This window comes from Rhodococcus sp. A14 (genome assembly GCF_011603105.1).
Classification (GTDB): Bacteria; Actinomycetota; Actinomycetes; order Mycobacteriales; family Mycobacteriaceae; genus Rhodococcus_F; species Rhodococcus_F opacus.
On record NZ_JAAOQS010000030.1, the window covers coordinates 1 to 83,027 of the forward strand.

At 67.9% G+C, this 83,027-nt stretch carries 78 protein-coding genes, 1 tRNA gene and 1 pseudogene; 42 read left to right on the forward strand and 38 right to left on the reverse strand.

The genetic code is table 11. The features are described 5' to 3' along the window. Positions 1-143: 143 nt before the first annotated feature. Genes G9373_RS17650 through G9373_RS17660 form a run of 3 tightly spaced genes read left to right on the forward strand, consistent with a single transcriptional unit; the run spans position 144 to position 2,243 of the window. Complete coding sequence (locus G9373_RS17650) at positions 144-623, forward strand: MarR family transcriptional regulator (RefSeq protein ID WP_005254880.1); 480 nt, start codon at positions 144-146, stop codon at positions 621-623. After that, the gene (locus G9373_RS17655) at positions 620-1,465 is read left to right on the forward strand and encodes an ATP-binding cassette domain-containing protein (RefSeq protein ID WP_133986100.1); all 846 of its coding nucleotides are present in this window, start codon (positions 620-622) and stop codon (positions 1,463-1,465) included. The genes G9373_RS17650 and G9373_RS17655 overlap by 4 nt, the downstream gene beginning before the upstream one ends. After that, positions 1,425-2,243, forward strand: coding sequence for an ABC transporter permease (locus tag G9373_RS17660; RefSeq protein WP_167116019.1), 819 nt, complete (start codon positions 1,425-1,427; stop codon positions 2,241-2,243). Before G9373_RS17655 ends, G9373_RS17660 begins: the two co-directional genes overlap by 41 nt. Positions 2,244-2,253: 10 nt before the next feature. Here the strand turns inward: G9373_RS17660 and G9373_RS17665 are convergent, their stop codons facing one another. The 3 genes from G9373_RS17665 to G9373_RS17675 are packed head-to-tail and all read right to left on the reverse strand — an operon-like array spanning position 2,254 to position 5,852. Then, a complete protein-coding gene (locus G9373_RS17665; protein ID WP_133986102.1) occupies positions 2,254-3,906 on the reverse strand; it encodes a (2,3-dihydroxybenzoyl)adenylate synthase in 1,653 nt (550 codons plus the stop codon). Positions 3,907-3,942: 36 nt separating this feature from the next. After that, positions 3,943-4,713: an SDR family oxidoreductase gene (locus G9373_RS17670; protein ID WP_133986103.1), complete on the reverse strand. Its 771-nt coding sequence runs from the start codon at positions 4,711-4,713 to the stop codon at positions 3,943-3,945. Next, positions 4,710-5,852 (reverse strand): isochorismate synthase, encoded by a 1,143-nt coding sequence (locus G9373_RS17675; RefSeq protein WP_133986104.1) that lies wholly within the window; start codon positions 5,850-5,852, stop codon positions 4,710-4,712. The genes G9373_RS17670 and G9373_RS17675 overlap by 4 nt, the downstream gene beginning before the upstream one ends. Before the next feature lie 262 nt (positions 5,853-6,114). Between G9373_RS17675 and G9373_RS17680 the strand changes: the two genes are divergently transcribed. From G9373_RS17680 to G9373_RS17695, 4 genes are all read left to right on the forward strand, one after another. After that, a complete protein-coding gene (locus G9373_RS17680; RefSeq protein WP_005566409.1) occupies positions 6,115-7,065 on the forward strand; it encodes an AsnC family transcriptional regulator in 951 nt (316 codons plus the stop codon). A gap of 151 nt (positions 7,066-7,216) precedes the next feature. Further along, positions 7,217-7,492, forward strand: coding sequence for a hypothetical protein (locus G9373_RS17685; RefSeq protein ID WP_133986105.1), 276 nt, complete (start codon positions 7,217-7,219; stop codon positions 7,490-7,492). After that, positions 7,489-8,961, forward strand: coding sequence for a sodium:solute symporter family protein (locus tag G9373_RS17690; RefSeq protein ID WP_054245746.1), 1,473 nt, complete (start codon positions 7,489-7,491; stop codon positions 8,959-8,961). Before G9373_RS17685 ends, G9373_RS17690 begins: the two co-directional genes overlap by 4 nt. Further along, on the forward strand, positions 8,958-10,394 hold the full coding sequence (locus G9373_RS17695; RefSeq protein WP_133986106.1) for an amidase family protein: 1,437 nt from the start codon (positions 8,958-8,960) through the stop codon (positions 10,392-10,394). The genes G9373_RS17690 and G9373_RS17695 overlap by 4 nt, the downstream gene beginning before the upstream one ends. Here the strand turns inward: G9373_RS17695 and pyk are convergent. The 4 genes and pseudogenes from pyk to G9373_RS17715 form a co-directional block, all read right to left on the reverse strand. Further along, a pseudogene (gene pyk / locus G9373_RS17700) lies at positions 10,381-11,851 on the reverse strand (pyruvate kinase). The gene G9373_RS17695 and the pseudogene pyk sit on opposite strands and share 14 nt — an antisense overlap. Beyond that, entirely contained in the window at positions 11,848-12,978 is a 1,131-nt protein-coding gene (locus tag G9373_RS17705; protein WP_054245744.1) for a glycerate kinase, read from the reverse strand. The pseudogene pyk and the gene G9373_RS17705 overlap by 4 nt, the downstream one beginning before the upstream one ends. Before the next feature lie 34 nt (positions 12,979-13,012). Then, complete coding sequence (gene dctA / locus G9373_RS17710) at positions 13,013-14,479, reverse strand: C4-dicarboxylate transporter DctA (protein WP_133986107.1); 1,467 nt, start codon at positions 14,477-14,479, stop codon at positions 13,013-13,015. 130 nt (positions 14,480-14,609) lie between these two features. Further along, on the reverse strand, positions 14,610-15,704 hold the full coding sequence (locus G9373_RS17715) for a tartrate dehydrogenase (RefSeq protein ID WP_054245742.1): 1,095 nt from the start codon (positions 15,702-15,704) through the stop codon (positions 14,610-14,612). A 213-nt stretch (positions 15,705-15,917) separates the two neighbouring features. On the opposite strand from G9373_RS17715, the gene G9373_RS17720 reads away from it, so the two are divergent. The 3 genes from G9373_RS17720 (at position 15,918) to G9373_RS17730 (ending at position 18,947) form a co-directional block, all read left to right on the forward strand. Further along, entirely contained in the window at positions 15,918-16,850 is a 933-nt protein-coding gene (locus tag G9373_RS17720) for a LysR family transcriptional regulator (RefSeq protein ID WP_005566421.1), read from the forward strand. Positions 16,851-17,057: 207 nt separating this feature from the next. After that, positions 17,058-17,384: an amphi-Trp domain-containing protein gene (locus G9373_RS17725; RefSeq protein WP_005254847.1), complete on the forward strand. Its 327-nt coding sequence runs from the start codon at positions 17,058-17,060 to the stop codon at positions 17,382-17,384. A gap of 150 nt (positions 17,385-17,534) precedes the next feature. Continuing rightward, positions 17,535-18,947, forward strand: a complete 1,413-nt coding sequence (locus G9373_RS17730; protein ID WP_054245739.1) for a DUF2252 domain-containing protein — start codon at positions 17,535-17,537, stop codon at positions 18,945-18,947. A gap of 63 nt (positions 18,948-19,010) precedes the next feature. Here the strand turns inward: G9373_RS17730 and G9373_RS17735 are convergent, their stop codons facing one another. The 4 genes from G9373_RS17735 to G9373_RS17750 are packed head-to-tail and all read right to left on the reverse strand — an operon-like array spanning position 19,011 to position 22,942. Then, positions 19,011-19,607: a DUF1129 domain-containing protein gene (locus tag G9373_RS17735; RefSeq protein WP_240482695.1), complete on the reverse strand. Its 597-nt coding sequence runs from the start codon at positions 19,605-19,607 to the stop codon at positions 19,011-19,013. Positions 19,608-19,663: 56 nt separating this feature from the next. Next, positions 19,664-20,407, reverse strand: coding sequence for a hypothetical protein (locus G9373_RS17740; RefSeq protein WP_054245765.1), 744 nt, complete (start codon positions 20,405-20,407; stop codon positions 19,664-19,666). A gap of 40 nt (positions 20,408-20,447) precedes the next feature. Further along, positions 20,448-21,488 carry a D-2-hydroxyacid dehydrogenase gene (locus tag G9373_RS17745; protein ID WP_005566430.1) on the reverse strand — a complete coding sequence of 347 codons (1,041 nt, stop codon included), beginning with the start codon at positions 21,486-21,488 and terminating at the stop codon, positions 20,448-20,450. Further along, complete coding sequence (locus G9373_RS17750) at positions 21,485-22,942, reverse strand: MDR family MFS transporter (protein ID WP_005254841.1); 1,458 nt, start codon at positions 22,940-22,942, stop codon at positions 21,485-21,487. The genes G9373_RS17745 and G9373_RS17750 overlap by 4 nt, the downstream gene beginning before the upstream one ends. Before the next feature lie 388 nt (positions 22,943-23,330). On the opposite strand from G9373_RS17750, the gene G9373_RS17760 reads away from it, so the two are divergent. Both G9373_RS17760 and G9373_RS17765 read left to right on the forward strand, forming a co-directional pair. Further along, positions 23,331-24,215: a phosphoribosylaminoimidazolesuccinocarboxamide synthase gene (locus tag G9373_RS17760; protein ID WP_005566431.1), complete on the forward strand. Its 885-nt coding sequence runs from the start codon at positions 23,331-23,333 to the stop codon at positions 24,213-24,215. Positions 24,216-24,218: 3 nt separating this feature from the next. Then, on the forward strand, positions 24,219-26,348 hold the full coding sequence (locus G9373_RS17765; RefSeq protein ID WP_064080080.1) for a S9 family peptidase: 2,130 nt from the start codon (positions 24,219-24,221) through the stop codon (positions 26,346-26,348). 104 nt (positions 26,349-26,452) lie between these two features. Here G9373_RS17765 and G9373_RS17770 read toward each other — a convergent pair whose 3' ends face one another. From G9373_RS17770 to G9373_RS17785, 4 genes are all read right to left on the reverse strand, one after another. Next, complete coding sequence (locus G9373_RS17770; protein ID WP_005244417.1) at positions 26,453-26,632, reverse strand: hypothetical protein; 180 nt, start codon at positions 26,630-26,632, stop codon at positions 26,453-26,455. A 162-nt stretch (positions 26,633-26,794) separates the two neighbouring features. Beyond that, positions 26,795-27,346: an LppP/LprE family lipoprotein gene (locus G9373_RS17775; RefSeq protein ID WP_054245735.1), complete on the reverse strand. Its 552-nt coding sequence runs from the start codon at positions 27,344-27,346 to the stop codon at positions 26,795-26,797. 82 nt (positions 27,347-27,428) lie between these two features. Further along, positions 27,429-28,118 (reverse strand): response regulator, encoded by a 690-nt coding sequence (locus G9373_RS17780; RefSeq protein ID WP_005254836.1) that lies wholly within the window; start codon positions 28,116-28,118, stop codon positions 27,429-27,431. Next, positions 28,115-29,680: a sensor histidine kinase gene (locus tag G9373_RS17785; protein WP_054245734.1), complete on the reverse strand. Its 1,566-nt coding sequence runs from the start codon at positions 29,678-29,680 to the stop codon at positions 28,115-28,117. Before G9373_RS17785 ends, G9373_RS17780 begins: the two co-directional genes overlap by 4 nt. Before the next feature lie 160 nt (positions 29,681-29,840). Between G9373_RS17785 and G9373_RS17790 the strand changes: the two genes are divergently transcribed. The 3 genes from G9373_RS17790 to G9373_RS17800 all read left to right on the forward strand — a co-directional run bounded on the left by G9373_RS17790 (position 29,841) and on the right by G9373_RS17800 (position 32,606). Then, positions 29,841-31,226 carry a C4-dicarboxylate transporter DctA gene (locus G9373_RS17790; RefSeq protein ID WP_005254834.1) on the forward strand — a complete coding sequence of 462 codons (1,386 nt, stop codon included), beginning with the start codon at positions 29,841-29,843 and terminating at the stop codon, positions 31,224-31,226. 82 nt (positions 31,227-31,308) lie between these two features. Further along, on the forward strand, positions 31,309-31,803 hold the full coding sequence (locus G9373_RS17795; protein WP_005254833.1) for a glutathione peroxidase: 495 nt from the start codon (positions 31,309-31,311) through the stop codon (positions 31,801-31,803). 98 nt (positions 31,804-31,901) lie between these two features. Next, complete coding sequence (locus tag G9373_RS17800; protein WP_005254832.1) at positions 31,902-32,606, forward strand: DUF2334 domain-containing protein; 705 nt, start codon at positions 31,902-31,904, stop codon at positions 32,604-32,606. A 50-nt stretch (positions 32,607-32,656) separates the two neighbouring features. Here G9373_RS17800 and G9373_RS17805 read toward each other — a convergent pair whose 3' ends face one another. Next, the gene (locus tag G9373_RS17805; protein ID WP_005244410.1) at positions 32,657-33,304 is read right to left on the reverse strand and encodes an MBL fold metallo-hydrolase; all 648 of its coding nucleotides are present in this window, start codon (positions 33,302-33,304) and stop codon (positions 32,657-32,659) included. Between the two features lie 131 nt (positions 33,305-33,435). On the opposite strand from G9373_RS17805, the gene purS reads away from it, so the two are divergent. Next, positions 33,436-33,675: a phosphoribosylformylglycinamidine synthase subunit PurS gene (gene purS / locus G9373_RS17810; RefSeq protein ID WP_005244409.1), complete on the forward strand. Its 240-nt coding sequence runs from the start codon at positions 33,436-33,438 to the stop codon at positions 33,673-33,675. Next, positions 33,672-34,349, forward strand: coding sequence for a phosphoribosylformylglycinamidine synthase subunit PurQ (gene purQ / locus G9373_RS17815; protein WP_005254831.1), 678 nt, complete (start codon positions 33,672-33,674; stop codon positions 34,347-34,349). Before purS ends, purQ begins: the two co-directional genes overlap by 4 nt. A gap of 44 nt (positions 34,350-34,393) precedes the next feature. On the opposite strand, the gene G9373_RS17820 is transcribed toward purQ, so the two are convergent. Together G9373_RS17820 and G9373_RS17825 are read right to left on the reverse strand one after the other, a co-directional pair. Next, the gene (locus G9373_RS17820) at positions 34,394-34,687 is read right to left on the reverse strand and encodes a WhiB family transcriptional regulator (protein ID WP_054245733.1); all 294 of its coding nucleotides are present in this window, start codon (positions 34,685-34,687) and stop codon (positions 34,394-34,396) included. 58 nt (positions 34,688-34,745) lie between these two features. Beyond that, entirely contained in the window at positions 34,746-35,393 is a 648-nt protein-coding gene (locus tag G9373_RS17825) for a HemK2/MTQ2 family protein methyltransferase (RefSeq protein WP_037203385.1), read from the reverse strand. A 196-nt stretch (positions 35,394-35,589) separates the two neighbouring features. On the opposite strand from G9373_RS17825, the gene malQ reads away from it, so the two are divergent. After that, positions 35,590-37,695, forward strand: a complete 2,106-nt coding sequence (malQ, locus tag G9373_RS17830) for a 4-alpha-glucanotransferase (RefSeq protein ID WP_005561118.1) — start codon at positions 35,590-35,592, stop codon at positions 37,693-37,695. A 9-nt stretch (positions 37,696-37,704) separates the two neighbouring features. On the opposite strand, the gene G9373_RS17835 is transcribed toward malQ, so the two are convergent. Next, the gene (locus G9373_RS17835; RefSeq protein ID WP_005561120.1) at positions 37,705-38,295 is read right to left on the reverse strand and encodes a TetR/AcrR family transcriptional regulator; all 591 of its coding nucleotides are present in this window, start codon (positions 38,293-38,295) and stop codon (positions 37,705-37,707) included. A 99-nt stretch (positions 38,296-38,394) separates the two neighbouring features. On the opposite strand from G9373_RS17835, the gene G9373_RS17840 reads away from it, so the two are divergent. From G9373_RS17840 to G9373_RS17870, 7 genes are all read left to right on the forward strand, one after another. Next, on the forward strand, positions 38,395-39,594 hold the full coding sequence (locus G9373_RS17840; protein WP_169693825.1) for a macrolide family glycosyltransferase: 1,200 nt from the start codon (positions 38,395-38,397) through the stop codon (positions 39,592-39,594). Between the two features lie 40 nt (positions 39,595-39,634). Continuing rightward, on the forward strand, positions 39,635-39,988 hold the full coding sequence (locus G9373_RS17845; RefSeq protein WP_005561124.1) for a VOC family protein: 354 nt from the start codon (positions 39,635-39,637) through the stop codon (positions 39,986-39,988). Positions 39,989-40,013: 25 nt separating this feature from the next. After that, positions 40,014-41,297 (forward strand): M18 family aminopeptidase, encoded by a 1,284-nt coding sequence (locus tag G9373_RS17850; RefSeq protein WP_133986109.1) that lies wholly within the window; start codon positions 40,014-40,016, stop codon positions 41,295-41,297. A 143-nt stretch (positions 41,298-41,440) separates the two neighbouring features. Then, positions 41,441-43,762 (forward strand): phosphoribosylformylglycinamidine synthase subunit PurL, encoded by a 2,322-nt coding sequence (gene purL / locus G9373_RS17855; protein ID WP_005561128.1) that lies wholly within the window; start codon positions 41,441-41,443, stop codon positions 43,760-43,762. Positions 43,763-43,765: 3 nt separating this feature from the next. Continuing rightward, the gene (locus G9373_RS17860; protein WP_043787107.1) at positions 43,766-45,535 is read left to right on the forward strand and encodes an alpha/beta hydrolase; all 1,770 of its coding nucleotides are present in this window, start codon (positions 43,766-43,768) and stop codon (positions 45,533-45,535) included. Next, positions 45,532-46,176: a CPBP family intramembrane glutamic endopeptidase gene (locus tag G9373_RS17865; protein WP_120659689.1), complete on the forward strand. Its 645-nt coding sequence runs from the start codon at positions 45,532-45,534 to the stop codon at positions 46,174-46,176. Before G9373_RS17860 ends, G9373_RS17865 begins: the two co-directional genes overlap by 4 nt. Before the next feature lie 4 nt (positions 46,177-46,180). Further along, on the forward strand, positions 46,181-46,567 hold the full coding sequence (locus G9373_RS17870) for a sterol carrier family protein (protein ID WP_005244380.1): 387 nt from the start codon (positions 46,181-46,183) through the stop codon (positions 46,565-46,567). Here the strand turns inward: G9373_RS17870 and G9373_RS17875 are convergent, their stop codons facing one another. Continuing rightward, positions 46,568-47,524, reverse strand: a complete 957-nt coding sequence (locus G9373_RS17875; RefSeq protein WP_133986110.1) for a class I SAM-dependent methyltransferase — start codon at positions 47,522-47,524, stop codon at positions 46,568-46,570. It abuts the gene before it with no gap. A 173-nt stretch (positions 47,525-47,697) separates the two neighbouring features. Here G9373_RS17875 and purF point away from each other — a divergent pair, with 173 nt between their 5' ends. Together purF and purM are read left to right on the forward strand one after the other, a co-directional pair. Continuing rightward, entirely contained in the window at positions 47,698-49,281 is a 1,584-nt protein-coding gene (gene purF / locus G9373_RS17880; protein WP_005254820.1) for an amidophosphoribosyltransferase, read from the forward strand. A gap of 120 nt (positions 49,282-49,401) precedes the next feature. After that, on the forward strand, positions 49,402-50,481 hold the full coding sequence (gene purM, locus G9373_RS17885) for a phosphoribosylformylglycinamidine cyclo-ligase (protein WP_005244377.1): 1,080 nt from the start codon (positions 49,402-49,404) through the stop codon (positions 50,479-50,481). Between the two features lie 111 nt (positions 50,482-50,592). Here the strand turns inward: purM and G9373_RS17890 are convergent, their stop codons facing one another. The 4 genes from G9373_RS17890 to G9373_RS17905 form a co-directional block, all read right to left on the reverse strand. Next, positions 50,593-50,793, reverse strand: a complete 201-nt coding sequence (locus G9373_RS17890; protein WP_005244376.1) for a DUF3073 domain-containing protein — start codon at positions 50,791-50,793, stop codon at positions 50,593-50,595. Positions 50,794-50,974: 181 nt separating this feature from the next. Continuing rightward, positions 50,975-51,928: an asparaginase gene (locus tag G9373_RS17895; protein WP_005561133.1), complete on the reverse strand. Its 954-nt coding sequence runs from the start codon at positions 51,926-51,928 to the stop codon at positions 50,975-50,977. Then, on the reverse strand, positions 51,925-52,593 hold the full coding sequence (locus tag G9373_RS17900) for an MOSC domain-containing protein (RefSeq protein ID WP_064080086.1): 669 nt from the start codon (positions 52,591-52,593) through the stop codon (positions 51,925-51,927). The genes G9373_RS17895 and G9373_RS17900 overlap by 4 nt, the downstream gene beginning before the upstream one ends. Continuing rightward, positions 52,590-53,711, reverse strand: a complete 1,122-nt coding sequence (locus G9373_RS17905) for a folate-binding protein YgfZ (RefSeq protein ID WP_133986111.1) — start codon at positions 53,709-53,711, stop codon at positions 52,590-52,592. The genes G9373_RS17900 and G9373_RS17905 overlap by 4 nt, the downstream gene beginning before the upstream one ends. A gap of 62 nt (positions 53,712-53,773) precedes the next feature. On the opposite strand from G9373_RS17905, the gene G9373_RS17910 reads away from it, so the two are divergent. The 5 genes from G9373_RS17910 (at position 53,774) to cydC (ending at position 60,700) form a co-directional block, all read left to right on the forward strand. Beyond that, positions 53,774-54,646 (forward strand): aminodeoxychorismate lyase, encoded by an 873-nt coding sequence (locus G9373_RS17910; RefSeq protein WP_054248926.1) that lies wholly within the window; start codon positions 53,774-53,776, stop codon positions 54,644-54,646. Positions 54,647-54,779: 133 nt separating this feature from the next. Further along, positions 54,780-56,276, forward strand: a complete 1,497-nt coding sequence (locus G9373_RS17915; RefSeq protein ID WP_025431869.1) for a cytochrome ubiquinol oxidase subunit I — start codon at positions 54,780-54,782, stop codon at positions 56,274-56,276. A gap of 11 nt (positions 56,277-56,287) precedes the next feature. Then, positions 56,288-57,325 carry a cytochrome d ubiquinol oxidase subunit II gene (gene cydB, locus G9373_RS17920; protein WP_043790099.1) on the forward strand — a complete coding sequence of 346 codons (1,038 nt, stop codon included), beginning with the start codon at positions 56,288-56,290 and terminating at the stop codon, positions 57,323-57,325. Beyond that, positions 57,322-59,031, forward strand: a complete 1,710-nt coding sequence (gene cydD, locus G9373_RS17925; protein ID WP_133986112.1) for a thiol reductant ABC exporter subunit CydD — start codon at positions 57,322-57,324, stop codon at positions 59,029-59,031. Before cydB ends, cydD begins: the two co-directional genes overlap by 4 nt. Continuing rightward, positions 59,021-60,700, forward strand: a complete 1,680-nt coding sequence (gene cydC / locus G9373_RS17930) for a thiol reductant ABC exporter subunit CydC (protein ID WP_133986113.1) — start codon at positions 59,021-59,023, stop codon at positions 60,698-60,700. Before cydD ends, cydC begins: the two co-directional genes overlap by 11 nt. Before the next feature lie 242 nt (positions 60,701-60,942). On the opposite strand, the gene G9373_RS17935 is transcribed toward cydC, so the two are convergent. Together G9373_RS17935 and G9373_RS17940 are read right to left on the reverse strand one after the other, a co-directional pair. Then, positions 60,943-62,052 carry a type IV toxin-antitoxin system AbiEi family antitoxin domain-containing protein gene (locus G9373_RS17935; protein ID WP_005573167.1) on the reverse strand — a complete coding sequence of 370 codons (1,110 nt, stop codon included), beginning with the start codon at positions 62,050-62,052 and terminating at the stop codon, positions 60,943-60,945. Positions 62,053-62,138: 86 nt separating this feature from the next. Next, a complete protein-coding gene (locus G9373_RS17940; protein ID WP_005254810.1) occupies positions 62,139-62,780 on the reverse strand; it encodes an FABP family protein in 642 nt (213 codons plus the stop codon). Between the two features lie 323 nt (positions 62,781-63,103). Here G9373_RS17940 and G9373_RS17945 point away from each other — a divergent pair, with 323 nt between their 5' ends. Further along, positions 63,104-64,411 carry a cutinase family protein gene (locus G9373_RS17945; protein WP_064080089.1) on the forward strand — a complete coding sequence of 436 codons (1,308 nt, stop codon included), beginning with the start codon at positions 63,104-63,106 and terminating at the stop codon, positions 64,409-64,411. 67 nt (positions 64,412-64,478) lie between these two features. Here G9373_RS17945 and G9373_RS17950 read toward each other — a convergent pair whose 3' ends face one another. The 5 genes from G9373_RS17950 to G9373_RS17970 form a co-directional block, all read right to left on the reverse strand. Continuing rightward, the gene (locus G9373_RS17950; protein WP_005244353.1) at positions 64,479-64,784 is read right to left on the reverse strand and encodes a DUF1416 domain-containing protein; all 306 of its coding nucleotides are present in this window, start codon (positions 64,782-64,784) and stop codon (positions 64,479-64,481) included. A gap of 3 nt (positions 64,785-64,787) precedes the next feature. Beyond that, positions 64,788-65,624 (reverse strand): sulfurtransferase, encoded by an 837-nt coding sequence (locus G9373_RS17955; protein WP_005254807.1) that lies wholly within the window; start codon positions 65,622-65,624, stop codon positions 64,788-64,790. A 67-nt stretch (positions 65,625-65,691) separates the two neighbouring features. Continuing rightward, complete coding sequence (locus tag G9373_RS17960) at positions 65,692-66,144, reverse strand: DUF4395 domain-containing protein (protein WP_005573169.1); 453 nt, start codon at positions 66,142-66,144, stop codon at positions 65,692-65,694. Between the two features lie 237 nt (positions 66,145-66,381). Beyond that, positions 66,382-66,858: a thioredoxin family protein gene (locus tag G9373_RS17965; protein ID WP_005254805.1), complete on the reverse strand. Its 477-nt coding sequence runs from the start codon at positions 66,856-66,858 to the stop codon at positions 66,382-66,384. Then, entirely contained in the window at positions 66,855-67,634 is a 780-nt protein-coding gene (locus G9373_RS17970; RefSeq protein ID WP_005573170.1) for an LmeA family phospholipid-binding protein, read from the reverse strand. Before G9373_RS17970 ends, G9373_RS17965 begins: the two co-directional genes overlap by 4 nt. Before the next feature lie 207 nt (positions 67,635-67,841). Here G9373_RS17970 and G9373_RS17975 point away from each other — a divergent pair, with 207 nt between their 5' ends. The 6 genes from G9373_RS17975 (at position 67,842) to pstB (ending at position 73,720) form a co-directional block, all read left to right on the forward strand. Further along, positions 67,842-68,600, forward strand: coding sequence for a response regulator transcription factor (locus G9373_RS17975; RefSeq protein WP_005254803.1), 759 nt, complete (start codon positions 67,842-67,844; stop codon positions 68,598-68,600). Beyond that, positions 68,597-69,514, forward strand: coding sequence for a mycothiol synthase (gene mshD, locus G9373_RS17980; RefSeq protein WP_054247756.1), 918 nt, complete (start codon positions 68,597-68,599; stop codon positions 69,512-69,514). Before G9373_RS17975 ends, mshD begins: the two co-directional genes overlap by 4 nt. A gap of 214 nt (positions 69,515-69,728) precedes the next feature. Continuing rightward, positions 69,729-70,847 (forward strand): phosphate ABC transporter substrate-binding protein PstS, encoded by a 1,119-nt coding sequence (pstS, locus tag G9373_RS17985; protein ID WP_054247755.1) that lies wholly within the window; start codon positions 69,729-69,731, stop codon positions 70,845-70,847. A gap of 67 nt (positions 70,848-70,914) precedes the next feature. Then, entirely contained in the window at positions 70,915-71,988 is a 1,074-nt protein-coding gene (pstC, locus tag G9373_RS17990; RefSeq protein WP_005573177.1) for a phosphate ABC transporter permease subunit PstC, read from the forward strand. A gap of 3 nt (positions 71,989-71,991) precedes the next feature. Further along, a complete protein-coding gene (gene pstA / locus G9373_RS17995) occupies positions 71,992-72,900 on the forward strand; it encodes a phosphate ABC transporter permease PstA (protein WP_005573179.1) in 909 nt (302 codons plus the stop codon). Between the two features lie 43 nt (positions 72,901-72,943). Continuing rightward, positions 72,944-73,720 (forward strand): phosphate ABC transporter ATP-binding protein PstB, encoded by a 777-nt coding sequence (pstB, locus tag G9373_RS18000; RefSeq protein WP_005244341.1) that lies wholly within the window; start codon positions 72,944-72,946, stop codon positions 73,718-73,720. A 140-nt stretch (positions 73,721-73,860) separates the two neighbouring features. Here the strand turns inward: pstB and phoU are convergent, their stop codons facing one another. From phoU to G9373_RS18020, 4 genes are all read right to left on the reverse strand, one after another. Further along, the gene (gene phoU, locus G9373_RS18005) at positions 73,861-74,559 is read right to left on the reverse strand and encodes a phosphate signaling complex protein PhoU (protein ID WP_005254798.1); all 699 of its coding nucleotides are present in this window, start codon (positions 74,557-74,559) and stop codon (positions 73,861-73,863) included. 82 nt (positions 74,560-74,641) lie between these two features. After that, on the reverse strand, positions 74,642-76,675 hold the full coding sequence (locus tag G9373_RS18010) for an LCP family protein (RefSeq protein WP_054247754.1): 2,034 nt from the start codon (positions 76,673-76,675) through the stop codon (positions 74,642-74,644). Positions 76,676-76,794: 119 nt separating this feature from the next. Next, a complete protein-coding gene (dusB, locus tag G9373_RS18015; protein WP_005244337.1) occupies positions 76,795-77,937 on the reverse strand; it encodes a tRNA dihydrouridine synthase DusB in 1,143 nt (380 codons plus the stop codon). Between the two features lie 80 nt (positions 77,938-78,017). Then, complete coding sequence (locus G9373_RS18020; RefSeq protein WP_005254796.1) at positions 78,018-78,974, reverse strand: acyl-ACP desaturase; 957 nt, start codon at positions 78,972-78,974, stop codon at positions 78,018-78,020. Between the two features lie 545 nt (positions 78,975-79,519). Between G9373_RS18020 and G9373_RS18025 the strand changes: the two genes are divergently transcribed. Continuing rightward, the gene (locus G9373_RS18025) at positions 79,520-79,909 is read left to right on the forward strand and encodes an MmcQ/YjbR family DNA-binding protein (protein WP_037179910.1); all 390 of its coding nucleotides are present in this window, start codon (positions 79,520-79,522) and stop codon (positions 79,907-79,909) included. Continuing rightward, positions 79,906-80,508 carry a hypothetical protein gene (locus G9373_RS18030; protein WP_005566652.1) on the forward strand — a complete coding sequence of 201 codons (603 nt, stop codon included), beginning with the start codon at positions 79,906-79,908 and terminating at the stop codon, positions 80,506-80,508. Before G9373_RS18025 ends, G9373_RS18030 begins: the two co-directional genes overlap by 4 nt. 6 nt (positions 80,509-80,514) lie before the next feature. Here G9373_RS18030 and G9373_RS18035 read toward each other — a convergent pair whose 3' ends face one another. Continuing rightward, positions 80,515-81,603 (reverse strand): NAD(P)-dependent alcohol dehydrogenase, encoded by a 1,089-nt coding sequence (locus tag G9373_RS18035; protein WP_005566651.1) that lies wholly within the window; start codon positions 81,601-81,603, stop codon positions 80,515-80,517. A gap of 6 nt (positions 81,604-81,609) precedes the next feature. After that, positions 81,610-82,083 (reverse strand): DUF4334 domain-containing protein, encoded by a 474-nt coding sequence (locus G9373_RS18040; RefSeq protein ID WP_005566650.1) that lies wholly within the window; start codon positions 82,081-82,083, stop codon positions 81,610-81,612. 111 nt (positions 82,084-82,194) lie between these two features. On the opposite strand from G9373_RS18040, the gene G9373_RS18045 reads away from it, so the two are divergent. Then, positions 82,195-82,797 (forward strand): TetR family transcriptional regulator, encoded by a 603-nt coding sequence (locus G9373_RS18045; RefSeq protein WP_005254791.1) that lies wholly within the window; start codon positions 82,195-82,197, stop codon positions 82,795-82,797. A gap of 44 nt (positions 82,798-82,841) precedes the next feature. On the opposite strand, the gene G9373_RS18050 is transcribed toward G9373_RS18045, so the two are convergent. Further along, a tRNA-Lys gene (locus G9373_RS18050) sits at positions 82,842-82,914 on the reverse strand. Between the last annotated feature and the right edge of the window lie 113 nt (positions 82,915-83,027).

Consider the following 83,027-nt stretch of genomic DNA (forward strand, 5'->3'; position numbering starts at 1 on the left):
GGGGAGGTCGGGGCGGGTATGCCAGGCGAACAGGACCAGGCACATGCAGACGTCTCCTCGTCACCTCGATCATCCGAACTCGGTGTGCATGCCCGAGCGTAGCTGCCCTCGAAATACCTCTGAAACAGAGCTATATTGAATCCATGGCACAGAACGAGGCGCCTGCCGAACAGCTCTTCGCCGCAATCGGATTGCTGCGCCGGCACACGCGCCGTCGGGTCGGGCGGCCGTGGCCGGAGACACCGTTGACGGGGTCGCAGGTGGAGTTGGTGCGGCTGCTCCGCCGCAGGCCCGGCACGTCCGTGGCGGAAGCCGCGGCGGCCCTGGGCCTCGCGGCGAACACCGTCTCCACCCTCGTGCGGCAACTCACCGACGCCGGGCTGGTCGAACGGGTGCGGGACGAGTCCGACCGTCGCGTCGCCCGCTTGGCGCTCACCGACGAGGCACGATCGCAGGTCGAGCGTTGGCGCGACCGCCGCAACATCGAGGTCGCCGCCGCATTCGACGGACTGAGTGCCGAGGACAGGCAGGCCATCGAATCCGCCATACCCGCCATCACCCGCCTCGCCGGAGCGCTTCACCCGGATCAGGCCGGGCCGAGCGATCAGGAGGTCGTCAGATGATGTTTCGCAGGGCGCAGACCGCCGCACGACAGCGGCCGGCCCACGAGGCGCTGGCACTGTCGCACGTGACCTACTCGTTCGGGGACTATACCGCGGTGAAGGACCTGAGCCTCGTGATCGAGGCGGGGGAGTGCTTCGGCCTTCTCGGCCCCAACGGGGCGGGGAAGACCACCACGATCCGACTGCTCAACACGCTTCTTCCGCTGCAGGACGGCGACGTGAGCATCTTCGGGTACGACGTGCGCACCCAGGCGATGGCCGTTCGACGGCTGCTCGGGTATGTGCCGCAACAGTTGTCGATCGAAGGCGCGCTCACCGCCCGTGAGAACGTGTCCTGGTTCGCCCGCCTCTACGACGTACCCCGGTCCGAACGGCGGCGCCGGGTGGACGAGGTACTGGAGATGGTGGACCTCGCCGACGTCGCCGACCGGGTGGCGTCGAGTTTCTCGGGCGGCATGGTCCGGCGCCTCGAACTCGCGCAGGCGTTGGTCAACCGGCCGTCGTTGCTGGTGCTCGACGAACCGACGGTCGGGCTGGATCCGGTGGCGCGGGATTCGGTGTGGACCCGCGTCACCGAGATGCAGAAGCAGTACGGGATGACGGTCCTGCTCACCACCCACTACATGGAAGAGGCCGAGGCATTGTGTGATCGGGTCGCGTTGATGCACCGCGGCGAACTGCGGGCGGTCGGTTCCCCGTCGGGGCTCGTCGCCGAACTGGGGCCCGACACGACGCTCGATGACGTCTTCCGCCACTTCACCGGTGACAGTCTCACCGCCGACGAGAAGGGAGGGCTCCGGGATGTCCGTAGCGCCCGCCGCACTGCCCGCCGTCTGGGCTGAACCGCCGACCCGGGGTGTGCTCCGGTTGTCGTCGCGGATCGTCACGTTCTGTCTGGTCGAGCTGCAGAAACTCCGCCACGACCGCACCGAGTTGGTGACCCGGGCGATCCAGCCGATCCTGTGGCTGGTCATCTTCGGGGAGACGTTCAGCCGCGTCCGCGCGATCCCGACCGGCGACGTCCCCTACCTGGACTACCTGGCACCGGGCATCATCGCCCAGTCGGCGCTCTTCGTCGCGATCTTCTACGGCATCCAGATCATCTGGGAACGCGACGCAGGGGTCTTGACCAAGCTGCTCGTGACACCCACGCCGCGGGCGGCTCTCGTGACGGGCAAGGCGTTCGCGGCCGGCGTCCGCGCGGTCGCCCAGGCTGTGGTCGTCGTGGTCGTGGCTGCGCTGCTCGGGGTCGGGATGACGTGGAATCCGGTGCGTCTTCTGGGTGTCGTCGCGGTCGTGGTGCTGGGCGCGGCGTTCTTCTCGTGCCTGTCGGTGGCCATCGCCGGGGTGGTGCTCAAACGTGACCGGCTGATGGGGATCGGCCAGGCGATCACGATGCCGCTGTTCTTCACGTCGAACGCGCTGTACCCGGTGGAACTCATGCCGGGGTGGGTTCAGGCGATCAGCCGCGTGAACCCCCTGAGTTACGAGGTTTCCGCACTCAGGGGGCTGCTGATCGGCCAGCCCACGAACTACTGGCTGGACTTCGGGGTGCTCGTGGCAGCCGCGGTGCTCGGGATCGCCGTCGCGTCCGCGCTGTTGGGGCGACTGTCCCGATAGCCGGGTCGGGTCACGAGGTCACGAACGTCTTCTCCAGTGCCCGCCGCAGATCGGACTTGCTGATCTTGCCGACCCCGGTGACCGGGAACTCGTCGACGAACACCACCTTGTCCGGCACCTTGTAGTCGGCGAGTCCGCGGTCGCGGACGAACTTCTTGAGTTCGACGGCCTTCGGCTGCCCACCTTGCACCACGACGAACGCGCAACTCCGTTCGCCGAGATACGGGTCGGGCATCGACACCACCGCGACGTCGGCGACGGCGGGGTGTGCGAGCAGATGGTTCTCGACCTCTTCCGCGGCCACCTTCTCGCCGCCGCGGTTGATCTGATCCTTCGCGCGGCCCTCGACGACGAGGTAGCCGTCGTCCGTGAGCCGGACGATGTCGCCGGTGCGGTAGAAGCCGTCCTCGGTGAAGGCCGTCGAATTGTGTTCGGGAGCCCGGTAATACCCACGAATGGTGTACGGACCGCGGGTGAGCAGATGACCGGACGTGCCGTTCGGGACGGGTTCGCCCCGGTCGTCGACGACCCGGATCTCGTCGTCGGGGCTGATCGGTCTGCCCTGGGTGGTGACGATCGTGTCTTCCGGGTCGTCGAGCCGCGTGTAGTTGACGAGTCCCTCCGCCATCCCGAAGACCTGCTGCAGCGTGCACCCGAGTTCGGGACGCACCCGCTTCGCGGCCTCGGCGCTGAACTTGGCACCGCCCACCTGCAGCACCTCGAGGCTCGAGAGGTCCCGTTCCGTGCGACCACTGGCGGCCAGCCAGGCCAACGCGAGCGGCGGCACCAGAGACGCAATCGTGACGCCCTCCTTCTCGATGAGCGCGAACGCGGTGTCGGGGCTCGGATCCGGTGCGAGCACCACGCGACCACCGGCGTGCAGCACGCCGAGGATGCCCGGTGAGCTCATCGGAAAGTTGTGCGCCGCAGGCAGAACGACGAGCATGCGGGTGCTCTCGTCGACGCCGCAGATGCGGTCCGACTCGCGCACCGAGTACAGGTAGTCGGTGTGGGTGCGCGGGATCAGCTTCGACACCCCGGTGGTCCCGCCCGAGAGCTGCAGGAACGCCACGGATTCCGGACCCACCGCCGGCCCGTCCGAGATCGGTTCCGCCGCCCGCAGTTCGTCGAGTGACGTGAACTCCTCCGCGTCCCCGGCCACGATGATCCTGGGCGGATTCTCGGCCGAGGCCACCACGTCGCGGGCAAGTGTGCGGTAGTCGAATCCGGCGTGCGTATCGGTGACGACGTAGGCCGCGGCGTCGGTGAAGCTGCAGAAGTAGGAGATCTCCTGGACGCGGTGCGCGGGCAGCGCGAACACCGGCAGTGCACCGAGCCGGAAGACCGCGAAGATCACCTCGACGTACTCGACGATGTTCGGCAACTGCACCACGACCCGGTCGCCGGGCTGCACCCCCGACGACTGCAGCCCGGCGGCGAGCCGGTCGGCGCGGTCGGACAGTTCCCGGTAGGTGAGGGCGCGGTCCGCCCCGGACGCGTCCGGTCCGGTCACGGCGATCGCGTCCCCGAATTGCTCGGCGCGGGCGCCCAGGAACTGCTGGAACGTCTCGTCCGTCCAGTACCCGGCGTCACGGTAGCGTGCGGCGAGGTCGGCGGGGTAGCCGACGGTGGTCTCCAGGGGAGCGCGAACGCTCGTGGTCATCGAAAGTCCTTTCACGGGCACGGCTGTCCGGGGTCGTCAGGCTCGGAGGGTAGCGCCGCCGTCGACGTAGAGCGCCTGCATGGTGATGTGACGTGCCCGATCCGACAGGAGGAACTCGACGGCGTCCGCGATGTCGGCGGCGTCGGCGATGCGGCCCAGCGGGATACCGACCTTGAACGAGCCCAGGTCTCCGTCGATCGCTCCGCGTGCTCCGGCGTCGTCGGCGGGATCCGACCACAGCGACCGCTGCATCGCGGTGTCCGTCGAGCCGGGGGCGACGATGTTGGCGCGGATCCCGTATTCGGCGAGTTCGAGGCCGAGTACCCGGACGATCATCGAGACGGCGGCCTTGGACGCGCCGTACGCGCCCATTCCGGTGCGGGGGACGCCAGCGGCGTTGGAACCGACCACGACGATGGAACCGGCTGCACGCTCGCGCATTCCGGTGCCGACCGCCCGCAGCACGTTGACGAGGCCGGTGACGTTGACGTCGAACACGCGCTGCCAGCTCTCGGGGTCGGCGTCGAGAACGGAGCCGGTCTCGAGGACACCCGCCACGTGCGCGAGTGCGGTGATGGGTCCGTGCTCGTCCTCGATCCGGCGGACGGTGTCGGTGACGGCGGCGGTGTCGCGGATGTCGGTGACGGCGGTGCCGAGCGGCGGAGTGTCGAGCAGTGCGGCGGTGGCGGCGAGGCCGTCGGCATCACGATCGAGCAGTACCAGGCGGTGGCCGGACCGCGACAGCGTGACGGCCGTGGCCCGTCCGATGCCCTGGGCCGCCCCGACGACCAGTGTCGTGCCGCTCATCGGGTGAGTCCCAGTGCGGCGAGGACGGTGCCCAGTTTGGTTGTGGTCTCGGCGAGTTCGTCGTCCGGTTCGGAGGCGGCGACGATGCCGCCGCCGGCGTACGCCGTGACGGTGGTGCGGTCGGCGTCGATCTGCGCGCACCGGATGGTGACCATCCATTCGCCGTCACCGTCGGCGTCGGCCCAGCCCACGGCGCCGGCGTAGAAGCCGCGGTCGCCCTCGAGTTCGCCGATCAGCGCACGCGCGGCGGCGGTGGGGGTGCCGCACACGGCCGGGGTCGGGTGCGCGGCGACGGCGAGGTCCAGTGCGGTCACCGAGCGGTCCCGCAGTCGTCCCGACACGGGTGTGCCGAGATGCCACAGTTGCGGTGTGCTGGTGAGGGTGGGCCGGTCGGGGATGTCGAGTTCGGTGCAGAACGGTTCGAGGCTCGCGCGCAGAGCCTCGACGACGAGGGCGTGTTCGCGCAGATTCTTCTCCGACGCCGCGAGGTTCTCCGCGGTCAGCCTGTCGATCTCGGGATCGGGGTGCCGGGGAGCGGATCCGGCGAGCGGATGGCAGGTCACGGTGTCGCCGCGGCGACGGATGAGCACCTCGGGACTCGAGCCGACGAGCTGCCGTCCCGACCAGCCGGTGCCCGCGGCGCTCAGATCGACGCTGAAGCCGTTGCCGCCGAGGTCGTTCGCGACGAGTTGCGCGAGCAGTGCGTGCGGATGCAGCGGTCCGTCGGCGTGCAGGACGACCGATCGGGCGAGCACCACCTTGTGGAGTGCGGCCTCGGGCTCTCGCAGCAGGTGAATGGCGGCGGTGACCCGGGCGACGTGCTCGTCCTCCGGGGGAATCGACTCGCCGGCGCGTACGTGTGGAAGGGCCTGCCGACGAGGGGACCAGCTTCGCGGGTGGTGACGCAGCGTCTGTGGTGCGATCAGCGCGGCGGGATGTGACGGGTCGAAGGCGAGCGCGCCGACCACCGACGTCGCGGTGCCGCTCCGCAGGGCCGCGGCGGCGTCGCGGGCGGAGTCGTAACCGGTGCGGATGCCGTCGGCGATCACGGTGCCGTGCGGGCGGGAGAGAACGAACGGCGCGCCCGGCGGGAGGTCCACCGAAGTCTCTGCGGACTCGGCAACGGCCGTCGACTGCATATGCGATCACCTTTCGTAGCGGACAACTGCGGTGCGCGTGGCGATGCGCACCGTCACGTTCAGACCATATACGGTTAGCCTAACCTTTGATGGTTCAGCGTGTCCGCCTGCGGTTCTGGTGCGAGGCGTATTCCGTTGCAGACCAGCAGTTTCGAGTCACGACGCGCGGGCCCGATATCACCTGCGAACAGGTCTGGATTCTCGCCACCACCGACTGGCCTACCATCGCATGCACACGTTGCATGGAGGGCAGGCGGCTTCAATGACCGAACGCAGGTTCTCGCTCGATCAGCGGATCGTCGCCGCCCTCCAGGTCGACGGGAGATGTTCCTGGAGCCGAATTGCCCAGGCGCTCGGCGAACCCGAGCGGAACGTGACCCGGCACGGCATCGCGCTCCTCGAGTCCGGGCGGGTGGCGGTCACCGCCGTCGCGAACAGCGGCGGCACCGCGATCGTGCGCCTCCAGTGCTCCCCGGGAACGGTGCGGGTGGCGGCGAGCGCCCTCGCTCAGCGCAGCGACTGCATCTTCGTGTACATCCTCACCGGCACCGCCGACTGTGTGGCCGAGATCCACGTGTCCCGGGATCGCCTCCCGAAGCTCGTCATGGACGAACTCCCCGCGACGATGGGCGTCGTCCGAAGCTGGACCGACCCGGTGCTGCGGTACTTCCGCACGGTCCGCGAATGGGAGGCCGGGGTGCTGACCCCCGCCGAGAAGGACGCGATCGGCGGGGTGTCGCCTCCGGCGACCTTCCTCACGGACCTGGAACGCGGCACCCGGGATCCCGTCGACCGGACGATCATCCGCGAGCTGATGCAGAACGGGCGGGTGGGCACCACGGCGCTCGCCCGGACCGCGGGTGTCTCCGAGGCGACGGCCCGGCGACGTGTCCAGTCGCTGCTCACCGAGGGTGCGATCAGCCTCCGGGTGGTGGTGGATCCTGCCCTGTTCGGGCTGCGTGCCGAGGCGATGCTGTTCATCAAGACCCAGCGCAACCGGATCGAACCGCTCGTGCGGGGGATGCTCGAGATGCCGTACGTGCGGTACGCCGCCGGCACGGCGGGCGAGTACCAGGTGGTCGCGAACATCGCCGCGCCGGACGAGTCGGTGCTCTACGACTACATCACGACCGCGCCGTGGGTGGCGGACGCGGCGGCCCTGGAAACCAACATGGTGGTGCAGGCGGTCAAACGCAGCGGACGGACAATGTGACGGATTTCGACATCGGACCGCCCCTCCGGCGCGCCTGATTGCGATCTCCGACATGCTGGTGGCCGATTTCGCCGAACCTCGTACAGCGGTTGAGTGCTGTGATCCGCACCACGCATGCTTCCTCTACTCCCCGGATGGAAGAAGGAACAGCATGCAACGAGACGCCATTCTCGGGGCGATCGAGGATTCGCCGCAGCGCCGCTGGCTGCTGCTCGTCCCGGTCGCCCCGGTGCTCGCACTCCTCACCGCCGTGTGGCTGCCGTTTGTGAACACGGCCGATCTGTGGCTGGGGATGCCCCGGCTGCTCGTCTGGTGCTCGGCCTGGGTGCTCCTGCTGCTGCCCGCGCTGGCGGCGGTGGAGTTCGGCCTCGTCCGGCCGCACGAGGAGCGGAGCGACGACCTCCAGCTCGAGGAGGCGACGCTATGACGAACTCAGCTCTGTGGATCACGCTGGCCGGCATGATCGGATTGGCCGTGATCGCGGTCGGTGGACGCCGGAAACGCGCTCAGAACCTGAGTGAGTGGACGGTCGGCAAACGGAACTTCGGTGTGGTCACCAGTTTCTTCCTGCAGGCCGGTGAATCGTTCACCACGTTCACGTTCCTCGGTGTCGCCGGTATCGCGTTCACCGCGGGCATCGGCGCCACCTACGCCATCCCGTACATCCCGCTCGGCTACGTGGCCCTGTATTTCATCGGACCGCGAATCTGGAAACTCAGCAAGGACCGCGGATACATCACCCAGGCCGACTTCTTCGCGGACCGGTACCGCAGCCCGCTCCTCGGCCGGCTGGTCGCCCTGTGCGGCATCATCTTCCTGCTGCCGTACCTGCAGTTGCAGATCACCGGCCTCGGCCTGATCGTCCGACTCGTCACGGGCAGCGCGAGTTCGGGCACTCTGAGCATGATCGTCGCGACCGTCCTCGTCGTCGGGTTCGTGCTGTGGGCCGGCATTCACGGCCTCGCGCGCACCGCCTATGTCAAGGACGTCCTGATCCTGCTCGCCGTCGTGGTGCTGTCGATCGTGATCCCGTTGCACTTCGCCGGTGGCATCGGCGACGTGTTCGGCCAGATCGCCCAGACCCACAGCGAGATGCTGACCGTGAACCCCGGTGACTACGACAAGGTCTGGTGGACCACGAGCCTGCTGATCTCCGCGATCGGCTGCGGGTTCCTCACCACCCCGCACCTCTGGCCGCCGCTGCTGGCCGCAAAGAACGGTCGAGTGATCCGCTCCAACAACACTTTTCTGCCGATGTACCAGGTGGTCATGATTCTTCCGATCATGCTGGGCTTCGTCGGGATCCTCGCACTGAATCCCAATACCAGCAGTAACGCCGTCCTGCTCACGCTGGCCGGGGGAGCGCTGCCGAACTGGGCGCTCGGACTGATCGCGATCGCCGCGGCCTCCGCCGCGATGCTGCCTGCCGGCGCCATCTGCATCGGCATCTCGACGCTGGCGTCGCACAACCTGGTGAAGATCGAAAGCGAGCGCACGAAGCTTCGGTTCAACCACCTGGTCGTGATCGCCGCTGCCACCATGGCCCTCGTGCTCGGCCTGACGCGCCCCGATCTGCTGGCCAACCTGTTGCTGCTCACGTTCGGTGGTCTCAGCCAGCTCGCCCCCGGTCTGGCGCTGGCTCTGCCCGAGAAGCCGTTGCTCGCCAAGCAATCCGTGTTCGCCGGTCTCGTCGTGGGAATGCTCACCGTCATCGTGATGACCGTCTTCGAACTGAACCTCGCCAACATCGACGCCGGCATCTGCGGCCTGGTCCTCAACCTCGCGGTGATCGCCGTCGTGGAGGCCGTCGTCCGCGCCACCCGTCCCCGCACCCCGGCCCCCGCGTCGTCGGAAGACCTTCCCGCCACCACCCCGATCCTGGAGACCTCGAAATGACCATCGATCACTACTCGACCGCGCGAGAGATGCTCGCCGCACTCCGTCGCAAGGACATCTCGGCCCGCGAGCTGCTCGACCTGCACACGGACCGGATCGCGCGGGTGAATCCGACGGTCAACGCGCTCGTCAGCCTCGACCTGGACCGCGCGCACTCCACCGCTGCCGCCGCCGACGCACAGACGGCCGCCGGAACCCCGGTGGGGCCGCTGCACGGACTGCCGTTCGCGTTCAAGGACACTCACGACGTCGCCGGTTTCCCCACCGTCGCCGGCTCGCCGCTCCTCGTCGACAACGTGCCCGAGACCAGTGAGCTGATCGCCGAACGCGTCATCGCGGCCGGCGCCGTCACGATCGGCAAGTCCAATGTCCCCGAATTCGCAGCCGGCTCGCACACGTTCAACCCCGTCTTCGGGACCACCACCAACCCGTACGACCCCACCAAGAGTGCGGGTGGCTCGAGCGGCGGCGCCGCGTCCGCGCTCGGCGCGGGACTCGTCGCGCTCGCCGACGGCAGCGACATGGGCGGTTCGCTGCGCAACCCGGCGTCGTTCTGCAACGTCGTCGGATTGCGCCCCACTCCGGGCCGTGTGCCGTGCTGGCCGAACAGCGCGCCCTGGGACGCACTCGTGACGCAGGGACCGATGGCCCGGAACGTCGACGACCTGGAACTGCTGCTATCGGTGATCTCCGGACCCGACGCGCGCATCCGCAGTTCGCTCAGCGCCGATGCCCTCGCGCCGCGTCTCGGTGTCGCCGGCCTGCAGGGTCTGCGCGTCGCGGTGTCCGCGGATCTGAACGGCATCTTCCCCGTGGATGCGCCGGTCCGCGAGATCCACGACCGGCAGTCCTCGATCTTCGCCGCCGCGGGTGCGGTGGTGGCCGAGGACGCACCGTCGATTCCCGACGCCGAGTGGGTGTTCCGCACCCTGCGGGCGTGGCGGTTCAAGATCGACCTCGGTGACCGCGCCGACGCCACCCCCGATCTGCTGAAGCCGTCGCTGCTCGACAACATCCGGCAGGCAGACCGGCTCTCCGCCGACGACGTCGCGAAAGCCATGGTGGCGCAGGCGGAGATCCAGCATCGCGCCGTCGAATTCTTCACCCACCACGACATCCTGGTGATGCCCGTGTCGCAGGTGCTCCCGTTCGACGCCGAACTCGAGTACCCGGCAGCGGTCGACGGCCGTCGCTGCGACGACTACCTCGACTGGATGACGTCGGCGTTGACCGTGACGGTGCTGGGTTGCCCCGCGATCTCCGTTCCCGCCGGATTCAGCGCCGACGGTCTGCCGGTCGGCGTGCAGATCGTCGCGGCCCCGGGCAACGACCTGTTCCTGCTCGACGTGGCACGGGCCTACGAGCAGCTGAACCCCGTCGGAGCCACGCGTCCGCACCTCCTCGAGAGGGCAGCAGCCTCTAGTTCTTCGTGAAGTCGTCCTCACCGACCCGGTGGACGTGGATGAGGTTGGTGGATCCGACGGTGTGCGGGGGTGAGCCGGCGACGATGACGACGAGGTCGCCGTGCCGGTAGCGGCCCAGTCGGAGGAGGGCGGTGTCGACCTGGCGGATCATCTCGTCGGTCGATTCGACCGGGTCGACGAGGAAGGTTTCGGTGCCCTAGGTGAGGGCGAGTTCGTTGCGCACCTGGGGTAGCGGGGTGAATGCCAGCAGTGGCAGCGGGGTGTGGAGCCGGGCGAGTCGTCGCACGGTGTCCCCGGACTGGGTGAACGCGACCAGCGCGGTGGCGTTCAGGCGTTCGCCGATGTCGCGGGCGGCGAACGAGAGAACCCCGCCGTGGGTGCGGGGAGTGTGGGTGAGGGCGGGGACGGTGGTGGATTGGTGTTCGACGGCGGAGAGGATCCGCGCCATCGTCGCGACCGTCTCGGTCGGGTAGGCGCCGACGGAGGTTTCACCGGACAGCATTACCGCGTCGGCGCCGTCGAGGATCGCGTTGGCCACATCCGATGCCTCGGCTCGGGTGGGCCGGGAATTGTCGATCATCGACTCGAGCATCTGGGTGGCGACGATCACCGGTCGGGCGTTCTCCCGGGCGATCTGCACGATCCGTTTCTGCACCAGCGGCCTCCACCCCGAGGTCGCCGCGCGCGACCATGACCGCGTCGAAGGCCCGCACGATCGCCTCGATGTCGTCGACGGCTTCGGGTTTTTCGATCTTCGCGATCACCGGGACCCGGCGGCCGATCCGGTCCATCACCTCGTGGACGCGGTCGATGTCGGTGGGGGCGCGCACGAACGACAGGGCGATCAGGTCGACCCCGAGGCGTAGGGCGAATTCGAGGTCGTCGATGTCCTTGTCCGACAGCGCCGGGACGGACACGTTCATCCCAGGCAGGGAAACGCCCTTGTTGTTGCTGATCGGGCCGCCCTCGGTCACCCGGCACACCACGTCATTGCGGTCGATGTCGGTGATGGTCAGTGCGATCTTGCCGTCGTCGACCAGCAGTCGGTCACCGGCGCGTGCGTCCTGGGCGAGGTGGGTGTAGGTGGTCGAGACCCGGTCGTGGGTGCCCGCGCAGTCCTCGACGGTGATCCGGACCTGTTCGCCGGTCGCCCACACGGTCGCGCCGTCGGTGAAGCGGCCGAGGCGGATCTTCGGTCCCTGCAGGTCCGCGAGGATTCCGACGGCTCGGCCGGTGCTGTCGGCTGCGGCGCGGACGCGGCGGTAGTTGGCTTCGTGGTCGGTGTGGTCGCCGTGACTGAAATTCAGTCGGGCGATGTCCATCCCGGTTTCGACGAGACTGCGGGTGCGTTCGTCCGTGGCGGTAGCGGGCCCGAGCGTGCAGACGATCTTCGCCCGGCGAGGCGACAGCAGCGACGCCGAGTCGACATCGGCAGCGAGTGGCGAGTGGATGTCGGTGAGAGTCATCGTGGTCCTTCGTTGTGCAGAAGCGAGCCCCGGCCGATGTCACGCCCGATGCGGGTGAGGAGTTCGCCGGTCAGCTCCGGGTCGGCGGCGGTGTTCCGGTCGGTGTAGTCGCCGAGGGAATGGATGTACTCGAAACCGGCAGGAGCCCAATACTTCCGGGACAGAGTGCTACGGCCGGCGACGGCGATCACCGGGACCGGATGGGCGCGGCGGGCCAGGACCGCGAGCAGTTTGCCGTGTTCGGTCTGCTCGTCGATGCTGCCCTCGCCGGTGATCACCAGGTTCATTCCTGCGAGACAGCCGTCGAAATCGAGTAGGTCGAGGAAGTATTCGGCGCCGGAGACCATGCGCGCGCCGAGCAGCATGGCGGCGAATCCGATCCCACCGGCACTGCCGGCGCCGGGGGAGTCGGCCACCGCACGCGCCTGAGGGTAGCCGCTGCGGGTGAACACCTCGACGAGGTTGTCGAGGCCGGAGTCGAGGTAGCGCACGTCCGCTTCGGTGGCGCCTTTCTGCGGGCCGTACACGGCGGCGGCGCCGTGCGGTCCGGTCAGCGGGTTGGTGACGTCGCCGGCGATCACGATCTCGATTCCGGACAGGTTCACCGCGCGGGAGGAATCGATCGTCGCGACCTCGGGAAGGGTTCGCCCGCACGCCCGCAGGGGTCGTCCCGTGCTGTCGGAGAAGGTGAACCCGAGGGCGGCGAGCATCCCCGTTCCGCCGTCGGTACCGGCGCTGCCGCCGAGGGCGAGGACGAGGCGGCGCGGGTGGTGGCGGCGGGCGTGCCCGATGGCCTGGCCGAATCCGAGGCTGGAGGCGTCGAGGGGAGCGGTGCGCCCGCTGGGGAGGGTGGCCAGTCCGCAAGTGTTGGCGACTTCGACCACCGCGGTGGTGCCGTTGACGGCGATGCGTCCGCGCTGGGGTGTTCCCCTTGCGCCGGCGACCGTGACGGGGTGCGGAGTGAATCCGACCGCCACCGCCGCGTCGACGCTGCCGTCGCCTCCGTCGGCGAGAGGAAGTCGCCTGCTGTCGATTCCCGCCGAAGCGAGGCCGGCCGAGAGATGTTCGGCGACAGCTGCTGCGGAGAGCGAGCCCTTGAACTTGTCCGGGGCAACCAGAACCCTCATCGGCCTTCCTTTCTCGTGTGCAGTGCGGATGCGGTCATCGCTGTGTGGAGTGCGCGGGCGTCGTCGCCGCGGGGTCGAGCCGTTCGTGGTCGATGTGGACAGCGTCCGGTTCCCCGATCATGTGGTGGTGCTTGTCTCGTGGTTCCTGTTCCAGGATCTCCATGTCGAAGTCGTTCTCGACGTCACCGTCGGGTGGGGGAAGGACTTCGCCGGAGAAGACGCGGCGGGCACGGTCGACGTCGAGTTCGTGGTTCCATTTGGCGACGAACAGGGTGGCGACGGCGTTGCCGATGAAGTTCACCAGGGCGCGGCATTCGGACATGAACTTGTCGATACCGAAGATGAGCATGATGCCGGCCGCGGGGATGGTGCCAAGGGTGCTCAATGTTGCTGTCAGCGCGATGAACCCGCCTCCGGCGACACCTGCGGCCCCCTTGGAGGTGAGGAGCATGACGCCGAGGAGGCCGAGCTGCTGCGGAATCGTCAGGTCGGTGTTGGTGGCCTGCGCGATGTACAGCGCGGCGAGCGAGAGGTAGATGGCTGCCCCGTCGAGGTTGAAACTGTAGCCGGTGGGCACGACGAGACCGACGGTGGTCTTCTTGACGCCGGCGTACTCCAGCTTGCGCATCAGACCGGGCAGCGCGGGCTCGGCAGTGGAGGTGCCGAGAATGAGCAGGAGTTCTTCCTTGAAGAAGCCGAGCATCCGGAAGATGTTGAGCCGCAGGTACGCCATGACCGATCCGAGGACCACGAAGACGAAGAACGCGGACGTGACGTAGAACAGCAGGATCAGGCTGCCGAGGCTGGTGAGGGTGGAGACACCGTACTTGCCGATGGCGAAGGCCATGGCGCCGAACGCACCGAGGGGTGCGAGCTTCATGATGAAGCTCAGGACCTTGAAGACCACCGCGGTGAGGCGTTCGACGGCATCCCGGATCGGTGCGGCGATCTGGCCCACCGCGTTGATGGCGACACCGAAGATGACGGCGAGGAAGATGACCTGGAGGATGTCGCCCTCGACGAACGGGCCGAACACGCTGTCCGGGACCAGGTGGGTGATGAACTCCCACCACTGCTTCTCTTCACCGGTCTGAATCAGTTTGTTGGCGGAGTCGGTCGTTTCCAGCGAGGCGGCGTCGGCATTCACCCCGTCGCCGAGGCGGAAGACGTTGATCGCGACGAGACCGGTGAGCAGCGCGAGGATGGTCCCGACCTGGAAGTAGGTCAGCGCCTTGATTCCCGTCAGCCCGACCTTCTTCAGATCCGCGACACTCGCGATGCCGCCGACGATCGTCAGGAACACGATCGGGCAGATCAGCATCTTCATCGCGGTGATGAAGGTGGTGCCGATCGGCTCCATCGCCTCGCCGGTGTCCGGCCAGAGCCACCCGACCAGGATGCCGAGCACGATCGCGATGAGAACCCAGAAGTACAGTTGCCTGTACCAAGGTTTCTTCACAGTCGCCGGTTGGTAACTCGCTGCGCTGCTTGGTGTTTCCATGACATTCACCTCGGGTGAGAGTGTTCAGGTGTGAAGACGGGGGTGGCCGAGAGTTACCGACCGTTCGAGGGGTGGGCCCCGACCCGGCAGATCCTGCCGAGTCGGGCCGGCTGTGAACTGTGGATGGCGGTCAGGCCGGGGTCAGCGCGGTCTGCAGCGCGTGCACGATCGCCTCGGTGACGGCGTCGGTGTCCGACGAGCCGCCGATGTCGCGGGTCAGTGCTCCGCTCGCGGTGGCGGCCTCGATGGCGGCTTCGACACGGCGGGCCTCGTCGTGCAGCCCGAAGTGGTCGAGCATCAGGGCGGCGCTGGCGATCGCGCCGATCGGGTTGCTGATGCCCTGGCCCGCGATGTCGGGTGCGGAACCGTGAACGGGTTCGAACATGCTCGGGAAGCGGCGCTCCGGGTTGAGGTTCGCGCTCGCCGCGATACCGAGGCTTCCCGCCAGCGCGGAGCCGAGGTCGGAGAGGATGTCGGCGTTGAGATTCGACGCCACCACCACGGACAGATCCTCCGGGTGCAGGATGAACTTGGCACTCATGGCGTCGACGAGGACGCTCTCGGTCGCGACGTCGGGGTAGTCGAGGGCGACGCGGTTGAAGACCTCGTCCCACAGGACCATGCCGTACTGCTGGGCGTTGGACTTGGTGACGCTGGACACCTTCTTCACGGTGCGGGTGCGGGCCAGGTCGAACGCGAACCGCATGATGCGCTCGCAGCCCTTCTCGGTGAACAGCGCGGTCTGCAGTGCGACCTCGTTGCCCGGACCGCGACCGCTGAGGTTACGTCCGCCGAGGCCGGCGTACTCGCCCTCGCTGTTCTCCCGGACGACGACCCAGTCGAGTTCGGTGTCGTCGGCCTTGCGCAGCGGCGACTGCACGCCGGGCAGGAACCTCACCGGGCGGACGTTGGCCCACTGGTCGAAGTTCTGGGTGATGTTGAGCCGCAACCCCCACAGGCTGATGTGGTCGGGGACGTTCTCCCATCCGACCGCACCGAAGTAGATGGCGTCGAATGCCTGCAGGGTGTCGAGGCCGTCGTCGGCCATCATCTTCCCGGTCTGCTCGTAATACCCGCATCCCCAGGGAAATTCTTCCCACTCGAAGGCGAAACGCCCACCGGACTGTTCTGCGAGGACGTCGAGCACGCGCCGTCCGGCAGCGACGACCTCCTTGCCGACGCCGTCGGCGGGGATCGATGCAATCGTGAACGTCTGCGGTGCCATGTCGTTGCCTCCATCGTGTTGTGCTCGTCACAGTGTGTGATGCATTCATTAACCCGTCACAATCACGCAGCGTCCATGACCAAGAGTCGATCCGGCTTATAGGTTTCACCTAATCGAGTCGTGTTTTCGCAGGTAGAGTGAGTGTCCACGCGGCGGTCGCCGAGAGCACCGCTCGAGGGTTCGGCCGCACATCGACGGGAATGAGGGGTTCGGATGGACGCGCGTCAGTTGCGGTACTTCCTGGCTGTGGTCGACCAGGGAGGCATCAACCGCGCAGCGGAAACACTGCTGATCGCGCAGCCCTCGCTCTCCCAGTCGATATCCGCGCTCGAGCGTGAACTCGGGGTACCGCTCTTTCACCGCGTCGGACGCAGGCTGGTGCTCAGCGACGCCGGCGAAACGCTCGTCGGTCCGGCCCGCGTGGTGTTGCGCGATCTCGAGGATGCGAAGGCATCCGTCGATGCGCTGAAAGGGCTCCGCGCCGGTCGCGTGGACCTGATCACGATGCCGTCACCCGGGATCGAACCCCTCACCACGATCCTCACCAGCTTCAGCCGCACCTATCCATCGGTCACCGTCAATGCCGAGGCGGCATTCACCCCCGAAGAGGTGCTCCATGCCGTGCGCACCGGCGTATGCGAAGTCGGGATCCTGGGTTCACCCGCTGCGGTGCGTGCCCCCGAACTCGACGTCGTCGCACTCGAAAGCCAGCCGCTGATCCTCATCTCCGGGCCGGGCGCCGAGACGCCGAGCCGCCCGGAGATTCGGAGATCGGAACTGTCCGGATTTCGACTCATCGTCTCGCAGCGCGGATCGTTGATGCGAACCCTCGTCGACGAGGTCCTCGCCAGCGGCGTCGCAGCCACCATCGTCGCCGAGGTCGCCCACCGAACCTCGATCCTGCCGATGGTCCTCAGCGGATTCGGGCAGGCTGTCATGCCGTCGTCGTGGGCGCCGTCGGCCCGGCAGTCCGGCGCCACCGTGCACCGCATCGTCCCCGAGTCCTACTTGCACATCGCCGCCGTCTGCCGGCGAACCCATCTCACGCCACCCGCGCGGACGCTCATGGACGAGGCACGAAAGTACGCAGAACGCACACCGGCAGCCTGGGATGCGCCCGCAGCGGAGAGCCCGCACATCTCCTGAATGACAGTCGTGCCCCTACTCCGTGATGGATCGAGGATCGAGACACTCCGCCGTTCTTCGATCGCCCCGGCGGATGCTTGTGCAATTGCCGATCCGGGGACGGAGCCCCGTATTTCGGCCACCGGGTGGTTTGTTCTCGGTTCGATCCGGCAACCGGTCGCGCGGCAGTTACGGTGATGAGACACTGCCCCGAGGTCAGGAGTCGCCGTGCCCAAGCTGGAGATCAAGAGGAAGTCCGAGCTCTCCCGGAAAGAGGTGTCCGACCGGCTCATCGCGCTCGGACAGGCCCTCGCGAGTGGCTCCGAGGTGGAGCTGGGCTCGGGTGGCGACTCGATCGAAATCGTCGTCGCCGACCGGGTCCGGTGGGAGCTCGAGATAGAGGTCGACGGCGACGAGACCGAGATCGAAATCGAAATCAGTTGGCGGGACGATCCGTCCGAAGAGTCGACCGCCGACGCGGAACCGGAAACGGCGAGTCCGCCACCGGTCAAGACCGCGCGTCGTGGGCGGCCCCGCAAGAGCACCGCCAAGTGATCCGCACGTAGCGCGTCTGAATCGTCACCCGGCGGACCTGCGCTGCATTCGGACTCCACTGCCGAAACGTTGTGCTGCCAATACCCTCCGACCGGCGGAAAATTGGCGGTAACCAGGCCATATCGCGTCACTCGAGGAAGGCAGACAACCATGTCCGCGGAACACGACGAACCGGTGGCACATCCGAGCCGGACCGAGCGCGCACAACGAGGGGCGGACGCCCGCCGAGACACCCCGCCGGCTGCGCTCGCGGAACACCGTGTAGCCGATCGGCGCGACCCTGTGGGCCTCCTCGAGAAGCAGGCGACGGAGAGAGTCGCGGAACTCGTTCCGATCCGGTACGGGCGCATGGCGGCGACGGCCTTCGCCTTCTACCGCGGCGGCGCCGCGATCATGGCCGACGATCTGTCCCACTCGCCTACCACGGGCCTGCGCACGCAGCTCTGCGGCGACGCGCACCTGAGTAACTTCGGAATCTTCGCCACCCCGGAACGTCGGCTGGCATTCGACATCAACGACTTCGACGAGACACATCCCGGTCCTTTCGAATGGGACGTCAAACGCCTCGTCGCGAGCCTCGCGATCGCGGCGCAGGAGAACGGCTTCAGCAGCAAGAAGACCAGGAACATCACCCGTGCCTGCGCCGCCGAATACCGCGAAACCATGGCCAGTCAGGCGCAACTGGGAAACCTGGGCGTCTGGTACTCCCACATCGAGCCCACAGCGGAACTCGTGGGGCTTCGAGACGAGCTGGACAAGTCGCAGAGGAAACGCGCTCGCACAGCTCTGGAGAAGGCGCGCCGCCGGGACAGCGTCCAAGCGCTCTCCAAGCTGACCGCCGTCGTCGACGGGGAGAGGCGGATCATCAGCAACCCGCCTCTGCTGGTGCCGGTCGAGGAGTTGTATGCGGGCGAAGACCTCGAATCGTTGTACCGAGACCTACGGCATCGCCTGAACGTGTATGTGCAGTCTCTGCGGTGGGACCACCGCGTGCTCTACGACCAGTTCCGGATGATTCAAATTGCCCGCAAGGTGGTCGGGGTCGGCAGTGTGGGCACCCGCACCTGGATCATTCTGATGCTGGGCGCTGACGAAGACGATCCGCTGTTTCTGCAGGTGAAGGAGGCGGGTCCGTCCGTGCTGTCGAGTTACGTCGACGGCCCGTCCTTCGCTGCCGAGGGCGAGCGAGTGGTCAGCGGACAGCGGCTGATGCAGGCCGCGAGCGACATCTTCCTGGGCTGGGAACGTGGCGCGGGCCCCGACGGCGTCGAGCGGGACTTCTACGTGCGCCAACTGCGGGACGGCAAGGGTTCGGCGGTGGTCGAATCCCAGACACCCACCGTCATGATGCTGTACGGGCGATTGTGTGCACGGGTCCTCGCCTATGCGCACGCGCGGGCCGGCGACCGGATCGCGATCGCCGCCTACCTCGGGGACGACACCGAATTCGATCATGCGATAGCGGAATTCGCCGAAACGTACGCAGAGCAGAACACCCGAGACCATGCTGCCCTCCTCGAGGCCATCACGGGGGCCCGCATCGTCGCGGCTACCGGATTCTGAACAGAGACGTCCCGGGACCGTCCGGTCGTACGCCCGCCCACACGACCGGTGGACCGGCACGGTTCAGAAGATCTGGACGAAGCGGTACCAGTCGGATTCGATGTGCTGATATCCGATCTCACCGTCACGCTCGGGTGGGCCGATCTTGTCGGTGCCGCCCGGCAGCTGAGCGACTCCGACAAGATTGACCAGGCCGCCTTCGAGGTAGAAGTGGCACCCGGTGTCGAGCGGCTCGACGCGCCAGGTGTCGTACAGGCCGATCCGCTGGTCGTCGGACGACGGTGTGCACGCCTGCGCGTATGCGGTCAGTTCGCCCACCGACAGCCGCCACCCGAGGTCGGAAGGCACACCGAAGAATACGAGGGTCGCGGTCAGAGCCACCATGGCCGGCGCAAGGCAGATGCGTCGATCCCACCGGTACCGCCCCAGCTGCACGCCGGCGAGGATCAGCCACACGGCACCGAGAATGAGCAGGGCGAAACCAGCCAGCACGACGTACGGGAAGACCGGGTCGATCGGAATCGTGATCACCAGCGTCGCAGCGCAGACGAACGCGACGAGGGCGGTGAGGACGATCCCGGTCGCCGACCGCCACCACCGCGGCGTGTCCGTCCGGCGGCGCGCAGTGCGTTGCGTCGACTGTGCGTCGCGGGCGTCCATCAGGGGTCTCCGTTCGCCGGCGCTCTCCGAGAGGTGGTCAGGTCGGTGACCTCCCGTCAGGCTCGGGTGGGCGGTGGACCGCCGAAGCCGCGGAGGTCGCGGGCGGTGGTGCCGGGTTCGAAAGTGCTGCCGCCGGGCCCGAATCGTCCGATCACGGTGTGCCGGCTGTCCCAGAGCACCCCGCGGGTGGGGAGGGCCCACCGGCTGGAGAACGCGGACGCGTCGTCCCCGTCGTCCACGGATGGGTCGTGCGCCGAAGCGATGTGCGCGGCGTAGGCGCGCAGCGCGACCGCGAAGGCGTTGGGTTCGCGGCCGGCGTCGAGGAAATGCGCTCGGTCGCCGCACTGCGGGCAGTGCCACGACGCGCGGTCGCATCCGCCGGCGAGGCCGACGGCCGGTGGTTCGTCTCCGGGCGGACCGACGGTGCGATACGCGTCGAACGGGTCGGGCTGCTCGATCCGATCGGGCGCCTGCCGTGCCGCTGCAACCATGTCCCGCCAGGCGGCGTGCACGTCGAAACCCCCGAGCATCAGCACCTCTTCGGGCATCGGGCCGATGAACGGGGAACCCGCGCACAGCACCCGGCTGTGGTCGTGGGCGTGGCTGTACTTCGGGTCGAGAGCCCGGGCGTGCCGCATCTGCTGCACGCGCACGGTGATCGCGAGCCCGTGCCATTCGCGTCCGCAGTGCGGGCACGGGTCCTGGTTCACGTTCGAGTCGTGCCCGGATCGGTGGTCGTGGTTCGCGAGTTGGTCGTGTACGAGCCGGTCGATCCGGTCGACGAGGTCACGGTCGGTCATGGTGGATACCCACGGTAGCGGCTGCGGCCGCTCTGTGCGGTCAGTATCCCGCGTCGAAGTCGAACTCGTTGATCAGCGTGGCGTCACCCGACAGGTAGCGTCCGAGGTTCTCGACGAACAGATCGACGATCTTCGCGTTCTCGGACGGCACGTTGGCGGCGCTGTGCGGGCTGAGGATGACGTTGTCGGCCGTCCACAACGGCGAATCGTCTCGGAGGGGTTCGGTGGTGGTGACGTCCAGGACCGCCCCGCCCAGCCGTCCCGTCGACAGTGCTTCTGCGAGAGCGTCTTCGTCGATGATCGGTCCCCGTCCGAGATTGACGACCAGTGCGCCGTCGGGGAGGGCGGCGAGTTCCCGGCGTCCGATCAGTCCACGAGTGTCGTCGGTGAGGGCGCAGGAGATCACGAGGATGTCCGCGGCGGGCAGGTGCTCGGCGATCCGGTCCGTGGTGGTCATGCTGTCGAAAGGGGCGCCTGCGGGGCGCGGGGTGCGGGCCACCCCGCTTGCGGTGACGGAGAAGCACCGGAGGAGTTCCGCTGTGCGCGAGCCGATCTTGCCGGCGCCGACGATCAGCGCGTGGCGTCCCGCGAGCTCGGTCGTTTCCTGTTTGCGCCAGGTCCGGGTCTGCCGGTCGGCGATCAGCCGGGGGAGGCCGCGTGCGAAATGAAGAATGCCGGCGAGTGCGAACTCCGCCAGCGGTTCGGCGTGGACTCCCGCGGCGGTCGTCACCGTCAGCGGAGCGCGCGACAGCCCGAATTTCTCGATCAGTTGCCCGGCGCCCGCGGACGTCGCCTGAATCCATCGCAGATTCGGCGACTGTTCGAGGGTGCGTTCGGGGTGCCGCCAGTCGAAGTCGAACATCACGTCCGCGGTCCGCAACATCGACGACCACCGGTCGTGCTCGACGGCCGTCAGATCACGCGGCACCCCGACGTGATCGCTGTGCCATCGAGGCCGGGGGAGCAGGTCGGGTGCGTACGACACCCGGACCCGAGGGTCGCTGTCAGCGATCCTGTCGACCAGGTCCTGCTCGAGATACGACGCGACGAGCACGTCGACGCACGGGTCGGGCACGGTCACTCCTTCACCGCCGGCGGTTCGGACGTCGGTGCGCTCGGCTCGGCCTCCGGCGCGGCGGCAGACTTCGGCATCGCCGCCGCGGCGACGACGAGTACGACGGCCGCGCCGAGGGCGGCCACGAACACCAGATGCAGGGCGCCGGCCAGGTCGGCCGGGGCGGGGTTGTCGGCGCCGCCCAGTCGCGCGTTGACGAGGGCGCCGAACAGGGCGACCCCCACGGCGCTGCCGATGGACCGGGCGAACATGTTGGTCGAGGTGACGACGCCGCGCTCCGACCAGTCGACGCTCGACTGCGCCGCGATGAGGGTGGGGCTCGCGACGAGACCCATGCCGCCGCCGATGACGAAGCAGCAGATCGCCACCTGCCACACCGCCGAGTCGATGGACAGGCTCAACGTGAGAGCGGTGCCCGCCACGACCAGCAGGCTGCCCGCGGTGGCCGTGACCCGGAAGCCGAAGCGCAGGTACACGCGCCCGGACTGCGACGCGGCGATCGGCCAGCCGATGGTCAGGGTGGCCAGCGCGAACCCGGCCACCAGGGCGCCCGTCCCGAGGACGCCCTGGGTGAAGGTCGGCACGTAAGTGGTCAGGCCCAGGACGATGGCCCCGACCAGCAGTGAGACAAGACTGCTCGCCGCGAGAACCCGCCGGGTGAACACCCACAGCGGCAGCACCGGTTCGGCGGCGCGCCGTTCCACGAGGACGAAGACGATGAGGAACACGACACCCGCCGCGAAGATGCCGAGGCTGATCGGGGAACTCCACGCCCAGGCCTGCCCGCCTTCGAGGAGTCCGAGGATGAGCAGTGTCGCCCCGACTGCCAGGATTCCGGCGCCGGCGTAGTCGATGGACCGCTGGGTGCGCGCCCGCTTCTCGTCGAAGTTGCGGATCAGCATCACAGCCGCGAGCAGGCAGAGAGGAATGTTGACGAAGAAGATCCACCGCCACGACAGGTACTCGGAGAACACCCCGCCGAGGGTCGGGCCGATCACCGCCGACATGCCCCACACGCTGGCCAGATAGCCCTGGGCCTTGGCGCGTTCGGCGAGGGTGTAGATGTCTCCGGCGATGGTCATGCTCATCGGCTGGACGGCCCCGGCGCCGAGACCCTGCACCGCGCGGAACGCGATGAGAGCGGGCATGCTCCACGCGATCCCGCACAGCACCGAGCCGACGCCGAACAATGCGATGCCCAGGAGCATCACCGGCCTCCGGCCGAAGATGTCGGCCAGCTTGCCGTAGATCGGCACCGACACGGCCTGCGTGAGCAGGTAGATCGAGAACAGCCACGGGAACTGGGAGAAACCGCCGAGGTCCCCGACGATGGTGAAGACGGCGGTGGAGATGATGGTCGCATCGAGCGCGACGAGCGACGTCGTGAGCATCAGTGACACGAGAATCGGTCCGCGTTCCGAACGGAACCCGACGTCGACCGGGGTCGTGTCCGTCGCCATTACGCACCCTCTCCGGTTACCGCGCTCACAAGAGTTCCTGACCAACGGTAACGACAACGGGAGACGAAGTGTTCCGCGGCTGTGCCCGCGACGCCGCTACGCGGTCGCCGAGGATCCGCGGAACGCCGCGCGGTAGGAGTGGGGGCTGGTCCCGACGACGCGCTTGAACCGGTGTCGTGGGGCCGCTGAGGAAGTCCCGCTCACCGACCCGGCGCTCGACGGGAACCGGCTCACCTGGTCGCAGTCATCACCAAGCCGCTGCGCCTCCACTTGCAGTTCGATGTCCTCGTCGAGGGTGACGAGATGACGGGGAGTCGACGGCGGGACGTCTCCCCAGCTCGAAGGTCAGCGGCCGCCGGTCGGTGCCCGACCGATAGGCTGGGTCACCGTGCGCCCCTCACTCGATTCATACGCCCATCTGGCCGGTGGCAAGGTCCGCGACCTCTACACGATCGACGACGAGCACCTTCTGTTGGTCGCGAGCGACCGGATCTCCGCCTACGACCACGTCCTCAGCACCCCGATCCCGGACAAGGGGCGGGTGCTCACCGCGATGAGCGTCTTCTTCTTCGGCGTCCTCGGTGGCAACAACCATCTGGCCGGTGAACCCGACGACAGCCGGATCCCCGAAGAGGTTCTCGGCCGCGCGCTGGTGGTCCGGAAGCTGGACATGGTCCCCGTCGAGTGCGTGGCCCGCGGCTACCTCACGGGGTCGGGGCTGATCGACTACAACGAGACCGGCGCGGTGTGCGGCGTCGCACTGCCCGAGGGGCTGGTGGAGGCGAGCCAGCTTCCCGACCCGATCTTCACGCCCGCCAGCAAGGCCGAGCTGGGCGAGCACGACGAGAACATCAGTTTCGAGGCCGTGGTCGAGAAGGTGGGCCAGGACCTGGCCGTGAAGCTGCGCGACGACACCCTCGACATCTACGGCCGGGCGTCCAACTTCGCCGCGGACCGGGGCATCATCCTCGCCGACACCAAGCTCGAGTTCGGACTGGACCCGCAGGGCAACCTGGTTCTCGCCGACGAGGTCCTCACCCCCGACTCGTCCCGGTACTGGCCGGCCGACGGGTACGAGGCCGGGAAGGTGCAGCCGAGCTTCGACAAGCAGTTCGTCCGCAACTGGCTCACCGGCCCCGAATCCGGCTGGGACCGCGCGTCCGACACTCCGCCGCCGCCGCTGCCCGCGGAGATCGTCGAGGCGACCCGCGAGCGGTACATCGAAGCGTACGAGCGGATCTCGGGTCTGTCGTTCGCGGACTGGGTGGGCTGAGACATGACCTCCGAAGGCGCGAAACTCACCCCGCCGGTCGCGAAGAAGGTTCCCACCGAACGCGTCCACCACGGTCACACGTTCGTCGACGAGTACGAGTGGCTGCGCGACAAGGAAGACGCCGAAGTCGTCGCGTACCTCGAGGCCGAGAACGCGTACACCGAGCAGCAGACCGCGCATCTCGCGCCGCTGCGGGACCAGATCTTCCAGGAGATCAAGTCCCGTACGCAGGAAACCGATATGTCGGTTCCCACCCGCATGGGCGACTGGTGGTACTACGCCCGCACCATCGAGGGCAAGCAGTACGGCGTCCAGTGCCGGGCACCGATCGACGGCCCCGACGACTGGACCCCGCCGGAACTGGCTCCGGGTGTCGAACTCCCCGGTGAGCAGGTGCTACTCGACGGCAACGCCGAGGCCGAGGGTCACGACTTCTTCTCCATCGGCGCCTTCTCCCTCAGTCACGACGGCACGCTCCTCGCGTACTCGGTCGACGTGGTCGGCGACGAGCGGTACACGCTGCGCTTCAAGAACCTCGTGACCGGCGAACTGCTGCCCGACGAAATCCCCGAGACCGCGCCCGGCGCCACCTGGGCCATCGACCACAGTCACGTCTTCTATCTCACCGTCGACGACTCCTGGCGTCCCGACACGGTGTGGCGGCACAAGCTCGGCACCGACCGTGCGCAGGACGTCACCGTGTTCCACGAGCCGGACGAGCGGTTCTGGGTGTCGGTCGGGTCCACCCGGAGCGAGAAGTACCTCATGATCTGGGTGGGGTCGAAGATCACCAGCGAAGGCTGGGTGCTCGAATCGGAGAACCCCGAGGGCGAGTTCCGGGTGGTGCTGCCGCGACGCGAGGGCGTCGAGTACGGCGTCGAGCACGCGGTCGTCGCGGGGGAAGACCGCTTCCTGATCATGCACAACGACGTCGTCGACGGTGAGAAGGCCGAGAACTTCGTGCTCGCCGACGCGCCGGTGTCCGACCCGACGTCGCAGACCATCCTCATTCCGCACCGCTCCGACGTGCGGTTGGAGGAGGTCGACGCGTTCGCCGACCACCTCGTGCTCGGTTACCGCCGCGAAGCGTTGACCCGGCTGGCTATCTGGCCGCTCGGTGAGGACGGCTACGGCGAGTTCACGGAGATCGAATTCGACGAGGAACTCTTCAGCGTCGGGCTCGGCGCCAACCCGGAATGGCGGCAGCCGACACTGCGGATGGCGTTCACGTCGTTCATCACGCCCGGCCAGGTCTACGACTACGTGCTGTCGACGGGTGAACTCGCCCTGCGCAAGTCGCAACCCGTGCTCGGCGAATTCGATGCCGGAAACTACGAGCAGCAACGCGACTGGGCCGTCGCCGAGGACGGGACGCGCATCCCGCTCTCGATCGTCCGGCGCAAGACGAACGGCGTCGACGACCCCGCCCCGACCCTCCTCTACGGGTACGGATCGTACGAGGCCAGCATGGATCCCGCGTTCTCCGTCGCGCGGCTGTCCCTGCTCGACCGCGGAGTGGTGTTCGTGGTCGCGCACGTGCGTGGCGGCGGCGAGATGGGCCGGCACTGGTACGAGACCGGCAAGACGCTCACGAAGAAGAACACCTTCACCGACTTCGTCTCGAGCGCACAGCATTTGATCGACACCGGACGCACCACGCCGCAGCAGATGATCGCCGACGGCGGCAGCGCAGGCGGCCTGCTGATGGGTGCGGTGGCCAACCTGGCACCCGAACTGTTCGCCGGAATCCTCGCCAACGTGCCCTTCGTGGACCCGCTGACGTCGATCCTCGACCCCTCACTGCCGCTGACCGTCATCGAATGGGACGAGTGGGGCAACCCGCTCGAGAACCCCGAGGTCTACGAATACATGCGCTCGTACAGCCCGTACGAGAACGTCGAGGCCAAGGACTACCCGGCGATCCTCGCGATCACCAGCATCAACGACACCAGGGTGCTCTACGTCGAACCGGCGAAGTGGGTCGCCAAACTGCGCGCCACCAAGACCGGCGACTCGCCGCTCCTCCTCAAGACGGAGATGAGCGCCGGGCACGGCGGTGTCAGCGGACGCTACGAGAAGTGGAAAGAAGTAGCGTTCGAATTCGCCTGGGTGCTCGACACGATCGGCGAGTAGGTACGGGCGGCACCCGCGCCGAGGATGCGATATCTCGGCGTGTGAAAAGCATCGGCGGGCGAGGCGGAAATCGGAGTGTGAGGGGGCTTTCCGCCTCTCACGGCTCAGATGCAGAAGCTGATGCTGGCCGACCCCAGTGGCAAGTTGAGGCAGACGGCGATCGAACCGACTGCCGGGGTCGGTGCGGGAGCGAGCGGTGCGGCGACAGCTGCGGGGGCGGCGAGAGCGCCGAGTGACAGGGTCATTGCGATTGCGGCGAGTGTGGTGGCAATTCTGCTAGACATGTGAAGGTCCTTGACTGAGTTACTGCGAGCCGGAGGTGACTCCTCTCCAATCGTCCACCGATGTGATGCAGGCCACAACCTCTGGCGGAGCTTTTCTCGACCCTCTCCGGTAGTCCCTCCCGTGCCATGTCAATGCTGTTGCGCCGCAGTGATAGTCGGATGTCACTTGTACGAGTCGAGCATCTCCTGCGGTAACGGCTGCTCCATGACGACCCTGGACCCGTCCCAGGAGTAGGTGACGACCGCAGGTCCGCCCGACGGGCAGCAATTGGCGTCCTGCTCGCCGAGCCACCTGTACTGCACCGAGACGGAGGCGTCGGTGGATCCGACCACGTCGGTGTAGGCAAACGATTCGGCTGTCGCGGTGCCCAGATACGTGCCGTCGTGGAAGAACAGCACCTGGGTCGGCGAACTCACCGTTCCCATGGGTGTCTCCGCCGTGGCCCACAGCAGCGTGGGGCAGTCCTCGCCGGCGGCATCGGACGCGGTTCCGGGTACCCACGGATCGCCACCCGGTGCATTGCCGAGCGTCGCGAACGCGTCGCTGACCAGTGCGGAATCGAGGTCGAGACACGGCCCGCTGTGTACTTCTGCGGCAGAAGTGGCCTGTGGGACCGGGGAGGCGGCGGATTCTGCCGCGTTGTCGCTTCCAGTGCACCCAGTGAGTGCGGTCGCAGCCGCAACGGTCAGAAATGCCGCCACGTGAGTCTTCATGTGTTCTCCCTGCATCGTCCCCGACAGGAATTACTTCGCCCCACTCACTGTCTCGCGTGGCGCCGCCGGTTCGTTACGGGGGTCAGCGCAGCGCGTACCGAATCTGCGGGCGCCCCGCCCGGCCGTACTCGGTGTGCCGGGTGAGCACCCCGTCGTCGGCGAGGCGTTCGAGATACCGCCAGGCCGTGACCCGGGAGACACCGATGTCGGCTGCCACCTCGGCCGCCGTCAGCGGTCCGGCAGCGTCACGGATGCACGCGGAGACGTGGTCGAGTGTCTGAGGTGCAACGCCTTTCGGGGACGCCGCACGCTCGTCGGAGGTGCGCAGCGCGGACATCGCCCGATCGATGTCGTGCTGACTCAGCGCGTTGCTTCCGGCGGGCAGCGCGTCGCGGAATTCCCGGTACCGCTCGAGTTTGTCGCGGAACGCCGCGAACGTGAACGGCTTCAGCAGATACAACGCGATACCGCGCGCCACGGCGGTGCGGACCATCTCGAGGTCGCGGGCCGAGGTCACCGCGATCACGTCGGGACTCGGTCGCACGCCGCTCAGTGCCGCCGCCACGTCGAGTCCGCTGGCATCCGGCAGGCCGATGTCGAGGAGGACGAGGTCGATGGGGTCGTCGCTGCCGTTCGCGGCGGCGACCGCGCGCATGGCGCTGCTGCCGTCGTGAACGACGGTGTGGACCGAAAAGCCCGGAATGCGTTCCACGTACGCGCGATGCGCCTCGGCGATGAGTGGTTCGTCCTCGACGATCATCACGCGGATCACGGGGCGGCCCCCTCGATCGGGATCTCGACGACGATCATCGATCCGAGCGACGGCTCCGTGTGGATCGTCCCGCCGTGCCGCGCCACCACCTGGGCCACCAACGCCAGCCCGAGCCCGCGCTGACCCGACTTGGTGGAATAGCCGCGCGTGACCGCCTTGTCGAGTTCGTCGGCGGGAATACCGGGGCCGCTGTCGGCCACCCGCACCACCATCATCGAATTCTCCTGACGGACGGTCACTTCCACCCACGCATCCTCTCCCGGGGATTCCGTCGCACCGCGGGCGGCGTCGATCGCGTTGTCCACGAGATTACCCACCAGCGTGACGAGTTCACGCGCACTGAGCGGCGCGACGGGTCCGAGGGCGGTGTCTTCGGTGACGGTCAGGTCGACTCCCCGTTCGGCGGCCACACCCACCTTGCCGAGCAGCAGTGCGGCCAGGGCGGGTTCGTGCACCGCCGTCATCAGGCGGTCGATCAATTCCTGCGACAACCGTAGATCCTCGGTGGCGAACGCGATCGCGTCGTCGTAGCGGCCCAATTCGACCATCGTGATGATCGTGTGCAGACGGTTCGCCGATTCGTGGGCCTGCGACCGCAGCGATTCCGCGAATCCGCGCACGGAGTCGAGTTCGCCCATGACGCTTTGCAATTCGGTGCGATCGCGCAGGGTCAGCACCGTCCCGAGACGCCGTCCCTCCCACGTCACGGGCTCCCGGCTGACGAGCAGCACGCGGTCGGGGGTCACGTGCACCTCGTCCCGGGAATCGTCGTCCTGCGACTGCCGCAACGACTCCGGCAGCGCGGCCACCGGGACGGGGCCCTCCGGGAGATCGAGGAGGCGGCGTGCTTCGTCGTTCACCACTTCGGCCCTCGCGGTGTCACCGCTGTCGCGGCCGAGCACCACCAGGCCCTCGCCGATCGAGTGCAGGACGGCGTCGTGATGCTCGTACATCTGCCGCAGCTCGTCCGGTGCCATCCCCAGCGTCTGACGGCGCAGGCGCCGGCTCAGCAGGAACGATCCGGCCGCCGACACCGCCAGACCGATCGCGGCGACCGCGAAGATGGTCGGAAGGCTCGCGGCGAACTGGTCGCCGATCTTCTCGCGTGTGACGCCGACGGACACGAGACCCGCGATCCGGTCGCCGTCGTACACCGGGGCCACGGCCCGGATCGACGGTCCGAGCGAACCGGCATACGTCTCCGTGAACGTCTCCCCGCGGAGGGCGCGGTCGATGTTCCCGGAGAACACACCACCGATCAGCTCCGGGTTGGTGTGGGTGAAGCGGATACCGGCGGGCGTCATCACGACGATGAAATCGGTGCCGGTCGCGGCACGGATCTGCTCGGTCTGGGGCTGGAGAACCGCCGTCGGGTCAGGGGACCGCAATGCCTCGACGGTGCCGTCCGACATCGCGAGCGTGGTGGCGACGGCCGTGACGGCGCGTCGGGTGGTCTCGTCGCTGTCGCGACGCTGGTCGACGATGGCCAGCGCGGTCCCGGCCCCGATGACCAGCACCAACACGACGAGCTGCAGGAGGAAGAGCTGCCTCGCGACGCTCATGGGCCGTCTCGGCGGATGGTGCGGCAATGCATTTCTCCTGAACGTAATGAACACAAACTTCTCCAGCCAAGCGATCGCTTAGAAGATTCTTCCAAGACGTGATCGCGGTCACTAACCGGCCTCACCGATCAGCTTGCCACTCGAATTGGAGGACAATCCCATGAGTACTGCGACAGGGAAGACCAAGAAGCGCGACCGGACACACTGGTTGTACATGGGGGTCATCGTCGCCGTCGTCGCGGGCGTCCTCGTCGGATGGCTGGCTCCGGGAGTCGGCAAGTCGCTCGGCGTGCTCGGCACGATGTTCGTCGACCTCATCAAGATGATGATCAGCCCGGTCATCTTCTGCACGATCGTCCTCGGCATCGGATCGGTGAAGGCCGCCGCCAAGGTCGGCAAGGTCGGCGGACTCGCCCTCACCTACTTCATCGGCATGTCGACGGTCGCGCTCGGCATCGGCCTGCTGGTGGGCAACCTGCTCAACCCGGGATCCGGCCTGAACATCAGCGCCGACACCGCGGGAACCGGAGCGGCGCTCGCCGAGAAGGCCCACGGCGCCGGCGGCACCATGGACTTCCTCCAGTCGATCATCCCCACGTCGCTGATGTCGGCGTTGACCGAGGGAAGCGTGCTGCAGACCCTGTTCGTCGCGCTGCTCGTCGGCTTCGGACTGCAGGCCCTGGGCAAGCAGGGTGAGCCGATCCTGCGCGCAGTCGGCTCCGTGCAGAAGCTCGTCTTCAAGATCCTGTCGATGATCCTGTGGCTCGCACCGATCGGTGCCTTCGGTGCCATCGCGAACGTCGTCGGCCAGACCGGCCTCGGCGCCGTCGTCCAGCTCGCCACGCTCATGCTCGGCTTCTACCTGACCTGCCTGATCTTCGTGTTCGGTGTCCTCGGATCCGTGCTCCGCGTCGTCGCGGGCGTCTCCATCTTCAAGCTGGTCCGGTACCTGGCCCGTGAGTACCTGCTGATCTTCGCCACGTCCTCGTCCGAGTCCGCACTGCCCCGCCTGATCGCGAAGATGGAACACGTCGGCGTCGAGCGCACCACCGTCGGTGTCGTCGTCCCCACCGGCTACTCGTTCAACCTCGACGGCACTGCCATCTACCTGACCATGGCGTCGATCTTCATCGCCGACGCAATGGGCCAGCCGCTGTCGTTCCCCGAGCAGCTGTCGCTGCTGGTGTTCATGATCATCGCGTCCAAGGGTGCTGCCGGAGTCAGCGGCGCCGGGCTCGCCACCCTCGCGGGCGGCCTGCAGAGCCACCGTCCCGAACTGCTCGACGGCGTCGGCCTCATCGTCGGTATCGACCGGTTCATGTCCGAGGCCCGCGCGGTCACGAACTTCTCCGGCAACGCTGTCGCCACCCTGCTCGTCGGTTCCTGGACCAACACGATCGACAACGATCGCGTCCGTACCGTCCTCGACGGCAAGCTCCCGTTCGACGAGTCGACGATGGTCGACGACGGCCACGGCGAGGTCGTCGAAGAGCAGGTCACCGAGACCCCTGCCGCCGACGAGCCGCGGGTTCTCGTGAAGAGCTGACACCCACTCCGAAGTAAACCTCTGTGCGCCCGGGCGATTCGAAGCCTGGGCGCACAGAGGTTTGTTGGCTACGTTGGTTCGCATGACGACACCTGTTCAGAACATCGGCATCAACACACTCGGCGGCACGCCGACCTCACTCGGCGAATACGACGGTCGCGCCGTCCTCGTGGTGAACGTCGCCTCGAAGTGTGGACTGACCCCGCAGTACAAGGGCCTCGAGAAGCTCGCCACCGACTACGCCGACCGCGGACTGACCGTGATCGGCGTCCCGTGCAACCAGTTCATGGGTCAAGAGCCCGGCACCGCCGAAGAGATCGAGACCTTCTGTTCCACCACCTACGGCGTCACGTTCCCGTTGCTGGAGAAGATCGAGGTGAACGGTGAGAACCGGCACCCGCTCTACGAAGAACTGACCAAGGCCGCCGACGCCGAGGGCACCGCGGGCGACATCCAGTGGAACTTCGAGAAGTTCCTCGTCGCACCCGACGGCACCGTCGTGAACCGGTTCCGTCCCCGCACCGAACCCGACGCCCCCGAGGTCGTCGAGGCCATCGAGGCAGCCCTGCCCAAGTAGTAGGCGCTCCGCGCTCGTGCGCCTTTTCGGTAGCTCCCACTACCGGAAAGGCGCACGAGCTTTGCTCGCTGTTCACGTTCACCTGTCACGCTGGGGCCATGACCGGACAGCTGATCGTGTCGGTGTCAGGAATCAAGGACGAGACGCGCGACTTCGCGGCCGCGTTCGCCGAGGAGATGGATGCGCGCGGCGTACCGCTGTCACTGCTCGTCGCCCCGCGCCTGAAAGACAAGTATCGACTGGTCAACGACCCCGCGACGCAGGACTGGGTCCGCGCGCGCCGATCCCGCGGCGACGCCGTCGTCCTGCACGGATACGACCAGGCCGCGACCAAGCGTCGCCGGGCCGAGTTCGCCTCGCTTCCCGAGCACGAGGCGCGGTTGCGGCTGCTCGCGGCGGACCGGGTGATGGAGCAGACCGGATTGCGCACCAGATTGTTCGCTCCTCCCCGCTGGCTGGCGTCGCAGGGTGCCGTCGCGGCTCTGCCGTCCGCCGGCTTCCGGCTGCTGGCCGTGATGACCGCCGTCCACGACCTCGAACGCGAGACGTCGGTGCGGTCGCGGGTGCTGGGGATCGGTGAGGGTTTCCGTGCCGAACCGTGGTGGTGCCGGGCGCTCGTCCTCGGCTCCGGACGGACCGCCAGGCGTGGGGGCGTGGTGCGCCTCGCCGTCACCGCGAAGCAGTTGGGCACGTCGGGACCTCGGCAGGCGATGCTCGACGCCGTCGACCTCGCGCTCTACCACCACGCGCGGCCGCAGGTGTACCGCTGGGAGCCGCGGATCCCGCAGATCGGTGCCGCCTGACCCGTGAGTACTTGTTAACCGCGGGCGGTTGACAAGTACTCACGGGGCCGTCAGGCCACCTCGACGCTCGACTCGCTCGGCATCGTGCGGAACTCGGTGCCCTCGGGAGCCATGTCCGAGTAGCGGCCGTAGAAGATGCCGGTGGCCTCGTTCGCGATGATCGCCTGGTGGATGGGCACCGCGACCCGCGGTGCGACTGCGCGCAGGTAGTCGATGGCCTCGGAGATCTTCAGCCACGGCGCCGCGGCGGGCAGCGCCAGCACGTCGACCTTCTGCTCCGGAACGAACAACGAGTCGCCCGGGTGCATCAGTCGGGCGGGGTTGCCGGCATCGCCGAGCAGGAACGCCGTGTTGTCGATCACCGGGATGTCGGGGTGGATCACCGCGTGCCTGCCGCCGGTGCCGGTGACGTGCACGTCGCCGATGTCGAATTCGTCGCCGGCGTGCACCCCCGTCCACGCGCCGCCGAGCTGGGCCGCGGTCTGCGGGTCCGAGTACAGGGCCGCGCCGGGGTTCGCCTCGACGAGGGCGGGCAGTCGTTGCTGGTCGACGTGGTCGGGGTGCTGATGGGTCACCAGGATCGCGTCCAGTCCGGTGATGCCCTCGAATCCGTGGGAGAAGTTGCCCGGATCGAAGAGGATGGTGGAACCGTTCAACTCGACGAGGACGCAGCTGTGGCCGAAGTGAGTCAGTCGCATGAATTCGAGTATGCGCCTGCATGCATGGCTCGTCCCGTTCGTCCGATGCGAACCGCAGGCAGGTAGCCCGGTAAACTTCCGGGTGCCCGGTGTTCCACTCTGGGCTCGCGCACTACTACAAGGAGCAGCACGTGGCCCGTGTCGTCGTCGAAGTCATGCCCAAGGCCGAGATTCTCGACCCCCAGGGGCAGGCCATTGTCGGAGCGCTGCCGCGGCTCGGCTTCGCTGGAGTTTCCGATGTCCGTCAGGGCAAGCGGTTCGAGCTCGAGGTCGACGGCAGTGTCGACGACGCTCAGCTCGAGAAGATCGCCGAGGCCCTGCTGGCCAACACGGTGATCGAGGACTGGACCGTGAGGCGCGTCGAAGCATGAGCGCCCGCGTCGGAGTCATCACTTTCCCCGGCACCCTCGACGACGTCGACGCCGCCCGCGCGGTGACCCTCGCCGGCGGCGAGGCCGTGAGCCTGTGGCACGGCGACGCCGACCTCAAGGGTGTCGACGCCGTCATCGTCCCCGGTGGCTTCTCCTACGGCGACTACCTGCGGTGCGGCGCCATCGCACGGTTCGCGCCCGTCATGGGCAAGGTCGTGCAGGCCGCGCAGGGTGGCATGCCCGTCCTCGGTATCTGCAACGGCTTCCAGGTTCTGTGTGAAGCGGGGCTCCTGCCCGGCGCGCTCACCCGGAACGAGGGCCTGCACTTCATCTGCCGCGACGAGTGGCTGAAGGTCGAGGCCACGTCGACGGCGTGGACGTCGCGCTACGAGTCGGGCGCCGAGATCCTCGTCCCGCTCAAGTCCGGCGAGGGCCGCTACCAGGCGTCGCAGAACGTCCTCGACGAACTCGAGGGTGAGGGCCGCGTCGTGTTCCGCTACGTCGGCGACAACCCGAACGGTTCGCAGCGCGGCATCGCAGGCATCTCCTCGGCCAACGGCCGCGTCGTGGGCCTCATGCCGCACCCCGAGCACGCCACCGAGGCCCTCACCGGCCCCAGCGACGACGGACTCGGCATGTTCTACTCCGTCCTCGACAGCGTCATCTCCGCCTGAGCCGATCGGCACCGTGTGTGGCCGAGGGCCTGCACGGTGCCGGGTCAGACGGCGACGGTTCCCTCGCCGTGCTGCGCGATGCCGCGGCGTTCGGACGCGGTGAGCCCGCCCCAGATTCCGAACGGTTCGGTCACGCTCAGGGCGTGGTCCCGGCATTCGACGAGAACGGGGCAGCGCCGGCAGATCGCTTTCGCGCGACGTTCGCGGTTGCTGCGGGCGTTACCCCGTTCGCCGTCGGGATGAAAGAACACGGACGATTCGATGCCCCGGCACAGGGCGTGGATCTGCCAGTCCCAGGCCTCGGTATTGGGGCTGGGAAGGCGAGTGGATGACGGCATGTCGGCTCCCTCGGAGTGTCGTCGGCACTGAAAAGCGTTGTGGCACAGAACTCGATGTCTACTTCACGGCGCGGACCACCACGATCTCTTCGTGGGTCTGACCGACCTCGATGAGCCCTCTCCGCTCGAGCATGCCTCTGCGTTCGACGAGGACCGGTCCGAAGGGGATCTCGGCGGTCGCGGCGATGTCGACCCGCATGTTCTGTTCCTCGAGCGTCGTCAGTGTCTTCTCGACTCCGCTCAGGCTGGACTGCGCCAGCAGCAGAACCCCACCGGCGACGAGAACGTCGGGGGCCTGGCAGCAGATCCGATCGAGAAGCGCGCGACCGTTCTTCCCTGCGTCCCAGGCCCGCGCCGGACCGCGGTCGGGTACGGCGTCGACCAGTGCCGGAACGTACGGCGGGTTGGATACGACGACGTCGAACCGTTCCTCGCGAACCTGCTCGATGAGATCCCCGTGGATCACCCGGATCCGGTGCCCTCCGACAAGGGCATTGAGTCTGACGCTGATCGCCGCTCGCCTCGACACGTCCACCGCGGTCACCCGGCCTGCACCCGCGGCGGCGGCGCGCACGCTCAGCGCGCCGGTCCCCGCACAGAGATCGAGCACCCGGGATTCGGGACCGAGGTGCTCCGCCGCCAAGACGTCGGCCAGCAACTGCGTATCATGTTGCGGGCGATAGACTCCGGGAAGACGTAGCAGCATCGAAGACTCCTCGGTCGCCGGTCGCATCGTGGTGCGTCCACGGCATTCCCTCGCGAGCTCACCGTGGACGCCGTGCGTCTGATTACTCCACAGTTACCCAGCCGGGCGCAGGGCCAATCACGCCGTGACGCACCGACCGCCGTGGCACCGGCCGTTAGCCGCGCAGATTCCGAGGTGACCTGGCACGATCGGTGGGGTGACGTACACCGAGCAGTTGCGTGACCTCGCGGCCCGGCACGGGGTCGCGACGTCGTACCGGGGTTGGGATCAGCAGCGCCACGACGTGCGTGACGACACGCTCCGCAGCGTCCTCTCGGCCCTGGACATTCCCGCCGGAACTGAGGAGGAGGTGCGACACGCCCTGTCCGAATGCGACGTAGCACCGTGGCGACGAATGCTGCCGCCCGTCGTCGTCGGCAGGGAAGGGTTCGAGACCCGTTTCATGGTCCACGTTCCACACGGTGAGGCGGTGGACGTCACGATCGACACGGAGTCGGGCGGAACGGTTCCGGCGCGCCAGCTCCAGGTGTGGGTCGATCCGCGGCAGGTCGACGGCGCCCTGGTCGGCCGGGCGACGTTCGTCGTCCCCGCCGACGTCCCCTGCGGGTGGCACACGGTGCGGGCGTCCACCTCGCACACGTCCTCGTCGTGCACGCTCGTCGTGACACCGGCACGTTTGTCGACGTCCGACGCGCTGCGCGACCGCCGGCGCTGGGGTGTGCTCACGCAGTTGTACTCGATCCGGTCACGTCGTTCCTGGGGTGTCGGGGACTTCGGCGACCTCGCGGATCTCGCATCGATCTTCGGTTCCGTCCACGGCGCCGACTACGTGCTGGTCAACCCACTGCACGCCGCGCAGCCCCGCCCACCGATCGAGGCGTCGCCGTACCTGCCGACCACCCGCCGCTACGTCAACCCGATGTACATCCGTGTCGAGAACATCCCGGAGACGGCGTACCTCTCGACGCGACGTCATGCGCGGATGCGCGACGCCGCAGCGCGATTCGAGCGGGCGAACGACCGGTCCGACCGGATCGACCGCAACCCGTCGTACCGGGCCAAACTCCGAGTGCTCGAACGGGTCTTCCGGATCGAGCGCAGCCCGAGCAGGCAGCACGCGTTCGAGCAGTTCTGCCGCGACGAGGGGGACGGACTGCGGGACTTCGCGACCTGGTGTGCGCTCACCGAGAAACTGTCGCCGGACGACCCGCGATGGACGACGAAGGCCGGTGCGCCCGACAGCGACTGGGTGCAGGCGCAGCGGCGCAAGCTCGCGCCGCGAATCGAGTTCTACTCGTGGCTGCAATGGGTATGCGACGAGCAGCTTTCCGACGCACAGGACGCGGCGCGCGCGGCAGGCATGGACATCGGGATCGTGCACGATCTCGCGGTCGGGGTCCAGCGCGGGGGTGCGGACGCGTGGTCGCTGGGAACGGCTCTGGCTGAGGGCATTACCGTCGGCGCTCCTCCCGACGACTTCAATCAGCAGGGTCAGCAATGGAATCAGCCGCCGTGGCGTCCTGATCGGCTGGCCGAACTGGGGTACGCCCCGTACCGCGACATGCTGCGCACCGTGCTGAAGCACGCGGGTGGGCTGCGGGTCGATCACATCCTGGGGCTGTTCCGGCTGTGGTGGATCCCCGCCGACGCGGAGTCGCCTGCGGACGGAACGTACGTCTCCTACGACCACGAGGCTCTCGTCGGGATCCTCGCGCTCGAGGCCGAACGGGCAGGCGCCGTGGTGATCGGCGAGGACCTCGGGGTTTTCGAACCCGCGGTCCAGGACTACCTCGCCGAGCGCGGGATCCTGGGGACGTCGATCCTGTGGTTCGAGCACGACGGCGAGCGGCCGACACCACCGGAGCAGTACCGGACTCTGTGCCTGACATCCGTTACCACGCACGATCTTCCGCCGACCGCCGGATACCTGGCCGGCGAACACATCGAATTGCGCTCGCGGCTCGGGCTCCTCGAACGCGACCTCGAACTCGAGAAGGAACACGACGCCCGGCAGCGCGAGGCCGTGCTGCAATTGGCGCGCGACCGCGGACTGCTGGCCGCCGACGCGTCGATACCCGACACCGTGAAGGCGTTGTACCGGCTGATCGACCGGAGCCCGTCGTTGCTGACGGGTGTCGCGCTCGCCGACCTGGTGGGGGAGTACCGCGTGCAGAATCAGCCGGGCACCGACGAGACCCAGTACTCGAACTGGAAGATTCCCCTCGCCGACGCGTCGGGGCGTGCCGTCCACCTCGAAGACCTGGCGGACGGCGATTTCGGATTCGTCGACGACGCCCGCTGATCCCGGCCGTCAGGGTGCGAGGGCGCGCATCGCCAGGTCGACGACGGCGTCCGCGTGGTCGTGGGTGAGGGGATGCGCTCCGCTTTGCCAGCGGTAGAACAACGGCGCCATGAACAACTCGAACGCGAGGGCGAGGTCGACGTCGGGCCGCACCTGCCCCGCTTCCTGCGCGGAGCGGAACCGCGCCGCGACGAACTCGAACTGCGGCCGGTAGATCCGCTCGACGATCTGTTCCTGCAGTGCGGGATCCTGCAGGGATTCGATGGCCAGCGCCCGGAACAGCGGTTCGAAATCGGGTGAGGTGAACTCGTCGACCGTGGCCCGCAGGACCAGCCGCATGTCGGCGGCGAGGTTGCCGGTGTCCGGCAGTGCCATGGTCTGCTGGGCGCCGGCCGCGTTCTGTTCGTGCAGGGCGTCCACGACGAGCGCGCCCTTCGATCGCCACCATCGGTAGATGGTCTGTTTCCCGACCTTGGCGCGCGCGGCGATGCCTTCGATGCTGATCTTCGCGTAGGGCTGTTCGCGGATCAGTTCCTGCGTGGCCTGCAGTATCGCGGCGCGGGACCGTTCGGAACGGCGGGGATTGTCGGCGGACGGCATGAACGGATCGTAGACCAGACGAGACGTATCGTCTTGACTCGGCTGTTCGCACGTGTCACTCTGGACCGAGACGGACCGTTCCGTATCGGAAGGATGAAGATGACCCGCTCACACATCGCCATGGTCAGCATTCCAGCGCCCGGGCATGTCAACCCGAGTCTGGAGATTCTCCGCGAACTCGTCACGCGCGGGCACCGCGTGACGTACGCCAACGACGCCGCCGTGAAGGACGTCGTCGAGAGCACCGGAGCGGAATTCAAGGAATACGCCTCGACGTTGCCGCGCGTGAACACCGCAGGTGCGACGGAGGAGTCCGAGAAGTCCTGGGAGGGCGACACCATCGATCAGCTCACGCTTTTTCAGGCCGAGTACGAGTCGATGCTGCCCCAACTGCGGGCGCTGTACGAGGACGACCGCCCCGACCTGTTCCTCTACGACATCGCGGGAGGTCCCGCACGCGTCCTCGCCGAGGAATGGGGCGTCCCGATCGTGCAGTTGTCGCCGACGTACGTGGCGTGGGAAGGCTACGAAGACGACATGAAGTCGTTCGTGGACACGATGCGGGCGGACCCGCGCGGCGCCGCGCTGTACGAGCGGCAAGGGAAGCTGCTGCGGGACAACGGTGTCGAGACGGACCCGGACGAGTTCTACGGGCACCCGGCCCGGGCGGTCGTGCTGATCGCGAAATCGATGCAGCCCAACGCCGACCGCGTCGACGAGGACGTCTACACGTTCGTCGGACCGGCACTGACCACCCGGCGGCCCGCCGACGGCCGGTGGCAGCGTCCGGCAGACGCGGGAAAGGTGCTGCTCATCTCGCTCGGCACCGCGTTCACCGATCACGCCGACTTCTACCGGCGCTGCATCGACGCATTCGGCGACCTCGACGGCTGGCACGTCGTTCTACAGATCGGGCAGCACGTCGACGTCGCCGAACTCGGAACCGTGCCCGGCAACGTCGAGGTCCACCGGTGGGTGCCCCAGTTCGACATCCTCGGGCAGGCCGACGCGTTCGTCACCCACGCCGGCATGGGCGGGTCCAGTGAGGGAATGTTCACGGGAACGCCGATGATCGCCGCGCCGCAGGCCACCGACCAGTTCGAGAACGCCGACGCGCTCGTCGCCGCGGGAGTCGCGGTGCGAGTGGACAGTTCGGAGGTGTCGGCAGCCGAGTTGCGGGACGCGCTCGCGCACGTCGACGCCGAGCCGGTCCGGCGCCGCAGCGCGGAGCTCGCCGCCGAGTTACGTTCTGCGGGTGGAGTGGACGCCGCCGTCCGGGTGATCGAGGAGTTCCTGTGAAGCCGCGAAACGTGTCGGTGGTCACGTCTACTCTGCGGGCATGGCACTCACACTCGGCATGATCACGTTCGACACCACGGACCCGGGGCCGCTCGCGAAGTGGTGGGCAAAGCAGACGGCGGGCACGATCGAGCAGGAGAACGACGGCTGGTTCTACGTCGTCGCCCTCCCGGATTCCGCGCAGAAGCTGGCGTTCCAGAAGGTCGGCGACCCCACTCCGGGGAAGAACCGTATCCACCTCGACCTGGCGTCCGACGACCTCGACGGCGAGGTGGGCAGGCTCAGTGCCGAGGGCGCCACGGAGGTCGCGCGGCACGAGATGGGCGACCTCCGGTGGGTCACGCTCGCCGATCCCGACGGCAACCAGTTCTGCGTCTCGGGTCCCCACCCCTGACAGCGGGTCCTGCATGATTGACCCCATGCCTTCCACTACGTGGGCCGACGCCCAGGGACTCTGCACCTTCGTCGATGCATCACCGTCGCCGTTCCATGTGTGCGCGACGGTGTCGATGTTGCTGACCGGCAACGGTTTCACCGAGTTGCACGAGGCCGACTCGTGGCCCGGCGAGCCCGGCCGGTACTTCCTGGTGCGCGGCGGATCCCTCATCGCGTGGAGTACCGAAGGGCTGGGCCGGACGGCGCCGTTCCGCATCGTCGGCGGGCACACCGACAGCCCGAACCTGCGCGTCAAACAGCACCCCGACCTGTCGTCGGCAGGGTGGCAGCTGGTGGGTCTCGAACCGTACGGCGGTGCGTGGCTCAACTCGTGGCTCGACCGCGACCTGGGCATCTCCGGGCGGCTGAGTGTGCGGGCCGGCAACACGGTCGAGGAGAGGCTCGTCCGCGTCGACGAGCCGATCCTGCGCGTCCCGCAGCTGGCGATCCACCTGTCCGAGGACCGCAAGGGCGTCCACCTCGATCCGCAGCGCCACCTCAACGGGGTGTGGGGTGTGGGGTCCGAACGCCGCTCGTTCATCGACTTCGTGGCCGACCGGGCGGAGGCGCCTGCCGACGCGGTGCTCGGGTGGGAACTGATGACCCACGATCTCGCGCCCAGCGCGCTCGTCGGAACCGAACAGGACCTCGTCAGTGCGCCGCGGCTCGACAACCAGGGCACCTGCTACGCGGGCACCCAGGCGTTGCTGGCGGCGGCCGAGAACCCCGGGGACCGGGTGCCGGTGCTCGCGCTGTTCGACCACGAGGAGGTGGGGAGCATGTCCGATCGGGGCGCGTTCTCCGATCTCCTGAGCACCGTGCTCGAGCGCATCGTCCTCGGCCGCGGCGGCGGTCGCGAAGAATTCCTGCAGGCGATGGCCGGATCGATCTGCGCGTCCGGAGACATGGCGCACGCGACGCACCCCAACTACCCGGAGCGGCACGAGCCCGCCCATCACATCGCCGTCAACGGCGGACCGGTGCTCAAGGTCAACCAGAACCTGCGCTACGCCACCGACGCGGCCGGAGCCGGGGCGTTCGCCCTCGCCTGCGACCAGGCCGGCGTGCCGCTGCAGCGGTACGTGCACCGGGCCGATCTGCCGTGCGGTTCGACCATCGGCCCGATCACCGCGTCCAGGACCGGGCTGAGCACCGTCGACGTGGGCGCCGCGCAGCTCGGAATGCATTCGTCGCGGGAGCTGATGGGCGCCCGTGACGTGCGGGCCTACTCCGACGCCCTTGCGGCCTTCCTCACACCGACGGCGTGAGGAAGCGGGGCGAGGAGCGCCAGGTCGGTACCGGAAGGAGCCGCCGGATAGACTGACGTACGGCTCGTCGCCACCCGGCTTGCGCCGACCGTGACTCCCGGCTTGCCTCTCTTGACTCCCGTAGGGAAGGGACCCCACCTCCAGTGTCAGCACACCCGGTCGACACCGTCACCGCCGCCACCGCGACCCCCGACGTCGCACAGCCCTTCAAGGAACTGGGGCTGAAGGACGACGAGTACGCCCGCATCAAGGAGATCCTGGGCCGCCGCCCCACCGAGGCCGAGCTCGCGATGTACTCGGTGATGTGGAGCGAGCACTGCTCCTACAAGTCGTCCAAGGTGCACCTGAAGTACTTCGGTGAGACCACGACCGACGAGATGCGTTCCTCGATGCTCGCGGGCATCGGCGAGAACGCCGGCGTCGTCGACATCGGCGACGGCTGGGCCGTCACGTTCAAGGTCGAGAGCCACAACCATCCCTCCTACGTCGAGCCCTACCAGGGTGCGGCCACCGGCGTCGGCGGCATCGTCCGCGACATCATGGCCATGGGTGCACGGCCCATCGCGGTCATGGACCAGCTGCGCTTCGGTGCGGCGGACGCCCCCGACACCCGACGCGTCGTCGACGGTGTGGTGCGCGGAGTCGGCGGCTACGGCAACTCGCTCGGCCTCCCCAACGTCGGCGGCGAGACCGTGTTCGACGCGTCGTACGCCGGTAACCCCCTGGTCAACGCCCTGTGCGCCGGCGCGATGCGCGTCGAGGACCTGCACCTCGCGTTCGCCTCCGGTGCCGGCAACAAGATCATCCTGTTCGGTGCGCGCACCGGCCTCGACGGCATCGGCGGCGTGTCCGTGCTCGCGTCGGAGACGTTCGACGGCGACGAGAGCGGGGACGAACACGAAGCCGAAGGCGGAGCTGGAGCATCGAAAAGCCGGAAGAAGCTCCCGGCGGTGCAGGTGGGTGACCCGTTCACCGAGAAGGTGCTCATCGAGTGCTGTCTCGAGCTGTACGCCGCGAAGCTCGTGGTCGGTATCCAGGACCTCGGCGGCGCCGGCCTGTCCTGCGCCACGTCCGAGCTCGCCGCGGCCGGCGACGGCGGCATGCACATCAACCTCGAGCAGGTCCCGATGCGGGCCACCGGCATGACCGCGGCCGAGGTGCTGTCCAGCGAGTCCCAGGAACGCATGTGCGCCGTCGTCACCCCCGACAACGTCGACGCGTTCATGGAGGTCTGCAAGAAGTGGGACGTCCTCGCCACCGTCATCGGTGAGGTCACCGACGGCGAGCGGCTCACCATCTCCTGGCACGGCGAGACCGTAGTCGACGTGCCGCCGCGCACCGTCGCCCACGAGGGCCCGGTGTACGAGCGCCCCGTGCAGCGTCCCGCGAGCCAGGACGCCCTCGTCGCGAACACCACCGCCGGACTGAAGCGTCCCGAGTCGGCCGACGAACTGAAGGCCACCCTGCTGAAGATGCTCGCGTCCCCGGCGCTGTGCAGCCGCAAGTGGATCACCGAGCAGTACGACCGCTACGTGCGCGGCAACACGGTCCTGGCCGAGAACGCCGACTCGGGCGTGATCCGAGTCGACGAGAAGACGGGACGCGGCATCGCGCTCGCCACCGACGCGTCCGGCCGCTACACCGCGCTCGACCCGTACGCCGGCGCGCAGCTCGCGCTCGCCGAGGCCTTCCGCAACGTCGCCGTCACCGGCGCCACCCCCAAGGCCGTCAGCAACTGCCTGAACTTCGGGTCCCCCGAGGATCCCGGCGTCATGTGGCAGTTCCAGCAGGCCGTCCGCGGCCTGGCGGACGGCTGCGCGAAGCTCGGCATCCCCGTCACCGGCGGCAACGTCAGCTTTTACAACCAGACCGGCTCGACCCCGATCCTGCCCACCCCGGTGGTGGCCGTGCTCGGCGTCATCGACGACGTGCACCGTCGCATCCCCACCGGTCTCGGACTGGAACCGGGTGAAACGCTGATCCTGCTCGGCGACACCCGCGACGAGTTCGACGGGTCCATCTGGTCGCAGGTCGAGCACGGTCACCTCGGCGGTGTGCCGCCGAAGGTCGACCTCGAACGGGAGCAGTTGCTCGCCGACATCCTCCTCGCGGCGTCCCGCGACGGACTGGTGTCCGCGGCGCACGACCTGTCCGAAGGTGGTCTCGCGCAGACCGTCGTCGAGGCCGCGCTGGCCGGCGAGACGGGCTGCCGCATCCTGCTTCCCGACGACGCCGACCCGTTCGTCACCCTGTTCTCCGAGTCGTCGGGCCGCGTGCTCGTCGCGGTCCCGCGCACCGAGGAAACTCGCTTCACCGGTATGTGCACGGCCCGTAATCTCCCGTGGGTGCGCATCGGTGTGGTGGACGAGGGGTCCGATTCCGTCGAGGTCCAGGGCCAGTTCTCGGTCTCGCTGGCCGAGCTGCGCACGACGTTCGAGGGAACTCTGCCGGCATTGTTCGGGTGATGAATGGTCGAATCGGGGGCATTGGAGAGGGTTGACAGGGGGCCGCGGGAACTCTCGCGGCTGGTTGATCCTGCACTCCTCCACGGTCCCCGACTCGACCGGACCTGGCGTTTCCTTCGGCTCGACTTCACCGGCATCGCGTTCGCGACGCTGTTCTTCTGCTGGTCGCTGACGCCGTCGCTGCTGCCCCGCGACTGGCTGTTCCAGGGGCTGATCGGCGGCATCAACGCCGCGATCGGTTACACGGTGGGAACGGCGATCGGCTGGCTGGTGCGTCGATACTTCCTGCGGCACCGGTCGTGGTGGCCGTTGCCGGAACCGTGGTCCACCGGTCTGCGCGTCGTCGTGACGGTGACGTGCGTGGTCGTGAGCCTCGTGATGCTCGCGTACTCCGCGGCATGGCAGCGTGAGCTCGCCGCGCTGATGGGGGCGGAGGGCACCACCACCACCGGCTACATCCGCACGGGCGGTCTGAGTCTGCTCGTGGGCGCCGCGATCATCTCGGTGTGGCGGCTGCTGCGCGAACTGGTGCGGTGGATCGCGGGACGACTCATCCGGCGGTGGCACCTCGCGATCCCGACCGCCACCACCGTCGGCATCCTCATCGTGACGGTGCTGTTCTTCCTGCTCGTCGACGGTGTTCTGATGCGCGGCGTCTACGCCGCCACGAATGCGGCGTTCAGCCTGCAGAATTCGACCACCCGCGACAGCGTCGAGCAACCACTCGACCCGGAGAAGTCGGGCAGCCCCGAGTCGCTGGCACCCTGGGACACCCTCGGGTACGAGGGCCGGAACTTCGTGTCCCGAGGGCTCGACGCCGACGAACTCACGGCGGCCAACGGCACACCGGCCAAGGACCCCATCCGGGTCTACGCCGGACTCGAGACCGCCGAGGACCCGGACGCGCGCATGGACGTCGTCATCGACGAACTCGAGCGGACCGGCGCGTTCCAGCGAAAGGTCCTCGTCGTCATCCCCACCACCGGCACCGGTTGGGTCAATCCGACTGCGGCGCAAGCGATCGAGTTGGTCCACAACGGTGACACGGCGTTGGTCGCCAGCCAGTACTCGTTCCTGCCGAGTTGGATCTCGTTCCTCGCCGACCGTGAGAAGGCCGCGGAGGCGGGGAAGAAACTGATCGACCGCGTGCACGAGCGGTGGTTGCAGGAACCCGAGGCAACGCGCCCCAAGCTGCTCGTCTACGGCGAAAGTCTCGGCACCCAGGCGGGGGAGGGTGCCTTCGGCACGCTGAGCGACATCCGGCAGACCGTCGACGGCGTGTTGTGGGTCGGACCGCCCAACTCGAACCGCCTGTGGGGGCAGCTGATCCAGCGTCGCGATCCCGGCACTCCCGAGGTCGACCCCGAGTACTCGGCAGGTCTGGTGGTGCGGTTCGCCGACGACTCCGCCGACATGGTCGACGACACCGGCGAGTGGTTGTCGCCGCGCATCCTGTACGTCCAGCACCCGTCGGATCCCGTCGTGTGGTGGTCGCCCGACCTCGCGTTCACCCGGCCCGACTGGTTGAAGGAACCACCGGGCGAGGATCGTTCGCCGTCCATGAAGTGGTTTCCGTTCGTGACGTTCTGGCAGGTGTCCGCCGACCTCACCAACGCCGCAGGCGTGCCGGATGGGCACGGCCACAATTACGGGACACTCGTCCTCGACGGCTGGATCACGGTCGCCCAGCCCGAGGGGTGGACGCCCGTCGACACCGAACGCGTCCGGTCCACTCTCGAATCCCTTGCCGGGACAGAGGGTCCGGAGAAGTGAGCAGGCTCGCCTCCGTTGCCGGTGCGGCGGCGGCTGTGCTGTGGAACAACGTGGTGTTGCCCGGTTCGGGGCTCGGCCCGTACGGGCGGGCCGTCGCGGGAGGTGCGCTCGGACTGTCGGTCGTGGGAGCAGCGCGCGCCGCGGGGTACGGCGTCGACGAACTCGGCCTGTCCGCGTCGAAGGCCCGGTCCGGGCTGCGATACGGCGCCCTGGCGTCGGTGGTCCCGCTCGCCGGATACACGATCACGCTGAGCGTGCCCGCACTGCGCAGGCGTGTGTCGGCGGGCGACGGCGTCACCGATTTCGCAGGCTGGGTGGGGTTCCGGATCCCGGTGGGGACCGTGGCGCACGAGGAACTGCTGTTCCGCAGCGTCCTGTCTGCGATGCTGCGACGGGCCTGGCCGCCCCCGACGGCCTACGTTCTGCACGCCGCAACGTTCGGGCTGTGGCACGTGCGCGCTGCCCGGATCGCCGGTGACGGCGTCACCGCGAGCGTTCTGCTCACCGGGTCCGCCGCGTGGCTGTTCGAGTGGTTGCGTCGACGCAGCGGCAGCGTCGTAGCCCCTGCACTGCTGCACCTTTCGGTCAATGTCGGTGGGGCGGTGGCCGCCGAGGTCGCGCGGGCCCGCACAGTAGATTGAGCGTATGCCGTCGCGCCGAGCCGTAGATCCCGCCGAACTGAGGGCCGCCGTACTCGAGGTCGGTCCGTGGCTGCGCGGCGATTCGGAGGAGAAACCGTCCCGCACCCAGCTGGCCGCGGCGGTCCGGCTCAGCGCGCGGACGCTCGAGCAGGTCGCGCCCGGTTCGAGCGTGGAGGTGCGGGTTCCGCCGTTCGTCGCGGTCCAGTGCATCGAGGGCCCGCGGCATACCCGCGGCACCCCGCCCAACGTCGTGGAGACCGACCCCCGGACGTGGCTGCTGCTGGTGACGGGACTGCTGGAGTTCGACAGCGCGACCGCCGACGGCGGAGTGTCGGTGTCGGGAAGTCGCGCCGGCGAGATCGCCCATTGGCTGCCGCTGCTACGCGTATAGCTAGCCCAGCCACAACGAGCGGGTGCGCGGCAGGCCGCTCGACCCGTCGTCGGACGGGCGCACGGCCAGTACCTGATGGATCGTCAGCCGGCCCTTCTCCTCGAACCCCAGGGCGCTGGCCGCGAGGTACAGCAACCAGGTGCGGGTCCGCTCCGCGCCGGCGAGCCGGATCGCGTCGTCCCAGGAGTCGCGCAGTCTGCCCACCCACGCCCGCAGCGTGAGTACGTAGTGCTCCCGGAGGGCCTCGACGTCGCGCACCTCGAGTCCGGCGCGCTGGAACGCGTCGATCGTTCTGCTCAGCGGCAGCACCTCGCCGTCCGGGAAGATGTAGTTCTCGATCAACCCCGACGAGTTGCCGGTGCCGGTCAGCGACCGGACCGAGGCGATGGCGTGGTTGAGCGTCCCGATCGCACCGGGGTCGCCGGATCGCTGGTCCCAGTACCCGCAGGAGTAGACCATCGTCGGCCCGAGGAACAGGCGGTAGAAATCGTTGCCGACGTCGTAGTGATGTGAGACCGAGGACGCGTCGCGCGCCTTGCTGTGCTTGGGACCGCGGCGCCGGGCCACCTCCACCGACGTCGGTGCCGGACGGAGACCGAGGCCCCCGAGCCGGACGAACGTCGACAGCGACTTCAGGATGGTGCCGCGGTCGGATCCGCGGACGCCGAGTGACCCCAGCCGGTCGACGAGATCCGGAAGCGTCAGCAGCCGGAAGACGTCGCCCTCGATCTCGAGGTCACCGGACACGTAGGCGCGGACGAGACCGAGTTCGTTCGGCGACCACAGCACCCGCCGGATGGCCCGGCGGTTGCGGAAGACGGTGGTGACGTCCGAGTCGGGGCCGGCCTCCGAGCCGTCCCAGCAGCGAACGTGCACGGGAATGGGGATGCCCATCGCACCTTCGAACGCGCTCAGCAGGCGTTCTGCGGCGGTCGGGGCCGGGCTGCGGACGTCCATCGGAAAAGCCCCCGCTCTGTGGTTCGAGGATGCTGATCGATACCGAAACCAACCTATTTCCGGCTGTCCGTCCGGGAGTCGGGCCGGTTCGATCGGCACCGTGGGGGAAGCGAGGGCGCAGGGCACGTAGACTGACCTTGCCCCTCACACGCCCATCCCCAGGGAGCACCCCGGTGACCAGAGCCGATCTGTCGGTCCACAGTCCTAATCTTCTCTCTTCGAACCCGTCCGACGAGGACGAGAACGAGCCCCGCGAGGAATGCGGAGTCTTCGGCGTCTGGGCGCCGGGAGAGGATGTGGCGAAACTCACCTACTACGGACTTTATGCTCTGCAGCACCGTGGGCAGGAAGCGGCGGGCATCGCCGTCGCCGACGGTTCACAGGTGCTGGTCTTCAAGGATCTCGGGTTGGTCAGCCAGGTGTTCGACGAGCAGACCCTGGCAGCGATGCCGGGCCACGTTGCCGTCGGCCACTGTCGCTACTCCACCACCGGATCGACCACGTGGGAGAACGCGCAGCCGATCTTCCGGACCACCGCCGCGGGCAGCGGCATCGCCCTCGGGCACAACGGCAACCTCGTCAACACGGCGGAGCTGGCGCAGCGCGCCCGTGAAGCCGGACTGGTCAACGACAAACGTCCCGGCGGCGCCACGTCCGACTCGGACGTCGTCGGCGCCCTCCTCGCGCACGCCGCCGCCGACAGCACCATCGAGCAGGCAGCCATGAAGCTCCTGCCGACACTGCGCGGCGCGTTCTGCCTCACCTTCATGGACGAGCACACGCTCTACGCGGCCCGCGACCCGCACGGGATCCGCCCGCTGTGCCTCGGACGCCTGGACCGCGGCTGGGTCGTCGCCAGCGAGACGGCCGCACTCGACATCGTCGGCGCGTCCTTCGTCCGCGACATCGAGCCCGGCGAACTGCTCGCCATCGACGCCGACGGCGTCCGCTCCTCCCGCTTCGCGAACCCCGAGCCCAAGGGCTGCGTGTTCGAGTACGTGTACCTGGCTCGTCCGGACAGTGTCATCGCCGGACGTTCGGTGCACTCCACCCGCGTCGAGATCGGCCGTCGCCTCGCCACCGAACACCCCGCCGAGGGCGACCTCGTCATCCCGGTCCCCGAATCGGGCACTCCGGCCGCGGTCGGTTACGCGCAGGGGTCGGGCATTCCGTACGGCCAGGGTCTGATGAAGAACGCCTACGTGGGCCGCACCTTCATCCAGCCGTCGCAGACGATCCGCCAGCTCGGTATCCGCCTCAAGCTCAACCCGCTCAAGGAAGTCATCCGCGGCAAGCGCCTCGTGGTGGTGGACGATTCGATCGTCCGCGGCAACACCCAGCGCGCGCTCATCCGGATGCTCCGCGAGGCCGGCGCACTGGAGATCCATGTCCGCATCGCGTCGCCGCCGGTCAAGTGGCCCTGCTTCTACGGCATCGACTTCGCCTCGCCGGCCGAGCTGATCGCCAACGGTGCGGGCGGCGGTGGCGAGCCCGGCAGCTTCGACGAGATGCTCGAAGGGGTGCGCCGTTCCATCGGCGCCGACACCCTCGGCTACATCTCCACCGAAGGCATGATCGCCGCCACCGAGCAGCCTGCGACGCGACTGTGCGCGGCCTGCTTCGACGGCACGTACCCCATCGCGCTCCCCACGGAGACGTCGATCGGAAAGAACGTTCTCGAGGGAATGCTCGAGAGCGCGGCAGGCGGTCCCGCGACGCGGGAGAACGACAACGCGAACGCCCTCAGTCGGCCGTAGGCCGGTACATCGGGATCCGGCCGGAGAACGTACTCCGGTACCGTAAGGACGCAATCACAGCACTCGATTGCCCGACCGACACGATTTTGACGAGCAACAGAAGGCTGGAGTAACAACCACATGACCGAGGATCCGACAAGTCGCCCTGGCGCGTCCTACGCCGCCGCAGGAGTGGACATCGCCGCAGGCGATCGGGCGGTGGAACTCTTCGCTCCCTTGGCCAAGCGCGCCAGCCGTCCCGAGGTTCTCGGTGGTCTCGGTGGATTCGCGGGTCTGTTCTCGCTCAAGGGTGACTACAAGGAACCGCTGCTCGCGGCGTCCACGGACGGTGTGGGCACCAAGCTCGCCGTCGCTCAGGCACTCGACAAGCACGACACCGTGGGCCTCGACCTGGTCGCGATGGTCGTCGACGACCTCGTCGTCTGCGGTGCCGAGCCACTGTTCCTGCAGGACTACATCGCCGTCGGGCGAGTCGTCCCGGAGCGTGTCGCCGAACTCGTCAGCGGTATCGCCGAAGGCTGCATCCAGGCCGGGTGCGCGCTGCTCGGTGGCGAGACGGCGGAGCACCCCGGTGTGATGGCGGACGGCGACTACGACTTGTCCGCGACCGGCGTCGGTGTGGTCGAAGCCGACCAGGTGCTGGGGCCCGACCGGGTCCGTCCCGGCGACGTCGTGATCGCCATGGGTTCGTCCGGACTGCATTCCAACGGTTACTCGCTGGCCCGCAAGGTCCTGCTCGAGATCGACCACATGAGCCTGACGGCGCACGTCGACGAGTTCGGCCGCACCTTGGGCGAGGAGATGCTTGAGCCCACGAAGATCTACGCCAAGGACTGCCTGGCCCTCGCCGCCGAGACGGACGTGCGCACGTTCTGCCACGTCACCGGCGGTGGACTGGCCAACAACCTCGCCCGGGTCATGCCGAAGGGGCTGGTCGCCGAACTCGACCGCGGTACCTGGAGCCCCGCTCCGATCTTCGCGATGATCGCGCAGCGCGGACGCGTGGAGCGGGCCGAGATGGAGCAGACGTTCAACATGGGCGTCGGCATGGTCGCGATCGTGGCGCCCGAGGACGTCGATCGTGCCCTGGCCGTCCTGACGGCGCGCCACATCGACTGCTGGACGCTGGGCAGCATCAAGAAGTCGCACGACGTGTCGGCCGAGCGCGCAATTCTCGCCGGCGATCACCCGAGGTTCTAGGGTCGGTCGCCGTCTGTCGGAACGGGGCGAGCTAGTGGCCCCGACCGGCTGAAGATGTGGAAATGAGGGGGAGCCGGTGTCGGCTCCCCCTCATTTCGTTGTCTTCAGATCTCAGCGCCGCCAGTCGTCGTCGTCCTCCCGGGAGTGACCCTCCCTGTCGGCACGCTGGTCAGCGAAGACCTCGTCCCGATGCGAGTTGGACGACCCACCTGAGAGCTCTCGTTGCAGGCTGTCAAAATCCGTGGTCGGTACGCTGTACTTCAGCTCGCGTGCAACCTTGGTCTGCTTTGCCTTAGCCCGGCCGCGGCCCATGGCTGACCCCCTCGCGCTTTCGCGGGGCGGCCTGGGGAATTTGGCGGCCCCGTTTGAGTGTGTAAGTTCCTGCCCCACACTCTAGCGTGGAAAAGTCCCTCGCGCTTCCATCCACACCCCGAAGCGGTGTCGGTTTAGTCTCACCGGGCTCGCGAGCTGCCCCGATGCCGGTATTTCGCCTTCAGAAGACTCCCGGAATTGCCCGGACCGTCCCCACTCGGACGCCGCCGCCGAGCACGGGTTGCGATGCGAGGGCCGCCAGATCCTCGGTCCACTCGGCGCCCATCCTGTGGAGAAGTGCTGCGGCGAGGGGTAACCGGGCCCGTTCGTGGCCGTCGTCGATCTTCAGTGCGAACGCCGAGCCGTCGGGAAGCGCGCCGGCGTAGACACCGTCGGCTCCGGCCTTCGTCATCAGCCCGGGCACGACCGGCATCAGGCGCGCGTCATCCTTGCCGGTGCCCGAGACGAGGTAGGGGTGCTCGCGGACGGCGTCGGCGACGGCGAGCTCGGGGGAGTCGGGCTCGGCGGTGACGAGCCGGGCGAACGCCCGAGCCAGATGCGTCAGCGACAGCGGGACGATCGGCAGCCCGCATCCGTCGATGCCGAGCTCGGCGTCGACGTCGCCGCTGATCGACCCGAGCGTCTCGACGACCGCGAGTTGCAGCGGATGCGTCGGCTCGAGGTAACTGTCCAACGGCCAGTCGTTGGCCAGGCACGTGGCGAGCATCGCGGCGTGCTTGCCGGAGCAGTTCATGTACACCGGGCGGGGGAGCTCACCGGCGGCCAGCAGTTCGGCCCGGGCGAGTTCGTTGGAGGGCAGATCGGCGGGACAGCGGAGCTGGTCCTCGTCGAGGCCGTACCGGGCGAGCAGCCGCTCGACGAGTTCGATGTGGTCCGACTCACCCTCGTGGGATGCGGTCGCGATCGCGAGCTCTTCGGAACTGGACGGTTCGAAGCCGTTCCGCAGCATCGTCACGGCCTGCCACGGCTTGTTCGACGACCTCGGATAGATCGGCGTGTGCACCTCACCGAGGGTGAGCGCGATCTCGCCGTCCGCGCGGAGGATCACCGCGGAACCGCGGTGGACGCACTCACGGAATCCGGAACGTACGACCTCGACCAGTTCGATGCTCAATACGTGACCTGCACTTCCAGTCCGGCGATCCGTCGGCGGGCCTTGTCCGCGACGGTCGGAGAGAGGTTCTCCTGCTGTTCGAGCAGCGCCACGAACCGTTCCGGGTCGCGGCCGGTGAACAGATCGCGCACGGTGACGCCGTGGCCGGGCACGTGGATGCGCTGGACGGTGTCGCCGGCGGTGACCGACCCCTCCGTCACCACCCGCAGGTACGCGCCCGTGTCGGCGCGTTCGGAGAACCGCTTGACCCACCGGGGCTCGGCGGCCCAGACGCCGAACGTGCCGCACGGCGTCCGCGGGCTGGTTACCTCCAGTTCGGTGGTGCCGATCCGCCACCGCTCGCCGATCACGGCGTCGGTCGCGGCGATCCCGTCGAGCCGGAGGTTCTCGCCGAACCATCCCGGGGGCAGTTCGCGGCCGAGCTCCGACGCCCAGCGCTGCGCCTCGTCCTCCTGGTAGGCGTAGACGGCCTTGAACGGGCCGCCGTGGTATTCGGTGTCGCAGACGTGGTCGCCGACCAGTCCGGCGGTCGTGACGCGCACGGGGCCGTCGACCGGCCGCTTGTCGATCGCCGTCCGGGTGACCCGCCGGGTGCCGCTGTCCCGCTCGGTGTGCAGCACGCAGACGGCCAGCACCTCGCCTGCCGTCGCGGTCGCCTCGCTCATCGGCCCCGGAGCCGGTCGACGGCGGCGCGGCCCGCCTGGACCGTGTCGTCCGCGGGCACGGAGTCGGGGTCGATCGACGCGGCGCACGAGCCGACCACCAATTCGGTGTCGGTGGGGATGGACCGTTTGACGAGGGCCAGCGCGATGGGTCCGAGCTCGTGATGGTCGATCACGGTGCCGATCCGTCCGACCGCACGGCCTCCCGCCGTCACCGGGTCGCCCGGTTCGGGCCTGCCCTCGGCGCTGCCGTCGAGGTGCAGCAGGACGAGGTGACGGGGCGGTTTGCCGAGATTGTGGACGCGGGCCACCGTCTCCTGGCCGCGGTAGCAGCCCTTCTCCAGGTGGACGGCGCCGTGCTCGGCGGGACCGCCGATCCAGCGGACCTCGTGCGGGATGGTGCGGTCGTCGGTGTCGAGTCCGATCCGGGGCCGTGCGGCGGCCACCCGGAGTGCCTCGAACGCCCACGTTCCCGCGGGAGCGGCGCCGGCGGCGGTGAGCCGGCCCCACCACGTCGCGAGTCCTTCCCGCGGGATCAGCAGGTCGAAGGACTCGGCGGTCGGCCACGGCATGCGGCGGACGAACCCGCCCCCGGGCACCGCGGCGGCGGCATACGGCTCGGCGGGTGCCACGACACCGGCTGCGTCGAGGACCGTCACGGCGTCGGGGCCGATCACACTGAGGACCGCGAGCTCGTTGCCCTCGCGGGGCTCGGCCTTGGACCAGAACACCATCTTGGTGAGGAACGACAGGAGGTCGGGTCCGCGGTCGGCCTCGGTGTCGATCCAGGTGACGCCGTCCAGATCGGTCTGGACGAAGTGGTGCTCGACGCGGCCGTTGACGTCGAGGCTGAGGTTCTCGGCGCTCCCGCCGTCGGGGAGCGCGGCGACGTGCTGGCTCGAGATGGTGTGCAGCCAGGTGAGTCGTTCGGGTCCGCTGATCGCGATGACGAACCGGTGGGAACGGTCGACGACCACCGCGGAACGTTCGGCATTGCGTTGTTCGCCGAGTGGATCGCCGTGATGCCAGGCGACGCCGGCGTCGGGAGAGCCTTCGGGCGCAGGGACCGCGCCCGGGGCCGTGAGGAGTGGACTGGGTGAGACGGGCAGTTTGTCGACCACGAACCCAGTCTAGGGACCATGGACCACAGGTGGCGGTCAGCAGGGTCGATAGGCTGGGTGTCATGTCTGATCGAGTGCTGGTGACACTGGACCACGAGGTGCGGGACGCGGATGCCCCGCTGCTGCACGCGGACGATCTGGCGGTGGTGCGCGGCGACGGTGTCTTCGAGACCCTGTTGGTGCGCGGCGGTCGCGCCCTGAAGGTCGAGCCCCACCTCGCCCGTCTCGTCGCGTCGGCGCGCGCCCTCGGATTGCCCATTCAGGACCTGGACGAGTGGCGCCTGGCCCTCGAGCTGGCCGTCGAGGAGTGGGGGTCCGAGCGGGAGGGCGCGATGCGACTCGTGCTCAGCCGCGGCCGGGAGTCCGGTGGCGACGCGACCGCCTTCGTCACCGTCGGGCCGGTGTCCGAGCGGATTCGGGAGGCACGACGCGACGGGGTGTCGGTACTCACACTGGCCCGCGGCTATTCGGTGGATCTGTCGGCGAGTGCGCCGTGGCAGCTGCTCGGGGCGAAGACCTTGTCGTATGCGACGAACATGGCGGCGCTGCGGTATGCGGCGACACTCGGCGCCGACGATGTGATCTTCGTCAGCAGTGAGGGCAATGTGTTGGAAGGGCCACGTTCCACGGTGGTCATCGCCCGCGACAGGCACCTCCTCACGCCGCCGCCGGAGCACGGAATCCTGCCCGGAACGACGCAGCAGGCGCTGTACGAGGTGGCGTCCGGCAAGGGGTTTCGCTGTGAGTACGCGGCGCTGCGTCCGGCGGATCTCATTACGGCGGAAGGTGTTTGGCTCATCTCCAGCGTCACCATGGCTGCGCGCGTGCGCAAGATCGACGGCCTTGCCCTGCCCGACGCACCGCTCGCCGACGAGATCGTGGAGCTGGTCGACCTCGCGGTCGAGACGGCGGGTGCCGAGTCCGCGGAGGCTTGACAGGTCTACTACATTTCGTAGTAGCAAAGTCCTGCGGGGGAAACGACCTCGCAGTACGTTGTTTTCAAGGGTCGGGCGGAAGCCCACGCTCCGGCCCTGAAGCCTGTCCTACGGGCCCAGTTTCGGAGTAGCCATGGATGCCTTGGATGTCTCCCGGTGGCAGTTCGGCATAACCACCGTCTATCACTTCATCCTCGTTCCGCTGACGATCGGGCTCGCCCCGCTGATCGCCGTCATGCAGACGATGTGGGTGGTCACCGGAAAGGACCACTGGTACCGGCTCACCAAGTTCTTCGGGAAGCTCTTCCTGATCAACTTCGCGCTCGGCGTCGCCACCGGCATCGTGCAGGAATTCCAGTTCGGGATGAACTGGAGCGAGTACTCACGCTTCGTCGGTGACGTGTTCGGCGCACCCCTCGCCCTCGAGGGACTGGTCGCCTTCTTCCTCGAGTCGACGTTCCTGGGCCTCTGGATCTTCGGCTGGGGACGGCTGCCCAAGCTCGTCCACCTCGCCACCATCTGGCTCGTCGCGATCGGTGTGAACGCGTCCGCGTACTTCATCATCACCGCCAACTCGTTCATGCAGCACCCGGTCGGGGCCGTGTACAACCCCGAGACCGGGCGCGCGGAACTCACCAGCATCTGGGAACTGCTCACCAACAACACAGCGCTCGCGGCCTTCCCGCACGTCGTGGCCGGAGCGTTCCTCACGGCAGGCACGTTCGTGGCCGGCGTCGGCGGCTGGTGGATGGTGCGCAGCATGCGCAAATCGAAGGAAGCCACCGAACCCGAAGTGGCGAAGAAGCACGAGGAGACCGCCCGGACGATGTTCCGTCCGGTCACCATCCTCGCCCTGTGGGTGATGGTCGCCTCGGGCATCGGACTCGCGATCACCGGCGACATCCAGGGCAAGCTGATGTTCGAACAGCAACCCATGAAGATGGCATCGGCCGAATCGCTGTGCCACACCGAAACCGGTGCCGACTTCTCGATCCTCACCGTCGGCACCCAGAACAACTGCGAGAGCATCACCCAGCTCATCAAGATCCCCGGGCTCACCTCGTTCCTGGCGGACGGCACGTTCGACTCCACCGTCGAGGGCGTCACCGAGATCCAGGCCCGCTACGAGGAGATGTACGGACCCGGAAACTACAAGCCCAACCTGTTCGTCACCTACTGGACGTTCCGCGCGATGATCGGCTGGGCCGCCGGGTCGGCGCTGCTCGCCGTGGTCGGTCTGTGGATGACCCGCGGCGGCCGTGTCCCGGACAAGAAGTGGTTCGGCTGGTTGTCGATCGCCGTCATCCCGACACCGTTCCTCGGGAACAGCGCGGGCTGGGTCTTCACCGAGATGGGCCGCCAACCGTGGGTCGTGGCACCCAACCCGACCGGTGTCGACATGATCAGACTGACTGTCGACCAGGGCGTCTCGAATCACTCCCCGTGGACCGTCTGGGTCTCGCTCATCACGTTCACGGTGGTCTACGGGGCGCTGGCCGTCGTGTGGTTCACGCTGATCCGCCGCTACACGGTCGAGGGACCACTCGAACACGACGCGCATCCACCGGGTGACGACCACGACGAGCCCGAAGAACCGGGCAAGCCCGAGCAACTCTCGTTCGCGTACTAGGGGAGACGGTCATGGGACTTCAAGAAGTGTGGTTCATCCTCATCGCGGTGCTCTTCATCGGGTACTTCGTCCTCGAGGGATTCGATTTCGGTGTCGGCATGCTGATGCCGGTGCTGGGCAGGCGCAAGGACCCGAACGGGGACACGCGGCGGCGGGTCGTGCTCAACACCATCGGGCCCGTGTGGGACGGCAACGAGGTATGGCTCATCACCGGTGGCGGCGCGTTGTTCGCCGCGTTCCCGGAGTGGTACGCCACCTTGTTCTCCGGCTTCTATCTGCCGCTGCTGATCATTCTCGTCGCGCTCATCGTCCGGATCTGCGCCATCGAGTACCGCGGCAAGATCGACGACGACACCTGGCGCAGGCGGTGCGACTGGGGCATCGTCTTCGGGTCCTGGGTGCCTGCCGTGCTGTGGGGTGTCGCGTTCGCGAACATCGTGCGGGGCGTCGACATCGACGCCGACAAGCAGGTCACCTCGAGCCTCTTCGATCTGCTCAATCCCTATGCGTTGCTGGGTGGTCTGACGACCGCACTCGTGTTCGCCCTGCACGGCGCGGTGTTCCTCGCCCTGAAGACGGCCGACGAAGTACGCACGGATGCCGTCGAACTGGCGTCCAAGCTGGCGATCCCGGCCGTCCCGGTGGCAGGCGCGTTCGTGCTGTGGACGCAGCTGGCGCACGGCAAGGGCTGGACGTGGATCCTCGTCGCGATCGCCGCCGCCGCACTCCTCGGGGTGGTCGCGTTCACCCGCGCCGAGCGTGAGGGCTGGGCGTTCCTGCTCACGTCGATCGCGGTCGTCGCCACCGTGGCCCTGCTGTTCGGCTCGCTGTTCCCCAACGTCATGCCGTCCACGCTGGACGCCGCGTACAACCTGACCATCGACAACGCGTCGTCGAGTCCGTACACGCTGAAGGTGATGACGTGGGCCGCCGCGTTCCTCACCCCGGTGGTGCTGATCTACCAGGGCTGGACGTACTGGGTGTTCCGCCAACGGATCTCGACCAAGCACATCCCGCCGTCGATCGGTCTCCCGCTCGAGCGCAGATGAGCACAGCGGTAGGCGACGCACCCCGCCCGGCCGACGAACGTCCCGGCGGGGCGCGAGGAGCCCGGCGCCCCGTCGATCCCCGCCTGTGGCGCTACTCCGCGGCGGCGCGCGGGTATCTCGTCCTCACGGTCGGGCTGTCGATCGTCAACGTCGCGATGGTCATCGTGTCGGCGCTCATGATCGGCCGCGTGCTCGGTGGAATCATCGTCGACGACGCCACCGACCTCGGGCGGTGGTCCACCGAACTGGTGGTGCTCGCCGGTGCGGTGGGGGTGCGAGTGCTCGGCACCTGGCTGCAGTCCCGGTTCGCGCACCGGTCCGCCACCCGGGTGGTGGCGGAGCTGAAGGGGGAGGTCCTCGGTGTCGCCACCCGCCTGCGACCGCGCGAGCTCGACCCGCGGCGGGACGAGATCGCGACCGTGCTCACCCGCGGAATCGACGGTCTCGCGCCGTATCTCACCGGGTATCTGCCGGCCCTGGTCCTCGCGGCGACGCTCACACCGGCGACGCTGGCGGTCATCACGTTTCAGGATCTGACGTCGGCGGCGATCATCTTCGTCACGCTGCCGCTCATCCCGATCTTCATGATCCTCATCGGCCTGCTCACCAGGGGCAAGGCCGCCAAGACGCTGACCGCGATGACCACACTGTCGTCCCAGCTGCTCGACCTCCTGGCCGGCCTGCCCACACTCCGCGCGCTGGGTCGCGAACAGGGACCGGCGACGCGGGTGCGTGAACTCGGCGACGCCCACCGCCGCACCACGATGTCGGCGTTGCGGGTGGCGTTCCTGTCGTCGATGGTGCTGGAACTGCTGGCCACGCTCTGCGTCGCACTCGTCGCCGTGAGCATCGGACTGCGGCTGGTGTACGGGGGGATGGAACTCGAGGCGGGAATCGTGGCGCTGATCCTCGCGCCCGAGGTGTACCTTCCGCTGCGGATGGTCGGAACCCAGTTCCACGCCGCCGAGGACGGAATGGCCGCGGCGAGCCGCGCCTTCGCCGTCATCGATACCGATCGTCCCGACGACGACGCCGCCGACGGTGCGGTCGTTGTCGACGCGGCCGGGGCGCGGATCGAATTCGACGAACTCGACGTCCGGTCCCGGCGCGGCCTGGCACCGCACGGACTGACCGGGACCCTCGAACCCGGTGCGGTGACCGTGCTGACCGGACCCAACGGTTCCGGGAAGTCGACTGCGGTGCAGGCACTTCTCGGCCTCGTCGAACCCGAGCACGGCGAGGTGCGGGTGGCAGGCGCCGCCGTGAGTGCGCTCGACCGGTCCGCATGGTGGGCGCAGGTGGCGTGGCTTCCGCAGCACCCCGTCCTCGTTCCCGGCACCCTGGACGAGAACCTTCGGCTCATCGGCGAGGTCGTCGACCTCGAACAGGCCTGTGCGGCGACGGGTTTCGACGAGGTTCTCGCCGAACTCCCGGACGGCTGGACCACGCGCGTCGGATCCGGCGGAACGGGACTGTCGCTCGGCCAGCGGCAGCGGCTCGCACTCACTCGCGTGCTGGCCACCCGGCGTCCCGTCCTGGTACTCGACGAACCCACCGCACACCTCGACGACGCCTCGGAGCGGACCGTGCTCGATTCGCTGCGGAGCCTGGCCGCCGCCGGCCGCACCGTCGTGGTGGTGGGGCACCGGCCGACCGTGCTCGCGGCCGCCGACCGGGTGATCGAGGTGAGCGCCGATGTCGCGTGACCCGCTGATCCGGGCATTGCCGCTCCTCGACCTGCAACCGGGACGGGTAGTGCGGGCCGTCACCGCCGGCGTCGCCACGCTGGGCAGTGCGCTCGCACTCGCGGCGCTGTCGGCGTGGTTGATCACGAGGGCGTGGCAGATGCCGCCCGTCCTGGACCTCAGCGTCGCCGTCGTGGCGGTGCGGGCGCTGGGCATCTCCCGCGGCGTCTTCCGCTACCTCGAGCGGCTGGCCACCCACGACACCGCGCTGCGCGGGACCACGTCCGCCCGCACCCAGCTGTACCAGCGGCTGGCCGACGGCGACCCCGCGGCCGCTGCCGGCCTGCGCCGCGGCGAACTGCTCACCCGCACCGGTGCCGACGTCGACACCCTCGGTGACGTCGTCGTCCGCGCGCTCGTCCCCATCGCCGTGTCCGTCGTCCTGGCCGTGGCCGCCGTCGGCATCCTCGCGGTGATCTCGCCCGCCTCGGCACTCGTGCTCGCGGTGGCGCTCGCGGTGTCGGGGGTCGCGGCGCCCTGGTTGTCCGCGCGGGCCGCCCGCCTGGCCGAGACGTCCGGCGCCGACGCGCGTGCCCGGTTCAGCGAGGACGCCGTCACGGCGCTCGATCACGCCGCGGAACTCCGCGTCGCGGGTCGCCTCGACCGGACCGTGTCGCGGGCGGTCCGCTCCGAACACGCCGCGGTCGCGGCCACCGACCGCGCCGCCGCACCCAGCGCGTTCGCGGACGCCGCCACACCACTCGCGGTGGGCGTGAGTGTGATCGCGTCACTGCTCATCGGGATGGGCCTGTACTCGTCGGGGACCATGAGCCCGATGGCGCTCGGCATCCTCGTGCTCCTGCCGCTGTCCGCGTTCGAGGCCACGGTCGCGCTGCCCGCCGCGGCCGTCGCGCTGACCCGGGCCCGGATCGCGTCGCGCCGCATACTCGCCGTGCTCGACGCCGCCGTCGCGGATCCGCACCCCGGCGACCGGGAACTGGACGGGCCCGCCGAGGTCGTCGCGAAGGACCTGCGGTGCGGCTGGCCCGGAGGGCAGGTCACCGCCCCGCTCGACCTCGACCTGTGGCCCGGCTTCCGGGTCGCGATCGTCGGCGGCAGCGGGTCCGGGAAGACGACCACCCTGATGACCCTGGCCGGGTTGCTCCCGCCGGTATCGGGGTCGGTGCGGGTCGACGGACTCGACCTGCACAGCATCAGGTCCGAGGCTCTCCGCCGGAACGTCGGATTCTTCGCGGAGGACGCACACCTCTTCGACACGTCCGTCCTCGAGAATCTGCGGGTGGCGCGCGGCGACATCCAGGACACGGAGGCGCTGACCGTCCTGGAGTCCGTCGGGCTCGGCGGATGGGTGTCGGGGCTGCCGGAGGGCGTGCACACGACCCTCGCCGGCGGTGCCAGGGCGGTGTCCGGTGGACAGCGTCGCCGGCTGCTCCTCGCCCGGGCGCTGCTCTCGTCCGCGCGGGTGCTGTTGCTGGACGAACCGACCGAACACCTCGACGCCGACGCGGGCGCCGACCTGCTCCGGCGACTGCTCGCGCGCGACGGCGGACTGGTGTCTGCGCAGCGCACCGTCGTGGTGGTCACCCACCAGCTTCCGGAGGATACCAGCGCTGACCTGGTGATACGAGTGGAGAAAGTTGAGAGCGAAAATGCGTTGCCGACTCCGTGAGTGCGGCGTACTTTCTTCAGTACACGAGGAAGGAGGTGGTCTGAAATTGAATGACAGACGGACACGTGAGGTGGCTGCCAGCTAGCCGCTACCGCTGACGGAATTCACTGACCGCGCGAGCGGCGAGCGAATCCCAGGCAGCTACCCGGCCCCCGAGCCCCCGGTCTGGTCCAGATCGGACCCGGTGCACACGCACCGGAAGGCTCGGGGGCCGTTGTGCGCTCCGCGCCCGTGAGTACTTATCAACCGCCCGACGTTAACAAGTACTCACGGCAGCGCGGGCACGGGTTCGGCCCACTCCAGCCGCCCCGCTCGAGCACCGTCCGCACCTCGGCCGCGACCTCGCACGAGCGCCGCGTCACCTCATCCCAGCCGTAGACCAGCGTCGCCTTGCCGGCGAGTTCCGCCGCGTTGCCGCGACGACGGTCGCGCAGCGCCACCGACCGCGACGAGTGGTACCGCAGTCCGTCCAGGCGCACGAAGAGCGGAACGCCGCTGTCCGAGTAGTCCACGTCCTCGTAGAGGGTTCTTCCGTCGACGAGAACCGGCGACTGTCGTCGGGCGGCCGGTAGTCCGTGCGCGAGTTCGACGTCGACGGCGTACCGGTGCTCGAGAATCGACTGGACCCCGCCGGAGACGAACGTCAGCGCATCGGTGAGAGCCCTGCGGTATCTGCGCGGTGGACGCTGCTCGATCCGTCGGAGCAACTCGTGGACCGGAATGTCGCTGCCGGTGACCGCTGAGACCAGGACCCGTGCGGCCGCCACCGCCGACGGCTCCGCGACGGCGAGATCGACGACGGTGTCGGCCCGGGACGTTCGAGGCGGAAGCGTCGGGACGAGGATGTGGGCGTGCGCCCGGGACCGGTGCACCACGACCCCGGGGTGGAGGAGATCGCCCTCGCGGGGAACGGGACGGTCGGATCGCCGGCCGACCTTCCGATACGTCGGTTCCTGCGGCTCCGCAGACAATCCGTAGGGCACGGTGACGTGAATCGGCCCGTCAGGGTCGACGGGCATCAGCCCCCACTCCTCGGCCGCAGTCCGATGACTGAGGATCGCTCGGGGACCGCCGAACAGCAGCGCCGCCCACAGCCTCATCGGCCGGTCGAGCGGACCGTTCGTGACGGCGTAGACGCCGTGCAGAACCGCCGACCACTGGCCGGACTCCACCATGTGCTGAATTTGCCGGGTCGAGATGCCCAGTCCGCGAAGTTGCCGGGCCGTGACGAGGCCGTGCTGATAGTCGAGGACTGTTTGGAATTCGGGCCGGAAGTCGATCGTCGCAGTCGTCATGGACGCGACGGTGCGGAAGCCGACCGACAGGATTCGGCCGAAACAGGCCGATCTCAACTGCCCTGTGGATGAACCTCAGGTTGTGGATAACCCGAGCCGTGAGTACTTGTTAACCGCCCGCGGTTAATAAGTACTCACGGGCGCTAGCCAACGTAGCGGGACAGCCGCGCGGAGAGGTGGGGACGCAGCTCACCGTCGGCGATGATGCGTTCCTCGACGTAGGCGAGGTCGCCGCCCTCGACGATGCCGTAGAGACGCTTGGCGCCACCGACGAGAACACCGGAGGTGCTGCGGATCACGACGTCGGTCGCGAGTTCCCACGACGACTGGGTGAGGGCCTGGCCGTAGAACAGTTCGACGATGCCGGAGCTGTGGGCGAGGAGGAGTTCGACGACTTCCTCGTCGGTGCTGCCGGGAATGCCGTCTCCGCTGATCCGCCAGAAGCCGGTCTCGTGGAGGTCGGGGCGCACGTATTCGCCGTCGGCGTCGAGAACCCAGGTCTGGGATTCCCACTTGAGGTAGTTGCCACCGTTGTGGGAGACGATGATCTGCTGCCCGAAGGGATAGTCGCCTGTGTCGGGGTCGTGGCCTTCCCCTTCACCGCGCCACACACCCACGAGGGGCAGGACTGCGAGGAGTTCGTTGTTCAGATCCGGGCCGAGCCGCAGATTTGCGGTGTCCTCGGGCAGCGGAAGGTCCGGAAGCTGCGGGATGTTCCGCGACGCCGTCGTCTTGGAACGCTCGATGGCGTCCGCGACAGCTGCGTCACCGCTACCACGACGCACGGTGGGGGTGTCCCCAGCGGGCGCGCTCGTAGTCGGGTGCTCGGAAGGCGGATCTGCGCCTGCGTCCGGGTTCTGACTCACGACTCGTCGGTGACCAGGCGGTAGATCGTGTAGAGCGAGAACCACGTGATCAACACGGCGGCAAGGACAAGAAGTACCTCGAAGAAGATAACCACGGGGACATCCTAAACCGAACCCGTCGAACGGTCGAAACGGGAGGCGGCTTACCGTCACTGCGGCTACGGTTTCTCGAAGGCGACCACCCGGTCGGTTCCGAACATTCTCATGCGGTCGTCTCGTCTCCCGTCCCTCCCGGAGGTCCCATGCTTCGATCGAGTACTGCCGTCACCGGTCCGGTGCGGGCCGCGCTCGCGGCGACGGTGCTGCTGCTGACCGCCACCGCGTTCGGTGCTCCCGGCTTTGCCGTCGCCGCGCCCGACACCGGGAGCGCGGGCTCGGGAAGTGCAGATTCGGGAAGTGCCGACACGGACCGTGTCGATCCGAACAACTACGCCGCCGACTGCCCCGACGTGATGATCGTCGCCGTGTCCGGCGCCACCGACTCGACGGAGGACCGCAACCCTCTGGCAGACGAGAACCGTCAGCTCTGGTCGAACTGGGTGGGCAACGTGACGGTGCCGACCGGCGAGGCCAACAAGGACGATCCGGGGACGGTGGGGTGGATGTACGTGCCCTACCCGTCCACGTACGGCCTGGGTCTGCTGCAACCCGTTCCGACATACCAGGATTCGATGGCGGCGGGTGTCGCGTCGACGAACAGGATCCTCGACGAGAACAAGGCGAAGTGCGGCGACGCCACCAAGTACGTGCTGCTCGGATACAGCGTCGGCGCCGAGGTGGTCGAAAGGGTGTCGCGCGAACTCGGCCACCGCGACAGTAATGCTCTGGTTACCGCCGACGACATCGCCGGCGTCGCGTTGATCGGCGACCCGTACCGTCCCGCGGGCACCCCCTCGATGGGCGAACCCGGCCCGCCCGGAGGCGGATTCATGTCGTCGGAGCCGGCCGATTACGGCGCTCTCGACGGCAAGATCACCTACGCCTGCCGCCCCTACGACATCGCGTGCGACGCGCCGCAGGAGATCGCCGTCCTCGAACTGGCGCTCGGGGTGCTGGGACAGATGCACTTCACCCTGCTGAACCCGGGCCAGACGGTCTCCGACTTCGCGAATGCGGTGACGAACATGGCGGCGCGGTCGATCGTGCACATCGTCACCCACGAAGACTGGTTTGCCTCCGACGAGTCCTTCCTGGACGTTCTCCGCAAGGTCGCCGACCGGACCTACGACCCCGACGGCCCGGACCGGAACATGCAGGTGTCTCAGGAGCAGATCGTCGAGGCGCTCAACTGGGCGATGGGTCCCGGTTCGGAGGTCGTGAAGGCGAAGCTCGCGGACGAGGGCCCGGGGTTCGTCGAGGACAACAGGGACGTCTTCGAACTGGTGATCAAGCCGTACATCTTCCTGGGCTTCATCCAGCACCTGTTCTACTGGAACAACAATCCGAACGACCCCTGGTACTGGGAGAGCGAGAAGGTCGTCGACTGGATCACCGCGCTCGCGCAGTCGGAGAAGGACGGCGAGACCATTCCAGCCGCGCCGGGCAAGTAGATCCGGCACGACAGAAGGGCCCCGCTCCGGATCGGAGCGGGGCCCTTCTGGTGTCGTCGGCTGGTGACTACTCGCCGACCGTGACGTCGACGTTGTGCACGCCTGCGCTCGACGGGCTCACCGTCGAGGTGCCGTTGCCGGAGCTGGACAGTGCACGCACGGTCCACTCGCCGGGAGCGGCGAAGAAGCGGAAGTCTCCGGTGCCCGAGGCGACGACCTCGGCGGTGAACTCTCCGCCGCCGTCGAGGAGACGCACGAACGCTCCACCGATCGGCTGTCCGTCAGCGGCGAGAACGCGGCCGGTGATGACCGTTTCCTTCTCGACGTCGACGCCCGCGGGCAGGGTCTGGGTCTGTACAGGTGCTCCACACATGGCTCAGTGAACCTCCAACTCGATGGGTGCGCCGACGAGTGAGCCGTATTCGACCCAGCTGCCGTCGTAGTTCTTGACATCGGACTTGCCGAGGATCTCCTTGAGCACGAACCAGGTGTGGCTGGAGCGCTCGCCGATACGGCAGTACGCGATGGTGGGCTTGGACTCGTCGTAGCCCTTCTCCGAGTACAGCTTCTCCAGGTCGTCGTCCGACTTGAACGTGCCGTCCTCGTTTGCGGTGGTGCTCCACGGGATGTTGATGGCCGTGGGGACGTGTCCACGCTGCTGCGCCTGCTCCTGCGGCAGGTGAGCGGGAGCGAGGATCTTGCCGGAGAACTCGTCGGGCGAACGCACGTCGACGAGGTTCTTGCTGCCGATGGCGTCGATGACCTCGTCGCGGAACGCGCGGATCGACAGGTCGGGGGCCTCGGCCTTGTACTGGGTGGCCTCGCGGGTGACGGTCTCCTTGGAGAGGGGACGCCCGTCGAGCTCCCACTTCTTGCGGCCGCCGTCGATCAGCTTGACGTCCTGGTGGCCGTAGAGCTTGAAGTACCAGTACGCGTACGCCGCGAACCAGTTGTTGTTGCCGCCGTAGAGAACGATGGTGTCGTCGTTGGCGACGCCCTTGGCGGACAGAAGATCGGAGAACTGCTGCTGGTTCAGGAAGTCACGACGGACGCCGTCCTGCAGGTCCTTGCGCCAGTCGAGGCGGATGGCGCCTTCGATGTGGCCGCCGTCGTATGCGCTGGTGTCCTCATCCACCTCGACGAAAACGGTCTTGGGGGCGTTGAGGTTCTGCTCAGCCCAGTCGGCGGAGACTAGGACATCGGAGCGAGCCATGGTGTTCCTTTCGGTGTGTACTTACTTGTGTCGGGTGGATCGTGCAGTGGTTCTCGGTGTGAAATTTTCAGGCCGCGGTGCGGAAGCGTACGACGAGTGGATAGATCTGGCAGCCGAGGCAGATACCGAACGCAGCGTTGAGGAACGCCGCGAACAGGGCGAATGCGGTGGCCACGGCCCCGATGACGCCGGAGCCGGCGAAGAAGCCGACGGTGCCGACGGCGGCGAAGACGAAGCCGACGAGCTGCGCGAAGCGGAGCGGTGCGACCGGTTCGCGTTCACTCCCCGGGGCGAGTCGCGGCGCGACGAGGGTGCCGAAGATCCGGCCGTACGGGCTGCGGCGCGGTCCGGTGGCTGCGCCTGCCGCGAAGACGACCGCTTGCAGCGCCAGCAGAATCCCTGCTGCGACCAGCGAGAACGTCGACACGACGAGCACGGCGACGAGGACTGCGGTGGTGACCCAGGCGGCGAACCGGGGGCCACGAACGTCGACCTGCTCGAGCTCGAGTGTTGTGGACATGAGAAGTGCTCCTGCGTTGAGTCCTGAATGCTTGCCTGGCGCCGAACGGCGACGGAAGACGTCGTCATCGGGGGTTCGATCACGTGCGCGGAATCCGCGGTGTCAGCAGAAAGCGACAGCCCTGGTGATCAGCAACAGGTACAGCAACAAGCCCCGAGGCGGCACAGGTCTACTGTGCGGCGACGGGTGAGCATGAGCTCGTGGCTGGATTGCACGACGACGAGTTTACCCGGTTCTTCAGGAATTTGAAGCCGGGGGCCGGGTGAGGGGTCCCAGCGCGGCCCGCAGGTCGGTCGCGGCGGGCACTCCGGACACCCGGAAGCGTTGCTGCAGGTCGGCGTCGAGAATGAAGGTCGTCGGCAGCGACAGAACGCCGAGTTCCTTGGCGAGAGAGGGATACTCGTCGATGTCGACCTCCACTTCGACGGGCGGCTCCGGCTCGCCGGCGAGGTCCTCGACGACCTGTCCCACCACCCTGCGCACCGCAGCGCAGGGTCCGCACCAGTCGGCGGAGAAGTGGAGAACGGTGGCCCGTCGAGGATGCTCCGGCGACCCCGGCCCGACACCCGCCGCCTCGAGAAGTAGCCGTCGTTGGTCGGTCACGACCGCGGAAGCCTCGCCGGTGCTCCGGACCGTCCCCTGGCGGCGTTGCCAGACGAGCCCGAACACGACGGCGGCGAACAGTGCGATCAGTAACAGTGTGATTCCGGTCATCGGCTCTGCAGTTCGTTCAGGTCGATCGTGACGTTGTTGCCGACGCCCTCGATGACGATCTGCGAGCCTTCCGCGTAGACCTCCGTCGGCTGGACGCCGAACGGGAGTTCCCGGGGGTCGATCGTCCGGGTGAAGAGGCCGAGGATCGCGGGGGCGAGGGGCTCGGGGATGGTGAAGTCGGCGTGGCCTTCGGGCCCGAAGTAGAAGTCGCTGGCGACGATCTTCACCTGACCGCCGTCGAGTACCAGGTCGGCCTGCACGCTGACGGTGGTCTCGATGGGCCCGACGGGGACGGTGCCGGTGAGGACGACGCCGCCCGCGGTCGGCATCCCCGAGCCGCCGGAGCCTCCGGTGCCGTCCGACTTGCTGGCGGGCGGGGCCGAAACCTGCAGGTCGGGGATGTCGAGGAAGCGACCCAGGTCGGTGGCGTCGATGAGCATGCGGCCGGAGAGGTGATCGACCGGGAGGGTCTTCACGGAGCCGTCGACGAGGTTGGACAGCGGCGCGGAGACACCCAGGAGGGTGGACTCGATCGTCACCTCGCCCACGACGTCACTCTGTACTCCCTGGGCGCGGATCTCGATGTTCTCGTACTTTCCGTCCCACGCCTGGGTGAGGAACGGAAAACCGTGAACCGTCACCTCGGGATCCGCGGTGAGCGACGCGCCTGCCCGCAGTTCCCGCGACACCCGGTACTCCGCGTAGGCCGCCGAACCGAAGTCGACGACGAGACCGAGAGCCACGAGGACGACGATTCCGATGATGAGTTTCCGCACGGCCCCATTGTGACGGACGCCGGTCGGGGGAGTGTCGGTGCGACCTCCGCGCCCGTTGCCGGGGGGTTCGGTGCAACGAACGCCGACGACGGCGCGCTACTCTGTCACCGACAAAAGTGTCGATACCTTCAGTGTCGATCTACCTGGACCGGCGGATGAACCATCCGTCGGCCGGCCGGGTACGACGGCGACGAGATGGGAGGCTGTGTGGAGCTACTGCTTCTTACCTCCGACCCCAACCCCGAGGCAGTGCTGCCTGCCCTCGCCCTGCTGGCGCATTCGGTGCGGCCTGCCCCGACGGAGGTGTCCTCTCTCCTGGAAGCGAGCTCCGCCGACATCGCCCTGGTGGATGCGCGCACCGATCTCGCGGCGGCTCGCGGCCTCTGCCGGCTGCTGGGCAGCACGGGTTCCGCGGTTCCCGTGGTGGCGGTCCTCACCGAGGGCGGTCTGGTGGCGGTCAATTCCGACTGGGGCCTCGACGACATCCTGCTCCCGGGCACCGGCCCGGCCGAGGTGGACGCCCGTCTCCGACTGCTGGTCGGACGCTCCGGCGGGGTCGCCAGTCCGGAGGCCTCCGGCAAGATCACGCTGGGCGAACTGGTCATCGACGAGGGCACGTACACGGCGCGTCTGCGCGGACGCCCACTCGACCTCACCTACAAGGAGTTCGAACTCCTCAAATACCTGGCACAGCACGCGGGTCGCGTCTTCACCCGCGCGCAGTTGCTGCAGGAGGTCTGGGGATACGACTTCTTCGGTGGTACGCGCACCGTCGACGTTCACGTGCGTCGTCTGCGTGCCAAGCTGGGCAGCGAGTACGAATCCTTGATCGGTACAGTCCGCAATGTCGGCTACAAGGCCGTCCGTCCCACCCGCAGCAAGTCGGGTGCGCCGGTGCCGCCCGTCGACGACCTCGACGCCGACGATGCGGACTTCGAATCCGCGGAAGGGCCGGCGATCCAGTGAGTGATCCGGTGCAGTCCTGGACTGATCGACTCGACGGCAAGCAGGCCGCGGACGTGTCCGCTCTACTCGAACGCGCGGCGGCAGCGGACGGAACCGCGCCGGTGTCGGAGCAGGGCGTGCACGCCGTGTCCGGCGCCGGTAGCGCCGGTGTCCGTCATCTGGTGGAGACCGACGCCGATCGGATCGTCGGGTACGCGCAGCTGCAGCCGGGGCGCGGGGATCATCCCGCGATGGCTGAACTCGCCGTCGACCCCGAGGCGCGTGGCCGTGGGATCGGTGGCCGGCTGGTCACCGAGGTCCTGTCCGAGGGTGGTCCGGACGCCCGGGTGTGGGCGCACGGAAACCTGCCTGCGGCGCAGGCGGTAGCGCAGCGCCTCGGGTTGACCGGTGCGCGCGAACTTCTGCAGCTCCGGCGTCCGCTCGCCGATGTGGAACTCCCAGAACTTGTTGTGCCGGAAGATATTTCACTCCGCGAGTACCGCGGCGTCGAGGACGATCCCGAGCTGCTGCGGGTCAATGCCGCTGCCTTCGCCTGGCATCCCGAGCAGGGGTCGTGGACCGAACGTGAATTGGCCGAGCGTCGTTCGGAGGCCTGGTTCGATCCGTCCGGACTGTTCATGGCGTTCGCCGCTTCGGACGAGCAGAGACTGCTCGGATTCCACTGGACCAAGGTGCACCCGAAGCAGGGCGACGAGCCGGCCATCGGAGAGGTCTACGTGGTGGCGATCGGCCCCGACGCCCAGGGACGTGGTCTCGGCCGGTTGCTGACGCTCGCCGGACTGCACTACCTGCGTGACCGCGGGCTCGGTGCGGTGCTGCTCTACGTCGAAGGCGACAACGCGTCGGCGCTGCACACCTACGACCGGCTCGGGTTCGAGCGGTTCCATACCGACGTCGCGTACGCGCGCGCCTGAGGCGCTCCTCTACTTCCGCACCGGTTGTTCGTCTCGGAAATGTGGACAAATGCTCGGTCTGTTCACCTTCCGTTCACCGATCGTGGTCCAACTGGACATTAGCTACCCCTAGGTTTCTCCGTGGGCAGCGCCGTGTTGCCTGGTGCAGATTTCAACGAAGCGCACCTCATGTCGCCGCCCGATCGCGGGCGAGACGGTATTTCCGGAGGACTAGGTGAATCTCAAGCGCAATGGCGCCCTGCTCGGTGCAGTGGCCCTGGGTGCCATGACCTTGGCCGCGTGTGGCAGCGACAACAACGCGGCGTCGAGCGGCGTCGACGCATCGTCGTCCAACGCGACGTGCGAGGGCAAGGCCAACCTCTCCGCGGCCGGTTCCTCGGCCCAGAAGAACGCCATGGACCAGTTCGTCTCCACCTACATCTCCGTCTGCCAGGAAAAGGGTAAGACCGTCAACCTGGCGTACAACCCCAGCGGTTCCGGCGACGGACGGACCCAGTTCATCGCGGGCCAGATCGACTTCGCCGGCTCCGACTCGGCGATCAAGGCCGAGCAGGCCGAGCAGGCCAAGGCCCGGTGCGTCGGCGGCGAGGCCTGGAACCTGCCGCTGGTCTTCGGACCCGTTGCGATCGCCTACAACCTCGACGGCGTCGAGGACCTGGTGCTGAACGGCGAGGTGACCGCCAAGATCTTCAACGGCACCATCAAGAAGTGGAACGACCCGGCCATCGCCGCGCTCAACCCCGGCGCCACCCTCCCGGACCAGGACGTCACCGCCATCATCCGCTCGGATTCGTCGGGAACCACCGACAACTTCCAGCAGTACCTGACGGCGTCCTCCAACGGCGCCTGGACCACCGGTGCCGGTTCCGACTTCACCGGCGGAATCGGTGAGGGCGCCAAGGGTTCGGCCGGTGTCGCTCAGGCAGTGGCCTCCGCCCCGGGCTCGATCACCTACGTCGAGAAGTCCTACGCCGACCAGAACAAGCTTGCTACCGCACAGATCGACACCGGCTCCGGCCCCGTCGCGCTGTCCGACGAGTCGGCATCGAAGGCCATCGAGGGTGCGCAGTTCAAGGGTCAGGGTGTGGGCGATCTGACCCTCGACCTCGGCTCGATCTTCGGTACCAAGGAAGCGGGCGCGTACCCGCTGGTGCTCGCCACCTACGAGATCGTGTGCTCGAAGGGTTACGACGCCGACACGTCGGCCGCGGTCAAGTCGTTCCTGACCAGCGCTGCCAACGAGGGGCAGGGCAACCTGGCAGAGCAGGGTTACGTGCCGCTGCCGGACTCCATGAAGGAGAAGCTGAACGCATCGGTCGCCGCAATCGGCTGATCGCACCATTAATCGTTCGGACCCGCCCATGACTCGATATTCTGACCAGGAAAGATTGCGAGCGCAGATGAGTGAAGCGCACATCGAATCAGCACCTCGCGCCTCCGGCTCCGCTTCCGGCGGAGTCGGGGTGGGCGGTCCGAACGGCACCCCGGAGGCCGAGTTGAGTACCACCAAGGCCGAAATCCCGACTCCGACAGGTGCACCCCGCGGCAAGGCCGCCGCCAGGCCGGGGGACCGGATCTTCAAGTCGCTCGCGACCACCTCCGCCATCTTCATCTCCATCCTGATCGCCGCGATCGGCATCTTCCTGGTCTGGCGCGCAGTTCCCGCACTGAGCCGGAATCAGGTCAACTTCCTCACCAGCCGCGAGTGGGTCACCCAGAACATCAACGCCATGGCGTTCGGTGTCCTCGACCTCTTCCAGGTGACCGTCCTCGTCTCGCTGTTCGCTCTGATCCTCGCGATGCCCGTCGCCCTCGGCATCGCGATCTTCCTCACCGAGTACTCGCCGAACTGGCTCAAACGGCCACTGGCGTACGTGATCGACCTGCTGGCCGCCGTGCCGTCGATCGTCTACGGCCTGTGGGGTCTGCTCGTGTTCGCTCCCGCGATCAAGCCGCTTGCCGTGTGGCTCAACGAAAAACTCGGCTGGTTCCCACTGTTCGCGACCGGAAGCGGTTCCATCACCGGCGGTGGCACCATCTTCACCGCAGGCATCGTCCTCGCCGTCATGATCCTTCCCGTCATCACCGCGGTCACCCGCGAGGTGTTCGTGCAGACACCGACGTCCCACATCGAGGCTGCGCTCGCACTGGGCGCCACCCGGTGGGAAGTGGTGCGAACCACGATCATTCCGTTCGGCAAGTCGGGCTACATCAGCGGATCGATGCTCGGCCTGGGTCGCGCCCTCGGCGAGACCATGGCGCTCTACCTGATCCTGCGCACCACGTCGCAGCCCTTCGGGTGGTCGCTGTTCGACGGCGGCGCCACCATCGCCTCGAAGATCGCTCTCGGCTACGCGGAGTTCAACAACAACATTCAGGCCGGCGCCTACATCGCCGCAGGTCTGGTGCTCTTCGTTCTCACCTTCGTCGTGAACGCCGCGGCCCGCGCCGTGATCGCAGGAAAGAAGGACTGACCCATGACCGCGACACTCGACAAGCCGGTCAAGGCCCCCACCTTCCAGGGGGTCGGTGTCCGCCGACGCATCATCGATCTGACCGCCACCGTCCTCGTGACGCTGGCAGTGCTCGTGGCGCTGGTCCCGCTGGTGTGGGTCCTGATCACCGCCGTCATCAAGGGAATCCCTGCCCTGACGTCGGCCACCTGGTTCACCCACTCGCTCAGCGGACTGACGTCCTCGGCGGCGGGCGGCGGCATCTATCACGCGCTGATCGGCACGATTCTGCAGGGAATCGTCTGCGCGGTGCTGTCCATTCCTCTCGGACTGTTCGTCGCGATCTATCTCGTCGAGTACGCCGACCGGAAGTCGCGGCTGGCGAAGCTGACCACGTTCATGGTCGACATCCTCAGCGGTGTCCCGTCGATCGTGGCCGCCCTGTTCATCTACGCCCTGTGGATCGCGACGTTCGGTTTCCCCAAGTCCGGCTTCGCGGTAGCACTCGCTCTGGTGCTGCTGATGGTCCCCGTCGTCGTCCGCAGCACGGAGGAGATGCTCCGCATCGTTCCGCAGGACCTGCGGGAGGCGTCGTACGCGCTGGGCGTTCCGAAGTGGAAGACGATCGCCAAGATCGTGCTGCCCACCGCACTGCCCGGCATCATCACGGGCGTCATGCTGGCGCTGGCCCGGGTGATGGGTGAGACTGCGCCGCTGCTGATCCTCGTGGGGTACGCACCCTTCATCAACTTCAACCTGTTCGGCGGCGAGATGGGCACGCTGCCCGGCGTCATGGTCGCCGAGATGAACAACCCGACCGATGCCGGTACGAACCGCATCTGGGGTGCGGCGCTGACGTTGATTCTCCTCATCGCCGTCCTCAACATCCTGGCCAAGGTCATCGGCCACTTCTCGCAGGTCCGCAGCAAGTGACACATACACTCGATTTCGAACACCAATCAGTAGGGAGCCGGTAATGGCCAAGCGTCTGGATCTCAAGGACGTCAACATCTACTACGGCAAATTCCACGCCGTCGCCGATGTCGGGCTGTCCGTCCCCCCGCGGAACGTGACCGCCTTCATCGGCCCCTCCGGCTGCGGCAAGTCGACGGTGCTGCGTTCGCTGAACCGCATGCACGAGGTGACTCCCGGTGCGCGCGTTGAGGGTTCGATCCTGCTCGACGGTGAGGACATCTACGGTTCCGGCATCGATCCGGTCGGCGTGCGCAAGACGATCGGCATGGTGTTCCAGCGTCCCAACCCATTCCCGACGATGTCCATCAAGGACAACGTGGTGGCCGGGCTGAAGCTGCAGGGCGAGCGCAACAAGAAGCGTCTCGACGAGGTGGCCGAGCGGTCGCTGCGCGGCGCCAACCTGTGGACCGAGGTCAAGGACCGTCTCGACAAGCCGGGCGGCGGACTGTCCGGCGGTCAGCAGCAGCGTCTGTGCATCGCCCGGGCCATCGCGGTCTCGCCCGACGTCCTGCTGATGGACGAGCCCTGCTCGGCGCTCGACCCCATCTCGACCCTCGCGATCGAGGACCTGATCACGGAGCTGAAGAAGGACTTCACGATCGTGATCGTCACCCACAACATGCAGCAGGCGGCGCGTGTGAGTGACCAGACCGCGTTCTTCAACCTCGAGGCCACCGGCAAGCCGGGCCGTCTCGTCGAGATCGACGACACCGAGAAGATCTTCTCCAACCCGACGCAGAAGGCCACCGAGGACTACATCTCGGGCCGCTTCGGATAGACCGAGCACACGAGGACGCCCCGACCGGAGATCCGGCCGGGGCGTTCTCGTGTCCGGGGACGGCGGCATCGGACGAACGGGACGCTCGTACGGTCAGACCGTACGAGCGTCCCGTTCGCGCGAAAAGTGTTGGCGGAGTTCTACAGTTCCGGGTACGAGGTGAGGCTGTCGGCGTCGGCTACGGCGGTCTCGGTGTCGTCGGGCAGCTTGCCGGTGACGAGGAAGATCACTCGGCGGCCCACCTCGACTGCGTGGTCGGCGAAACGCTCGTAGAAGCGGCCGAGCAGGGTGACGTCGACCGCAGCGGCCACGCCGTGCTTCCACTCGCGGTCCATGAGCACGGTGAACAGGTGACGGTGCAGGTCGTCCATCGCCTCGTCCTCTTCACGCAAGCGGGCGGCCCTCTCGGGGTCACGCGTCTCGAGAACCTCGCGGGCAGCGGCGCCGATGGAGACGGCGATGCGTCCCATCTCGGCGAAGTAACCGTTGACCTCTTCGGGAAGCACGTGGTTGGGATGTCGGCGGCGCGCGATCTTGGCGACGTGGAGAGCCAACGCACCCATGCGGTCGATGTCGGCGACGATCTGGATCCCGCTGACGACCGAGCGGAGGTCGCCGGCGACCGGTGCCTGCAGGGCGAGGAGGGCGAACGCCCGCTCCTCGCAGATGGTGCTGAGCTCGGTGATCTTGTCGTGCTCGCCGATCACCTGCTCGGCGAGGGAAAGATCTGCCTGGAGCAGCGACTGGGTGGCGCGCTCCATGGCGACCCCCGCAAGCCCCGCCATCTCACCGAGCAAGTCGGCAAGCTCGGTCATCTGTTCGTTGTAAGCCACGCGCATGAGTTCACAGCCTACGGTGCACGGGAAACCAAGTCACGATCACACGGTGAACGCGGGGTGAACGACGCAACCCGGCGGGCGCTCATTCGCAGGACGTGTCGCCTGCGTTCACAACCGCAAGGTCCGCGGGGATTTCCACGTCCTCGGGCTGGCCGATTCGCACGTCCGACATACTGAGCGGTGTGTCGATTGGGCTCGGTGTCTGGACGGTCCCGGAGAAGTTCGAACCGAGCGCGACCTCGACGACCGTCCCCAGTCCGGTGGTCGACTCGAGCACCGCACCCGGGAACGACGACGCCAGGGTCGCCGCCTCGGCTTCGTGGCCCGGCGAGAACCGGACGACGGTCTCGCCGCTGGTTCCCGTGTAGTTGCCGACGTTGTAGATCTGGAACCCCTCGGCGGCCAGCGAGTCGGCCACGGTCGCGGCCAGTCCCGACTCACCCGATGCGTTCGACACCTGCACGGTCACGCTGGACGGGTCGACGGCCTGGACCGACAGCGGCGCCGGCGCGGCCTGCGGTTCGGGGGCGGAGGGCAGGGGTTCCGCACGCTTCTCGCCGGGCAGCGCCTCGTCGTCGATGATGGCGCGGAAGATGGCCTTGATGTCGTCGGTGCGGGGAATCTCGTTACCCCACTCGGTGGTGCCTGCGGTGGGCACCGTCAGGAACGTGACCGCGCCCGCATCGACGTTCTGCAGTGAGCGTCCGAGCGTGACCAGCGACTTCGTGTCGATGTTCTCGACGAACGTGTCGCGGGTGAACGCGTTGATGAAGCCGTTCAGTTTGCCGGGATTGAGCAGCACCTGACTGGACAGGGCGCCCCGCAGCAGGGCGGACAGGAATCTCTGCTGACGGTTGATGCGGCCGTAGTCGCCGTTGCCCTCCGCCTCGACATGTCTGGCGCGGACGAAGTTCAGTGCGGTCTTGCCGTCGAGCATCTGAGTGCCCGCCTCCGGCAGAACGGTGCCGAGGACGCCGTCCTCGAGCGGCTGGGTGGTACAGACCTTGACCCCACCGATCTCGTTGACCATCGACTCGAAGCCGGCGAAGTCCATGCCGACGAAGTGGCCGATCTTCAGACCCGACATCTTCTGGATCACCTTCACCAGGCACTTCGGTCCGCCGAGCGCGTAGGTGGCGTTGAGTTTGTCGCCGTCGGCGGCGGGGAAGGTCTCCTCGGTGTAGGTGCCGCTGGCGTTGTCCCAGCCCTGGCAGACGGGCCGCTCGACGTCGAGGTCGCGGGGGAACGACACCGCGACCACCCGGCTTCGGTCGGCGGGGATGTTGACGAGCATCACCGTGTCGGCGCGGGATCCCTCGGCGTCGTCGATGGTTCCGGCACCCACTTCGCCGCTCGCGCCGGCGCGGGTGTCGCTGCCGACGATGAGATAGGTCTCGTCACCGGTCTGCCCGACGGCGTCGACGATGTCGGTCGACTCCGTGTCGAGTGCCGCGATCTGGTCGAACTTGCCTTCGGTGGAGCGGAGGTAACCCCAGACGATGCCGGTTCCGGCGAGTGCGACCACCGCCACGAGCGCGACGACGGCCCGTCCTGCTGCACGCAGACGCTTGCGTTTACGGGTCTTGTTGAGGGCCAGGCGGGTGGTGCCCGGGTTGCCGACCACCTGCGGTACCGCAGTGGTCTCGGCGGAATCCGCGACCCATTCGGGTTCGGGCGTGCTCTGCGGGGGTTCCGGATCCGGCGGCGGAGGCGCGGCAGGGGTCTCCCGCGGCGGAATCCCGGGAGGCGGCGGCTGCCGCTCGTCGATCGGGGGAATGATCTCCGTCTTGTCCGGATCGTCCGGCTCGCTCGGTTCTTCCCCGGAAACCTTCTTCACCAGGTCTGCGACGGAGAGCGCTTCGGTGGGTCCACCCGCGGCCCGGCGGCCGATCCGGCCACTGTCGTGGCGGGACGGTTCGGTGCGCTCTACCTGCGCACGGCGCTCGGGTGGCGCGGTCCGTTCGGGTGGCGCGGTCCGCTCGGGTGGTGGCTGCCGCGGCGGGAGTCGCCGCGGCCGTCCCGACTGGGCTTCTCGGTAGCTGGGATCCGCGAGAGGACGCTCCCAGGGGGCGCGGGATTCGGGAGTCGGTGAGTCCGAGCTGTGATCATCACCCACCGATGCAACCTGACCTCTCCGCCGACTCCGACCTCCGTCGGCCTCGACGGATTCCAGCCATAGTACTTATCGAACGTCGGGGCTCCACACATGTAGCGAGGTGACGCGCGTTCGTGCTGCTAACCACCAGAATGCATGAGGTCGGCGCCGGCGGGTACCAGGCAGTCGTCGGGGTCGTCGAGCCATCCCTCGGGGAGCGCGACCGTCCCGGGTGACCCCTGACGTCCCCGTGGTCCCTCGGCGTCCTTGGGGAACGGGATGGTCGGATCGAGCTGAACCAAGAGGTCGTCGAGTTCGGTGAGGGTGCTCACGAGGGCCATCGCGACCCGCAGTTCGGACCCGGCGGGGAAGCCCCGCAGGTACCAGGACACGTGCTTGCGCAGTTCACGGAGGCCCTTGTCCTCGCCGTGGTGATCGGCAAGGAGCTCCGCGTGCCGGCGGATGATCGTGGCCACCTCGCCGAGATTGGGCGGAGTGGGCTGCGGGTTTCCGTTCAGTGCGGCGCTCAGCTCCGCGAACAGCCATGGGCGCCCGAGGCATCCGCGCCCGACGACGACGCCGTCGCACCCTGTCTGTTCCATCATGCGGGCCGCGTCCTCGGCGGCGAAGATGTCGCCGTTCCCGAGTACGGGCACGTCCGTGACGTGTTCCTTGAGCCGGGCGATCTCGTTCCAATCGGCCGTGCCGGAGTACCGCTGCGAGGCGGTACGCGCGTGCAGTGCGACCGCGGCGGCGCCTTCGCCGGCGGCGATCCGGCCGGCGTCGAGATGCGTGTGGTGCTCGGCGTCGATGCCGACGCGGAACTTGACGGTCACCGGGACGTCGGTCCCCTCGGTCGCCTTCACGGCCGCCGCGACGATCCGGCCGAACAGGGTGCGCTTGTACGGCAGCGCCGCGCCACCACCCTTGCGGGTCACCTTGGGAACCGGGCAGCCGAAGTTCATGTCGATGTGGTCGGCCATGTTCTCGTCCACGATCATCTTGGCCGCGGCGTACGTGGTGTCGGGGTCGACGGTGTACAGCTGCAGCGACCGCGGGGTCTCGGTCGGGCCGAACGTCGTCATGTGCAGGGTCGCGGGCTGTCGTTCCACCAGCGCACGCGCGGTCACCATCTCACAGACGTACAGGCCGGACGTGCTGCCCGCGCGCTCCGTCTCGAGCTCACGACACAGCGTGCGGAACGCGACGTTGGTGATCCCGGCCATGGGGGCCAGAACCACCGGACTGCGCAGCTCGAGCGATCCGATACGAAGGGATGACATTGACGACCTCTGGGAAAGTGCTGGAACAAAAACTGTGCCCGGTACCGAATCCGGTACCGGGCACAGGATAACTGTTTACGTCACGAAGCCTTCTGCTCGCGCTTCTTGGCCTCGCGGGCCAGCATGCGGTCGCGCTGCTCCTCGAACTTGGTGGCCTGGCCCTCGAGGTTCTCGAGGAACTTGCCGAGGCTCTCGCGGACCTCTTCGCCGCGGGCGGTGAAATCGGTCCGCTCGAAGATGTTCCACTTGCGCAGGACGGGCATCAAGACCTCTTCGAGGTGCTGACGCAGGTCGTAGATGCCGTGCTTGGCCATGAGCACACCGTTGCGCCGGAAGTTCGGCATGCCGGCGCCCGGCATCTGGAAGTTCTGGACGATCATGTTGATGGCCTCGAGCGCCTGATCGGGCGCGAGGTCGAGGGCAGCACCGCACATGTTGCGGTAGAAGATCATGTGCAGGTTCTCGTCGGCGGCGATGCGCTGCAGCATCTTGTCGGCGATCGGGTCCTTGCACGCCTTACCGGTGTTGCGGTGGCTGACGCGGGTGGCGAGTTCCTGGAACGTCACGTACGCGACGGAGTGGAGGAAGCCGGCGTCGACGTCGGCGGGGGAGGCGAAGCCGTTCGTCATGTGCTCCATGCGGAAACGCTCGAGCTGGACGGGGTCGACGGCGCGGGTCACGACGAGGTAATCGCGCATCACGATGCCGTGACGGTTCTCCTCGGCGGTCCAGCGACCGACCCACGTTCCCCACGCGCCGTCCTGCGAGAAGTTCTCGGCGATCTCGCGGTGGTACGACGGCAGGTTGTCCTCGGTGAGGAGGTTCGTGATCATCGCAGCCTTGGCGACCTCGTCGAGCTGCGACTGCTCGGGATCCCAGTCGATGCCGCCCATCGCGGCGAAGTTGCGTCCTTCGTCCCACGGAACGTAGTCGTGGGGATGCCATTCCTTGGCCATGGAGATGTGGCGGTTGACGTTCTCTTCTGCAACCGGCGACAACTCCTGCAGCAGTTCGAGTTGGGTCAGATCCCTCGCCATGTGTAATGCCTCCAGTAGCTCAATTTGACTTTGTTCAGCCTACGGCACCGTAAGTAGGTTGGTAAACGCCGTCGGCGGCCCGGGAACCGTCCAAGTTACCGATCCGTAATGGATCTTCCGGGATGTGTCGCCGCCACGCGGCGAACCGTTACATGACAGTGTACTGATGAGCGTGCGTACGCGGTGACCAGCGTAATCATCGCAGGGAGAGATCATCACAGCGACGCGCGGACAGTTGTGGACGATTACAGATTTGTCGGTCTCCACAGATTCCCTGTCGTAACTCGAGCCGTGTCGGCGGTTGCGCGGAACCCGTTCGTCCGGGTTGTCGGTCTCCTGGGAATTCGATCCACCCCAGGTGTGAATATCGCCACCCGGGCCCAGTCCGCCGCCCGCACCCTTTCCGAGCAGGCCACCCAGGACCCCGTCGAGCCCGCCGACGAGCCTCGGCAGCGCCGACTTCACCGCGGTCTCGGCGGCGGGAAATCCCGCGTATGTCCGTTATGCCGGTTGCGGTCGGTCTGGGCGCTGCCGACAATCGTCACATGGGCAACAACATGAGCCGCCTGGAACAGATCGTCGCCGAGTTGCCCGAAGCCGTGCGCGTGGACGTCGCCCAATGGGATGGACACCCGACGTTCCGGGTGCGGGGGAAGAACTTCGTGTTCAGTGACGTGGAGGCCACCCGGTTGACGGTGAAGCTCACCGTCGACGAGGCCGAAGCGGTCGTCGCAACGGAACCAGGGGCCGAGCCCGCGGGATACGGTCTCGGTAGACACGGCTGGATCGCACTGGACGTCGCGGACGCGGACGAGCCTCGGTGGGAACAGCTGCGTGAGTGGATCAGGACGTCGTACACGCTCGTCGCCCCGAAGCGACTGGCCGAGCAGGTGCTGGACGAAGAACCGTTGCCGACGCAGGGAGACCAGTCATGACGACCGAGGACAGCGCATCCACTTCCACACCGGCGAAATCGGGCCTGCCTGCGTGGGCCAAGAAGGCCATCGGCATCGCAGTCCTCCTGGTGGTGCTGGTCATCGCCTACTTCATCCTCGCGGCCTACCTCCCGCGGGCGTGGGCCCAGAACGTGGGTGGACTGGCGAACGGCAGCTTCGGCGGCGGCATCCTGTGGGGACTGTTGTTCGGCACCCTGTGCACCCTCCTGCCGCTGCTGCTGGTCCGCGGAGCGTGGCGGCTGTTCCGCCGGCGCCGGTTCAAGCCGGTGCAGATCGTGTTGCTGATCCTCGGTGTCCTGGTGGTGCTGCCCAACCTGCTGACGCTCAGTGTGGTGCTCGGCGGCAACAGCGCAGCGCACGCGGGCGAACGGATCATGGACGTCGACGCGCCCGGATTCCGCGGCGCATCGCTCGCCGGCGCCATCATCGGAGTGGTGCTGTTCCTCGGCGTCGCCGGAGTCAGCTTCACGTACCGCAAGCGCGGCGAGGATCTCGCCGAGATGCGAAGAGATTCGAAAGCGAAGGACGGACAGGTGGGCGACGGGCCGCCGGTCGGACCGTCACCTGCCACGCCCTGAGCGAATTCACCACACGAGCACGGGCTTGATCACCGTGCCCGCGGCCTGATCGGCGACGGCGCGGTTGATGTCGTCGAATCGATACTCGGTGACGAGACGGTCGAACGGGAATTTCCCGTCCGCGTGCAGCGCCAGCAACTGCGGAATGAACTGCTGTACCGAAGAATCGCCCTCGACGCAGCCGCGGAGGGTCTTGCCGCTCAGCATCAGATCCTGAATGTTCACCACCACTTCGGGTGCGCCGAGGCCGACGACCACCGCGCTGCCCCGCGCGCGCAGGCACGACAATGCCTGGCCGATGACGGCGGGGATCCCCGTCGTGTCCAGGGCGTGGGTGGCGCCGCCGCCCGTCGCCGCACGGATCGATGCGACCGCGTCCTGTGACCCGGGATCGAGCGCGACCGCGCCGAACTCCTCCGCGAGCGCACGTCGCGCGGGTACCGGATCGACGGCGAGAAGCGTTGCGACGCCGGCTGATCGGGCCGCGAGCAGCGCGGCGAACCCGACACTGCCCGCGCCGAAGACGACCACACTCGAATCGCGGCCCGGCCGGAGCACGTTCAGTACCGCACCGGCACCCGTCTGGAACCCGCAGCCGAGCGGCGCCGCGGCGGCCAGGTCGACGGACTTGTCGACGACGACGACGTTGTCGGCGGTTGCGAGGACGTGCTCGGCGAAACTGGACTGGCCGAAGAACGCGGCGCGCACGGACTCGCCGTTCTGGGTGACGGTGGCCGAACCGTCCGCGCGTCGGCCCGAACTGTTCAGCCGGTGCGCGTCGACGCAGTACGCCGGACCCGCGCTTCGGCACTGGTCGCAATCGCCGCAGTGGCGGTAACTGAGAATCACGTGATCACCTGGCGCCACCCCGCTCACGCGTGACCCGACGTCGACGACGATCCCGGCACCTTCGTGCCCGAGGACGGCGGGGCCGGCGGCGCGGGGGAGGGCCGCCTTGGTGAAGAGGTCCGTGTGGCACAGGCCGGTGGCGACGATGCGCACCAGTACCTCGTCCGCGCGGGGCTCGTCGAGTTCGACCGTCTCCAGCGTGAACGGAGAATCGGGTCCGCGTGAGACCGCTGCTGTGACCTGCATTGGAGCTCAGTCTCTTTCGAGCAGGAAGTAGTAGTGCCGACCGTCGTCGAGGACCAGTGCGGACTTGCCGTTCATGATGCCCATGAGGGTGGAGTCGTCCACCTTCTTGAAGTGGTCGAAGATGGGTGCGCCGTCGTACACCATGGTCGCGGTGACCTCACCCCGGAACTCGATGTTCCACAGGCTGGCTTCGCCGTTGCCGCCCTTGATGTCGGAATAGAGGTTGCCGTCCACGTCCCGGCAGATCAACGGCTTCGCGTCCTCGAGGGAGTGGAACGTCTTTCCGTGCCAGCGGCTCGCGAACAGCTTCTCGTGGAGGCGGTGTCCGGTGGCGAAGTCGTCGCCCTTCCAGCTGCCGAGGATGTCTTCGGCCCTGACGGTGTCGAGCGCCGCCCACACGGCGTCGAGTTCGTCGGGCGAGACGCCGCTCTCGCGCCCCCGGAGCTCGTGGAACGTGCTGCGGGCCTGATCGATGTCCATGAAAACGGTCCTTGGGGTGAGGGGCGCGAGGTTTACGAACCAAACTGTTCGTCAACTGCGCACGCTACGCCGAACCAGATGGTTCGGCAACGGGCAATTTAGGATGTCGGAATGCGAACAGCGGGAGAAGCCACGCGAGAACGGATCCTCGCCGCGGCCAAGGCGGAGTTCGCCCGCCACGGAGTCGCCGGAGCCCGGATCAACCGCATCGCGGAGGCGGCCCGGGCAAGCAAGGACCGTCTGTACGCGTACTTCGACAGCAAGGAAACGCTGTTCGACGCCGTCATCACGCAATGGATCGCCGAGACGACGGAACAGACGGCGTTGCGGGGCGACGATCTGCCGGGCTACGCGGGCCGGTTGTTCGACGACTACGTGGCGCACCCCGAGAACGCGAGGCTGCAGAAGTGGGCCGACCTGGAGGTGCGCGAGCAGATCGCCGACGATGCGCGGATCCTCACGCTGCGCCCCAAGATCGCCGAGATTCGGCGTGGGCAGCAGGAGGGGTTCGTCGATCCGTCGTGGAACGCGGGCGAGCTGCTGCTCGTGATCACCGACATCGCCTTGTCACTGGCCACCGCCCGCGGCGGCCGCAAGCAGGCGGGGGCAAAGTCGGGGGAGCGCACGGTGGCGCAGCGGCGGCAGGCCACTGTCGAGGCGGTTCGTCGTCTGATCGGGACGCCTGCGGCGGCGGAAGCGCCGGGCCGCGAATGAGTGCTCGTGCCCCTTACCCGGCATGGTGCCGAGTAAGGGGAGAGTGCCCCCAGTAGGGCTCGAACCTACGACCTGCGGATTAAAAGTCCGTAGCTCTACCAACTGAGCTATAGGGGCGCGGGGCCAGAGTCTAGTGCGCAGACCGTGACCGAGAAAACAGGACCCCCGGCACGGCGCGCCGCGCGGGGGGGGTGAAAAGGGTCGGCTCGGGTGCGCACCCCCTGCAGCGC

Excerpts from the sequence above, each read along its gene's own strand:
- G9373_RS17650 (WP_005254880.1), top strand. The coding sequence starts at position 144 with ATGGCACAGAACGAGGCGCCTGCCGAACAGCTCTTCGCCGCAATCGGA.
- G9373_RS17655 (WP_133986100.1), top strand. The coding sequence starts at position 620 with ATGATGTTTCGCAGGGCGCAGACCGCCGCACGACAGCGGCCGGCCCAC.
- G9373_RS17660 (WP_167116019.1), top strand. The coding sequence starts at position 1,425 with ATGTCCGTAGCGCCCGCCGCACTGCCCGCCGTCTGGGCTGAACCGCCG.
- G9373_RS17665 (WP_133986102.1), bottom strand. The coding sequence starts at position 3,906 with ATGACCACGAGCGTTCGCGCTCCCCTGGAGACCACCGTCGGCTACCCC.
- G9373_RS17670 (WP_133986103.1), bottom strand. The coding sequence starts at position 4,713 with ATGAGCGGCACGACACTGGTCGTCGGGGCGGCCCAGGGCATCGGACGG.
- G9373_RS17675 (WP_133986104.1), bottom strand. The coding sequence starts at position 5,852 with ATGCAGTCGACGGCCGTTGCCGAGTCCGCAGAGACTTCGGTGGACCTC.
- G9373_RS17680 (WP_005566409.1), top strand. The coding sequence starts at position 6,115 with ATGACCGAACGCAGGTTCTCGCTCGATCAGCGGATCGTCGCCGCCCTC.
- G9373_RS17685 (WP_133986105.1), top strand. The coding sequence starts at position 7,217 with ATGCAACGAGACGCCATTCTCGGGGCGATCGAGGATTCGCCGCAGCGC.
- G9373_RS17690 (WP_054245746.1), top strand. The coding sequence starts at position 7,489 with ATGACGAACTCAGCTCTGTGGATCACGCTGGCCGGCATGATCGGATTG.
- G9373_RS17695 (WP_133986106.1), top strand. The coding sequence starts at position 8,958 with ATGACCATCGATCACTACTCGACCGCGCGAGAGATGCTCGCCGCACTC.
- G9373_RS17705 (WP_054245744.1), bottom strand. The coding sequence starts at position 12,978 with ATGAGGGTTCTGGTTGCCCCGGACAAGTTCAAGGGCTCGCTCTCCGCA.
- dctA (WP_133986107.1), bottom strand. The coding sequence starts at position 14,479 with ATGGAAACACCAAGCAGCGCAGCGAGTTACCAACCGGCGACTGTGAAG.
- G9373_RS17715 (WP_054245742.1), bottom strand. The coding sequence starts at position 15,704 with ATGGCACCGCAGACGTTCACGATTGCATCGATCCCCGCCGACGGCGTC.
- G9373_RS17720 (WP_005566421.1), top strand. The coding sequence starts at position 15,918 with ATGGACGCGCGTCAGTTGCGGTACTTCCTGGCTGTGGTCGACCAGGGA.
- G9373_RS17730 (WP_054245739.1), top strand. The coding sequence starts at position 17,535 with ATGTCCGCGGAACACGACGAACCGGTGGCACATCCGAGCCGGACCGAG.
- G9373_RS17735 (WP_240482695.1), bottom strand. The coding sequence starts at position 19,607 with ATGGACGCCCGCGACGCACAGTCGACGCAACGCACTGCGCGCCGCCGG.
- G9373_RS17740 (WP_054245765.1), bottom strand. The coding sequence starts at position 20,407 with ATGACCGACCGTGACCTCGTCGACCGGATCGACCGGCTCGTACACGAC.
- G9373_RS17750 (WP_005254841.1), bottom strand. The coding sequence starts at position 22,942 with ATGGCGACGGACACGACCCCGGTCGACGTCGGGTTCCGTTCGGAACGC.
- G9373_RS17765 (WP_064080080.1), top strand. The coding sequence starts at position 24,219 with ATGACCTCCGAAGGCGCGAAACTCACCCCGCCGGTCGCGAAGAAGGTT.
- G9373_RS17770 (WP_005244417.1), bottom strand. The coding sequence starts at position 26,632 with ATGTCTAGCAGAATTGCCACCACACTCGCCGCAATCGCAATGACCCTG.
- G9373_RS17775 (WP_054245735.1), bottom strand. The coding sequence starts at position 27,346 with ATGAAGACTCACGTGGCGGCATTTCTGACCGTTGCGGCTGCGACCGCA.
- G9373_RS17785 (WP_054245734.1), bottom strand. The coding sequence starts at position 29,680 with ATGAGCGTCGCGAGGCAGCTCTTCCTCCTGCAGCTCGTCGTGTTGGTG.
- G9373_RS17790 (WP_005254834.1), top strand. The coding sequence starts at position 29,841 with ATGAGTACTGCGACAGGGAAGACCAAGAAGCGCGACCGGACACACTGG.
- G9373_RS17795 (WP_005254833.1), top strand. The coding sequence starts at position 31,309 with ATGACGACACCTGTTCAGAACATCGGCATCAACACACTCGGCGGCACG.
- G9373_RS17800 (WP_005254832.1), top strand. The coding sequence starts at position 31,902 with ATGACCGGACAGCTGATCGTGTCGGTGTCAGGAATCAAGGACGAGACG.
- G9373_RS17805 (WP_005244410.1), bottom strand. The coding sequence starts at position 33,304 with ATGCGACTGACTCACTTCGGCCACAGCTGCGTCCTCGTCGAGTTGAAC.
- purQ (WP_005254831.1), top strand. The coding sequence starts at position 33,672 with ATGAGCGCCCGCGTCGGAGTCATCACTTTCCCCGGCACCCTCGACGAC.
- G9373_RS17820 (WP_054245733.1), bottom strand. The coding sequence starts at position 34,687 with ATGCCGTCATCCACTCGCCTTCCCAGCCCCAATACCGAGGCCTGGGAC.
- G9373_RS17825 (WP_037203385.1), bottom strand. The coding sequence starts at position 35,393 with ATGCTGCTACGTCTTCCCGGAGTCTATCGCCCGCAACATGATACGCAG.
- G9373_RS17835 (WP_005561120.1), bottom strand. The coding sequence starts at position 38,295 with ATGCCGTCCGCCGACAATCCCCGCCGTTCCGAACGGTCCCGCGCCGCG.
- G9373_RS17840 (WP_169693825.1), top strand. The coding sequence starts at position 38,395 with ATGACCCGCTCACACATCGCCATGGTCAGCATTCCAGCGCCCGGGCAT.
- G9373_RS17845 (WP_005561124.1), top strand. The coding sequence starts at position 39,635 with ATGGCACTCACACTCGGCATGATCACGTTCGACACCACGGACCCGGGG.
- G9373_RS17850 (WP_133986109.1), top strand. The coding sequence starts at position 40,014 with ATGCCTTCCACTACGTGGGCCGACGCCCAGGGACTCTGCACCTTCGTC.
- G9373_RS17860 (WP_043787107.1), top strand. The coding sequence starts at position 43,766 with ATGGTCGAATCGGGGGCATTGGAGAGGGTTGACAGGGGGCCGCGGGAA.
- G9373_RS17870 (WP_005244380.1), top strand. The coding sequence starts at position 46,181 with ATGCCGTCGCGCCGAGCCGTAGATCCCGCCGAACTGAGGGCCGCCGTA.
- G9373_RS17875 (WP_133986110.1), bottom strand. The coding sequence starts at position 47,524 with ATGGACGTCCGCAGCCCGGCCCCGACCGCCGCAGAACGCCTGCTGAGC.
- purM (WP_005244377.1), top strand. The coding sequence starts at position 49,402 with ATGACCGAGGATCCGACAAGTCGCCCTGGCGCGTCCTACGCCGCCGCA.
- G9373_RS17890 (WP_005244376.1), bottom strand. The coding sequence starts at position 50,793 with ATGGGCCGCGGCCGGGCTAAGGCAAAGCAGACCAAGGTTGCACGCGAG.
- G9373_RS17900 (WP_064080086.1), bottom strand. The coding sequence starts at position 52,593 with ATGAGCGAGGCGACCGCGACGGCAGGCGAGGTGCTGGCCGTCTGCGTG.
- G9373_RS17910 (WP_054248926.1), top strand. The coding sequence starts at position 53,774 with ATGTCTGATCGAGTGCTGGTGACACTGGACCACGAGGTGCGGGACGCG.
- G9373_RS17915 (WP_025431869.1), top strand. The coding sequence starts at position 54,780 with ATGGATGCCTTGGATGTCTCCCGGTGGCAGTTCGGCATAACCACCGTC.
- cydB (WP_043790099.1), top strand. The coding sequence starts at position 56,288 with ATGGGACTTCAAGAAGTGTGGTTCATCCTCATCGCGGTGCTCTTCATC.
- cydD (WP_133986112.1), top strand. The coding sequence starts at position 57,322 with ATGAGCACAGCGGTAGGCGACGCACCCCGCCCGGCCGACGAACGTCCC.
- cydC (WP_133986113.1), top strand. The coding sequence starts at position 59,021 with ATGTCGCGTGACCCGCTGATCCGGGCATTGCCGCTCCTCGACCTGCAA.
- G9373_RS17945 (WP_064080089.1), top strand. The coding sequence starts at position 63,104 with ATGCTTCGATCGAGTACTGCCGTCACCGGTCCGGTGCGGGCCGCGCTC.
- G9373_RS17950 (WP_005244353.1), bottom strand. The coding sequence starts at position 64,784 with ATGTGTGGAGCACCTGTACAGACCCAGACCCTGCCCGCGGGCGTCGAC.
- G9373_RS17955 (WP_005254807.1), bottom strand. The coding sequence starts at position 65,624 with ATGGCTCGCTCCGATGTCCTAGTCTCCGCCGACTGGGCTGAGCAGAAC.
- G9373_RS17960 (WP_005573169.1), bottom strand. The coding sequence starts at position 66,144 with ATGTCCACAACACTCGAGCTCGAGCAGGTCGACGTTCGTGGCCCCCGG.
- G9373_RS17965 (WP_005254805.1), bottom strand. The coding sequence starts at position 66,858 with ATGACCGGAATCACACTGTTACTGATCGCACTGTTCGCCGCCGTCGTG.
- pstC (WP_005573177.1), top strand. The coding sequence starts at position 70,915 with ATGAGTGAAGCGCACATCGAATCAGCACCTCGCGCCTCCGGCTCCGCT.
- pstA (WP_005573179.1), top strand. The coding sequence starts at position 71,992 with ATGACCGCGACACTCGACAAGCCGGTCAAGGCCCCCACCTTCCAGGGG.
- pstB (WP_005244341.1), top strand. The coding sequence starts at position 72,944 with ATGGCCAAGCGTCTGGATCTCAAGGACGTCAACATCTACTACGGCAAA.
- phoU (WP_005254798.1), bottom strand. The coding sequence starts at position 74,559 with ATGCGCGTGGCTTACAACGAACAGATGACCGAGCTTGCCGACTTGCTC.
- dusB (WP_005244337.1), bottom strand. The coding sequence starts at position 77,937 with ATGTCATCCCTTCGTATCGGATCGCTCGAGCTGCGCAGTCCGGTGGTT.
- G9373_RS18020 (WP_005254796.1), bottom strand. The coding sequence starts at position 78,974 with ATGGCGAGGGATCTGACCCAACTCGAACTGCTGCAGGAGTTGTCGCCG.
- G9373_RS18025 (WP_037179910.1), top strand. The coding sequence starts at position 79,520 with ATGGGCAACAACATGAGCCGCCTGGAACAGATCGTCGCCGAGTTGCCC.
- G9373_RS18030 (WP_005566652.1), top strand. The coding sequence starts at position 79,906 with ATGACGACCGAGGACAGCGCATCCACTTCCACACCGGCGAAATCGGGC.
- G9373_RS18035 (WP_005566651.1), bottom strand. The coding sequence starts at position 81,603 with ATGCAGGTCACAGCAGCGGTCTCACGCGGACCCGATTCTCCGTTCACG.
- G9373_RS18040 (WP_005566650.1), bottom strand. The coding sequence starts at position 82,083 with ATGGACATCGATCAGGCCCGCAGCACGTTCCACGAGCTCCGGGGGCGC.
- G9373_RS18045 (WP_005254791.1), top strand. The coding sequence starts at position 82,195 with ATGCGAACAGCGGGAGAAGCCACGCGAGAACGGATCCTCGCCGCGGCC.